The 112,963-nt window shown below is 59.4% G+C and carries 107 protein-coding genes, 3 tRNA genes and 5 pseudogenes (1 of these 115 cut by a window edge); 45 read left to right on the top strand and 70 right to left on the bottom strand.

The features are described 5' to 3' along the window. Positions 1-111 precede the first annotated feature (111 nt). From D882_RS0122815 to D882_RS0122825, 3 genes are all read right to left on the bottom strand, one after another. A tRNA-Leu gene (locus D882_RS0122815) sits at positions 112-196 on the bottom strand. 57 nt (positions 197-253) lie between these two features. Beyond that, a tRNA-His gene (locus D882_RS0122820) sits at positions 254-329 on the bottom strand. A 32-nt stretch (positions 330-361) separates the two neighbouring features. Beyond that, positions 362-438, bottom strand: a tRNA-Arg gene (locus D882_RS0122825). A gap of 274 nt (positions 439-712) precedes the next feature. Here D882_RS0122825 and folD point away from each other — a divergent pair. Both folD and pbpG read left to right on the top strand, forming a co-directional pair. After that, positions 713-1,567, top strand: coding sequence for a bifunctional methylenetetrahydrofolate dehydrogenase/methenyltetrahydrofolate cyclohydrolase FolD (folD, locus tag D882_RS0122830; protein WP_027925381.1), 855 nt, complete (start codon positions 713-715; stop codon positions 1,565-1,567). A 225-nt stretch (positions 1,568-1,792) separates the two neighbouring features. Further along, complete coding sequence (gene pbpG / locus D882_RS0122835; RefSeq protein WP_027925382.1) at positions 1,793-2,731, top strand: D-alanyl-D-alanine endopeptidase; 939 nt, start codon at positions 1,793-1,795, stop codon at positions 2,729-2,731. Between the two features lie 54 nt (positions 2,732-2,785). Here the strand turns inward: pbpG and D882_RS0122840 are convergent, their stop codons facing one another. From D882_RS0122840 to D882_RS0122850, 3 genes are all read right to left on the bottom strand, one after another. Beyond that, positions 2,786-3,001 (bottom strand): hypothetical protein, encoded by a 216-nt coding sequence (locus tag D882_RS0122840; protein WP_027925383.1) that lies wholly within the window; start codon positions 2,999-3,001, stop codon positions 2,786-2,788. Positions 3,002-3,018: 17 nt separating this feature from the next. Next, positions 3,019-3,225, bottom strand: coding sequence for a DUF6021 family protein (locus tag D882_RS0122845; protein WP_027925384.1), 207 nt, complete (start codon positions 3,223-3,225; stop codon positions 3,019-3,021). A gap of 95 nt (positions 3,226-3,320) precedes the next feature. Then, positions 3,321-3,992: a hypothetical protein gene (locus tag D882_RS0122850; protein ID WP_027925385.1), complete on the bottom strand. Its 672-nt coding sequence runs from the start codon at positions 3,990-3,992 to the stop codon at positions 3,321-3,323. A gap of 222 nt (positions 3,993-4,214) precedes the next feature. On the opposite strand from D882_RS0122850, the gene D882_RS1000000132915 reads away from it, so the two are divergent. After that, positions 4,215-4,385, top strand: a complete 171-nt coding sequence (locus D882_RS1000000132915) for a hypothetical protein (protein ID WP_172825935.1) — start codon at positions 4,215-4,217, stop codon at positions 4,383-4,385. A gap of 75 nt (positions 4,386-4,460) precedes the next feature. On the opposite strand, the gene D882_RS0122860 is transcribed toward D882_RS1000000132915, so the two are convergent. Together D882_RS0122860 and D882_RS0122865 are read right to left on the bottom strand one after the other, a co-directional pair. Further along, the gene (locus tag D882_RS0122860) at positions 4,461-5,210 is read right to left on the bottom strand and encodes a TerC family protein (protein WP_027925386.1); all 750 of its coding nucleotides are present in this window, start codon (positions 5,208-5,210) and stop codon (positions 4,461-4,463) included. 26 nt (positions 5,211-5,236) lie between these two features. Beyond that, positions 5,237-5,479 carry a hypothetical protein gene (locus tag D882_RS0122865; RefSeq protein WP_027925387.1) on the bottom strand — a complete coding sequence of 81 codons (243 nt, stop codon included), beginning with the start codon at positions 5,477-5,479 and terminating at the stop codon, positions 5,237-5,239. Positions 5,480-5,614: 135 nt separating this feature from the next. Here D882_RS0122865 and nhaR point away from each other — a divergent pair, with 135 nt between their 5' ends. After that, positions 5,615-6,514, top strand: a complete 900-nt coding sequence (gene nhaR / locus D882_RS0122870; protein ID WP_027925388.1) for a transcriptional activator NhaR — start codon at positions 5,615-5,617, stop codon at positions 6,512-6,514. A gap of 4 nt (positions 6,515-6,518) precedes the next feature. Here nhaR and D882_RS0122875 read toward each other — a convergent pair whose 3' ends face one another. Then, a complete protein-coding gene (locus D882_RS0122875) occupies positions 6,519-7,673 on the bottom strand; it encodes an MFS transporter (RefSeq protein WP_027925389.1) in 1,155 nt (384 codons plus the stop codon). A gap of 407 nt (positions 7,674-8,080) precedes the next feature. Between D882_RS0122875 and sstT the strand changes: the two genes are divergently transcribed. After that, positions 8,081-9,313 (top strand): serine/threonine transporter SstT, encoded by a 1,233-nt coding sequence (sstT, locus tag D882_RS0122880; RefSeq protein WP_027925390.1) that lies wholly within the window; start codon positions 8,081-8,083, stop codon positions 9,311-9,313. Between the two features lie 132 nt (positions 9,314-9,445). Here the strand turns inward: sstT and D882_RS0122885 are convergent, their stop codons facing one another. The 4 genes from D882_RS0122885 to D882_RS0122900 all read right to left on the bottom strand — a co-directional run bounded on the left by D882_RS0122885 (position 9,446) and on the right by D882_RS0122900 (position 12,477). Next, the gene (locus D882_RS0122885) at positions 9,446-9,955 is read right to left on the bottom strand and encodes a DUF1993 family protein (RefSeq protein ID WP_027925391.1); all 510 of its coding nucleotides are present in this window, start codon (positions 9,953-9,955) and stop codon (positions 9,446-9,448) included. A 93-nt stretch (positions 9,956-10,048) separates the two neighbouring features. After that, on the bottom strand, positions 10,049-11,458 hold the full coding sequence (locus D882_RS0122890; RefSeq protein ID WP_027925392.1) for a glycosyltransferase family 39 protein: 1,410 nt from the start codon (positions 11,456-11,458) through the stop codon (positions 10,049-10,051). Positions 11,459-11,461: 3 nt separating this feature from the next. After that, a complete protein-coding gene (locus D882_RS0122895) occupies positions 11,462-11,740 on the bottom strand; it encodes a lipid-A-disaccharide synthase N-terminal domain-containing protein (protein ID WP_027925393.1) in 279 nt (92 codons plus the stop codon). Next, positions 11,737-12,477: a glycosyltransferase family 2 protein gene (locus tag D882_RS0122900; RefSeq protein WP_027925394.1), complete on the bottom strand. Its 741-nt coding sequence runs from the start codon at positions 12,475-12,477 to the stop codon at positions 11,737-11,739. The genes D882_RS0122895 and D882_RS0122900 overlap by 4 nt, the downstream gene beginning before the upstream one ends. A 312-nt stretch (positions 12,478-12,789) precedes the next feature. Between D882_RS0122900 and D882_RS0122905 the strand changes: the two genes are divergently transcribed. Continuing rightward, the gene (locus D882_RS0122905; protein WP_027925395.1) at positions 12,790-13,437 is read left to right on the top strand and encodes a YceH family protein; all 648 of its coding nucleotides are present in this window, start codon (positions 12,790-12,792) and stop codon (positions 13,435-13,437) included. 166 nt (positions 13,438-13,603) lie between these two features. On the opposite strand, the gene D882_RS0122910 is transcribed toward D882_RS0122905, so the two are convergent. Together D882_RS0122910 and D882_RS0122915 are read right to left on the bottom strand one after the other, a co-directional pair. Further along, positions 13,604-14,122, bottom strand: a complete 519-nt coding sequence (locus D882_RS0122910; RefSeq protein ID WP_027925396.1) for a cupin domain-containing protein — start codon at positions 14,120-14,122, stop codon at positions 13,604-13,606. Positions 14,123-14,146: 24 nt separating this feature from the next. Continuing rightward, on the bottom strand, positions 14,147-14,965 hold the full coding sequence (locus tag D882_RS0122915; protein WP_027925397.1) for a shikimate 5-dehydrogenase: 819 nt from the start codon (positions 14,963-14,965) through the stop codon (positions 14,147-14,149). Between the two features lie 245 nt (positions 14,966-15,210). On the opposite strand from D882_RS0122915, the gene D882_RS0122920 reads away from it, so the two are divergent. The 3 genes from D882_RS0122920 to D882_RS0122930 all read left to right on the top strand — a co-directional run bounded on the left by D882_RS0122920 (position 15,211) and on the right by D882_RS0122930 (position 16,291). Next, positions 15,211-15,582 carry a hypothetical protein gene (locus D882_RS0122920; protein WP_027925398.1) on the top strand — a complete coding sequence of 124 codons (372 nt, stop codon included), beginning with the start codon at positions 15,211-15,213 and terminating at the stop codon, positions 15,580-15,582. 231 nt (positions 15,583-15,813) lie between these two features. Next, the gene (locus tag D882_RS0122925) at positions 15,814-16,008 is read left to right on the top strand and encodes a hypothetical protein (protein ID WP_027925399.1); all 195 of its coding nucleotides are present in this window, start codon (positions 15,814-15,816) and stop codon (positions 16,006-16,008) included. Between the two features lie 100 nt (positions 16,009-16,108). Further along, complete coding sequence (locus D882_RS0122930) at positions 16,109-16,291, top strand: hypothetical protein (protein ID WP_027925400.1); 183 nt, start codon at positions 16,109-16,111, stop codon at positions 16,289-16,291. Here the strand turns inward: D882_RS0122930 and D882_RS0122935 are convergent. Beyond that, on the bottom strand, positions 16,288-17,349 hold the full coding sequence (locus D882_RS0122935) for an AI-2E family transporter (protein ID WP_027925401.1): 1,062 nt from the start codon (positions 17,347-17,349) through the stop codon (positions 16,288-16,290). The two genes, D882_RS0122930 and D882_RS0122935, sit on opposite strands and share 4 nt — an antisense overlap. Before the next feature lie 177 nt (positions 17,350-17,526). Between D882_RS0122935 and yegQ the strand changes: the two genes are divergently transcribed. Next, positions 17,527-18,858 (top strand): tRNA 5-hydroxyuridine modification protein YegQ, encoded by a 1,332-nt coding sequence (yegQ, locus tag D882_RS0122940; protein WP_027925402.1) that lies wholly within the window; start codon positions 17,527-17,529, stop codon positions 18,856-18,858. Between the two features lie 9 nt (positions 18,859-18,867). On the opposite strand, the gene D882_RS0122945 is transcribed toward yegQ, so the two are convergent. Continuing rightward, positions 18,868-19,731, bottom strand: coding sequence for a LysR substrate-binding domain-containing protein (locus D882_RS0122945; protein WP_027925403.1), 864 nt, complete (start codon positions 19,729-19,731; stop codon positions 18,868-18,870). A 97-nt stretch (positions 19,732-19,828) separates the two neighbouring features. Here D882_RS0122945 and D882_RS0122950 point away from each other — a divergent pair, with 97 nt between their 5' ends. Continuing rightward, entirely contained in the window at positions 19,829-20,746 is a 918-nt protein-coding gene (locus D882_RS0122950) for a DMT family transporter (protein ID WP_027925404.1), read from the top strand. Between the two features lie 13 nt (positions 20,747-20,759). Here D882_RS0122950 and D882_RS0122955 read toward each other — a convergent pair whose 3' ends face one another. Continuing rightward, entirely contained in the window at positions 20,760-21,476 is a 717-nt protein-coding gene (locus D882_RS0122955; protein ID WP_027925405.1) for a FadR/GntR family transcriptional regulator, read from the bottom strand. Between the two features lie 271 nt (positions 21,477-21,747). Between D882_RS0122955 and D882_RS0122965 the strand changes: the two genes are divergently transcribed. Beyond that, the gene (locus tag D882_RS0122965; RefSeq protein WP_027925406.1) at positions 21,748-23,094 is read left to right on the top strand and encodes an MFS transporter; all 1,347 of its coding nucleotides are present in this window, start codon (positions 21,748-21,750) and stop codon (positions 23,092-23,094) included. A 24-nt stretch (positions 23,095-23,118) separates the two neighbouring features. Next, the gene (gene gudD, locus D882_RS0122970; RefSeq protein WP_027925407.1) at positions 23,119-24,462 is read left to right on the top strand and encodes a glucarate dehydratase; all 1,344 of its coding nucleotides are present in this window, start codon (positions 23,119-23,121) and stop codon (positions 24,460-24,462) included. A 118-nt stretch (positions 24,463-24,580) separates the two neighbouring features. On the opposite strand, the gene D882_RS0122975 is transcribed toward gudD, so the two are convergent. Next, complete coding sequence (locus D882_RS0122975) at positions 24,581-25,465, bottom strand: LysR family transcriptional regulator (protein WP_027925408.1); 885 nt, start codon at positions 25,463-25,465, stop codon at positions 24,581-24,583. A gap of 162 nt (positions 25,466-25,627) precedes the next feature. Here D882_RS0122975 and ampC point away from each other — a divergent pair, with 162 nt between their 5' ends. Then, a complete protein-coding gene (gene ampC, locus D882_RS0122980; protein ID WP_027925409.1) occupies positions 25,628-26,794 on the top strand; it encodes a class C beta-lactamase in 1,167 nt (388 codons plus the stop codon). Positions 26,795-27,019: 225 nt separating this feature from the next. On the opposite strand, the gene D882_RS0122985 is transcribed toward ampC, so the two are convergent. The 3 genes and pseudogenes from D882_RS0122985 to D882_RS01000000131360 form a co-directional block, all read right to left on the bottom strand. Continuing rightward, on the bottom strand, positions 27,020-27,388 hold the full coding sequence (locus D882_RS0122985; protein ID WP_027925410.1) for a DUF6124 family protein: 369 nt from the start codon (positions 27,386-27,388) through the stop codon (positions 27,020-27,022). Positions 27,389-27,585: 197 nt separating this feature from the next. Further along, positions 27,586-27,849, bottom strand: a complete 264-nt coding sequence (locus tag D882_RS0122990) for a hypothetical protein (RefSeq protein WP_027925411.1) — start codon at positions 27,847-27,849, stop codon at positions 27,586-27,588. Positions 27,850-27,864: 15 nt separating this feature from the next. Then, positions 27,865-28,241: pseudogene (locus tag D882_RS01000000131360) on the bottom strand (DUF6124 family protein). Between the two features lie 428 nt (positions 28,242-28,669). Here D882_RS01000000131360 and D882_RS1000000132735 point away from each other — a divergent pair. Then, positions 28,670-28,973, top strand: a pseudogene (locus tag D882_RS1000000132735) (autotransporter outer membrane beta-barrel domain-containing protein). A 152-nt stretch (positions 28,974-29,125) separates the two neighbouring features. Here D882_RS1000000132735 and D882_RS0123005 read toward each other — a convergent pair. The 3 genes from D882_RS0123005 to D882_RS0123015 all read right to left on the bottom strand — a co-directional run bounded on the left by D882_RS0123005 (position 29,126) and on the right by D882_RS0123015 (position 31,543). Continuing rightward, positions 29,126-29,698: a DUF4174 domain-containing protein gene (locus tag D882_RS0123005; protein ID WP_027925413.1), complete on the bottom strand. Its 573-nt coding sequence runs from the start codon at positions 29,696-29,698 to the stop codon at positions 29,126-29,128. A 171-nt stretch (positions 29,699-29,869) separates the two neighbouring features. After that, entirely contained in the window at positions 29,870-30,655 is a 786-nt protein-coding gene (locus D882_RS0123010; protein ID WP_027925414.1) for a sulfite exporter TauE/SafE family protein, read from the bottom strand. Positions 30,656-30,793: 138 nt separating this feature from the next. Beyond that, complete coding sequence (locus D882_RS0123015; RefSeq protein WP_027925415.1) at positions 30,794-31,543, bottom strand: hypothetical protein; 750 nt, start codon at positions 31,541-31,543, stop codon at positions 30,794-30,796. A gap of 233 nt (positions 31,544-31,776) precedes the next feature. Between D882_RS0123015 and D882_RS0123020 the strand changes: the two genes are divergently transcribed. Next, positions 31,777-32,598: an aldo/keto reductase gene (locus tag D882_RS0123020; protein ID WP_027925416.1), complete on the top strand. Its 822-nt coding sequence runs from the start codon at positions 31,777-31,779 to the stop codon at positions 32,596-32,598. 30 nt (positions 32,599-32,628) lie between these two features. Next, positions 32,629-33,099, top strand: a complete 471-nt coding sequence (locus D882_RS0123025) for a DUF1810 domain-containing protein (RefSeq protein ID WP_027925417.1) — start codon at positions 32,629-32,631, stop codon at positions 33,097-33,099. On the opposite strand, the gene D882_RS0123030 is transcribed toward D882_RS0123025, so the two are convergent. After that, positions 33,064-35,424, bottom strand: a complete 2,361-nt coding sequence (locus tag D882_RS0123030) for a DNA polymerase II (protein ID WP_177327623.1) — start codon at positions 35,422-35,424, stop codon at positions 33,064-33,066. The genes D882_RS0123025 and D882_RS0123030 overlap by 36 nt on opposite strands. A gap of 222 nt (positions 35,425-35,646) precedes the next feature. On the opposite strand from D882_RS0123030, the gene D882_RS0123035 reads away from it, so the two are divergent. Continuing rightward, the gene (locus D882_RS0123035) at positions 35,647-36,087 is read left to right on the top strand and encodes a CBS domain-containing protein (protein ID WP_007944798.1); all 441 of its coding nucleotides are present in this window, start codon (positions 35,647-35,649) and stop codon (positions 36,085-36,087) included. Positions 36,088-36,202: 115 nt separating this feature from the next. Here the strand turns inward: D882_RS0123035 and D882_RS0123040 are convergent, their stop codons facing one another. Further along, positions 36,203-36,826: a glutathione S-transferase N-terminal domain-containing protein gene (locus tag D882_RS0123040; protein WP_027925419.1), complete on the bottom strand. Its 624-nt coding sequence runs from the start codon at positions 36,824-36,826 to the stop codon at positions 36,203-36,205. A gap of 261 nt (positions 36,827-37,087) precedes the next feature. Between D882_RS0123040 and D882_RS0123050 the strand changes: the two genes are divergently transcribed. Beyond that, complete coding sequence (locus tag D882_RS0123050; RefSeq protein WP_027925420.1) at positions 37,088-37,489, top strand: hypothetical protein; 402 nt, start codon at positions 37,088-37,090, stop codon at positions 37,487-37,489. A gap of 80 nt (positions 37,490-37,569) precedes the next feature. On the opposite strand, the gene D882_RS0123055 is transcribed toward D882_RS0123050, so the two are convergent. Then, complete coding sequence (locus tag D882_RS0123055) at positions 37,570-38,664, bottom strand: DUF1615 domain-containing protein (RefSeq protein WP_027925421.1); 1,095 nt, start codon at positions 38,662-38,664, stop codon at positions 37,570-37,572. A gap of 184 nt (positions 38,665-38,848) precedes the next feature. Between D882_RS0123055 and D882_RS0123060 the strand changes: the two genes are divergently transcribed. Continuing rightward, the gene (locus tag D882_RS0123060; protein ID WP_027925422.1) at positions 38,849-40,384 is read left to right on the top strand and encodes an FAD-dependent oxidoreductase; all 1,536 of its coding nucleotides are present in this window, start codon (positions 38,849-38,851) and stop codon (positions 40,382-40,384) included. Between the two features lie 123 nt (positions 40,385-40,507). Here D882_RS0123060 and hemB read toward each other — a convergent pair whose 3' ends face one another. The 3 genes from hemB to D882_RS0123075 all read right to left on the bottom strand — a co-directional run bounded on the left by hemB (position 40,508) and on the right by D882_RS0123075 (position 43,281). Further along, positions 40,508-41,482: a porphobilinogen synthase gene (gene hemB, locus D882_RS0123065; RefSeq protein ID WP_027925423.1), complete on the bottom strand. Its 975-nt coding sequence runs from the start codon at positions 41,480-41,482 to the stop codon at positions 40,508-40,510. Between the two features lie 233 nt (positions 41,483-41,715). Continuing rightward, complete coding sequence (locus D882_RS0123070; RefSeq protein ID WP_027925424.1) at positions 41,716-42,558, bottom strand: PhzF family phenazine biosynthesis protein; 843 nt, start codon at positions 42,556-42,558, stop codon at positions 41,716-41,718. A gap of 24 nt (positions 42,559-42,582) precedes the next feature. Then, on the bottom strand, positions 42,583-43,281 hold the full coding sequence (locus D882_RS0123075; protein ID WP_027925425.1) for a glutathione S-transferase family protein: 699 nt from the start codon (positions 43,279-43,281) through the stop codon (positions 42,583-42,585). Positions 43,282-43,654: 373 nt separating this feature from the next. Between D882_RS0123075 and D882_RS0123085 the strand changes: the two genes are divergently transcribed. Both D882_RS0123085 and D882_RS0123090 read left to right on the top strand, forming a co-directional pair. Next, positions 43,655-44,326, top strand: coding sequence for a histidine phosphatase family protein (locus D882_RS0123085; protein ID WP_371258960.1), 672 nt, complete (start codon positions 43,655-43,657; stop codon positions 44,324-44,326). 91 nt (positions 44,327-44,417) lie between these two features. Then, entirely contained in the window at positions 44,418-45,473 is a 1,056-nt protein-coding gene (locus D882_RS0123090) for a permease (RefSeq protein WP_027925428.1), read from the top strand. Between the two features lie 125 nt (positions 45,474-45,598). Here the strand turns inward: D882_RS0123090 and mnmH are convergent, their stop codons facing one another. From mnmH to D882_RS0123115, 5 genes are all read right to left on the bottom strand, one after another. Next, a complete protein-coding gene (mnmH, locus tag D882_RS0123095) occupies positions 45,599-46,702 on the bottom strand; it encodes a tRNA 2-selenouridine(34) synthase MnmH (protein ID WP_027925429.1) in 1,104 nt (367 codons plus the stop codon). Further along, entirely contained in the window at positions 46,702-47,736 is a 1,035-nt protein-coding gene (selD, locus tag D882_RS0123100) for a selenide, water dikinase SelD (RefSeq protein WP_027925430.1), read from the bottom strand. Before selD ends, mnmH begins: the two co-directional genes overlap by 1 nt. 210 nt (positions 47,737-47,946) lie before the next feature. Next, positions 47,947-48,903: a zinc-binding alcohol dehydrogenase family protein gene (locus D882_RS0123105; protein ID WP_027925431.1), complete on the bottom strand. Its 957-nt coding sequence runs from the start codon at positions 48,901-48,903 to the stop codon at positions 47,947-47,949. Between the two features lie 28 nt (positions 48,904-48,931). Then, on the bottom strand, positions 48,932-49,105 hold the full coding sequence (locus D882_RS1000000132260; RefSeq protein ID WP_081744004.1) for a DUF1427 family protein: 174 nt from the start codon (positions 49,103-49,105) through the stop codon (positions 48,932-48,934). Positions 49,106-49,212: 107 nt separating this feature from the next. Next, entirely contained in the window at positions 49,213-49,992 is a 780-nt protein-coding gene (locus D882_RS0123115) for a helix-turn-helix domain-containing protein (RefSeq protein ID WP_027925432.1), read from the bottom strand. A 146-nt stretch (positions 49,993-50,138) separates the two neighbouring features. Here D882_RS0123115 and D882_RS0123120 point away from each other — a divergent pair, with 146 nt between their 5' ends. Further along, the gene (locus D882_RS0123120) at positions 50,139-50,366 is read left to right on the top strand and encodes a DUF6555 family protein (RefSeq protein WP_027925433.1); all 228 of its coding nucleotides are present in this window, start codon (positions 50,139-50,141) and stop codon (positions 50,364-50,366) included. Positions 50,367-50,536: 170 nt separating this feature from the next. Here D882_RS0123120 and D882_RS1000000132265 read toward each other — a convergent pair whose 3' ends face one another. From D882_RS1000000132265 to D882_RS0123135, 3 genes are all read right to left on the bottom strand, one after another. Further along, positions 50,537-50,704 carry a metallothionein gene (locus tag D882_RS1000000132265; RefSeq protein WP_081744005.1) on the bottom strand — a complete coding sequence of 56 codons (168 nt, stop codon included), beginning with the start codon at positions 50,702-50,704 and terminating at the stop codon, positions 50,537-50,539. 72 nt (positions 50,705-50,776) lie between these two features. Continuing rightward, a complete protein-coding gene (locus D882_RS0123130; protein WP_027925435.1) occupies positions 50,777-51,232 on the bottom strand; it encodes a DMT family transporter in 456 nt (151 codons plus the stop codon). After that, positions 51,232-51,717 (bottom strand): DMT family transporter, encoded by a 486-nt coding sequence (locus D882_RS0123135; RefSeq protein WP_027925436.1) that lies wholly within the window; start codon positions 51,715-51,717, stop codon positions 51,232-51,234. Before D882_RS0123135 ends, D882_RS0123130 begins: the two co-directional genes overlap by 1 nt. Positions 51,718-51,829: 112 nt before the next feature. Between D882_RS0123135 and D882_RS0123140 the strand changes: the two genes are divergently transcribed. Next, entirely contained in the window at positions 51,830-52,765 is a 936-nt protein-coding gene (locus D882_RS0123140; protein WP_027925437.1) for a LysR family transcriptional regulator, read from the top strand. A gap of 24 nt (positions 52,766-52,789) precedes the next feature. Here D882_RS0123140 and D882_RS0123145 read toward each other — a convergent pair whose 3' ends face one another. The 3 genes from D882_RS0123145 to D882_RS1000000132270 form a co-directional block, all read right to left on the bottom strand. Then, the gene (locus tag D882_RS0123145; protein ID WP_228759015.1) at positions 52,790-53,149 is read right to left on the bottom strand and encodes a hypothetical protein; all 360 of its coding nucleotides are present in this window, start codon (positions 53,147-53,149) and stop codon (positions 52,790-52,792) included. Between the two features lie 94 nt (positions 53,150-53,243). Further along, positions 53,244-53,939 (bottom strand): hypothetical protein, encoded by a 696-nt coding sequence (locus D882_RS0123150; RefSeq protein ID WP_027925439.1) that lies wholly within the window; start codon positions 53,937-53,939, stop codon positions 53,244-53,246. Next, entirely contained in the window at positions 53,939-54,445 is a 507-nt protein-coding gene (locus tag D882_RS1000000132270) for a PAAR domain-containing protein (RefSeq protein WP_081744006.1), read from the bottom strand. Before D882_RS1000000132270 ends, D882_RS0123150 begins: the two co-directional genes overlap by 1 nt. A gap of 391 nt (positions 54,446-54,836) precedes the next feature. Here D882_RS1000000132270 and D882_RS1000000132275 point away from each other — a divergent pair, with 391 nt between their 5' ends. Together D882_RS1000000132275 and D882_RS0123165 are read left to right on the top strand one after the other, a co-directional pair. After that, positions 54,837-55,073, top strand: coding sequence for a DUF3077 domain-containing protein (locus D882_RS1000000132275; RefSeq protein ID WP_081744007.1), 237 nt, complete (start codon positions 54,837-54,839; stop codon positions 55,071-55,073). Positions 55,074-55,129: 56 nt separating this feature from the next. Further along, a complete protein-coding gene (locus D882_RS0123165) occupies positions 55,130-55,387 on the top strand; it encodes a short-chain dehydrogenase (RefSeq protein WP_228759016.1) in 258 nt (85 codons plus the stop codon). A gap of 107 nt (positions 55,388-55,494) precedes the next feature. On the opposite strand, the gene D882_RS1000000133610 is transcribed toward D882_RS0123165, so the two are convergent. The 3 genes and pseudogenes from D882_RS1000000133610 to D882_RS0123175 all read right to left on the bottom strand — a co-directional run bounded on the left by D882_RS1000000133610 (position 55,495) and on the right by D882_RS0123175 (position 58,689). Further along, the gene (locus D882_RS1000000133610) at positions 55,495-56,316 is read right to left on the bottom strand and encodes a methyl-accepting chemotaxis protein (protein ID WP_371258961.1); all 822 of its coding nucleotides are present in this window, start codon (positions 56,314-56,316) and stop codon (positions 55,495-55,497) included. A gap of 36 nt (positions 56,317-56,352) precedes the next feature. After that, a pseudogene (locus D882_RS1000000133615) lies at positions 56,353-57,177 on the bottom strand (cache domain-containing protein); the annotation flags it as partial. A 195-nt stretch (positions 57,178-57,372) separates the two neighbouring features. After that, positions 57,373-58,689 carry a Na+/H+ antiporter family protein gene (locus D882_RS0123175; RefSeq protein ID WP_172825985.1) on the bottom strand — a complete coding sequence of 439 codons (1,317 nt, stop codon included), beginning with the start codon at positions 58,687-58,689 and terminating at the stop codon, positions 57,373-57,375. 464 nt (positions 58,690-59,153) lie between these two features. On the opposite strand from D882_RS0123175, the pseudogene D882_RS1000000133620 reads away from it, so the two are divergent. Both D882_RS1000000133620 and D882_RS1000000133625 read left to right on the top strand, forming a co-directional pair. Then, a pseudogene (locus D882_RS1000000133620) lies at positions 59,154-60,224 on the top strand (HAMP domain-containing protein); the annotation flags it as partial. Between the two features lie 102 nt (positions 60,225-60,326). Next, on the top strand, positions 60,327-61,082 hold the full coding sequence (locus D882_RS1000000133625) for a methyl-accepting chemotaxis protein (RefSeq protein ID WP_371258962.1): 756 nt from the start codon (positions 60,327-60,329) through the stop codon (positions 61,080-61,082). Between the two features lie 126 nt (positions 61,083-61,208). On the opposite strand, the gene D882_RS0123185 is transcribed toward D882_RS1000000133625, so the two are convergent. From D882_RS0123185 to D882_RS0123200, 4 genes are read right to left on the bottom strand one after another with little or no spacing between them, the layout of a single operon-like run. Next, on the bottom strand, positions 61,209-62,522 hold the full coding sequence (locus D882_RS0123185; RefSeq protein ID WP_027925445.1) for a sensor histidine kinase: 1,314 nt from the start codon (positions 62,520-62,522) through the stop codon (positions 61,209-61,211). Further along, positions 62,519-63,187, bottom strand: a complete 669-nt coding sequence (locus D882_RS0123190) for a response regulator transcription factor (RefSeq protein ID WP_027925446.1) — start codon at positions 63,185-63,187, stop codon at positions 62,519-62,521. The genes D882_RS0123185 and D882_RS0123190 overlap by 4 nt, the downstream gene beginning before the upstream one ends. Before the next feature lie 3 nt (positions 63,188-63,190). Beyond that, positions 63,191-63,496, bottom strand: coding sequence for a PepSY domain-containing protein (locus D882_RS0123195; RefSeq protein WP_027925447.1), 306 nt, complete (start codon positions 63,494-63,496; stop codon positions 63,191-63,193). After that, entirely contained in the window at positions 63,496-63,804 is a 309-nt protein-coding gene (locus tag D882_RS0123200) for a PepSY domain-containing protein (protein WP_027925448.1), read from the bottom strand. Before D882_RS0123200 ends, D882_RS0123195 begins: the two co-directional genes overlap by 1 nt. Positions 63,805-64,068: 264 nt before the next feature. Between D882_RS0123200 and D882_RS0123205 the strand changes: the two genes are divergently transcribed. The 4 genes from D882_RS0123205 to codA all read left to right on the top strand — a co-directional run bounded on the left by D882_RS0123205 (position 64,069) and on the right by codA (position 67,971). Further along, entirely contained in the window at positions 64,069-65,148 is a 1,080-nt protein-coding gene (locus tag D882_RS0123205) for a patatin-like phospholipase family protein (RefSeq protein WP_027925449.1), read from the top strand. Positions 65,149-65,232: 84 nt separating this feature from the next. Then, on the top strand, positions 65,233-65,589 hold the full coding sequence (queD, locus tag D882_RS0123210) for a 6-carboxytetrahydropterin synthase QueD (RefSeq protein WP_081744008.1): 357 nt from the start codon (positions 65,233-65,235) through the stop codon (positions 65,587-65,589). Positions 65,590-65,800: 211 nt separating this feature from the next. Next, the gene (locus tag D882_RS0123215; protein ID WP_027925451.1) at positions 65,801-66,625 is read left to right on the top strand and encodes an alpha/beta fold hydrolase; all 825 of its coding nucleotides are present in this window, start codon (positions 65,801-65,803) and stop codon (positions 66,623-66,625) included. Positions 66,626-66,726: 101 nt separating this feature from the next. Beyond that, entirely contained in the window at positions 66,727-67,971 is a 1,245-nt protein-coding gene (gene codA / locus D882_RS0123220) for a cytosine deaminase (RefSeq protein WP_027925452.1), read from the top strand. An 85-nt stretch (positions 67,972-68,056) separates the two neighbouring features. Here codA and D882_RS0123225 read toward each other — a convergent pair whose 3' ends face one another. After that, a complete protein-coding gene (locus tag D882_RS0123225) occupies positions 68,057-69,049 on the bottom strand; it encodes a DeoR family transcriptional regulator (protein WP_027925453.1) in 993 nt (330 codons plus the stop codon). A gap of 165 nt (positions 69,050-69,214) precedes the next feature. Here D882_RS0123225 and D882_RS0123230 point away from each other — a divergent pair, with 165 nt between their 5' ends. Further along, on the top strand, positions 69,215-70,366 hold the full coding sequence (locus D882_RS0123230; RefSeq protein ID WP_027925454.1) for an MFS transporter: 1,152 nt from the start codon (positions 69,215-69,217) through the stop codon (positions 70,364-70,366). Between the two features lie 59 nt (positions 70,367-70,425). Here the strand turns inward: D882_RS0123230 and D882_RS0123235 are convergent, their stop codons facing one another. From D882_RS0123235 to D882_RS0123250, 4 genes are all read right to left on the bottom strand, one after another. Then, a complete protein-coding gene (locus tag D882_RS0123235; protein WP_027925455.1) occupies positions 70,426-72,849 on the bottom strand; it encodes a TonB-dependent receptor in 2,424 nt (807 codons plus the stop codon). 97 nt (positions 72,850-72,946) lie between these two features. Beyond that, positions 72,947-73,921, bottom strand: coding sequence for a FecR family protein (locus D882_RS0123240; RefSeq protein WP_027925456.1), 975 nt, complete (start codon positions 73,919-73,921; stop codon positions 72,947-72,949). Between the two features lie 40 nt (positions 73,922-73,961). Then, entirely contained in the window at positions 73,962-74,462 is a 501-nt protein-coding gene (locus D882_RS0123245; RefSeq protein WP_027925457.1) for a sigma-70 family RNA polymerase sigma factor, read from the bottom strand. A 231-nt stretch (positions 74,463-74,693) separates the two neighbouring features. After that, complete coding sequence (locus D882_RS0123250; protein ID WP_027925458.1) at positions 74,694-75,056, bottom strand: DUF6124 family protein; 363 nt, start codon at positions 75,054-75,056, stop codon at positions 74,694-74,696. Between the two features lie 584 nt (positions 75,057-75,640). On the opposite strand from D882_RS0123250, the gene D882_RS0123255 reads away from it, so the two are divergent. The 4 genes from D882_RS0123255 to D882_RS0123270 all read left to right on the top strand — a co-directional run bounded on the left by D882_RS0123255 (position 75,641) and on the right by D882_RS0123270 (position 81,189). After that, entirely contained in the window at positions 75,641-76,225 is a 585-nt protein-coding gene (locus D882_RS0123255; RefSeq protein ID WP_027925459.1) for a hypothetical protein, read from the top strand. Positions 76,226-76,425: 200 nt separating this feature from the next. After that, positions 76,426-77,775: a gluconate:H+ symporter gene (locus D882_RS0123260; RefSeq protein ID WP_027925460.1), complete on the top strand. Its 1,350-nt coding sequence runs from the start codon at positions 76,426-76,428 to the stop codon at positions 77,773-77,775. A 139-nt stretch (positions 77,776-77,914) separates the two neighbouring features. After that, positions 77,915-79,240: an OprD family porin gene (locus D882_RS0123265; protein WP_027925461.1), complete on the top strand. Its 1,326-nt coding sequence runs from the start codon at positions 77,915-77,917 to the stop codon at positions 79,238-79,240. Between the two features lie 272 nt (positions 79,241-79,512). Continuing rightward, on the top strand, positions 79,513-81,189 hold the full coding sequence (locus tag D882_RS0123270) for an MFS transporter (RefSeq protein WP_027925462.1): 1,677 nt from the start codon (positions 79,513-79,515) through the stop codon (positions 81,187-81,189). Between the two features lie 43 nt (positions 81,190-81,232). On the opposite strand, the gene D882_RS0123275 is transcribed toward D882_RS0123270, so the two are convergent. The 5 genes from D882_RS0123275 to D882_RS0123295 form a co-directional block, all read right to left on the bottom strand. Next, positions 81,233-82,246 carry a GlxA family transcriptional regulator gene (locus tag D882_RS0123275; protein WP_027925463.1) on the bottom strand — a complete coding sequence of 338 codons (1,014 nt, stop codon included), beginning with the start codon at positions 82,244-82,246 and terminating at the stop codon, positions 81,233-81,235. Positions 82,247-82,472: 226 nt separating this feature from the next. Beyond that, positions 82,473-83,246: a hypothetical protein gene (locus tag D882_RS0123280; protein ID WP_027925464.1), complete on the bottom strand. Its 774-nt coding sequence runs from the start codon at positions 83,244-83,246 to the stop codon at positions 82,473-82,475. Between the two features lie 275 nt (positions 83,247-83,521). Next, complete coding sequence (locus D882_RS0123285; RefSeq protein WP_027925465.1) at positions 83,522-84,409, bottom strand: helix-turn-helix transcriptional regulator; 888 nt, start codon at positions 84,407-84,409, stop codon at positions 83,522-83,524. Continuing rightward, a complete protein-coding gene (locus D882_RS0123290) occupies positions 84,406-85,824 on the bottom strand; it encodes an aminotransferase (RefSeq protein ID WP_027925466.1) in 1,419 nt (472 codons plus the stop codon). Before D882_RS0123290 ends, D882_RS0123285 begins: the two co-directional genes overlap by 4 nt. 30 nt (positions 85,825-85,854) lie before the next feature. Continuing rightward, positions 85,855-86,961 (bottom strand): polyamine ABC transporter substrate-binding protein, encoded by a 1,107-nt coding sequence (locus D882_RS0123295; protein ID WP_027925467.1) that lies wholly within the window; start codon positions 86,959-86,961, stop codon positions 85,855-85,857. 229 nt (positions 86,962-87,190) lie between these two features. Between D882_RS0123295 and D882_RS0123300 the strand changes: the two genes are divergently transcribed. The 3 genes from D882_RS0123300 to D882_RS0123315 all read left to right on the top strand — a co-directional run bounded on the left by D882_RS0123300 (position 87,191) and on the right by D882_RS0123315 (position 90,822). Then, the gene (locus D882_RS0123300) at positions 87,191-87,970 is read left to right on the top strand and encodes an enoyl-CoA hydratase (protein ID WP_027925468.1); all 780 of its coding nucleotides are present in this window, start codon (positions 87,191-87,193) and stop codon (positions 87,968-87,970) included. Continuing rightward, positions 87,970-89,151 carry an acetyl-CoA C-acyltransferase family protein gene (locus D882_RS0123305; RefSeq protein ID WP_027925469.1) on the top strand — a complete coding sequence of 394 codons (1,182 nt, stop codon included), beginning with the start codon at positions 87,970-87,972 and terminating at the stop codon, positions 89,149-89,151. The genes D882_RS0123300 and D882_RS0123305 overlap by 1 nt, the downstream gene beginning before the upstream one ends. A gap of 375 nt (positions 89,152-89,526) precedes the next feature. Further along, entirely contained in the window at positions 89,527-90,822 is a 1,296-nt protein-coding gene (locus tag D882_RS0123315) for an EAL domain-containing response regulator (RefSeq protein WP_324188495.1), read from the top strand. Positions 90,823-91,030: 208 nt separating this feature from the next. Here the strand turns inward: D882_RS0123315 and D882_RS0123320 are convergent, their stop codons facing one another. Together D882_RS0123320 and D882_RS0123325 are read right to left on the bottom strand one after the other, a co-directional pair. Continuing rightward, on the bottom strand, positions 91,031-91,453 hold the full coding sequence (locus tag D882_RS0123320) for an outer membrane protein assembly factor BamE (RefSeq protein WP_027925471.1): 423 nt from the start codon (positions 91,451-91,453) through the stop codon (positions 91,031-91,033). A gap of 69 nt (positions 91,454-91,522) precedes the next feature. Then, positions 91,523-94,855, bottom strand: a complete 3,333-nt coding sequence (locus D882_RS0123325; RefSeq protein ID WP_050590231.1) for a YadA-like family protein — start codon at positions 94,853-94,855, stop codon at positions 91,523-91,525. Positions 94,856-95,184: 329 nt separating this feature from the next. On the opposite strand from D882_RS0123325, the gene D882_RS1000000132740 reads away from it, so the two are divergent. After that, positions 95,185-96,168, top strand: a complete 984-nt coding sequence (locus tag D882_RS1000000132740; protein WP_155953746.1) for a hypothetical protein — start codon at positions 95,185-95,187, stop codon at positions 96,166-96,168. A 27-nt stretch (positions 96,169-96,195) separates the two neighbouring features. Here the strand turns inward: D882_RS1000000132740 and D882_RS0123335 are convergent, their stop codons facing one another. The 3 genes from D882_RS0123335 to D882_RS0123345 are packed head-to-tail and all read right to left on the bottom strand — an operon-like array spanning position 96,196 to position 101,686. Continuing rightward, entirely contained in the window at positions 96,196-99,849 is a 3,654-nt protein-coding gene (locus D882_RS0123335; protein WP_027925474.1) for a transporter substrate-binding domain-containing protein, read from the bottom strand. Next, positions 99,850-100,476 (bottom strand): response regulator transcription factor, encoded by a 627-nt coding sequence (locus D882_RS0123340; protein WP_027925475.1) that lies wholly within the window; start codon positions 100,474-100,476, stop codon positions 99,850-99,852. A 46-nt stretch (positions 100,477-100,522) separates the two neighbouring features. After that, positions 100,523-101,686: an EAL domain-containing protein gene (locus D882_RS0123345; protein ID WP_177327622.1), complete on the bottom strand. Its 1,164-nt coding sequence runs from the start codon at positions 101,684-101,686 to the stop codon at positions 100,523-100,525. A gap of 523 nt (positions 101,687-102,209) precedes the next feature. Here D882_RS0123345 and D882_RS0123350 point away from each other — a divergent pair. Together D882_RS0123350 and D882_RS0123355 are read left to right on the top strand one after the other, a co-directional pair. Beyond that, a complete protein-coding gene (locus D882_RS0123350; protein WP_027925477.1) occupies positions 102,210-103,331 on the top strand; it encodes an HlyD family secretion protein in 1,122 nt (373 codons plus the stop codon). Further along, a complete protein-coding gene (locus tag D882_RS0123355) occupies positions 103,328-104,920 on the top strand; it encodes a DHA2 family efflux MFS transporter permease subunit (protein WP_027925478.1) in 1,593 nt (530 codons plus the stop codon). The genes D882_RS0123350 and D882_RS0123355 overlap by 4 nt, the downstream gene beginning before the upstream one ends. Here the strand turns inward: D882_RS0123355 and D882_RS0123360 are convergent, their stop codons facing one another. From D882_RS0123360 to D882_RS0123380, 5 genes and pseudogenes are all read right to left on the bottom strand, one after another. Further along, positions 104,921-105,361: a carboxymuconolactone decarboxylase family protein gene (locus tag D882_RS0123360; RefSeq protein ID WP_027925479.1), complete on the bottom strand. Its 441-nt coding sequence runs from the start codon at positions 105,359-105,361 to the stop codon at positions 104,921-104,923. Positions 105,362-105,466: 105 nt separating this feature from the next. After that, positions 105,467-106,915: a mechanosensitive ion channel family protein gene (locus tag D882_RS0123365; RefSeq protein WP_027925480.1), complete on the bottom strand. Its 1,449-nt coding sequence runs from the start codon at positions 106,913-106,915 to the stop codon at positions 105,467-105,469. Between the two features lie 189 nt (positions 106,916-107,104). After that, the gene (gene ycaC, locus D882_RS0123370; RefSeq protein WP_007943416.1) at positions 107,105-107,731 is read right to left on the bottom strand and encodes an isochorismate family cysteine hydrolase YcaC; all 627 of its coding nucleotides are present in this window, start codon (positions 107,729-107,731) and stop codon (positions 107,105-107,107) included. A 56-nt stretch (positions 107,732-107,787) separates the two neighbouring features. Next, positions 107,788-108,195, bottom strand: a pseudogene (locus D882_RS01000000131370) (isochorismatase family protein); the annotation flags it as partial. 65 nt (positions 108,196-108,260) lie between these two features. Next, complete coding sequence (locus tag D882_RS0123380) at positions 108,261-109,127, bottom strand: pirin family protein (protein WP_027925481.1); 867 nt, start codon at positions 109,125-109,127, stop codon at positions 108,261-108,263. A gap of 107 nt (positions 109,128-109,234) precedes the next feature. Between D882_RS0123380 and D882_RS0123385 the strand changes: the two genes are divergently transcribed. Together D882_RS0123385 and dkgB are read left to right on the top strand one after the other, a co-directional pair. Next, complete coding sequence (locus tag D882_RS0123385) at positions 109,235-110,140, top strand: LysR substrate-binding domain-containing protein (protein WP_194941063.1); 906 nt, start codon at positions 109,235-109,237, stop codon at positions 110,138-110,140. A gap of 134 nt (positions 110,141-110,274) precedes the next feature. Then, positions 110,275-111,078 carry a 2,5-didehydrogluconate reductase DkgB gene (dkgB, locus tag D882_RS0123390; protein WP_027925483.1) on the top strand — a complete coding sequence of 268 codons (804 nt, stop codon included), beginning with the start codon at positions 110,275-110,277 and terminating at the stop codon, positions 111,076-111,078. A gap of 3 nt (positions 111,079-111,081) precedes the next feature. On the opposite strand, the gene D882_RS0123395 is transcribed toward dkgB, so the two are convergent. After that, a protein-coding gene (locus D882_RS0123395) for a transporter substrate-binding domain-containing protein (RefSeq protein WP_050590232.1) crosses the window boundary here: on the bottom strand, positions 111,082-112,963 show its 3' portion. The gene runs 1,316 nt beyond the window's last position; only the last 1,882 of its 3,198 coding nucleotides appear in the window; its start codon lies off the right edge, out of view — the gene reads right to left on this strand; the stop codon is at positions 111,082-111,084.

Raw genomic sequence — 112,963 nt, forward strand, 5'->3', positions numbered from 1 at the left:
CAATCCCGTGCTCTACCAACTGAGCTACGCCCACCATATTGCGTGACAAAGAAGTAAAACAACTTCCCTGCTGACCCCAACCAAGCCAATCGGCATGAATGAAGCTTTATTTGGTGCGGATGAAGAGACTCGAACTCTTACGCCTCGCGGCGCTGGAACCTAAATCCAGTGTGTCTACCAATTCCACCACATCCGCGGGTTGAAGCTGTTAAAGCAAAGGCGCCAGACTGTTAATCTGGCGCCTTTCGAAATATGGGGTGGACGAAGGGGATCGAACCCTCGACAACGGGAGTCACAATCCCGTGCTCTACCAACTGAGCTACGCCCACCATATTGCGCTACTTGTGCCAAAGCTGCCTAATGGCGCACCCGGCAGGACTCGAACCTGCGACCATCCGCTTAGAAGGCGGATGCTCTATCCAGCTGAGCTACGGGCGCCTTGTAATTTGTACTCTTGGAGGACTACAAACTAAGTGCTTTCCAGCCTTGCGAAACCGCAGTCCCGCTTGACCTTCTTAACCAGTGCTAGGCTGTGCCCGACAAGTGCGACGAATAGTATAGAGCCCCCTGAGGGTCGTCAAATCCTTTTTAAAAAAAATTCATTTAATTAAAGGAGTTAGAGGAATTTGCAGACCAAGCGCCTTTGCCCTCACCTCATGACATGCGAGAATGCGTTCTCTTTTTTTCCCCTCTCGATGGTTAATCACGCGCAATGACTGCACAACTAATCGACGGCAAATCGATCGCCGCCAGCCTGCGCCAGCAGATCGCCAAACGAGTTGCCGAGCGTCGCGAGCAAGGCTTGCGTACACCTGGCCTCGCGGTGATCCTGGTCGGCAGCGATCCCGCCTCTCAGGTTTATGTCTCGCACAAGCGTAAAGACTGTGAAGAGGTCGGCTTTATATCCCAAGCCTATGACCTGCCTTCCGAAACCACTCAAGAAGCGCTGACCGATCTGATCGATCGTTTGAACGACGACCCGGCAATCGACGGCGTTCTGCTTCAGCTTCCTCTGCCTGAACACCTGGACGCCTCCAAATTGCTGGAGCGCATTCGCCCGGACAAAGACGTCGACGGTTTCCACCCTTATAACGTCGGTCGCCTGGCGCAGCGTATTCCGCTGCTGCGCCCCTGCACCCCTAAAGGCATCATGACCCTGCTGGAAAGCACCGGTGCCGATCTTTACGGGATGGATGCAGTGATTGTCGGGGCATCCAACATTGTCGGTCGCCCGATGGCGATGGAATTGTTGCTGGCCGGTTGCACCGTGACCGTCACCCACCGCTTTACAAAGGATCTGGCGGGCCACGTGGGCCGTGCCGATCTGGTGGTGGTGGCCGCGGGCAAACCGGGCCTGGTCAAGGGTGAGTGGATCAAGGAAGGCGCGATCGTGATCGACGTCGGGATCAACCGCCAGGAAGACGGCAAACTGGTCGGCGACGTGATCTACGAAACCGCCCTGCCCCGCGCCGGCTGGATCACTCCGGTACCGGGCGGCGTTGGCCCGATGACCCGTGCCTGCCTGCTGGAAAACACACTGTACGCGGCAGAAACCCTGCACAGCTGAGTTCCAAAGCAGATATAAAACGACCCCGCCCATGGCGGGGTTCTTTTTGCCCGAAGAAAAAGCCCTACCACCCGCCTGAAAATGACATTTTTTTCATGTTTCACAGGACTTTCACCTGTTACTTGAACAACCATCGACAGTTATTCAGCCATACTCCAGAATGTCGCGCTTTTACGAAATAGCCCGTTACAAAACGGCTTATCAACACATAATGAGTCTGCCAGCGTGAAAATCCGTCTTTCCATCCTGAGCCTATTTTTTGCAGTTACAGGGACTTTCATCACGCCAATCGCCAACGCTGGCGATACCACCGCTGCGCCGCGAGATGCACAACATCTCAAACTTGCTTCGGGCAGCTCATTAGTCATGGATATGCAGACGAACAAAATCATCTACGCCAGCAACCCTGACGTGGTGGTGCCGATTGCATCTGTCAGCAAACTGATGACCGGCCTGGTCATCGTTGAAGCCCGACAGAACATGGACGAGTACATCAACATCAACATCAGCGACACCCCGGAAATGAAGGGTGTGTTTTCCCGGGTCAAACTCAACAGCGAAATGCCCCGCAAGGAAATGCTGCTGATTGCCCTGATGTCTTCTGAAAACCGCGCCGCAGCGAGCCTGGCCCACCACTATCCGGGCGGCTATGCAGCCTTCATCGCCGCGATGAACGCCAAGGCCAAGGCGCTGGGCATGGTCAACACTCACTTCGTCGAACCGACCGGCCTGTCCCCGCGTAACGTGTCCACTGCCCGTGACCTGAGCAAACTGCTGGTGGCTGCGCACAAGTACCCGCTGTTGACCGAACTGAGTACCACCAAGGAAAAAACCGTGTCGTTCCGTAAACCCAACTACAGCCTGGGTTTCCGCAATACTGACCATTTGGTACGCAAACCGGACTGGGACATCCAGTTGACGAAAACCGGCTTCACCAACGAAGCGGGCCACTGCCTGGTGCTGGTGACCAGCATGGGTAATCGCCAGGTTGCGCTGGTCATCCTTGACGCTTATGGCAAGTACACCCACTTTGCCGACGCCACCCGTATCCGCAACTGGGTCGAGACCGGCAAGGGCGCAGACGTGCCATCCGTTGCCTTGCAATACAAATCCGACAAAAACCTCAAGCACCGCCAGAGCGGCGTGGTTGAAGCCTCGAAATAAAAGCACTTACAAAAGAGCCCCGGACCGTCGGGGCTTTTTTTCGTCTGGCATTCGTCAGTCGTTGGGCAACGGCATCTGATCGTCATCCGGAATGCCGTCCCCTTTGCTCGGATCTCTCCAACCATGTGGATGCTCCGTCGGCACCACCACCGGTCTGGCCAGAGGATCGCGCAACGGGCTGTCCGGATCCATCACCGGGTCGATGTCTTCTTGGGGGGTTGTGGGAACGCTGTCAGGACGTTTGTCGTCGAAACTCGAATCGGTAGACATAAACACCTCATCAGGGCTTAGGGTTTCAGGTCAGCGAGGGGATCGTAGGGCTTCGCGGGTGCCTTGGGGTTGTCGCCCGGCTTCACGTCCCTGGGCGCCTTGGCGGGACCGATGGGGTCGACCTGGGGGTCGGCAAGGTCCGGCGAATCGGGATCGAAACCCAACTCATCGCCCGAAGAGTGCTCAGATGAATGCGGGCCGACAGGGGTTGTGGAATGTGCCATGGGCGCCTCCTTGAATGTGGCCCGGAAAAAATCCGGGCACTGTCCATTAGAGAGCCGCCGCAGGCAGCAGTGCCTGCAGAATGACGAACGGACGCTTACTGCGTGCTCAGTGCCTTCTTGGCCCGCGCCGCCGCTTGCTCCTGGCCGGCCTGACCCAGATCATTCGCGGCCTTGAGCCAACGCTGCTGATCGACGTTGGCCGGAATCTGGTTCGGCTTCTGGATCAGCACGGCCCAGCCGCCCGCGTCCTTGAACGACGATTCAAACGAACTGAAGCTCATCATGTTCCGGTGATTCATGCCTGCGCGCAGCAGCACGGTCTGCTTCTTGCGGTTGTACCCGGCGAGAATGGCGTAGCGCGGCTCAGCCCAGAGCGCGGTGCCTTCGGTGAAGCGCACCATCACCGGATAGCCGGCAGCGACCTGAGTCAACAATGCGGGCAACGTGCTGTCAAGTGGATAAACCACCATCCCGTATTCGCGGGCCAGGTTCTGCATATTCTGCTGTAGCTGGTCCTCGGCGCCCGGCACATGCAGGGGTTTTTCCAGCAAGCCTGGAGTAATCACGATGCCCTGCTGTGCCAACAGGCTGGCCAGCACTTGCGGTCCGCTTTGAAAGGCTTGCCCGCGATAGAACGTACCGCTGAGTTCCACCCGCTCCGGCAGACGCTTGATCTCAGGCGCAACGCTCCCGGCGCACCCCGCCAACCCGGCCACACAGCCCACAATCAGCGCCGCCATGCGAATTCGAGAAAATACCCGCTCCATCTTCACTCTCTTGTTCAGACGCCGGGCAACAGGCTCCCGGCTAGGCTGTCGATCATAGGATGCCCCGTGACGGCGGTATAGCCTTAACCGGCAGTTGCATGCATTCGATAGAGCGAACTGGTTAGTGACAGGCGACCTTTGGTCAATTGTCTGACACACAGCACCGACTAGACTGTCAGTTGCATAGCGTGTGTGCCCGATGCAGGGCAAAGAGGAGGCACGATGAGCCTGACAATGACGATCGTGATGTTGATTTCCGGCTGGCTGGCCGTTGCCGCCGCCATGTTGTGGGGAGTCCTGCGCATTACCCGGCGGCACCATCACCACCCGATTCAATCAACGCCTGAGGAAACCAGCGAAAAGTCCGCTGCCCGTCACGCCACCGTGCACTGAGTGGCATTTTCCGTCTTCAAAAAAGAGGCCGCCTGAACACTTTCGTAGTCAGGCGGCCTTTTCATTTACAGCCGATCAAGCATCAGCAGTGATGCGCTTCTGTTTGGCTCGACGCGACATCATGTTCAAGCACTCGATCGTTGCCGAGAACGCCATGGCCGCGTAGACGTAGCCTTTCGGTACGTGGGCGCCGAAGCCTTCGGCGATCAGCGTCATGCCGATCATGATCAGGAAGCCCAGCGCCAGCATCACCACCGTCGGGTTGTTGTTGATGAACCTGGCCAACGGATCAGCCGCCAGCAACATCACCAGTACCGACACCACCACCGCGATGATCATGATCGGCAAATGCTCGGTCATGCCGACCGCAGTGATAATACTGTCGATGGAAAACACCATATCCAGCATCAGGATCTGACCGATTGCAGCGGCAAAGCCCAAGGTCACGGTCGACGTCGCCGACTTCGGATCTTCCGGCGCCGGGTCCATGCTGTGATGGATCTCGGTGGTGGCTTTCCACAACAGGAACAGGCCGCCGGCAATCAGGATCATGTCCTTCCAGGAGAACGCGTGGCCGAGGATGTCGATCACAGGCGCCGTCAACTGGACGATAAACGCAATGGTGCTCAACAGACCCAAGCGCAGGATCAGCGCCATGCCGATACCGATGCGGCGGGCTTTCTGCCGATGCTGCTCGGGCAGCTTATTGGTCAGGATCGAGATGAAGATCAGGTTATCGATGCCAAGCACGATCTCCATGACAATCAACGTGGCCAGGGCGACCCAGGCGGTAGGGCTTGCAGCAAGTTCTAAAAGGTATTCCATGGGTCAGTCCTGACTCGTATTAGACGTTAGATTTCCTGGGACGAAGCTTCGGTTTTTTCTTTGTCTTCGCCCGCTGATTCTTTCTTGCTGATCAGGCCGCCGGTGGCGTCGCTGAGCGCTTGTTCGGCGGCTTTGTGCGTATCGTCGATGGCCTGTTTGGCGCTTTCAGCAGCCTTGCCCATCAGTTGCTGAGCGCTTTTTTCGGCCTGGTCGCAACCGGCCAGTACCAGTAAAGACGCGAACAGCACAGCCGCAGTGGTGATCTTCATGATGCTTCCCTCGTTAGAACAAACGGCACCGAGTTGATGGCCCGTTGATAGCGATGCATTCTAGGGAGGCAAACACTTCAGGAAAATTCGTATTTTTAGCGGTTATACTTCGGTTTTTACGAACTGTAGACTGTCATGCTCAACTATCGGCAATTGCATTACTTCTGGGTGGTGGCCAAGACCGGCAGCATCGTGCGCGCCTGCGAGCAGCTGAACCTGACACCCCAAACCATCAGCGGGCAGATTTCCCTGCTCGAGCAAACCTACGGCATCGAGTTATTTCGACGGGTGGGCCGGCAACTTGAACTCACCGAGGCGGGTCGTCAGGCCCTGCCCTACGCCGAGCAGATGTTTCAGCTAGGCGGAGAACTCGAATTGATGTTGCGAGCGCAACCCAACGAGCAGCAGATTCAGTTTCGGGTCGGTGTCGCCGACGTTGTGCCCAAGTCCATCGTTTATCGACTGATCGCGCCGACCATGGAATTGAGCGAGCCGCTGCGCATCACCTGTCGCGAAGACAAACTCGAACGGTTGCTCGCCGACCTGGCGATCCAGCGCCTGGACATGGTGATTTCCGACAGCCCGATGCCTTCGCACCTGGACATCAAGGGCTACAGCCAGAAACTCGGGGAATGCGGGATCAGCTTCTTCGCCACCGCGGAACTGGCTGCGCAGTACGGCCAGGATTTCCCGCGCAGCCTGCACGGCGCACCGCTGTTGATTCCGGGGCCGGAAACCGTGGTGCGCAACCGCTTGCAGCGCTGGTTCGCCGAGCAGCAGATCCAGCCGCGCATTGTCGGCGAGTTCGACGACAGCGCGTTGATGCAGGCGTTTGGTCAGTCCGGGAGCGGGATCTTCATCGGCCCAAGCGTGATCGCCGATGAAGTGAAACGCCAGTATGGCGTGGAGGTGATTGGCCAGACCGACGCCGTGACCGAGTCGTTCTACGCCATTTCAGTGGAACGCAAGGTCAAGCACCCCGGCATTGTCGCCATTACCGAAGGTGCCCGACGCGAGCTGTTCACCGAACTGTAGAACCTCAGGCGCAGATTTCACGTGGTTTGAAGGTCATCAGCGCAATCGCCAGCAGGATCGAGGCGAGAATAAAAGCGGCGGCCGCGAACCCAAGGCCTTGCAGACCGAAGTTGTCGATCACCCGGCCGCCGACCATCGCGCCTAGGCCGATGCCGAGGTTGGCCCCGGCAATGTTCAGCGAGGCGGCGAACGCTGGCGCTTCGGGCGCCGCTTTCATCAGGCGCACATGGCTGACCAGGAACAGCGCCGCCTGCGTCACGCCCCAGATGCCCATCGCCGCCGCCAGACCGAGGGGCGAATGAATGTTCGGCACCAGCGCCACCAGGCCGGCAATCATGAACGCGCAAAACATCACCGAAGCAATCAGCGGATGACGGTCCACCGCGCGACCGCCCAGCGAGTTACCGATCAACCCGACCGCGCCGAAGCCCATCAGGCACCAACCGACTACCGTGCCGTTGAAACCGGCGAGGCGCTCAAGGATGTCCGCCAGGTAGGTGTACGCGGTAAACATGCCGCTGAAGACCACAATCGACAGCAGCACATGGCCGATCATCAGTGGGCTGCGCAGGATCTTGAATTGCGAACGGAAACTCACCTGATGCTGGTGCAGGTTGGTTTTCGGCAGGTAGATAAACAGCAGCAAGGCCTTGGCAAAGGCGATGACCGCCAGAATGCCAAACGCACTGCGCCAGCCGAACGCATCGGAAATCAGCGTTCCCACCGGAATGCCGAACACCGTGGCGCAGACAATGCCGAAACCAATCTTGGCAATGGCCCGCCCGGCGTAGTCCGGCCCGACAATGTCCACCGCCGTCTCGCTGGCCAAGGCCCAGAACACCGGCAAGCCGAGTGCGGGAATCAACCGGGCGAAGGCCATCACCCAGATATTCGGCGCAAACGCCGCGAGGGTGTTGGCCAGACCGAACATGATCAGCACCGAGATGAACAGCTTGCGGCGTTCAAAGCGGGCGAAGTACGCGGTCAGGAACGGCCCGAAAGCGGCGACGGTGAAGGCGAACAACGTCACCAGCAAACCCGCTTGCGGGATGCTGACTTCAAGGTCGCGGGCGATGGCCGGCAACAGGCCGACGATGACGAATTCCGTGGTCAGCACCGTAAAACCGGCGGCGGACAACAGAAGAATGGGCAACAGCATGCACAACTCCAGAAAACGACGACACCAGCGAATAGCCCGAAGGCCCACTGGCAGACTTGAAAATGAGGATGGCGAATCTTAACAGAGTGTGTCCAAAGCAGGTTGCACGAACCTGCTTATCTGGTGGATTGCGCGGGTGGCAGATCGTCACAGATCTGAAGGATCCATCCTGCGCTGTGATAAAGTCCGCGCCCTGAAAAACGTACACCCTGTGGCTGACGCCGCTCAGTCAAGCCATCACGCAACTTTTGTAGCAGCTGGCAAAGCCTGCGTCCGGCTGCTACAGATCGTCTGATGGTTTAACTGATCGGCATTACACCCCTTTCCGGTTTCCCGCCTGCGGCCTGCCCTGTTTGTTGCTGCATACCTGCGAAACCCTGCTCCTATAAAAATCAGAGATGCTGTTTATGACTGCTTCATCCCCTTCTCTATTGCAACGCCTTAAACGCACCACCCTGGTCACGCAAATCATCATCGGCCTGATCGCCGGCATTGCCCTGGCCCTGTTTGCGCCTGAAGTGGCGAAGTCCACTGCGTTTATCGGCAAGGTGTTCGTCTCGGCGCTGAAAGCCGTCGCACCGATTCTGGTGTTCGTGCTGGTCATGGCGTCGATCGCCAACCATAAGCACGGCCAGGAAACCCATATCCGGCCGATTCTGTTTTTGTATTTGCTTGGCACGTTCGCGGCGGCGGTGGTCGCCGTGGTGGCCAGCATGATGTTCCCGTCGAATCTGGTGTTGTCCACGCAAGACGTCGCGGTCACGGCACCGGGCGGTATCGGCGAAGTGTTGCAAAGCCTGCTGCTGAGCGTGGTCGATAACCCAGTGAGTGCGCTGATGAACGCCAACTTCATCGGCATCCTCGCCTGGGCTATCGGCATGGGCATCGCCATTCGCCATGCCGGTGACACCACCCGGGAAGTGCTGGGCGACTTGTCCAACGGCGTGACCGTGATCGTGCGCCTTGTGATCCGTTTTGCCCCGCTGGGGATTTTTGGCCTGGTGGCCTCGACCCTCGCCACCTCCGGTTTCGGTGCCTTGATCGGCTACGCGCATCTGCTGGCTGTGCTGCTTGGTTGCATGCTGTTCGTGGCGCTGGTGATGAACCCGATCATCGTGTTCTGGAAATTGCGCCGTAACCCGTATCCGCTGGTGCTGATGTGCCTGCGAGAGAGCGGCATCACCGCATTTTTCACCCGCAGTTCGGCGGCGAACATTCCGGTCAATCTGGAATTGAGCAAGCGCCTGGGCCTGCATGAAGACACCTACTCGGTGTCGATCCCGCTCGGCGCGACCATCAACATGGCCGGCGCGGCAATCACCATCACCGTGCTGAGCCTGGCGGCGGTGCATACCTTGGGCATCGCCGTGGACATTCCGACCGCGATCCTGCTGAGCGTCGTCGCAGCGATTTGCGCCTGTGGCGCTTCGGGTGTGGCGGGTGGGTCGCTGTTACTGATTCCACTGGCGTGCAGCCTGTTCGGCATCCCGAGTGAAATCGCCATGCAGGTGGTGGCGGTCGGTTTCATCATCGGCGTGTTGCAGGACTCGGCGGAGACGGCGTTGAACTCGTCCACGGATGTGCTGTTCACGGCGGCGGCTTGCCAAGGTGAAGAGCGCAAAGCCGAACGCCTGGCCTGACCAACACCGCCGCCCCCTGTAGGAGCGAGCAGGCTCACTCCTACAGGGGGCGGAGGTGTTGTTGAGGAATGCGTACTTATGAAAAAGCCCCCGCAACCAACGGCTGCGGGGGCTTTTTTGTACCCGGGCGGTTTAGAACGCGCCCATGTAATCGCGCTTGCCCACTTCCACACCGTTATGACGCAGCAACGCGTAAGCAGTGGTGACGTGGAAGAAGAACTGCGGCAAACCGTAGCTCAGCAGGTAAGCCTGGCCACTGAAGCGCTTCTCTTTAGGGGTGCCCGGACGGGTCACGATCTCGATGCCTTCCTTGCCGTTGATCTGCTCCGGCTTGATCTCGGCGATGTAGGCCAGAACCTTGGTCAGCAGCGCTTGCAGCTCGGCGAAGGTGGTTTCGGTGTCTTCGTACTTCGGCACTTCAACTTCGGCCAGACGCGAAGAAACGCCTTTGGCGAAATCAACGGCGATTTGCACCTGACGCACCAGCGGGAACATGTCCGGGAACAGACGGGCTTGCAGGAATGCGTTCGGGTCGATGTTCTTGGCGGTCGCGTGGGCTTCGGCCTTGTTCAGCACATCGCTGAGAGCGGTGAGCATTTGCTTGAAAACAGGGACGGAGGCGTCGTACAGGGAAATGGTCATGGCAGTCTCGTGTGGTAACAGGAGGGGAAACGTCGGCCGATTATAGCCATGCCCGCCCCTCCTGCCATGGGTCTTTTTCAGCTGCCGCAGACCTTAATGGCACTCCCCCCCCATGCGCACCAGCAGCGCGGCGCGGTGTGGTTTCAGATAGGGTTCGACTTCGCCGACTTTGCACGACGCCAGGTTCTGCAATTGCGGGTCGAGGGGTTCTTGCACAAACAGCAGTCCCGTCGGGCGCTCATCCCCTTGCAACTGCGCAAGGGTCAGCGGCGCCACCGGCCGGCCCATGTAATAGACCAGACGGATATCCGGTTCACCGACGCTGTAGGCCTTCTGGCCCGGTTGCCCGGCAGCCAGCGTGGCGACCTGTTCCAGACCTCCAACGCGATGGGACAGCACCCGCGCTTCGACGAACACATAAAACACCACAAACCCGGCCAGCATCACGTAGGGAACCGTGGCCAGGCAAGTGCGCCAGCGTCCTTGCATACCTTCGAGCACGGCGGCCCAGTGCATGGCCAGCAGCAAGGCCATGGACGGGTAAACCGGCAACAGGTACTTGCCGTGCTTTTCGGTGAACAGGGAAAAAATCAGCAGCGGCAGCAGCGTGCAACACAGCAGCATGGCCGCTTCGCGGCGCGAGCGGATCATTGCCCAAAACTTGCGTGGCTGCACAAACACAATCAGCCAGAACGGAAAGAAGTCACCGGCCAGGTACAACAAGTACGCGTACCAGGATTCGGCGCCCTGGCCGTCGATCTTGTTCATGATGTCTTCGCTGATGATCGACGACCAGATGCCCCAGCCCTGACTCAACGACACCGCCACGTACCACGAACTGCCCAGCACCACGGCAATCAGCCAGCCCCAGCCGTCACACAGGTAGGCTTTGGCCCGCGCATCGCGGTAGATCAAGGCGTACGTCAGGATCGGCGCCGTCACCCACAACAGGCAAACCGGCCCTTTGGTCAGCAGCGCGCAACCTAACAGCAGGTAGCTGAGCCGGCTCCACAGCACCCGGCCCTGCTGGAAGATGAACTGCCACGCCGCCAGCAATGCGCCGAAGCACAGCAGGGTCAACAGCATCTCGATTTCCGAGCGGCGGGCGAACAGGCTGAACGCGCCGTTCGCCGCCAGGAATACCACCGCGAACAAACCGACCTGGCGCCCGGCCTGCCGAACGCCGTACCAGTACGTGCCGATGCAGCACAAGGTCGCCGCCAGTGCCGAAGGCAACCGCACGCTCCACTCGGACACACTGCCCAGCAAGGCCGTCGACACCAGGCCGGCCCAATAGAAAAACGGCGGCTTGGACAGGTACAAATCGCCGTTCATGTAGGGCAGCAGCCAGCTCCCGGCTTCGTGCATTTCCCGTACGGTGACGGCGCGGCGCGCCTCGTTGACGCTGAGAAACGGCACACTGCCCAATCCCCAGAAAAACAGCAGCGCCATGGCGACCGCCGCGAGCAACGTAATATTTCGGGTCGATAACGATCCGCGCATGACCTACTCCTTCAGGTTTTTGCTTTTGGCGATCAACTGTAAATTGCGGAAATAAACGAGGGTGCCAAAGGCCTGGCCGGCAATGAACACCGGGTCTTCCCGGTAAATGGCGTACGCGAGCAGGAGCGTGCTGCCGACGATGCTCAAGTACCAGAAGCTCGTCGGGATCACGCTGCGTTTTTTGTATTCGCTGTACAGCCACTGCAGGATAAAGCGCCCGGTAAAAGCGATCTGGCCGACAAAACCGACCACCAGCCACAGGGCTTCGCGGGACATGTTCATCCTTCAATCTCCTGCGCCTGGGTGTTCAGGCGTGTGCGCTTGATCAGCCACCAGACCCCGACCAGGTCGAGGATGCCCACCAAGGCGCGGTCGAGGTTGCCGTACTTGGACACCCCGGCGGTGCGCGGGCGGTGGTTGACCGGGTGGACGATCATTCGGCCGTTGTGCCGCTGGATCAGTGCCGGAATAAAACGGTGCATGTGGTCGAAGTACGGCAGGCGCAAAAACGCCGTGCGTTCGATCAGCTTCAACCCACAGCCAGTGTCCGGCGTAGCGTCCTTGAGCAAGCGGCTGCGCAGACCGTTGGCGAAACGCGAAGCCCAGCGTTTGCTCGCAGTATCGCGGCGGTTGACCCGATGCCCGGCGACCAATTGCACATCCCCCGAGCCTGACTCGCCGCGCACCAGCGCCAGCATGCCGGGAATGTCCGCCGGGTCGTTTTGCCCATCGCCATCGAGGGTGGCCAGCCATTGTCCGCGCGCCTCGAACGCGGCGTGGTAAAGCGACGTGCTCTGCCCCAGCGAACGCTCATGGTGCAGGATGCGCAAGGTGCTCAGGCCGTTGTGCCGGATCTGCCGCAGTTCGTGCAGGGTGGCATCGGTGCTGCCATCGTCGACAACGATGATTTCGTAGGCCTCGTCGGCCAGGGCCAAGCGGATTTCCTCAAGCAACGGCTTGAGGTTGTTGGCTTCGTTTTTGGCGGGAATCAGTACGGATACAAAAATGTCTTGGCTCATGGAGTCTCTCTCGCCCTTTTTGTTTTTCAGTTATCAGGGGCGAATAAAGGTGGCGCACACCGATTGACTCGATGCATGGATCAGTGGTTCGGAACGCTGCAGCCCGCGGCTACAGCGCCTTTCAGGGCTCGCACACAGGGTCGCGCGAGCACGCATACGGTGCCCGCCAGATTGTAAAAATGTCGTTAATATTTCATCTATGTTTCGTCATCACAGCCTAGCAGCTACGACGAATTCAGTTGCCATTGGCGCTTGCCAATCTAAAGTGCATCCACGCACGTGAAAAACATGAATCGGGTAAGGATGCAGACCATGAGCATTGAGCAAGAAACGACCTTCGACGAGCCACGGCTTAACAGCACGGAAATCCGCATTCTGGGCTCGTTGATCGAAAAACAGGCCACCAGCCCGGAAACCTATCCGCTGACCCTCAATGCCCTGGTCATCGCGTGTAACCAGAAAACCAGCCGCGAACCGGTGATGAACCTGACCCAGGGCCAGGTCGGCCAGAGCCTTCGGGCGCTGGAAGGACGCGGTTTCGCCAAACTGGTGATGGGCAGCCGCGCGGATCGCTGGGAGCACAAGGTCGACAAGGCGCTGGAACTGGTGCCGGCCCAGGTGATTCTGACGGGGTTGTTGTTCCTGCGCGGTCCGCAGACGGTCAATGAATTGCTGACCCGCAGCGGGCGCATGCATGAATTTGAAGACACCGAACAGGTGGTGCATCAGCTGGAGCGTTTGATTGCGCGAGGGTTGGCGTTGTTGATCCCGAAGCAGGCCGGGCAGCGGGAAGACCGGTACATGCATGCGCTGGGTGACCCGGCGGATATCGAGGTTATCCTGGCGGCGCGGCAGAATCCGGTGGAACGTGGGGCTTCTGGTGGAGTATCGGTAGAAAGGATCGAAGAGCTCGAAGCGCGCATTGCCGCACTCGAAGAACGTCTGGCCCGCCTCGAATAACCCTCCCGCTCCCTGTAGCAGCTGACGAGCAACGCGAGGCTGCGTCCGCGGTTTGCCTGATAAAACCCGATGCCGGGTTTGCGACGGCTTCATCCGAACGCAGCCCGCACCGAACGCAGCCTCGCGCTGCTCGTCAGCTGCTACAGGATGCTTGTTAGCCTGAGTGTTACTCGCCGTCCCAGTAATCCACACCGTCGCCCGGTCGGGCGATGGCGACGAAGCCTGAGGCATTGCCCTCGGCATCTACGTGAAAGTCGTCCATCACCGCGTATTTGCCGGAATCGGGATATTCGCAAATCTCCGGCGATTGCTGGGTGCTGACCGCCAGATAGCGCAGTTCCCCGCGGCTGGTGTTGATAATCTGGTGCGCCGCCTCCGGACCTCCCGGCGGGCAGGCAATCACGTCGCCCGCGCGGATCGGGAAACGTTCGGCGCCGAGGCGTACCTCCCCTTCCCCGGCCACGACGTAAAACATCTCCTCATTGACCCGATGGCTGTGAAACGGACTGCCGCGCATGCCCGGTTCCAGCACGTACAGCCGATACCCCAGCTTCTGCGCGCCCAAATGCTGACCGACACGGGCCATTCGCTGCTGGTAACGGCCCGCCGTATCGCCGGTGGGCGCCATGGCTTCGGGCAACGGTTCAAGGTCGACCTGGCTCAGATTGAGAATGCGCGGATGCATGGGGATTCCTCCTGGCTGCGGGTCCTAGCTGCGGGCAAATTCCACGGCTTTGTGAAATTGCTCATCGGTCGGCCGGATGCCGGTGTACAGCACAAATTGCTCCAGTGCCTGGATGGCGACCACTTCCAGCCCGGTAATCACCCGTTTGCCTTCAGCACGACCGCGCACGATCAGCGGTGTTTCCGAGGGAATGGCTACCACATCGAAGACAGTCTCGGCAGCGGCAATGGTTTCAGCATCAAACGCCAGTTGATCGGCCTCCGGGCCACCCGTCATGCCAATTGGCGTGACGTTGATCAGCATTTGCGGACGCTGAGCCCCCAATTGCGCTTGCCACTGATAACCCAGCGACTCCGCCAGGGCACGGCCGGCGCGCTCATTGCGGGCGACGATCAAGCCGTTTTGGTACCCGCCGTCGCGCAATGCGCTGGCCACGGCCTTGGCCATGCCGCCGCTGCCGCGCAGGGCGAAGGTCGAATCCTTGGGCACTTCGTGGGTCTTGAGCAGTTGCTCGATGGCAATGTAATCGGTGTTGTAGGCCTTTAAGTGGCCGTCAGTGTTGACGATGGTATTGATCGACTGAATGGCCGCCGCCGAGGCATCCAACTCATCCACCAGCGCAATGCACGCTTCCTTGAATGGCATCGACACGCCGCAACCACGAATGCCCAAAGCGCGAATACCGCCCACGGCGCCGGGCAGATCCTGGCTGCTGAAGGCCTTGTAGTAGAAATTCAGGCCTAATTGTTCGTACAGATGATTGTGAAAGCGCAGGCCGAAGTTGCCTGGGCGCCCGGACAGCGACATGCACAGTTGGGTGTCTCGGTTGGGGTTCATCTGCATGAAACTTTCTCCTTCTAAAGCACTTTCAGATGGACGGGATTAGCCATTCCATCGGGTCTGTTCGATCATAACGGCATGGCGGTGGGCACGGGTGCGAACCGTCAGGAAACCGGTACAGACCTTACACAAAATTTACCTATTTGCTGTGCTGATTTTGGAAAAAATGCTGTCTTAGAAGTATCCCCGCGACAACGCTTGGGTCTATTGCAGACGCAAGCGCCGGGTCGAAGAACCGAGGAATTATCATGATCCGTAAAATCCCCACAGTTGCCTTGCTGATCGGCGCACTCGCTGTCGCAGGGCAGGCACAAGCCCATGGCGGTGGTTGTGGTAATTGCTGGCAAGGACCAGCGGTCTTTGGCGCGCTGGTGGGTACGGCCATCGTCGGTTCGGCCCTGATTAATGCCAATCGGCCGGTCTATGTACAACCTCAACCGGTTTACCAGCCAGCGCCGGTTTATGTACAACAACCACCACCGGTTTATTACCAGCCGGCACCGGTCTACGTGCAACAGCCGGTCTATTACGGGCCACCACCGGTTTACTATGGCCCGCCACGTGGTTACTACGCGCCGCGCGGTTACTACGGCCCTCCCCGCGGTTATGGCCACTGGTAACACCCTCACCAGGCCCTGCCTCAACAGCGGGGCTTTTTTGTGACCGTTCGTCGGCGAACGTCTGGATAAATCGCGTCAAGGTCGCTGTGGAGACAGCGTCGGCGGCGCAAGTTGGCAAGATTGACTCGACCCGCCCTCGCCTTGCGCCAAACGGTCATATTTATGTCATGTCAGGTCCGCAAGCTTGGACCTGTCCGCAAATAACAGGTTGATAACAACAAGGACGACCTTATGCCCACGCAAAACCCGCACCGCAATGTCGGTTTGTGCACTTCCAGCAAGGTGTATGACGCCTTGACCGAACTCAAGCACCTGGAAGGCCATCGCAGCGCCAAGTTCCTTTCGCTGCTGGCCGAAAACCTGGTGCGCAAAGGCCTGCTCAACGAGCAGGAAGTGATTCACATGCTGGATCTGGTGGTCGAGTGAGGCCGATACTCATCGGCATCAATGACGACTATCGAAAGCGTTGATTGTCCGTTTCAGCGCTGGGTCCGTAAGGTAACTCCATCGATTGATGGAGGTACTTATGTCCCAGGTTCAGATCATGTCCGTTGTTGGCAGCGCCGTTCCCGCACCGCTCAGAGAGCTGGGATTGCTCGCCTGTTGGTACCTGATGCAGGACGGTGAAGCGATCAGCGGCCCACTCACTTCGCTGCCCGCCGCCCAGGCCTTGTCGCACCGTATCGGCCAAGGCCGACTCAGCGCCTAAGGCAACTGCACTTTCGGTTTGGTTTCAATGAAGATGGCCCAGCTCGACATGAACAGGGCCGCGATCAGCGGCCCGATGACGAAGCCGTTGAGGCCAAAGATCGCGAGACCGCCGAGGGTCGAGATAAGGATCAGGTAATCCGGCATCTTGGTGTCCTTGCCCACCAGGATCGGTCGCAGCACGTTATCCACCAGGCCGATCACAAAAACCCCGTACAAGCCCAGCACCACGCCCTGCCACATCGCCCCGCTGAGCAGGAAAAACGCCGCTACCGGCGCCCAGATGATTCCCGCCCCCACCGCTGGCAACAGCGACAGAAACGCCATCAGCACCGCCCAGAGCAATGCGCTCGGGATGTCCAGAAACCAGAAAATCAAACCACCCAAGGCGCCCTGGGTGATCGCCACCAGCAGGTTGCCCTTCACCGTCGCCCGCACCACGCGATTGAACTTGAGTTGCAACCGACGCTTCTGGTGCTCCTCCAACGGCACGGCCGCGCGAACTTTGCGTGCCAGCTCGGCGCCGTCACGCAGAAAGAAATACAGCAGGTAGAGCATGATGAAAAAACTCACCACAAAATCAAACGTGCCCTGGCCGAAACTGAACACCTGAGTGGCGAAATACTCATTACCCGTCACCGCGCTCTTGATGATTTTCTCGCGCACCCCGTCCAGCTCTCCTATGCCGAACCGGTCAAGCAGGTGCTGGAAGTACGGCGGCAAGCTGTGCTTGAAGTGCGACACGTACCCCGCAATGTCCAATTCTCCGCTTTCGATGTTTTTGTACAGCATCGCGCCTTCCTGAACGAGGAAGAAACTGAGGACGATCACCGGCAGGATCGCAATCAGCAGGCTGATACTCAGCGTCAGCAGCGACGTCAGGTTGCGCTCCCAGCCCAGCTTCAATTGCAGTCGACGTTGCATCGGCGCAAAGAGGATGCCGAGGATCACCGCCCAGAACACCGCGCCGTAGAACGGCAACAAAATCCAGATAAACGCGGCAGTCACCAGCCCCAGCAAGATCACCAGTGATTTGTTTTTTACGGTTTCTTCGTTCATGTCCGATCCGTGTCAGTGCGCAGGGACTCAGACTCCTGAAATGAAGAGCCGTCCTTATTGCTTAGTCCGCCACGGTTCGCGCGAGTGCCATCCGTTTGTTCATCAAGCATAGATCCAGATCAATGAACGCCGCCGGCAACGCGCTTACCCTCCACGGTTTTTGCGACTGCCCCCGCCATGACTCTTCTTGCCCCCGAATTGCTCGCCCCCGCTGGCACCCTGAAAAACATGCGTTATGCCTTCGCTTACGGCGCCGATGCGGTGTACGCCGGCCAACCGCGCTACAGCTTGCGGGTGCGCAATAACGAATTCGATCACGCCAACCTCGCCCTCGGCATCCAGGAAGCCCAGGCCCAGGGCAAGCGTTTTTACGTGGTGGTGAACATTGCGCCGCACAACGCCAAGCTCAAGACCTTCCTCAAGGACCTGGCGCCGGTGATCGCCATGGCGCCGGACGCGCTGATCATGTCCGATCCGGGCTTGATCATGCTGGTGCGCCGGCACTTCCCGCAGATGCCGATTCATCTCTCGGTGCAGGCCAACACAGTGAACTGGGCGAGTGTCGAGTTCTGGCAGCAACAGGGCTTGAGCCGGATCATCCTGTCGCGGGAACTGTCCCTGGAAGAAATCGGCGAAATCCGCCAGCAAGTGCCGGCGATGGAACTGGAGGTGTTTGTCCACGGCGCGTTGTGCATGGCGTATTCCGGGCGCTGCCTGCTGTCGGGCTACATGAACAAACGCGATGCCAATCAAGGCAGTTGCACCAATGCCTGCCGCTGGAAATATTCAGCGCAGGAGGCCACGGAAAACCAGCTGGGCGAGATCGTCCAACAGTATCAGCCCGAACCGACCCTGGGCATCGGCGCGCCCACCGACCAGGTGTTCCTGTTGCAGGAGGCCAATCGGCCGGATGAGTTGATGCCCGCCTTCGAGGACGAGCACGGCACTTACATCATGAATGCCAAGGACCTGCGCGCCGTGCAGCATGTCGAGCGTCTGACGCACATGGGCGTGCATTCGCTGAAGATCGAGGGCCGGACCAAATCCCACTTCTATTGCGCACGCACCACGCAGGTGTATCGGCAGGCCATCGACGATGCCGTCGCCGGGCGTGAGTTCGACCGCAGCCTGATGACCGATCTGGAGTCATTGGCACAGCGTGGCTACACCGAAGGCTTTTTGCGTCGGCATGTGCATGACGAATACCAGAATTATCAGCACGGCAGTTCGGTGTCCGAGCGACAGCAGTTTGTCGGGGAGTTGACCGGTGAGCGGCGTGACCGGATGGCGGAGATCAAGGTGAAGAACCGGTTTGCGCTGGGGGATCATCTGGAACTGATGACGCCCAAGGGCAACTTTCATTTCGATTTGCATCAACTGCACAACGTCAGAGGTGAATCCATTGAAGTGGCACCGGGGGATGGGCATACGGTGTATGTGCCGATTCCGGATGCGGTGGATCTGAGGTTCGGGTTGTTGATGCGGGATGTCTGCGCAATCACCGCGTAACCCTGTGGATCACGCGAACTCCTCGCGCAACATCGCCACAAACGCCTCCCGCGCCGGGTGAACCCCGGCGTTTTCATGCCAGTAAAACAGGTTGTCGACGGCCGTCAGCTCCGGAAACTCAAACCCAGCACACCCTGCCCCTTTGGCGTACTGATCAAACACCCCTTTAGGCACCAACGCGACGCCGGCTCCCGCGCTGACGCACCCGACAATCGCGCCATAACTGGCCAGGCTGACAATCGGCAGCGCCTGCCCCTGACGCAGCAACCAATGTTCCAGCGCCGCCCGGTACGGACAGCCCTGGGGCCACATGAATACGGTCTTGTCCTGCAAATCCGCGATGCCACGCACCGGCCCCAACGATGTCGAGGCAATCAGCAACAGCTCTTCGCGGTACATCGGCGTGCGCTTGAGTTGGGAGCGTTCGACATCCACCGCGACAATCGCACCGTCGAGCCGATGGTTAAGTGTGTCATCCAGCAGTTGGCCCCAGGTGCCGGTGGTCAGTTCCAGCGCAACCGCGGGATAGCGCTTGTGGAATTTCGCCAGCAGGCGCGGTAGCCGGCCGGTGGCCGAGGACTCGATGGCGCCGATGCGCAGCGGCCCGGAAGGGTCAGCGGACGGGTCCAGTGCGCGTTTGGCTTCAACGGTCAGCGCGAGGATTTTCGAGGCGTAAGACAAAAATGTCTGCCCCGCCGGGCTGATGCGCAGCCCCCGGCCCTCACGCAGAAACAGCGCCACGCCCAACTCCGTCTCCAGCGCCTTGATCCGCGCCGTGATATTGGACGGCACGCAATGCAGCAACTCGGCGGCCCGAGCGATGCTGCCGACGTCGGCCACAGTCTTGAACATGCGAATCTGCGCCAGCTCCATAATCATCACCAAAAGTGAACAGTCGACGCAGTATACGTCAGTTGTGGTGAGCTGTTCGGCTTCAGATACTCGGCACATACACCCAAGGTGCCCCACCATGAAGCCACTCACCCGCCCCGCCCACTCGCCACTCAAAATCATCCTGGCGATGGCCTTTGTCATCGCCTGCTGGGGTTATTCGCCAACGGGCATTCATATCGGCTTGCAGGCCTACGACCCCGGCCATCTGGCCCTGCTGAGGTTTCTGATTGCCTCGGCGTTCATGGCGGTCATTGCCGCGTTCAAAGGCATCAGTCTGCCCAGGCTTCGCGACCTGCCGCTGCTGATGGTGCTCGGTTTTTTCGCGGTGAGCCTGCATCACGTCGTGCTCAACATCGGGCAACAGCATGTCAGCGCTGGCGCCTCCAGCGTGCTGGCGCAATCGACGCCGTTGTTCAGCACGTTACTGGCGCGCTTTGTGTTCAAGGACCGGGTCAGCTGCTGGCGCTGGGGTTGCATCGTGGCGGGACTGGTCGGCGTGGTGATTGTGGTGGCCGGTGATCGCGGACTGGGCAGCGTCGACGCTCACGGATGGCTGATCCTGCTGGCAGCGGTGTCGTGGAGTTTTTACTTCGCCTTGCAGAAGCATCAAACCGGGCGCTACGACGGTCTGACGCTGGTGTGTTACACGGTGTGGTCGGGCACGGCGCTGCTCCTGATCTACCTGCCGGGACTGGCCAGCGAGGTCGTCGGCGCACCGGCGCATGTGCAGTGGGCGGTGATGGCGTTGGGCGTGTTTCCCAGTGCGCTGGCTTATCTGGCCTGGGCGTTTGTGCTGGCGCACGTGGACTTGAGCCGCGCCAGCATGACGCTGTACCTGATCCCGCCGACGGCGATGGCCATGGCGGCCTATGCCTTGGGCGAACAGCCAACGCTGACGGTCGGCGTCGGTGCCCTCGTGGTGTTGATCAGTGTGCTGGCGCTGAATCTGGAGCGCCGGCCTACGGGAATCGCGGCGAGTCCCGCCCGGTCATGACCCAAGCGGCGACTCAGGCGCCGCCTGCGGAAAAGCGGTCGCGGCTGTTGGTCAGGTGCAACCACATCGCCGCCCGCGCCGCGTCCGGATCCTGACGCTTGATGGCGTTGAGAATCGCCTCGTGTTCGAGGTTGGCGAGTTGCCCCAGCTTGCTCAGATCCGCCGCTCCGCGCTCGGCGGCATTGACGCGGGTGCGCGGGATCATCGCACTGCCCAAGTGCTGCATGATGTCGGTGAAACACACATTGCCGGTGGCTTCGGCGATCAACAGGTGGAAGCGCTTGTCGGCCTCGACGCAACTGTCGTTGTTGGCCAGCAAGCTCTGATAATCGTCCAGCGCTTCACGCATTTGCGCCAATTGCAGCTCCGTGCGACGCGTCGCCGCCAGCGCCGCGGCCTGGGTTTCCAGGCCCATGCGCAACTCCAGAATGCTGCGCACTCCCAGCGCGGTATCGACATTCAGCCGCAAGCCTTGCTCCGGCGCGCGTTCGATGACAAACGTGCCGATGCCGTGACGGGTTTCCACCAGCCCCGACGCCTGCAATTTCGAGATCGCCTCACGCACCACGGTGCGACTGACGCCGTGTGCCTGAACGATCGAGTTTTCTGACGGCAGCTTGTCCCCCGGCAACATCTGGCCCAGCAAGATGCTCTGGGTCAGCTTGGCGACCAGGTCGTGAGCGAGGTTGTGGCTGCGCCTTGGGGCTGGCGTATCGAGGTCAGGTTGCATGGCGATGATCCGGAAACGGGGCTAACGGAATCGTAGCACCGCGCGGGATTGGGATCTTCAGAAAACAGCACCCAACTTGTATGACAACACTCAACAATCGTGCCCATTCCAGGTAAGAAGCCCGCCAGGCGACACCAGAAAAAGCATAACAAATCGCTTAAATCTCACCATTTCGTTGGACATCACCCCTTGCGCATTAAAAAAACGCAGTTGTATGATGTCTATCAACAACGCAACACCCCGCATAAAAATAATCAGTGGGAGAAACCAAGTGAATACATCCGTATCAGGGATGCACGACGGTGCCGATTCGGTCCTGAAGTCCGCCATCTCAAAAGTGAAACGCCATGTCCTGCCGTTGTTCGTCATCATGTTCATCGTCAACTACATCGACCGTGTGAACATCGGCTTCGTCCGCGCCCATATGGAACACGACCTGGGGATCGGCGCTGCCGCCTACGGTCTCGGGGCCGGGCTGTTCTTCATCGGTTACGCGCTGTTCGAAGTCCCTTCCAACATCCTCCTGCAAAAAGTCGGCGCACGAATCTGGCTGACCCGCATCATGCTGACCTGGGGCCTGGTGGCCGCCGGCATGGCGTTCATCCAGAACGAAACCCACTTCTACATCCTGCGATTCCTGCTGGGCGTGGCCGAGGCCGGGTTCTTTCCGGGGGTGATTTATTACTTCACGCGCTGGTTGCCAGGGGTTGAGCGCGGCAAGGCGATCGCGATCTTTCTCAGTGGCTCGGCAGTGGCCTCGCTGATCTCCGGCCCGCTGTCCGGGTTGCTTCTGCAACTCGACGGTTTCGGGTTGCACGGCTGGCAGTGGATGTACTTCATTGAAGGGATGTTTTCCGTCGGGCTGTGCGTGTTCGTCTGGTTCTGGCTGGACTCCAAACCCCACGACGCCAAATGGCTGAGCCGCGAAGAACAGGATGCGCTGGTCAACGCCATCGAAAACGAACAGCTGGCCCGCGAAGCCGCGACGCCGATCAAACCGTCGTTGGGCAAACTGCTCAAGGATCGCCAGATCATTCTGTTCTGCCTGATCTACTTCTTCATTCAGCTGACCATCTATGCCGCGACCTTCTGGCTGCCGAGCATCATCAAGAAGATGGGCGACCTCAGCGACATTCAGGTCGGGCTGTTCAACTCGATCCCTTGGCTGCTGTCGATTATCGGCATGTATGCCTTCGCTTCGCTGTCCGCCAAATGGAAACACCAGCAAGCCTGGGTGGCTGCTGCGCTGTTGATTGCCGCCGCCGGGATGTTCATGTCGACCACGGGCGGGCCGATCTTTGCCTTTGTTGCAATCTGCTTTGCGGCACTGGGTTTCAAGTCCGCTTCGTCGCTGTTCTGGCCGATCCCCCAGGCGTATCTGGATGCGCGGATCGCCGCTGGCGTGATCGCGTTGATCAACTCGGTGGGCAACCTCGGCGGGTTCGTGGCGCCGACCACCTTCGGTCTGCTGGAGGAGCACACCGGTTCGATTCAGGGCGGCCTGTACGGGTTGGCCGCGACCTCGATCATCGCCGCAATCATTGTCTTTGCCGCACGCAACACACCCAAAACCGCACCGGCCGCTGCGCTGGGCAAACCAACGCCCAACCACGCCTGATCCGTTGTTTATAAGGACAAGAAAATGCACCCACAAGACTGCGCAAAAGCCCCGATCATCACCAGCATGGAGGTGGTTCCAGTGGCCGGCCACGATGGCATGCTGCTCAACCTGAGCGGCGCCCATGGTCCGTTTTTCACCCGCAATATCGTGATCCTCAAGGACAACGCCGGTCACACCGGGGTCGGTGAAGTACCGGGTGGCGAGCGTATTCGCCAGACACTGGAAGACGCCCGCGCGCTGGTGGTTGGCAGCCCGATCGGCACGTATCAGAAGATTCTCAACCAGGTGCGCCAGACCTTTGCCGATCGCGACGCCGGCGGGCGCGGTTTGCAGACGTTTGACCTGCGGATCACCATTCACGCCGTTACGGGGCTTGAGGCCGCCCTGCTCGACTTGCTCGGCCAGCACCTGGACGTACCGGTCGCCGCCCTGCTCGGCGAAGGCCAGCAACGTGACGAAGTGAAGATGCTCGGTTACCTGTTTTACGTGGGTGATCGCCAGCAGACAGACCTGGCCTACCGCAGCGAACCGGACGCCGATAACGACTGGTTCCGTGTGCGCCATGAGCAAGCCATGACCGCTGACGCGGTGGTTCGTCTGGCTGAGGCCGCTCACACCCGCTACGGTTTCAAAGACTTTAAACTCAAGGGCGGCGTGCTCGGTGGTGATGAAGAAATCGAAGCCGTCACCGCACTGGCCGAACGCTTTCCGGATGCGCGCATCACGCTCGATCCGAATGGCGCGTGGTCACTCAAGGAAGCCATTCGCTTGTGCCGCGATCAGCATCATGTTCTGGCCTACGCCGAAGACCCGTGCGGCGCGGAAAACGGTTACTCCGGCCGGGAGGTCATGGCCGAGTTCCGCCGTGCCACCGGACTGAAAACCGCGACCAACATGATCGCCACCGACTGGCGGGAAATGGGCCACGCCATTCAGTTGCAATCGGTGGACATTCCGCTGGCAGACCCGCATTTCTGGACCATGCAAGGTTCGGTTCGCGTGGCGCAGATGTGCCATGAATGGGGCCTGACCTGGGGTTCGCACTCGAACAACCACTTCGATATTTCCCTGGCCATGTTCACCCACGTCGCGGCGGCTGCGCCGGGCGACATCACCGCCATCGACACTCACTGGATCTGGCAGGATGGCCAGCGCTTGACCAAAGCCCCACTGCAAATCGTCGGTGGTTGTGTGCAGGTGCCGAAGAAGCCGGGGCTAGGGGTTGAACTGGACATGGACCAATTGGCCAAGGCCCATGAACTGTACAAAGGCATGGGACTGGGGGCGCGAGATGACAGCGTGGCGATGCAGTTTCTGATCCCCGGCTGGAAATTCGATAACAAACGGCCGTGCCTGGTGCGCTGACTTCTGCCGCTGTACTCCTTGCAGGAGTGAGCCTGCTCCGGGCGGCGTTCCGACGAAGAGGCCGGCACATTCAACATTGATGCCGCCTGACATTCCGTTATCGCGAGCAGGCTCACTCCTACAAGGGTGGCGTTTCGCACGCTTGCAGTAGCCACTCCTTGAACGCCGACATCGCCGCCGTTTCGGGGCGGGATTGCAAGCGGGTGAGCCAGTAGCTGCCAGTGGTGATGCCGATGGCGAACGGTTGCTCGATGGCACCCGCCGCCAGTTGACGGGAAAACATCAGCGGCGGCGCCAATGCAATGCCGGCACCTTGAAGCGCGGCTTCCATCATCGCCAGCGAAGAGTCGAACACAATATTCCTGGTGGGTGCCGTATTGGGCGGTAACCCGCAAGCCAGAAACCACTCAGGCCACTCGTCTGTCCGGTAGGAACGTAACAACGTTTGTTTCAAAAGATCCTGAGGCTCGCTTAACTGTCGGGCCAGTTCGGGAACGCACAGCACCGACAGCGGCGCTTCGATCAACCGCAGCGCGTCAATCCCGTGCCAGGCGCCAGCGCCAAAGCGAATCGCGTAATCCAGCCCTTCAGCGGCCACGTCCACCCGATTGTTATGGGTCGACAGCCGTAAATCTATGAACGGATGTTTCTCCTGGAAGTCCGCCAGCCGCGGCAATAACCACCCGACCGCGAACGTACCCACCGCCCCGACAGTCAACACATCCCGATAGTGCCCGCCTTCGAACCGCTCAAGCGTTTCGGCGATTCGGTCAAAAGACTCGCGCAGGACCGGCAGCAAGGTTTCACCCTCACTGGTCAGCATTAACCCGCGTGGCAAGCGTTTGAACAGTGTTACGTTGAGTTGGGCTTCAAGGCTTTTGACTTGATGACTCACCGCCGCAGGCGTAACGAACAGCTCCACCGCCGCCCGAGTAAAACTCAAATGGCGTGCGGAGGCCTCGAAAGCGCGCAACGCATTCAGCGGCAAGTGAGGACGAATCATGCCAACTCCATAGTTTTTCTAATGGCTCACCCGAAATATCGTCGTTTGTCGACGCTAGGCGTACTGCCTAGATTTGGCTCGCCTATCAGGCAACCCGATTTGCAAGAGCGCATGGAGTGTAGCGGGTTACCATCGACACAACTCATGAAGAGTGGATCTGACATGTACACAAACAAATTGCCAAGGCTTGCATCCTATGGTGCTTTCGCCCTTATCCTCGGCGCGGCATCCTGTATTGCCGCGCCCCCGTCCGACCAACAACTCGAATCTGTGGTCAACGCCGCCGTCGGCCCCGTGATTCAGCAACAGAACATCGCCGGCCTTGCCGTCGCGATCACCCAGAACGGTCAGCAGCATTACTTTAATTACGGCGTGGCCTCTAAAGAGAATCGCAAACCGGTCAGCCAGGACACCTTGTTCGAAATCGGTTCGGTCAGTAAAACTTTCGCCGCCACGCTGGCCGGGTATGCGCAGGCCAACGGCAAACTGTCCCTGTCCGATACTGCCAGTACCGTTTTGCCGGCATTGCGAGGCAGTGCGTTCGATCGCATCAGTGTGTTGCAATTGGGCACTTACACCGCTGGCGGGTTGCCGCTGCAATTCCCCGACGACGCTGACCATGCCGACACGATGCTCGATTACTTCAAGCGATGGACACCGGTTTACCCTGCTGGCACCCATCGCCTGTATTCGAACCCAAGCATAGGGCTGTTCGGTTATCTTGCCGCCCACAGCATGGGCCAGCCGTTCGATGACCTGATGGAAAAAACCTTGCTGCCAAAACTGGGCCTCAAGCACACCTACCTCAAGGTCCCGCCAGCGCAGATGGGGCTTTACGCTCAGGGTTACAACAAGGACGACAAGCCGGTACGTGTCGAGCCGGGCGCGCTGGATTCCGAAGCCTACGGCGTGAAAACCAGTGCCTCGGACCTGATTCGATATGTTGAAGCGAACATGAAACCGGCAGGACTGGAAAAGCCATTGCAGCAAGCCATCGCCACCACTCACACCGGTTATTACACGGTGGGTCAAATGACACAGGGGCTGGGTTGGGAGTTCTACCCTTATCCGGTCACGCTGGATCGGCTGCTCGCCGGCAACTCGACCGAGATGGCAATGGAAGCTCACGAGGTCAAGTGGTTGAACCCGCCGCAGCAGCCACCGCAAAACGTGCTGCTCAACAAAACCGGCTCCACGGGCGGCTTCGGTGCCTACGTTGCGTTTGTGCCCTCGAAGGACATCGGCATCGTGATCCTGGCCAACAAAAACTACCCGAACCCGGAACGGATCAAAATTGCCCACACGATATTGAATGCCCTGAGCGAATAACCGGAAGCAACACGAGCCCTCTGTAGCCGCTATCGAGCTCCAGCGAGGTTGCGTTCGGCTCTGTAGCAGTCGTAAACCCTGCACACGCGGTCTTTCTGAAACACCGCGTTGCCTGATTTTACGACTGCTTCGCAGCCGAACGCAGCCTCGCCGGAGCTCGACAGCGGCTACAAAACAAAAAATGGGTGACCCTTTGAGGTCACCCATTTTCGTTCTTACGCCTGCTTAATGCCGGGTCTCTGGCTCACCGGCAGACGCCTCCCTGTCCGCCGCAAGGTTTTCCCGCACCTGGTTCACCAACAACTCGGCGACCATCGCCAACTGCTGGATCGAAAATATTTCACCGCGGTTCGGCCCTTCCAGTTTGGCGGCAAAGTTCTCAAGCAGGGCCGTCAACGACGCGAGGGTATCGCAAGCTTGTTTGAGTAGCGTCCGCGTGTCGACGCCGGGGGCAATGGTGAATATAGGCTGGGGCGAGGAAACAGGCCTGGGGCGTGGAATGACCGCCACGTCGGCGGTGCCACACAGCTTCACAGACGCGGGATGATTGGTATTGTCAGGGGTGTCTCCTTGAGGCTTGCTGAACTTTTTCACAGGCGAGGCTCCTTTTTCACGGGTGTTTTCATCCTTGGGTCCTTCAATGTCGCGGACATCCATGAAGGCTAGCGGTGCGGGCTGACAGACACCAGTTCATCAAGTGCGACACAACTTGAAGGAATTTTCCGAAGCCCGTGAAGGCGGATACTTCACACGCAAAAAAAATGGGCGATCACCTGGATCGCCCATTGTTGTTACTGCGACTGCAATCGTCGCCCGATCACGTCCATCAAATCACAACCGTCACACAGCGGAATCGCCAACACCCGCGCAAAATCCTGAAGCAACAGAGCATCACGGCCCATCCCCTCGCCCACGGACAAGGTTTCCAGCTGTTGGCTCACGCTACGAATGCGATAGGCCGCAGTGTCATGCAACACATCCACCGGCGCATCCGTATCAATCAGCAACGACGCAACTTGGCAATCGATGCCCGTAATCGGCATATATCTGGCCATCAGTGATCTCCTCTCTCAATGCCGTATCGGTGGCTGAACGACAGGCGCACCTTCGGGTGGATCAACGTTATCCAGCGCCTGGTTCACCAACAACTCGGCAATGACCGCCAACTGCTGAATCGAGAGCGCGACGTTACGCTTTGAGCCTTCCAGTTTGCAGGCCAGATCTGTAATCAGGACATTCAGTGATGCCAGAGTTTCGCAGGCATGGCTTAGCAGAGTTGTGGAATCGACGCCGGGAGTGATCGTGAATACGTGGCTGATCGGGTCGGTATGACTGGGGTTTCGCAAGCGAGCGCTGACGGCAGGCTCGGTGATTTCGGAAAGTGGAACGGCATCGACAGGATCTGAATCGGCCGGGGATAAGGGGGATTGGGACTTAATTTTTTCATGTGCGAAGAACCTCGGTAATTTAAGAAAACTGCCGATCTCACTTCCACAGAGAGGGTGGCAGCTGTACGCAGGTTTGGAAGTCCGGGATACCGAGAGAAACCCAGTGCACGCAATCGTGCTCCTGCGCACAGCCGCCATAAGCAACAATGTTGGCATAAAAAAAAAGCCAACAGGTGTTTAGAGGCACATGCTCTCTCGGTAACCACCGGACTTCCACATCCGACCGCTGATTTTGCAGCGGCCCGACAAAGGTATCGGTAGGTGGGTTGGCGCACCAGTTCATGGAGTACGATACGTCTCGCAGGAAATGTCCGACGCCTGTGCAGGCCAGCGCACTGCGTCCGAGGACGTCCCTTCGAGATTACATCCCCACCACCTACAACCCGGGTAGGATCGCCCGCTTTTTAGCCTGTCCACCACGCGGTCAGTGCTGATAGCTCCAGTCGGCAAGGCTTTCGATTTGAGTCAGGGCTGGTTTGTCGAACCGCAGGCGGGATTGCAAGTTGCGCGCATCAGCGGTGGGCGTTACACCGCCAGCAATGGCCCGGATGTCGAACAGGACGCGATGATGTCTGTACAGCCGTTTGCCGGGTTCACGCGCCGAGATTGGCGCGGGCGTTGCGGTGAAGGCGGCGGACAAACACAGCTTCTTTGCGGAAGTGGGCTACACCCATGGCAGCGACATCGAGCAGCCGTGGGCGGTGACGGTCGGGTATCGCTATAACTGGTAACCACACCCTGCAGCTGGCGCAGCCTGCGTCCGGCTGCGAAGCAGTCGTGAAATCAAGCGGTGCGGTGTTTCAGGAAGACCGCGTACTCAGGGTTTACGACTGCTGCGCAGCCGGACGCAGGCTGCGCCAGCTGCTACAGGGTCGGTGGGGTGTCAGTCATCCGGCATTTCAGGGGGCTTGGTTGGTTTGGCCAGTTTGCCATTCTTGGTGGCCTTGGCCCCTTTAGCGCCTTTGACCGGCTCAGCCTCGGCAGGTGGGGTCACTACCGGCGGCGCGGTGGCTTCTTTTTCGGCTGCTGGCAGGGCATCGATGGTGTCGAACACTTTCTTCAAATCGACCGATTTTGACTCAGCCCCCGAACTCTCAAGCTTCTTCTCGCCGTCCTTGCCGATCAGGATCACTTTGGGCAACGCCCCCGCACCGAGTTTCAGGGAGCGAATCAGCGCCATGGTGTCCTGCTGACCGAGGTCCTCGCCGTCGCGCTGGCCGAACATATTCAGCACGCTATACACCCGGATTTTGCGTTGGGCGATCCCGTCCTTGTTGGCCGGATCGTCCAGTGACTTTTTCAGCCCGACCCAGACCGGATCGACGGTGCTGGGTGCAATGACAATCAAGGGCCGGAACCGGCCTTTGTCGGTATCCAGCGGTGAATCACTTTCGGTTGCGAATAAGGGACCGGCGAAAGCCAGCAAGGTTGTCAGGGTCAAAAACCTGATGAGCATGCGCATCTCCTTTTGATAACCACGCTCTAATGATTGCGCATCGCGGCGTTCGTTCCGGGTGACGCACCGCAATTGTGTTTCGCCTTGACCCAAGCTTAGGTCAGGGCGGTCATTGCGCAACAGACGGGGCTAATCTCATCGCAGATAAGCAGCGGGGTGATTCAATCGGAATCAGAACGCCAGTTTGTAACCGATCAGCATCAACATCGTCGCCAGGCAAGGGCGCAGCACTTCATCGGAAATCTTGCCGGTCAAATGACTGCCCAACCAGATCCCCGGCAGCGAGCCGATCAACAAGAATCCCAGCACGTGCCAGTCCATGTTGCCCATGCTCGCATGGCCAAGCCCGGCGACCAGTGTCAACGGCACCGCGTGGGCGATTTCGGTCCCGACGAGGCGACGGGTCGGCAGCAGCGGATACAGGATAAACAGGGCCACGGTGCCCAGGGCGCCCGCACCGATGGACGTCAGCGCAACCATGGTGCCCAGCACCAGGCCGGTGATCACCGTCATGCCGTTGAGGCGTTTGCCACTGGGGTTGTAGTTGCCACCGGCGCGCTTGTGAGCGAAATCGAGCAGGCGCTTCTTGAACAGAATCGCCAATGCCGTGGCAAACAGGACGAACCCCAGTGCCTGCTTGATGATGGCATTCATGGTTTCAGGCGCGGTGTGCAAGCTGCTCAGGAACCACAGCGTCAACGCCACCGCCGGCACGCTGCCAAGGGTCAGCCAGCCGGTAATCGCCCAGTCGATGTTGTTGTTTTTCCGGTGGACCAGCACGCCACTGGATTTGGTGATCGCCGCGTAGAGCAAATCGGTACCGACCGCTGTCGCGGGGTTGATGCCGAACCACAGCAGAATCGGGGTCATCAACGACCCACCACCGACGCCCGTCATGCCGACAATAAAGCCAACCACCAACCCGGCAACGATCAACCCGATGTTCACTAAATCCATTGAGACGTCCACAAAGACCGCAGAAGAAATCTGGCCCGCAGCATAGCGATTTTTCTTATAACCACTTATATCGATGCGAACTATCGTTATATCCAAGACATAACAACATCCATTCCCCTGTAGGCGCTGTGTCGGGGTTTATTGCACCGGCAGGAAATTCAGGAACAGCAGGCTCTGCGCATAATTCAAGCCGATGCGCCGGTAGCGTTCGTCGAGCATCTGCGTCAGCAAATCCAGCCGGGCAACGATCTTGCCGAACTCCACGGCGAAACTCAGGTTGCTGCCCTCCTCCGAGATCTCGTTGGAGAACAGCAAGGGTTCGCCTTGTTTATTTTGCCGCTGGCTGAGAATCCACGTGGCGATCTCGATGTTGCGCGCGGCGTTGTTGACGAACGTCGGGTTGATCGCGTCCGTCATGTAGAACTCCAGGCGATTGCCGTGAGCGGTTACCAGCATGCTGCCGATGGCATAGATGAAAGCACCGACCCGGTCACCGAGAAACTCCGGGCTCATGGCAAACCTGAGCGCCGCCAGGTCTTTTTTGCCACCGAGGGTGGGCAGTGGCTGTTGCTGCTCGATGGCCATGCGCACTTGCTTCCCGGCGGTTCGGGCATCGAGGAAGCCGGATTTTTTCAGCTCCTCGGGGTTGCGCAGGTAAAGCTTGCTCATCAGCAAATAGAGGCTGTCGAGGTTGTCACGCATCGTCAGCGTGGCCATGCGGTCGACGCTGGTCTGCAGAAATTCCTGGGGACGGCCTTCGCGGAACTGGCTGACAATGTCATTGCCCTGTTGCTGGCTGCAACCGCTGACAAAGAACATCGCCAAGCCAGCCAGAAACAAGCAGCGGCGGCGGATCGGTGGGGTGATGCGGGGTAACACTCGAGCCATGGGTTCTTGAACTTGGGCATGGGCCAGCGGTGGGGATCGCCGCCGGCTGCCCAAGGATAGAGCCGTCAATACCAAAAAAGTGCAGTGCCGGTGGTCCGTGAGCGAAGGCGCCTGCCTGCCCAAAGGTGATATCTCGTCATGTTCGCTTTTACCTGGAAGATGGCGCTGGAGGGAACCACCGGGTTATTTTGCTGCCAACTAGGTATCCACCGTGTTGCACACAGGAGGTTTTCATGCGGTTCCTTGAACTGGCCGGCGTCAACGTACCGGTCATTGGCCAGGGCACCTGGCACATGGGTGAAGATCATTCGGCGCGCGCTAAAGAAGTCTCGGCCCTGCGCCAGGGCATCGAGCTGGGCATGACGTTGATCGATACCGCGGAAATGTACGCTGAAGGCGGCGCCGAGGAGGTGGTCGCGCAAGCCATCAGCGGTCTGCGTGACCAGGTCTTTGTGGTCAGCAAGGTCTACCCGCACAACGCCAGTTGCCAAGGCATTCCCCAGGCGTGCGAACGCAGCCTGCGGCGCTTGAAAACCGATTACATCGATCTGTACCTGCTGCACTGGCGCGGCCAGTACCCCTTGGAGGAAACCGTCGAAGCCTTCGAGCGCCTGCGTGAAGACGGCAAGATTGGCCGTTGGGGTGTGTCCAATTTCGACTTGGACGACCTGCATGAACTGCACTCATCAACCTGCGCCACCAATCAGGTGCTCTACAACCTGGAGGAGCGCGGCATCGAATTTGATTTGCTGCCCTGGAGCCAACAACACCAGCTGCCGTTGATGGCGTACTGCCCTATCGGCCAGGGCGGTGAAATGCTGACGCATCCGACGCTGGTAAAAATTGCCGCCCATCACGGGGTGACACCGGCTCAAGTGGCGCTGGCATGGATCCTGCGGCAGCCCGGCGTGATCGCCATCCCCAAAGCGGTCAAACCTGAACACGTGAAATTGAATGCGCAAGCCGCGCAAGTGCGGCTCGAACCCGGGGATCTGGAGGTGCTGGACCACGCGTTTCACGCGCCACAACACAAACAGCGATTGGCCATGGTCTGAGCCATCGCCGTATTGGCAGAGGGTTTCTGCATGCGAAGCACCGATCAGCTCGATGCTTTTAACTTGCCACGTTTCGTCCAGGCTCAAGACCCGGTCTTTGAGTGGGTTCAGGAAGAACTGAGTGCCGGTCAAAAACGCCGTCACTGGATGTGGTTCATCTTTCCGCAGCTTGCCGGGTTGGGGGGCAGCGAAATGTCCCGATACTTTGCCATTCGCTCCAAAGAGGAAGCCGCGGCGTATCTGCAGCATTCATTGCTGGGTCCACGATTGCGGACGTGCACGCAATTGGTCCTGAACATCAAACAGCGCTCGATCGCCGAGATTTTCGGTCATCCCGATGACCTCAAGTTCCACTCTTCAATGACGCTGTTTGCCCAGGTCGCTCCGGACAACAGCCTCTTTGACCAGGCCCTTGAACAGTATTTCCACGGCATACGGGATGACTGGACGCTTTCATTGCTGGACTTAAAACAGGCCCATTTGCCCACCAATCAGGGTTGAGAAGTCATCGTCGACAAACGGCAGGATCGCGTCCGCCACCGGTTGCAGTTGCCGGGTGACGTAATGGTCGTAGTCGATCGGGGCGCTGCGAATCTCCAGCGGTTCGGGCCCGGCAACGGTGATCACGTAGCTGATCCAGCCGCCGTTCTGGTACTGACGCGGACGGCCCTGGCGGTCGTTGAAGTCATCGGCGATGCGCGCGGCACGCACGTGGGGCGGCACGTTGCGCTCATAGTCGTCGAGGGTACGGCGCAGGCGCTTGCGGTAGATCAGGCGATCATCGAACTCGCCGGCCAGGGTCTTTTGCACGTAATCGCGCACGTAGTCCTGATACGGCTTGCGGTGGAAGATCCGCGAGTACAGCTCCTGCTGGAATTGCCGGGCCAGTGGCGACCAGTCGGTGCGCACGGTTTCCAGGCCTTTGTAGACCATTTCATCCGTGCCATCGGCGCGGGTCACCAGGCCGGCGTAACGCTTCTTGCTGCCCTCCTCCGCGCCACGGATGGTCGGCATCAGAAAGCGTTTGTAGTGGGTTTCAAACTGTAATTCCAGGGCACTTTCCAGCCCGTATTCCGCATGCACATGTTCGCGCCACCACTGGTTGACGTGGTCGACCAGCGCGTGGCCAATCTGCGCGGCCTCCTCCTGACCGTGGGCGCGGCGCAGCCAGACAAAGGTGGAGTCGGTGTCGCCGTAGATCACCGTGTGGCCCTGGGCCTCGATCAGTTGCCGGGTGCGCAGCATGATTTCGTGGCCACGCAAGGTAATCGACGACGCCAGCCGTGTGTCGAAGAAACGGCAGCCGCTGGAGCCGAGTACGCCGTAGAAGGCATTCATGATGATCTTCAGCGCCTGAGACAGTGGCGCGTTGTGTTCGCGTTTTGCGGTTTCGCGGCCTTCGGCGACCCGGGCGACGATGGCCGGCAGGCAATGCCGGGTTCGTGAAAAACGTGCCCCGCGAAAACCCGGCACGGACTCGCTGTCTTCGGGATGCTGCAAGCCTTCGATCAGCCCCACCGGGTCGATCAGGAAGGTGCGGATGATCGACGGATAGAGGCTTTTGTAGTCGAGCACCAGCACCGATTCGTACAGGCCCGGCTGCGAGTCCATGACAAAACCGCCGGGGCTGGCCTGCGGTGACTTGCCGCCCAGATTCGGCGCGACAAAGCCCTGACGGTGCATCAGCGGCATGTACAGGTGAGTGAACGCCGCCACCGAACCACCGCTGCGGTCCGCCGGCAAACCGGTGACGCTGGCGCGCTCCAGCAAGAAGGTCAGCAGTTCGGTCTTGGCGAAAATCCGTGTGACCAGCTCACAGTCTTTGAGGTTGTAAGTGGCGAGGGCCGGTTTGTCCTCGGCGAACATGCGGTTGATTTCGTCCATGCGCTGGTACGGCGTGCTGATCGCCTTGCCCTCACCGAGCAAGGTTTGCGCGACGTTCTCCAGGCTGAACGAGGGGAAGTTCCAGGTTGCCGAGCGCAGGGATTCGATGCCGTCGATGATCAGGCGCCCCGCGGCTGACGCGAAGTAATGGTTGCGGCTGCCGTGTTCGCGCCACTGCATTTCTTCGCCGCCGCGCCCAAGCTTGAGCGGTACGCCCAGGCGTCGGGCGTGTTCGTGGAGGACGCGAAGGTCGAACTGCACGACGTTCCAGCCGATGATCGCGTCGGGGTCGTGGCGGGCAAACCATTCGTTGAGTTTTTTCAGCAGCACGGTTCGCGAGTCGCAGTATTCAAGCTGGAAATCCACCGCGCTGGCGTCACCATTGGGCAGCCCGAGCATGTACACCTGGCGCTCGCCGCAGCCTTCCAGGGCAATGGAATACAACTCGCCCTGTTCGGTGGTCTCGATATCCAGCGAGACCAGCCGCAGGTTGGGCCGGTATTTCGGGTCGGGTTTCATCTGCGCGTCGAGCAGCAGGCCTTGCGCATCGGGCGACCCACCAAAGATCACTGGCGCGGTGATGAACCGTTCCATCATGTAGCGCTCGGGCGGGCGAACGTCGCCCTCGAACATCTCGACGCCGGCCTTGCGCAGCGCGGTTTCCAGGCGCATCGACTGACCGTGCTGCTGGCAATACAGGCCGAGCACCGGACGATGCTCGAAATCCAGCAGGGCCAGGGGCTTTAGTTCGACGTCTTTCTCGCCGCGCAGCACCTCTTGCGCCTGTTCGCGCTGGGCGGCTGGAATGAACGCCACCGACGGCTGATGAGGCAGGCGGATGCGCCGGGGACCACTGTCGGTCGCCAGCCAGAACTCGACTTCCGTGCCGGCCGGGGTGTCGCGCCAATGCCGGGTCAGGACGAAGCCCTGCTGTAAATCCACCACTGCAACCTCTCGATTTGATTCAGGCGGCAATTCTACGCGTCATCAAGGGGCAGCGGGTCATGCGCGCCACTTTCGACTTTCTCATAGGGTTTAACCGCGGTTTACCGAAAAAATACCGCTGAATGGCGTTTTTTGAGTCTTATCTGCCGCTTTCACTCTTGCCCTCAGCGCTTGGGTCTACGATTCTTCAAGAACAACGACAACACCCGAGAAGCCACCATGAAAACCGTCGCCCAACTGCTCAAGCTCAAAGATCAGAAGAATCAGGAAGTGCACCAGATCAAACCTGATCACATGGTGCTGGAAGCGCTGATGAAGATGGCCGAGAAAAACGTCGGCGCCTTGCTGGTGGTGGAAAATGACGAGGTGCTGGGCATCATCAGTGAACGTGATTACGCACGCAAACTGGTGCTGCATGGCCGTTCTTCGGTGGGCACGCCGGTGCGCGACATCATGGTGTCCCCGGTGATCACCGTGGACACCCATCAAACCGTCGACACCTGCCTGGGCATCATGTCCGACCGACGCCTGCGTCACCTGCCGGTGGTGGAGAACGGCAAGTTGATTGGCTTGCTGTCGATCGGCGACCTGGTCAAGGAAGCGATTGCCGAACAGGCCGAACTGATTCGCCAGCTGGAGCAGTACATCCGCGGCGAGTAATCCGAAGACACCCTGGATCAAAATGTAGGAGTGAGCCTGCTCGCGATAGCGGTATGTCAGTTAATGAATAGGCTGACTGATACACCGCAATCGCGAGCAGGTTGTTATTCGGTGTTCACACTGGCCAATGCCGCGCGAAGACCGGGGCCAGTGTCGGGTGCCGGTCGATGCGCTCCAGCCACGCGAAAAAACCGGGACGGGTGTTGCGTAAATGCTCACGGCTGCCGGCCCACCGCGACACCACCGCCGCCAGCACATCCAGTGCGCCCGGCGTCTCATCCCCCAGATACAGCTCGCCGGAAAACTGATCGGCAAACACCTCCCAGCTCCAGTGCAATCGCGCGCGGGCGCCGGCCATGAGGTTTTGCCTGGACGCCTCATCCGTCTCGGCCAGCCAGCGTTCGGGGTAATCGATGATGCCGATGGCTGCGTAGCAATTGCTGACGATGTACGTGAGGCCGCGGATCGCCTGATCGCGGTCGGCGGGCAGTGTCGGCAACAGGTTCGACTTGGGAAAGGTCAGCCCGAGATGAATCAGGATCGCCGCACTTTCGGTCAGGATGCTGCCATCGGGCAGCTGCAGCGTTGGAATCTGCTTGAGCCGGTTGAGCTTCTCCAGTGCCTGGGCTGCCTCCGAGGACAACTCGACGTCGATGAAGCGATAAGGAATTTCGCACAGCTCCAGCGCCGCTTCTATCGCCGCCGCGCCGGAATTCTGGTGTCCATAAAGTTGATACATGGTGCGGCCTCCTGGCGAGACGGGAATGGGGTCATGAGAGGCGTCACCTGCCGGTCGTGGTGATCCAGCTAATCAGTGTAGAAGCGTCGATCCGCCCTACCCGTACCATCCGACGACTGAACCATCACGCCCGCGTGGGGCGACTCACAGGGGCTATCAATACTGTCGATGTTCACCATCACATCAATGAAGTTCTCATAAAAAATCCTCGGCGTAACATCCGCTCCATACCAACCCATAAGCACCCCGGAGCACACCATCATGAAACGCCAAACTATCCTCGCTATCGCTTTCTCGGTCTTTGCAGTTAACGCTTTTGCCGCAACCTCTGCTCAACCTGTGGTCGCTGAAGGCGGCTCGGATCGCCTGATTGAAAGCCGAGTGGCTGAAGGGGGTTCCGATCGCTTGATCGAAAACCGTGTAGCCGCTGATGGTTCGGATCATCTGATGGAAAACCGCGTTGCTGCTGATGGTTCGGATCATCTGATGGAAAACCGCGTTGCTGCTGATGGTTCGGATCATCTGATGGAAAACCGCGTTGCTGCTGATGGTTCTGACCATCTGATCGAGAACCGCGTAGCCGCTGATGGCTCCGATCATCTGATGCAGAACCGCGTTGCCGAAGGTGGTTCCGACCGTCTGATCGAAAGCCGCGCGGCATAAATGCAGGGGTTTACCGCAGTACTCAATGAAAAACCCGGCCTGACCCGCCGGGTTTTTTTACGCCTCTGGTTCGATCAGGGTTACTGGCCAGCCCGCTTCATGCAACGCTGATAACGCTCATCGACGCGCTTGGCAAACCATGCCGTGGTGAGCTTGCGGGTGATTTTCGGGCTTTGCAGTTCGATCCCCGGCAACACGGCACGAGGCAATGCCCTGCCCTCGGCCTGATCGGCCAACGCAAACACTCGCCGGTAGAGTTCCGTCTCCTCGAATTTCAGGCTTTTGCCCTCCTCCAATTGATTGCGAATGGTCGTATTGCGCATCCCCAACGGCTTGCCAAGGCTGCGCACCGCCACTTCCGTGGTACCGGGCATGATCGAGTCATACCGGACCAAGTCGCCATCCAGCGCCAACGGGATGCCTGACACCCGGCTCAACGCGTTCTGAAACGCCGCATTGCGGCTGGCGTACCAACCGGCATTGAAATCAGCGAAGCGATACAACGGTTGCGTGTAGCTCACCGGATAACCGAGCAAATGGGCGATGCCGAAGTACATGCCGCCGCGCCGAGTGAATACCTCGTGGCGAATCGAGCCTTCCACCGGGTACGGATAGTTCTTCGCCTGCTGTTCGGCGAACTCGATACTGACCTGCATCGGCCCGGCGGTGTGTACCGGATTGAAGCCACCGAACAGGGTCTTGCCCAAGGGCACCATGCCAATGAAATCATCGAAAATCGCGCTGAGTTCCTTTTCACTGCGCGCCGCGTTGAGGCGGTCGCTGTAGCTTTTGCCGTTGGGTGACTTCACCTGCAGCGCGCCGCTGATCAACAGGCTGGGGATGTGGACTTTAGCGGCGCGACGGTCGATTTCGTCCCGGGCGATCTTGCCCAGGCCCGGCACAGGCGGGTCGACCTGGAAGGTGGATTCCTGCTCGGTCACGGCGAGCACCGAACACAGGTTTTGCGTGGACGGATAAATATTCTGGGCGGCGAAGGCGGCGTAGATGTCCGTGGCCCACCCTTGGCGATCCGTGGTTTTGGCCGGCAGCAAGCGCACGATTTCGGCCTTGACCTCGGCGGGCGGGCGCGCGGGCTGTTCCTGCGGGTGCTGAGTGCCGCAACCGGCCAGCAGCAACAGCGCCGCGCCGCCCATGATCAATCGATTGGCTTGCATGGTGCTCCATCAAATCCGTTGAGCCGGGTTAACCATACGACCAATGGCATGGCGCAGGCTATGACTCTTGCGGCCGCGCCCTGTTCCATCGTCATGTCAGCGGGGCCTTTTTCCGTTGGGCGGTCAGCCTTCCGGCCGACTGCGCCTGAACCATACTTGAGCCAGTCACCGAGGAGACAGGCTCATGCACCGTAGCGACGTACTGATCGTCGGCGCCGGCCCGACCGGGCTGGTCCTGGCGCTGTGGTTGAGCAAACTGGGGATCCGCGTGCGGATTATCGACAAGACGTCGGCGCCCGGCACCACGTCGCGTGCGCTGGCAGTCCAGGCGCGCACGCTGGAGCTGTATCGCCAGCTCGAGCTCAGCGAAGCCGTGGTGCAAAACGGCCATCGCGTGGCGGCAGCAAATTTCTGGGTCAGCGGTGAATCGGTTGCACGATTGCCACTGAGCAACATCGGCGCAGGCCTGACACCCTATTCGTTCATGGAAATCTTTCCACAAGACCAGCACGAACGCTTACTGATCGAGCGTCTTGAAACCTTCGGCATCAAGGTGGAACGCGGCACCGAACTGGAGGACTTCGAGGAAACCGGCGATGGCATCACCGCCCACTTGCGCCTGCCCGATGGCCAACAGGAAACCTGCCAGGCGTGTTACCTGGCCGGTTGTGATGGTGCCCGTTCGATAGTGCGTAAAAAGCTGGACACCGGGTTTCCCGGTGGCACCTACCAACAGATTTTCTACGTGGCGGATGTGCAGGCCAGCGGGCCGGCACTCAACGGCGAACTGCACGTGGACCTTGATGAAGCGGACTTCCTCGCCGTGTTTCCGCTCGCCGGCAGCGGGCGCGCGCGGTTGATCGGCACCGTGCGCGACGAGCGCGCCGACCGGGCTGAAACCCTGCGTTTCGAGGACGTCAGCAGCCGGGCCATCGAACATCTGCAGGTGCAGATCGAGCAGGTGAACTGGTTCTCGACCTATCGCGTGCATCACCGGGTGGCCGATCACTTTCGCACCGGCCGCGCCTTTTTGTTGGGCGACGCGGCCCACGTTCACAGCCCGGCCGGTGGTCAGGGCATGAACACCGGGATTGGCGATGCGATCAACCTGGCGTGGAAATTCGCGGCGGTGTTGAGTGGCGGTGCCGAGGCCAAACTCCTCGACACCTACGAAACCGAGCGCATCGCCTTTGCGCGCAAACTCGTCGCGACCACCGACCGGGTGTTCAGTTTCGTCACCGCCGAGGGACGCGTGGCCGACGTGCTAAGGACACGGCTGGCACCGTTTTTGATCCCGAAGATGGCCTCGTTTGAAACGTCCCGCGAGTTCCTGTTTCGCACGGTCTCGCAGATCACTCTCAACTATCGTGGCATGCCGTTAAGCACCGGCGTTGCCGGGCACGTTCACGGCGGCGATCGCCTGCCTTGGGCGCATGACGGCGAAGGCGACAACTTTGAATCGCTGAGGAATCCGACCTGGCAGGTGCACGTGTATGGCGACACCAGCGACGAAATGATCGCCTGGTGTATCGAGCATCATCTGCCCTTGCATGTGTTTGACTGGCGACCGGCGTTTGAAGCAGCGGGGTTGGGGCGTAACGGGTTTTATCTGCTGCGCCCGGATACGTATGTGGCGATTGCCGAGACGTGTTCCGATCCGAAGGTGATTGAGCGGTACTTCAACCATCATGGAATCCGGCCGTACTTCGGCACGCCCTGAAGTCACCACCAATCAACGGTGGGAGCGAGCTTGCTCGCGATGGCGTTAGCACATTCAAAAGTGATGTGACTGACCGTCCGCTATCGCGAGCAAGCTCGCTCCCACAGGGTTATGTGGTGGGGTTTAGATCCCGGCCAGGGCCAGGTCCATTGCGAAGTAGGTGAAGATCAGATCCGCGCCCGCCCGCTTGATCGCTCCCAGGCTTTCACGCACCACACGGTCCTCATCAATCGCCCCCGCTTGCGCGGCGAATTTGATCATCGCGTACTCGCCGCTGACCTGATACGCCGACAGCGGCAAACGCGATACTTCGCGGATGTCGCGGATGATGTCGAGGTAGGCGCCGGCCGGCTTGACCATCAGTGCATCCGCGCCTTCCTGTTCGTCCATCAGCGATTCGCGCACTGCTTCGCGGCGGTTCATCGGGTTCATCTGATAGCTTTTGCGGTCGCCCTTGAGCGCGCTACCGCCGGCTTCACGGAACGGGCCGTAGAGCGCCGAGGCAAACTTGGTCGAATAGGCCATGATCGCCGTCTGGCTGAAACCGGCGGCGTCCAGCGCCCGGCGAATCGCCTGGACCTGCCCGTCCATGGCCGCCGACGGGGCAATCACATCGGCACCGGCCCGAGCAGCGGCGACGGCTTGCTTGCCAAGGTTGATCAGGGTCTGGTCGTTATCGACCTCGTGGTTGTGCATCACGCCACAATGGCCGTGGTCGGTGTATTCGCAGAAGCAGGTGTCGGACATCACGATCATTTCCGGCACGGCATCCTTGGCGATCCGCGACATGCGCGACACCAGCCCGTTATCGCTCCAGGTATCGCTGCCGCTGCTGTCCAGATGATGCGACACGCCGAAGGTCATGACCGACTTGATGCCGGCGCGGGCGTAGCGCTCGATTTCGCCGGCCAGTTTCGACTCCGGAATGCGCATGACGCCGGGCATGCTGTTGATCGGCACGAAGTCGTCGATTTCTTCCTCGACGAAAATCGGCAGCACCAGGTCGTTCAGGCTGAACTCGGTTTCCTGGAACAGGCTGCGCAGGCTCGCATTGCGGCGCAGACGGCGTGGACGTGCTTCGGGGAACTGGCTGGACATGGGCATTCCTGAAAAACAGAGGATGAGACTAACGTCGTAGGGGGTGAAGCTTATGCCCTGCAAGGCACAAGGCACAAACCTCAGGTGCAGAACAAACCCTTACCGGCTCGGCAATAATCCCCCCGGATCGACACAGCCCCCTGTAGGAGTGAGCCTGCTCGCGATAGCGATAGCACATGCACCGTCAATGTGACTGACACACCGCTATCGCGAGCAGGTTCACTCCGACAGGTTTAGAGCTTCAGGGTACCGGAAATACAGGTCACCACCGCTCCACCAATCCAGATTTCATCACCGACCTGATCCACCTGAATGCGCCCCGCCCGTCCCATCGTCAGGCCCTGGCTGACCACATAGGACGCTGGCGCCAGCCCCTCGGCAAGCAACCACTGCGCAATCCCGGCATTCAAACTGCCGGTCGCCGGGTCTTCCGGCATGCCGTCGCCGGAGATGAAGGCCCGTACTTCGAATTGCGCTTCATCCCCATCACGCTCGGGATTCCACGGTGCAATCACACCGACCGCCAGGCCCAACATTTGCGAGTGATCCGGTTGCAGTTCCAGCACCTGCTGGCGGTCCGCGACCATCACCGCCAGCCAGCCAGCGCCGTTATCCACCCACTGCGCCCGGACAATCACCCCGACCTCCAGACCGAGCCCGCGTCGCACGCGCTCCACCAGTTCGGCGTCCACCGGCCCGGCGTTGATCAGGGGTGGCGCGAGAAAGGCCAGCTCCGCGCCTTGTCGACGGACCCGCACCAGCCCGACGCCGCACTCCTGAATGATCTCCTCGCCCTTGGGCACGCCACCAGCCTCAAGCCAGGCATGGCAAGTGCCCAGGGTCGGATGACCGGCGAAGGGCAACTCATTCAGGGTGGTAAAGATTCGCACGCGATAGTCGGCCCGCGGATCGCGCGGCTCCAGCACAAACGTGGTTTCACTGAGGTTGGTCCAGGTCGCGAACGCCGCCATGCGTTCATCACTGAGTGCGTCGGCCCCCAACACCACCGCCAACGGATTGCCCTTGAGGGCGACGCGGCTGAAGACATCTACTTGCTTGAAATCGAATGTACGCATGATCTTCCTTGTTCGTGAGGCACTCTATTTAGGGATTTCCAGCCCACGGATCACCGCCGGCCGCGACAGAAAGCGTTCCAGCACGCGCGTGACGTTCTTGAAATCCTTGATGCCCACCAGGTCGCCGGCCTCATAGAAACCGATCAGGTTGCGCACCCACGGGAACGTCGCGATATCGGCGATGGTGTAGCGTTCACCCATGATCCAGTCGCGCCCTTCAAGGCGTCCATCCAAAACTTTTAACAAACGTTTACTTTCCTCGACGTAACGGTCGCGGGGGCGTTTGTCCTCGTAGTCCTTGCCGGCAAACTTGTTGAAGAAACCTACCTGGCCGAACATCGGCCCGATGCCGCCCATCTGGAACATCAACCATTGAATCGTCTCGTAACGCGCGGCCGATTCCTGCGCCAGCAGTTGCCCGCTCTTGTCGGCGAGGTAAATCAGAATCGCCCCGGACTCGAACAATGGCAGGGGTTTGTCCTCGGGACCATGCGGGTCGAGGATCGCCGGGATCTTGTTGTTGGGGCTCAACGACAAAAACTCGGGGGACATCTGATCCTGGGTGTCGAAGCCCACCCGATGCGGCTCGTAGGGCAGTCCGATTTCTTCGAGCATGATCGAGACCTTGACGCCGTTGGGGGTCGGCAAGGAGTACAGCTGGATCCAGTCGGGGTATTGAGCCGGCCATTTTCGGGTAATCGGGAACGCAGACAGATCGGTCATCGGGTGCCTCCATCGCCAAATAAAGCGTTGAGCATAATCCAGGATTGGCGCCCGCAGGTTGCGATCTTTTCGCGTTATCGAAACCGCTGATGATGACGATCAAAAGATGTCAGCCTTTGCCAACGCGTCTACGTGTAGGGTGTCCATAATTTCGCAACATCTTGTCGATAACCTTGACTGCACCCTGTTCAAGGTTATCGATAAAGTGCCGCGCACCCGCCGGTATCGAACCAAACAGGCTCAGAGGACTCTGAGCAATGCCCTTTCGGACACGGACCGGCCCAACGACATGGAAAACACCCGAAGCTGGGAGCTGGCGGTGTAAAGGTTTGTCAGCCTTAACTGAATGCGCTGAAGATCCCTTATTCACATGATGAACCTGTCCAGATTCGCTAAACGCTTCAAACACCGTGCGTATATTTTCCTGCCGACGCTGCTGGCGGCGAGCGCATTGTTTTTGTCGCTGGAGTCCAGCGAAAGCCGCGCCCAGCCGGCGGACGGCACCCAGACCCTGGTGTTCCTGCGTCACGCAGAAAAACCCGCTGGCGGTCTGGGCCAGCTCAATTGCCAGGGCCTCAACCGCGCCATCGACCTGGCCACCTTGTTGCCGGAAAAATTCGGCAAGGCCAACTATGTGTTTGCCGCCAACCCGACGCGCAATGTCGAGGAAGGCGAACTGGACAATTCCTACAGCTACATCCGCCCCCTGATGACCATCAGCCCCAGCGCGATCAAGCTCGGCTTGCCGGTGAACATCGAGTTCTCGGCCAACGACACCAGCGATCTGGCGGACGAATTGCTTCACGACAAGTACCACAACGCCATCATCTACACCGCCTGGTCCCACGGCTACCTGCCCGAGTTGATCAACAAGGTCGCTGGAGAGGCGGTCGGCAAGAAACAGAACATCACCGAGGACTGGGAGTCCAGTGACTACGATTCGGTGTACGTACTGACCCTGACCTGGCACAACGGCAAGGCCAGCCTCGTCAGCCACAGTTACAAACAAGGGCTGGATAACGGCTCGCAGACGTGTCCGACCTAAGCGGTCGGCAACTTCCCACACGCAGTGAAGACCACGGCAGACAAGTGGCGGGCTATCATGTACCCAACTCCCCTTTGCCTGGACTCTCTTCATGTCACTTTCTTCCGCAGCTGTCCCCGCCCGGGGTTGGTCGTTCTGGTGGAAACCCGCCCTGTTCGTTCTGGTCGCCTGCATTGGCCTCTATTACGTCAAGTGGTCGCCCTACTACCTGAAAGCCTTCATCGCCGCTGACAACCACAGCATCGGCGCCTCCATCCTCAACGACGAACAAACCGCCCCGCTGGCCGCTGCCCTGACGTATGCCAAGGTGTATTTCCTGGCGATCTGGAAAGCCGCCGTACTGGCGGTGATTCTGGGCTCCCTGCTGCAAGTGTTGATTCCACGGGACTGGCTGCTGCGCCTGTTCGGACGCGCCAGCTTCGCGTCGACCTTGCGCGGCGGCCTGTTCGCCCTGCCGGGGATGATGTGCTCGTGCTGCGCCGCGCCAGTGGCCGCGAGCATGCGTCGCTCAAACGTCTCGGTCGGCGCGGCGCTGGCCTTCTGGATCGGCAACCCGGTGCTCAACCCGGCAACCCTGGTGTTCATGGGGTTCGTGCTGGGTTGGGGGTTCACCGCGTTGCGCCTGGTCGCGGGGATTGTGCTGGTGTTCGGGGTGTCGATGGTCGCTCAGCGCATCAGCGGTCCGGAAACACTGCCTGAAGCGGCTGTCGAGGCGGTCGCCGAAGTCAGTGAAAAGGACACGCAACCGTTCCTGACGCGCTGGGGTAAAACCCTGTGGCAATTGTTCTGGAGCACCATTCCGATCTACATCCTGGCGGTCATGGTGCTGGGCGCGGTGCGGGTCTGGGTGTTTCCGCATATTGATGGGGCCATGGCCAACGGCCTGCTCTGGCTGGTGCCGCTGGCGATCATCGGCACGTTGTTTGTGATTCCCACCGCCGCGGAAATCCCGATCGTGCAAACCATGATGACCCTGGGCATGGGCACCGCTCCAGCCGTGGCGTTGCTGATGACACTGCCGAGCATCAGCCTGCCGTCGCTGCTGATGCTGCGCAAGGATTTCGATGCGCGGGTACTGGTGAGTGTGGCGCTGATGACCATGGGGGTCGGGGTGGTTAGCGGGTTGATCGGGGCTGCTTTGCTCTAAGATCTTTGGTGCCTGAAAGGGCCCTATCGCGAGCAAGCTCGCTCCCACATTTTGACCGTGTTTGATAAACATCTCGGTCTAATGTGGGAGCGAGCTTGCTCGCGATGGGGCCGGCCAAAACGACCTTAATGTTGCGGGTTCACCCGCTCCCGCAGGTACTCAAGAACCGCCGCCTTCTCTCCCGCAAACTCAATCCGCACGCCTTTCTTCTCCCGCTGAAACGCATACATCGGGTCGTAATATTCACTCAGCAACCCTTCGATCCAGCCCCGGTGCAGGTCCACCGCGCCGCTTCGGCCCTGCTCCGCCAAGGCCTCCTCCATCAACACCAACATCCGCCGATGGCGTTCGCCACCCAGGCGTTTCTGCACGTTGTTGAGGCTTTCCAGCAAGCGCTCGGAAAACCGCGCAAACCCCTCATCGCCATGCACACCAATGAATTCGGCACACAGGTCCACCACGTAGTCGCGCAAAATCCGCTCGACGCGCCCTTCAAGGCTGTCTTCCAGCCAGACCATCGGAAACTGCTGCATGCCCTGATACAGCGGCAACGGCAAAGCGCAACTGCCGACCGCCCGGCTCTCGTCTTCCAGCACAAACTGCTCGATACCATGGGCGCGCTTTTTCAGCACATCCACCGCCAGACGGTTCTCGAAATCAATGTTGGACGGCTGCCCGGTCGCGCGCTTGCCGAAGCTGGAGCCGCGATGGTTGGCGTGGCCTTCAAGGTCCAGTCCATTGCTCAACTGCGTCAGCACCTCAGTCTTGCCGGTGCCGGTCATGCCGCCCAGCAAGACGAAATCGCATTGGGCAACGGCCTGATCGAGGGTGTCGAGCAAGAAGGTGCGCATCGCCTTGTAGCCGCCACCGACCCGTGGATAGTCAATGCCGGCCTCGTCCTTGAGCCACTGCTGGACGATCTGCGAGCGCAAACCGCCGCGAAAACAATACAGATACCCCTCGGGGTGCGCCCGGGCGAAATCGGCCCAGGCCTGGATGCGCTCAGCCTTGATCTCGCCGGACACCAGTTGATGCCCCAACGTGATGGCCGCCTGCTGCCCGTGTTGCTTGTAGCAAGTGCCGATGCGTTGGCGCTCGTTGTCATTCATCAGCGGCAGGTTGACCACGCCGGGGAATGAACCCTTGATGAACTCCACCGGCGCGCGCGCATCCATCATCGGCCGGTCGTTAAGAAAGATCTCGCGGTAATCGGTGAAGTCGATCGACATCAAAACACCTCAACCGCGTGCGTCTGTCGCTCAACCAGTTCACCGATCGGTTCCAGGTTCAGGCCCAGTTCGGCCGCCACCGCGAGGAACCGTTCATTGCCTTCGGGCGTGACCGCAATCAGCAGGCCACCGCTGGTCTGCGGATCGCACAGCACGCGTTTGTGCAGTTCCTGGAGTCGTCCCAGTTTGCTGGCGTAACTGTCGAAATTGCGCAATGTCCCGCCCGGCACGCAGCCTTGCTCGAGGTAATACTCGACACCCGGCAGACGCGGCACGCGGTTGTATTCAATGCGGGCGGTCAGTTGGCTGCCGTCGGCCATTTCCACCAGGTGCCCCAGCAGACCAAACCCGGTGACGTCAGTCATCGCGGTCACGCCGTCGAGCTTGCCGAAACGGCTGCCGGGTTTGTTCAGGGTGCACATCCAGTCGCGGGCCAGACCGATGTCGGCGGTGCGCAACTTGCCCTTCTTCTCGGCGGTGGTAAGGATGCCGATGCCCAGCGGCTTGGTCAGGTAGAGCAGGCAGCCGGCGGTGGCCGTGTCATTGCGCTTCATGTGGCGCTTTTCCACCAGCCCGGTCACAGCCAAGCCAAAGATCGGCTCCGGTGCATCGATGGAGTGCCCACCAGCCAGCGGAATCCCGGCCTCGTCGCAGACCGAGCGGCCGCCGCGAATCACTTCCCGGGCAATCTCCGGCGCCAGCACATTCACCGGCCAGCCGAGGATCGCAATCGCCATCAGCGGATCGCCGCCCATGGCGTAGATGTCGCTGATGGCATTGGTGGCGGCGATGCGGCCGAAGTCGAACGGGTCGTCGACGATGGGCATGAAGAAATCCGTGGTCGAGACGACCCCGCGTTCTTCATCAATGGCGTACACCGCCGCGTCATCGCGCGACGCATTGCCGACCCAGAGTTTGGGGTCGAGGTTCTGCGCCCCGCTGCCGGCCAGAATCACTTCCAGAACCTGGGGCGAGATTTTGCAACCGCATCCTGCGCCGTGGCTGTATTGGGTCAGACGAATCGGCTCGCTCATGGGGTGCACCTTGTGGGATCAATGCGGCCGATTCTAGCAGAGCATGGCCGGAGCAAGGCGCGAGCATCGCAGGTACTGATAGACAGCCATCGCGAACAGGCTCACTCCTGCATTTGATCTTCAGTGAACACAAATCCAGTGTTCGACACAGATCCGTTGTAGGAATGAGCCTGCTCGCGAAGAGGCCGGCACAACCCGCATCAGTGCCGGTTATGGCAACAGAATCACCTTGTCACCGCTGCCCTGATTCACTTCCGCATACCGCTCCAGCCCTTCCGCCAGCGGTGATTCAAACAAGCCCTCGGGCAATGGCAACAAATCCTGATCAAAGAACTGACCGAATTGATCAAGCATTGCCGCGCACGCCTGAACCCCATACAGCAACGAGTTGATCCCCACCACCGAACCGCCCTTGCGATACAGCGCCAGGGCCGGCAGTTGCACCATGCCGTCCACCGGCGCGGCGATGATGGCGATGCGGCCGAAGGTTGCCAGGGCCGCAACCGAGGCCGGCAGCCAGAACCCGGTGGTGTCGAAAATCACGTCGGCGCCGCCGCGATACACGGCGTTCACCTGGGCGCCCAAGTCCTCCGGCTTATCCAGTTGCAGCGTCTGATAACCCTGAGCCTGCAATTCCTTGACCTGCTCCGGTCGCCGCGCCGCCGCCAGCACCTGGGCGCCGCGTACCTTGGCCAGCGCCAACGCCGCGCTGCCCACCGCCCCGCCACCGATCACTAACAAGCGCGTTTGCGCCGTCACCAGGCTGCGCTCCAACGCATCCCACGCCGTGGTGTAGGGCACGCCGAGGCTGGCGGCCTGGGCAAAACTCAGGTGGGTCGGTTTGAGCGCCACGCCGTTGGCCGGCAGCTTGACGAATTGCGCATGGGAGCCGTCGGCAAAGAACCCCAGTTCACGCCCGGTGCCCCAGACTGCCTGGCCGATCAGCGCCTGCGGGCCTTCAACCACGACACCGGCAAAATCCCGACCGGGAATCCGTGGCAGCGTGGTGTAGGGGAAACGTCCCAGCACGTTCTTCACGTCGCTGGGGTTGAGGCCGGCGGCCTTGATCTGCACCAGTACTTCATCGGCGCCGGGAACGGGCGTCGGCACGTCAACGTAGCGCAAGGCCGAGAGGTCGCCGGTTTTGTCGAACTGCAATGCTTTCATGAGCGTTTCCATGGAGTAAATGAACGGTTCAGGAGATCCAGCCAGCGACCAGTTGCCGGCCCATGGGCCACAACTTTTCACCGGCCAGCATGCCGAGCAGCCCGACCAGCGCGATGGCCGGTGGTGCGGGGGAACGAAAGTCCAGCGCGCCGTAGAGCAAACCGACGCCCAGACCGATGACCAGCGAGATGAGGTAGCTCATGGCGGACTCCGGGGGCAATGAAGACAGGCCCAAAGTCTAGTGCGAGGTGACAGCGGGCACCGGCCAAGTGCTTCTGAATTTCGGCCAAAGCACCCATATCCCAGCTGCTACAAGGTTTGGATATGGCTGGAAAATTGTGAAGGCGCGATGCCCAGTTCCCGGCGGAACATGTCGCTGAAGCTGCTCGGTGAATAGCCCAGCTCGCGGGCGATTGCGCTGACCGACACGCCCTGAATCAGCTCGGCCACCGCCGTCGCCAGTTGCACCTGTCGTCGCCATTCGGCGAAGCCCATGCCCAGCCCCTCCTTGAACAACCGCGCCAGGGTGCGCACGCTGGCACCGGCGTTTTCAGCGTGTTGTTCGAACGGGATGTCCAGCGAAGGCGCGGCCATGACCGCCTGACAGAGGTTCATCAGGCGCCGGTCGGAATCATCCGGCAACGGGATTTTCAACAGAGAGCGCCTGGCTCGTCTAAGCTCCAACAGCGCCAGGCCGACCAGTGCTTCGTAATACTCGGGCGCACCATCGTTACCCTGTTCGACCAAGCCGACGATCAATTCACGCAGCAAGCCGCCGACTTCGATGACCTGGACCGTGTTGTCCAGCGTGGCGGCCAGGGACGGCCGCAGGTAGATGTTGCGCATCTGCAAGTCCGACACCACACGAATCCCGTGAGGCATGCCCGGCGGTAGCCATACCGCCCGCTGCGGCGGCACCACCAGCGCCTCATGGGGCGTTTCAACCCACATTACCCCGCTCATCGCATACAGCAATTGGCCCCAGACATGCTCGTGCGGCTCGATATACAGGCCGCGCGGATAAGTGCGCGCCAGCGGTTGCACGGGCACATCGGTGTCACTCAGGTCAGGGGGCGCGGCAAGGGCCATGGGGCAGCAATCATTGAGGTTTTCAGGTCTTGCATGGTAACCAGCCCGAGGCCTTGTCGCCACTGGCTGCCACCGTCTGACAATAAGACTGAATTTTCCGTAACCCCAATGATCCTTCTATTACCACAGGGAGGAATACGGGCTTTATGAACAACGCAAAACTATTCGTCATTGAATACACCCTTCATGGCGTCCCCAAGTCATTCATCATCCGCCTGGACAAGATGGACAACGCGGAAGCTTGGCATTGGGCAAGCTGCGACGCCGGAGTGGGCAGGATCCCGCGATTCGGCCGAGAGAAGGTGCAAAAGACCAGCAAACCGATGGCGGAGAAATTCGGGGTCGAGAATGTGAAGTGGCGGCCGGCGAGTTAATGAAGTGGGGGGCGATCAAGCGACTGGAACCTTGTGGGAGTGAGCTTGCTCGCGATGGCGTCGGCACTTTCAACAGGTAAGTGACTGACAGTCCGCTATCGCGAGCAAGCTCGCTCCCACATTGATTCGGGTTGATTGGCCTTCCCGATCAGGCTCCACTTTTTTATGCACTACTTCTCGTGAGCACACTTGCAGCCCTTGCTGGAGCATTCTTCGCCGTGCTCATGGTGCTTGGCGCAGGCCTCGCAGCAATAGTGCTTACCGTGGCGCGCTATCGGATGCTCGCCCAGCTTGCACGAGCATTTGGGACAATCGCAGATACTGTCACTGCTGATCATGAGTCAGACTCCATTGGTGTGGTCGTCGGGATGCCGCAGACGCGGCCCGTCTAACCAGTGTAGGAGTTTGTGTCAGGCCTGCCGGGTGCTGCTGCGATACATGAACACCAGCGCCAGCCCCAGGCACACCATTGCCACGATCCGGCTGTTCGACAAATTGATGGCCGGATTGCCCAGCCAGCCGAAATTGTCGATCAGCATGCCCATGCCCAGTTGCCCGACGATCACCGCCACGGTCGCCACCGCTGTGCCGACCCTGGGCACCGCGCCGACCATGACCATCATGTACACCACGCCGAACAGCGCGCCACTGAGCTGCCATTTCGGCACGTCCAGCAAACTCAAGGCCTGCGCCGGTTCGAAAAACAGGATCAGCAGACCGGTGACCACCGCGCCCACCACGAAGGTCAGCAAACTGCTGCGCAACACGCCCACCGTTTCGCCCAGACGGCCATTGATCGCCGCCTGCACACTCAGCACCGCACCCGCCGCGACGATCACGGCCAACAAAATAATCAGATTCATCATTAACCCCGAGCGATCAAAACAAGTGCCACGACAATCAGCAGCAACGCCAGCCAGCGTTCACCGTTGACCTTTTTGCGGCTCGTGCCGAACCAGCCGAAGTGATCGATCAGTACGCTTTTGCCGACCTGCCCGCAGAGAATCGCGATCATGGTCATCGCAATGCCGATGTGCGGCGTGGCCAGGGTCAGCACCACCACATAAATCGGCCCGAGAAAGCCGCCGATCAATTGCCAGCGCGGCAAAGTGTTCAACGCCGGGCCTTGTTGCGGGCCGCTGAACAACAGCAGCAAAAACAGAATCGCCGAGCCGACCCCGAAGATGCTCAACGTCGCCCATAAATGCCCAACCTGGACCCCGAGCGGCCCGAGTAACCCCGCCTCCACGGAAAGGCCCATGCCCGCGAGGATCACCAACGGCAACAGCAATAGCCGCAGCCCTGGTTTGGTCGCGGGTGTGACCGCGGTGTCGATTGAAGACGCTTGCATAAAGGAAACCTGCCTGTAGAAACAATGGCCGGCATTATCCGGTGGCAGAGCTTTGCGATAAATGGGAGCATCCTGACAACACTTTTGCGTAATCCGCACAGCAGGATGAACCATGCACGGTCTCAACGAACTCGGGTTCAAGGCGCTTCGGCTGTTTGTCGCTGTGCTCGACCACGGCAGTTTTTCAGAAGTGGCACGGCGCGAGGGTCTGGCGCCCTCTTCGATTTCCCGGCAGATCCAGCTAATGGAACAGGCCCTGAGCCAGCAATTGCTCTACCGCCACACTCGCGCCGTCACGCCCACCGAAGCCGGGCGCATGCTCGGTCATCATGCGCGGCGGGTGCTGGTGCAACTGGAAGAAGCCGAACAAGCCTTGCAGGAACAGCAAAGTGAACCCAGCGGACTGGTGCGGATCAACGCCCCCGTGGTGTTCGGCCAACGACACCTGACGCCGTGGCTGGGGCAATTGTGCGAGCGCTATCCGAAGCTGCAGCTGGATATCCAGCAAACCGACCATTACATCGACCCGCTGCAAGAAGGCGCCGACCTGCTGTTTCGCATCGGCCCGCTGCACGACTCCAGCATGCAGGCACGGATCCTCGCGCCGCACCGCTTTCAAGTCGCCGCCAGCCCGGCCTACCTCGAACGCCACGGCACGCCGCAACGCCCTGAAGACCTCGCGGCGCATCAATGCCTGGCTTACAAAGGCGCGACCGGCCTGCAACGCTGGTTTTTCCGCAAGGATCAGCAGGACTGGACGCCCTACTCGGTCAAAGGGCCGATCACCGGCAACCACGCCGACACCCTGGTGCAAGCGGCGGAGCAAGGGTTGGGGCTGGTGATGTTTCCGTCATGGCTGATTGGTGAAGCAGTGCGCGAAGGCACGCTGGTGCCGGTGCTGGGGGAATTTCAGGTCTCCAACAGCCTGGAGCCGCAACAGATTGCGGTGTTGTGGCCGGGCAGCCGACGATTGTCGGTGAAGGTGCGGACGGTGATTGATTTCTTTGTCGAGTGCTTTGGGCCTGTGCCGTATTGGGACAGGCCGTAGCGACCTGCCCTGCAAGGGATGCAATTACTCCGGCATGGAACGAATGATATCGGCCAAATCATCTTTGGTGATTTCATTGGCCTTTATGGCCGCGGCGACATCTTCCTTGGATAGAGGAAAACGCTTAAACATTTTCTTTAAAGCATCCGCATCAACATTGGACATCCAAAGAGGCGCAACAAAGTTCCCCTTGTACTCGGGCTTCATCGGGACATCTTCATGTGCAATCACGCCCTTATGATTAAAGTAGACAATGTAGCGATCATGCCCTTCAGGGAAGCTTTTGTCGTAGTAAAGAGTTACACCGGTCGGTAACACATAGTAGTTTTCATCGCCTTCAGGACCTTCAATGAGCATTGGCTCTTTAGTTTTGATCATTTTCATACTTTGAGACCTCGATGAATCATTAAAAAAAACACACACCAAAAAGATCACACCAAGTAGCAATATTGCAATTAACCAAAGGCCCGTTTTTTTACTAATAGACATTTTTCTTGTCATAGCGCGCCTCCGTATTCCCCTCTAGCATTGCTTGAACGTCCATGGGCATAAAAATGCCGTCCGCCGTCCTCGACTGAGTTTTGGATGCTATTTTCTTCTCCCATGAAAGCCCTCTCAAATCCATATACTTGGAAGGTTCAGATACGATTTTCTTACCTGTTACTTTTGCCCCTTCCAGTGAAACTGTCGTGCAATTGTTAGTCGTTGGTAGATAGGAGCCGGGTAGCAAATACCGCACGTAGTTATCAGTTGTTTTTTTGATCTTTATTTTTGTTGACAGCAACTGATCATAATGAGCAATTACGGCTTCTGCTTTGGAGTTCTCCAAAAAATAGACGAAACCTGTAGTTGTCCGACCAAGGCTCTTCTCTGAAGCCACATAAGCCTTGAAATTGGACCATACGTTTAAAATGGCCTCGCCTTCACTATCGAAAGGCCCCCAGACGTCTCCGTACCGGCCAAAATCATAGGTGATATTTTTGTTACTCACCACAACATGAATTGCCGCATGTCCGAAGGGTTGATCAACTCCATTATGTGTATATGGACCACCGATCAGAATCTCCATATAAGCGCCAGACACTACCAAGGTATTTGTTTTTGTGGTTTTACCTGAGGCTCCCGTGTTTTTCGCAGCCTGCTTTGTACCAGATGTCTTCGTAGGCTGAACCATTAAAGATGTTCCGTATCTTCAAGTTTTGGAAATTTAATGCTGCAACTTCCGCGAGGAACATTTGCAACATGCACAAACCCTTCACCATCAAGAACACCAGTGACCACGACACCATCAGAAAGTGTCAACACATACTCTTCATGGGGAATCGGCTCTTCTTTTTCATTGAGCAGTTGAAACTCAACAAAGGTTCTTTCTTTCAGAAACTCAGAGAAAAAACTACTGGTACTACTGGAGCCAGCGTTACCAACAAATGTATCGGGGGAGCCGGCTGTGATTGTGGCCCCGCATGCCGTTTTCGACCCAACATGTGCCACTTCTTTCCCAAGGCCAAAAACGTGGGGAGCACCCGTTGTTATGGGATTGCTGCCGTGTATGGGGCATGAGTAGGTGTCGCCTACCAAGGCGATAGGTAGGGAATTGACAAAAATAGGGCTTGATCCGGTGGTAATTGCTCCGCCGTGACTGCCTGGATCTCCAAGTCTCGCTACTGGCTTTCCTGCCATGAATTCTCTCCTTTGAACATCGAGAAGCGCGAATAGTACATGATCCTGATCCAGTATTTCGCGCCGCTATCGGTTCCGGAAAATACCGACAAGCAAAGCGGCTGTTTCCGACCTACCTCCGGTTGACTGCCCTGGCCCCACTCCCTATCCTCGCACCTGTCACGACTCATTCGTGATCGGGTTTGACGGCCTGACATTCTTACGACGCGCATAGCCTTCCTTTGCTCGAGCACCTCTGTGCCCGCTCATTGCATATGGCGACTGTGCGTGGGGCACTTTCGGGTGCGCCGGGTTCGTGAGACCGGTCCGTCAACCCGCGCACAGTTGCCACCCTAATTCGTTTGACGGCGTTTTCGTGGCAGCTCTTCTGAACTTTCACGGAGCTTCACCTATGACGAATCCAACTACAAAATTTACCCCTTTCGCCCCCTGCGATCACGTCGACCACCACCTGTTCGCCGTTCAACCCGGCATCCCGCTACTCGACGCCCTTGAACACGCTTCGGTCTATCTCAGTTGCGCAGAAGCTCTCGCCCATCAAGCCCCTACCGCCACACGGCCGGAACATGGCGCTTCGCTACGCTGGGCCAGCCAGCAAATGCTCGGCACCGCACGCTCATTGGTTTAAGCCTCCATCGACGGCATGCACGCGGCAAAATCAGAAGGTGATGCATGAACCCGCATATGCCGATGACCAACAACGAGAGTGATGTTCCGGTTTTACTTGTTTCCACTCAGGCACCGCTGGATGTCTTGCACAGCAATGCCGCCTCACGATTTCTGACTGTGACGCAGATGATGGAAAGCTTGGCGAGTCTGGACATAACCCGGGCCAAAGGGGCTGATGTGCAGCAATTGGCGAAGGCTGCGGCGATGTTGTTGCGCGATGGTTGTGATGTGATGGATGCCTTGGGACGACAGATTCGGGCTGCGGTGGTTTAACCTCGTGGGAGCGAGCGTGCTCGCGATGAGGGCGGCACATCCAACATTGATGTTGGCTGACACTCCGCTATCGCGAGCAAGCTCCCTCCCACAGGTTATATGTGGTGTCAGATACGGAACTGGCCGACCAGTTTGCCCAGGCGCTGGCCGAGGTCTGCCAGGCTGCGTGAAGTCTGCGCGCCGAGCTGGGTTTCATCCGCCACGTTGTCCACGGCCACCGCAATCTGATGCACGCTGCGGTTGATCTCTTCGGCCACCGCCGTCTGCTCTTCCGCAGCGCTGGCGATCTGCGCGTTCATCGAGTTGATGGTGCCGATCAACTGCGCCATGGTGTCCAGCGAGGCGCCCGCCTCGTTGGCCTGGGCGGACGTGCCGTCACCGGCTTCGCTGGAACGGCGCATGGCTTCCACCGCCGATTGGGTGCCAGCCTGCAAGCGGTCGATCATGCTCTGGATTTCCTGGGTGCTGATCTGCGTACGACTGGCCAGCGCCCGCACTTCATCAGCCACCACCGCAAAACCACGGCCGGCTTCACCGGCGCGCGCTGCTTCGATGGCAGCGTTGAGCGCCAACAGGTTGGTCTGATCGGCAATCGAACGGATCACCCCAAGGACGCTGACAATCGACGACACGTCTTTTTGCAGGCTGTCCAGGGACACGCCGCTGCTGCGGATGTCGTCCACCAGTGCATGAATCTTGACGATGCTGCCCGCCACCACGCGCTTGGCCGCCTGACCTTCTTCGTCGGTCTGCTGCGCCGCCACTGCCGCGTTTTGTGCACTTTTCGCCACTTCCTGCGCCGCCGCCGACATTTCGTTGATCGCCGTGGCGACCTGATCGGTCTCGTGACGCTGACGCTCCATGGCCTGGTCCGAGCGCTGGGCCTGATCGGACACCTGATTCACCAGCCCGGTCAGTTGCGTGGTCATTTCGGTGATCTGGCGCACCAGGCTGTGGATCTTGTCAACAAAGCGGTTGAACGAGCCGGCCAGTTCACCGAGTTCGTCCTGGCTGGTGATGGTCAGGCGACGGGTCAGGTCACCCTCGCCTGCCGCGATGTCATCGAGGTTGGCTTTCATCATGTTCAGCGGGCGCAGGATGGTGTTGGCCAGTAGCAGGCCGACGGCCGCGATCACCAACAGCACCACCACGGCAATCCCGACGATGCTCAGCAGCACGCCTTCCATGCGCTCCTGAACCTTGGCTTCCACCAGCGCGACTTGCGCTTCGATGCCGTCAAGGTTGACCGACGTACCCACCGCCATGTCCCACTTCGACAGGTATTCGGTGTAGCCCAGTTTAGGCACCAGCACTTGGGTGTTGCCGGGCAGTGGCGAGCTGTATTGCAGGTAGTGCGTCCCGTCCTTGGCAACTTTCACCAGGTCGCGGTTGACGTAGACACCGTTCGGATCGCGGTTGTCCTTGAAGCTCTGGCCCACGCCTTCGGGGCTGTTGGCCTTGAACAGGCGAACCGTATTGGAGTCGTAGCCGAAGAAGTAGCCTTCCTTGCCGTAGGTGATACTCGACAGCAACTTGATCACCTGCGCCCGCGCGGCGTCATCGCCGGGGGCGGCGGCGTCGTAGAGCGGCTTGATGGTGGTCATGGCCACGGCCACGTAGCTTTGCAGGGTGGCCTTGGCGTCGTTGAGCAGGCGCTGGCGCGTTTCCTCGACTTCCTTGTGCGCCTGTTCCTGAAGCACGAACAGTGTGGTCAGGCTGATAACCAGGGCAAAGAGCAACACCGGGAGAACGGCAAGGGACAGGACTTTAGCCTTCAGGCTCATGCGCATGACGGTTCACTCTTTTGGTTTTGTTGGCGTGGTTAAAAGCTTTAACGGCACGCCGGGCCAAAAGTTGAGCTACCGGGGCAATGAGGTCCCTGGTAGGAGTGAGCCTGCTCGCGATGACGGCAGCACATCCAACATCTATGTGACAGACATACCGCTATCGCGAGCAGGCTCACTCCTACAGTTGATCGGTGGTGTTTACAAAACCATCGCCGCCACCCAACCAAACGCCAGCAGCGGCAGGTTGTAGTGCAGGAACGTCGGGACCACGGTGTCCCAGATGTGGTGGTGCTGGCCGTCGATGTTCAAGCCCGAGGTCGGGCCCAGCGTCGAGTCCGAGGCTGGCGAGCCGGCATCACCCAAGGCGCCGGCCGTGCCAACGATGCAGACGATGGCCAGCGGGCTGAACCCCAGCTGCACACACAACGGCACGAAAATCGCTGCCAGGATCGGCACGGTGGAGAACGACGAACCGATGCCCATGGTCACCAGCAAGCCCACCAGCAACATCAGCAACGCGCCGATGCCCTTGCTGTGGTTGATCCACGAGGCCGAAGATTCCACCAGCGTCTGCACCTGGCCGGTGGCTTTCATCACTTCGGCAAAGCCTGATGCGGCGATCATGATGAAGCCGATCATCGCCATCATCTTCATGCCTTCGGTGAATAAATCGTCGGTTTCACGCCACTTAACAATGCCGGAGACCGAGAAGATCAGGAACCCGGCCAGGGCGCCGATGATCATCGAGTCCAGCAGTAACTGGATAATGAAGGCCGCCACGATGGCCACGCCGGCCACCATCAGGCTCAGCGGGTTGTACTGCACCGCGACCTGTTCGACTTGCTCGATTTTTGCCAGGTCGTAGACACGTTTCTTGCGGTAGCTGAAAAACGCCACTGCCAGGCCGAACACCATGCCCAGCGCCGGGATGCCCATGGCGTGGGTGACGTTGATGCCGCTGATGTCCACACCGCTGCGGGCGACGTTGGCCAGCAGAATCTCGTTGAGGAAGATGTTGCCGAACCCCACCGGCAGGAACATGTACGGGGTGATCAAACCAAAGGTCATCACGCAGGCAATCAACCGGCGATCCAGTTGCAGCTTGGTCAGCACGTATAAAAGCGGCGGCACCAGCAGCGGGATAAAGGCGATATGTATCGGCAGAATGTTCTGCGAAGCGATGGCCACTACCCACAGCAAACCGATCAGCAGCCACTTGACCTGACCGCCGCCGCTGGCGTGCTGCCGATCGACCATCGCCAGGGCCTTGTCCGCCAGGGCATGGGCCATGCCGGACTTGGCAATCGCCACGGCGAACGCGCCGAGCAAGGCATAGGACAACGCCACCGTCGCCCCGCCGCCGAGGCCGCTGTTGAAGGCCTTGAGCGTGGCGTCGATGCCCAGGCCACCGGTCAGGCCACCCACCAGCGCACCGACAATCAGCGCGATCACTACGTGCACACGGGACAGGCTGAGGATCAGCATGATGCCGACCGCGGCGATTACAGCATTAATCATCGTTACCTCAAGGCAAGCGAAATGAGCTCAGCCGGCAGTCTGCGAAGAGCCGCCAGCGGATTAAGTAATGGGTTTTATTAGAGGGCGCGCACTGTGCCGCAGCACCGGCGCCTTGTCAAAGTGAACACCATCCCCGTAGCAAATTTTGTTTCGTGTCTTATTTGAGCGCATGGATAAAGAAAGCCGGATCACGGCCGTTACAGTGCAAAGTCTCAGATATTTATCGAATAAAGGACGTCTCCATGTCACTCAGACAACTTTCCATCCAATGGAAAATCACCCTGCTGGCCGGGCTTTGCCTGGCCGGCATCGTGACCCTGCTGGTGGGTCTTTCGCTGTACCGCATGGAGCACAGCTCCGCGATGGTGAAAGCCTCAAGCATGGAGATGCTCAACGAAGCCGCCCAGGCGCGGATCGAATCCCAGGGTGAAAACCAGGCGCTGCTGATTCGTCAGCAGTTCATGGACGCCTATCAATATGGCCATGGATTCTCGCGTCAGGTGTTGTTCCTGCGCGATCAGGCCGAAAAGCGCTTTCTCGACGCCTTCGACCTGCGTGAAGACCTGACCCGCCAGGTCAAGTCGGCGCTGCAAGCCAACCCCGAGCTGCTCGGCCTGTCGCTGGTGTTCGAAGCCAACGCACTGGACGGCAAGGACGAACTGTTCACCGGCCAGGCGGAGCTCGGCAGCAACGACAAGGGCCGTTTCGCCCTGTACTGGTCCCAGCCGACGCCGGGCAAAGTGAAATCCATGGCGCTGCCGGAAAGTGACATGGCCGACACCAGCACCGGCCCCAGCGGCGAACCGGCCAACGCCTGGTTCACCTGCCCGCGCACCTCGCTCAAGCCGTGCGTGATCGAACCGTACTTCTACGTGATCGACGGCCAGAACGTGCTGATGACCAGCATCGTGTTTCCGCTGATGGTCAACGGTAAAGTGATCGCTTCGCTGTCGGTGGACATCAACCTCAACAGCCTGCAGGCCATGAGTCAGAGCGCGAGCAAAAAGCTCTATGACGGCCAGACCAACGTCAGCATCCTCAGCCCGGTCGGTTTGCTCGCCGGCTACAGTGCCGACGCCAGCAAACTCAGCCAGCGCCTGGACACCGTGGACAAGGCCGACGGCGCCGAGCTGATCCGCATGCTCGCCAGCGGCAGCAAAACCGAAAGCCTGCACAACGATCACCAGTTGAAAGTGCTGGCGCCGTTCCAGCCGATTCCCGGCGGCAAATCCTGGGGCGTGCTGCTCGACGTGCCGGAAAAAGTCCTGGTCGGCCCGGCCGAGATCCTGAAAAAACAACTCGACGACAGCAACACCACCGGTACCCTGGTCGAGCTCAGCCTCGGCGTGCTGGCCGCGTTGATCGGCCTGTTGCTGGTGTGGCTGATGGCCCGCAGCGTGACCAAACCGATCCTCGGCGTGGCCCACATGCTGGAAGACATCGCCAGCGGCGAAGGCGACCTGACCCGGCGCCTGGCCTATGACAAAAAGGACGAACTGGGCCAGTTGGCCGGCTGGTTTAACCGCTTCCTCGACAAGCTGCAACCGATCATCGCCGAGGTCAAACGCTCGGTGCAGGACGCGCGCAGCACGGCGGACCAGTCGTCCGCCATCGCCACCCAGACCAGCGCCGGCATGGAGCAGCAATACCGTCAGGTCGATCAGGTCGCCACCGCGTCCCACGAAATGAGCGCCACCGCCCAGGACGTTGCCCGCAGCGCCGCCCAAGCCGCACAGGCAGCCAAGGACGCGGATCAGGCGACTCGCCGCGGTTTGACCGTGATCGACCAGACCACCACCAGCATCGACCACCTCGCCGCCGACATGAGCGCGGCCATGGTGCAAGTCGAAGGGCTGGCGGCAAACAGCGAGAAGATCGGTTCGGTGCTGGAAGTGATTCGCGCGATTGCCGAACAGACCAACCTGTTGGCCCTCAACGCCGCCATCGAAGCCGCCCGTGCGGGTGAGGCTGGACGCGGTTTTGCCGTGGTCGCCGATGAAGTGCGCAACCTGGCACGCCGCACTCAGGAGTCGGTCGAGGAAACCCGCCTGGTGATCGAGCAATTGCAGAGCGGCACCCAGGACGTTGTCGGTTCGATGAACAACAGCCATCGTCAGGCTCAGGGCAGTGTCGAGCAAGTCAGCCAGGCCGTGACTGCGTTGCGTCAGATCGGCGATGCGGTGACGGTGATCAGCGACATGAACCTGCAGATTGCTTCAGCGGCGGAAGAACAGAGTGCAGTGGCGGAAGAGATCAACAACAACGTGGCAACGATTCGCGACGTGACGGAGTCGCTGTCGGGGCAGGCCAATGAGTCGGCGCGGGTGAGCCAGTCGCTGAACAGCCTGGCGAATCAGCAGCAGAGTCTGATGGACCAGTTCCGGGTTTAACGCAGTTATTTCATCCGCAGAAGATCAAAATGTGGGAGCGGGCTTGCCCGCGATGAGGCCATAACATCCGACATCTATGTTGACTGTTACATCGCCATCGCGGGCAAGCCCGCTCCCACAGGTCACTCAACGTTTTGGGAGTTCAATCACGACCTTCAACCCGCCCCACTCGCTCTCGTCCAGCCGCAGCACCCCGCTCCACGTGTCGACGATGTCGCGCACAATCCCCAATCCCAACCCGTGCCCATCCGTCTGTTCATCCAGCCGCGTACCGCGACTGAACACTTGCGCCCGCTGCTCCTCGGGAATCCCCGGCCCATCATCTTCTACACTCAACTCAAACCCGCCCGCTGTCTCGATCACGCTCAAACGAACCTCGGCATCCGCCCATTTACAGGCGTTATCGAGCACGTTACCGAGCAGTTCGAGCAAATCCTCACGGTCCCAAGGCAGCTGCAACCCGGCCGGTGCGCGGTAGCTGAGCGCCAGGTGCTCGCCATGAATCATGTTCAGCGTCGCCAATAGCCCCGGCAGTTCTCCATCACAATCAAACAACGCCCCCGGCAGCGCGTCGCCGGACAACCGGGCGCGGTTGAGTTCGCGATTGAGGCGTTGCTGGACCTGTTCCAGCTGCGCCTTGAGGATCTTGCGCAACTCGGGATGAGCGTCGAGTTTTTCGCTGGAGGCCAGGCTCAACAGCACCGCCAACGGGGTTTTCAAGGCATGCCCGAGGTTGCCCAAGGCATTGCGTGAACGCTTGAGGCTGTCTTCGGTGTGCGCGAGTAGATGGTTGATCTGCGCCACCAGCGGCTCGAGTTCCACCGGGACCTGATCATCCAGTTGCGAACGCTGGCCTTGTTGCAACTGGGCGATCTGTTCGCGGGCCTTTTCCAGCGGGCGCAAGGCGCGGCGCACGGTGATGCGTTGCAACAGCAAAATCAGCAGCAACCCGGCCAGCCCCAATCCCAAGCCCACTTGCTGCATGCGTTTGAAGCTCTCGCGCACCGGTGTGTAATCCTGCGCGACGCTGATGGAGATGGACTGCCCAAGGCGTCGATAGTCGGAACGCAACACCAGCAACTGCTGCCCTTCCGGCCCCAATTGCAGGTTGCTGTGCAGGCCCGGATGCTCCAGCCGTGGCAACTCCTGATCCCACAGCGAACGGGAGCGCCAATGGCTGTCGGCAAAATCGATGCGGAAGTAATGCCCGGAGAACGGACGTTGATAGGCCGGTGACAGGTGCCGCTCATCCAGTTGCAAGCCTTGCGGCCCACGGACCAGCGCCACCAGCAAATTTTCGCTGTCGTCGCGCAACCCGGCTTCGAGGTAGCGCTGCAAGCCCATTTCGAACAGCCACAGACTGGTTTGCGCCAGCACCAGGCCGACGACGACCATGACGCTGATCAGTCCCAGGCTCAAGCGGCGCTGGATCGACCTCACTGAGCAGCCCCGCCGAACAGGTAACCCTGACCGCGGCGGGTTTCGATCACGCTACGACCGAGTTTACGGCGCAGGTGGTTGACGTGAACTTCCAGCACGTTGGAATCGCGCTCGGTTTCACCGTCGTAGAGGTGTTCGGCGAGGTGGCTTTTGGAGAGGATCTGTTCGGGGTGCAGCATGAAGTAGCGCAGCAGGCGAAACTCGGCGGCGGTCAGCTGAATGTCGGCACCATCGCGGGTCACGCACTGCCGGCCCTCATCAAGGTGCAGCCCGGCCGCCTTGAGCGTCGGCTGATTGGCCTGGCCGTGGGAACGACGCAGCAGCGCCTGAACCCGCAGGTGCAATTCTTCCGGGTGGAAAGGCTTGGTCAGGTAATCATCGGCGCCGGCCTTGAGGCCTTCGATGCGCTCGGCCCACGAATCGCGTGCGGTGAGAATCAGCACCGGCGTCGACAAACCGCCTTCTCGCCATTGCGTCAGCACCTCAAGCCCCGACAAACCTGGCAGGCCGAGGTCGAGGATGATCAAGTCGTAGGGCTCGCTGCTGCCCTGATAGACCGCATCGCGACCGTCGGCCAGCCAGTCCACCGCATACCCCTGACGATTGAGGCCGGCCATCAGTTCGTCGGCCAACGGCACGTGGTCTTCCACCAGCAGCAATCGCATCGATCAGTCTTCCTTGTCTTTGAGTAAACGGCCGCTGACGGCCTCGATGTCCAGCTCGCGGACCACGCCCTCGGCGGTCAGCAACTCGACTTCATAAATGTAGACGTCGTGCTTTTCTTCTAGCTCGGCTTCCAGCAGTTTGGAACCGGGATAGCGATCCAGCGCCTGCTGCAGCAGTTGCTCCAGCGGCAGGATTACCCCTTGCTGGCGCAGGCGCAGGGCTTCGTCCTGGTCGAGGTCGCGGGCCAAAACCGCCGAGCAAAACGCCAGCAGCACCAGCGCCATGCGTGAAAATGAACGCACCTTCATTACGTATCCTGATGATCCTTGAGAACCTGGCCGCTGACGGCGTCTAATTCCAGGTCCCACTCGATGCCCTGTGGGTCGCGCAGCTCAACCTGATAGATGTACTTGCCATACTCTTCTTCCAGTTCGGTCTGGGTCACCGTCGAACCGGGGTGTTTGGTCAGAGCCGTGGCGTTGAGCTTCTCGAAAGACACAATGGTACCAGCGTCACGCAGCCTCAGGGCTTCGTCGGGACCGAGGTCGCGGGCGTGGGCGAGGCTGGCGGTCATGGCAATGATCGAGGCGGCGGACAGGGCAGTCAGGATTTTCATGGGTGTCTCCGTATTTTTTATGTGTTGCCTACGAAGGTCACCTTAGCGAGCTGAACTTAATTGAAACTGAATTGCCATCATGAAAGATGGCAACACGACATTACAGACCTGCTCAAAAACCCTGTGGGAGCGCGCTTGCTCGCGATAGCGGTGTATCAGTCACCGTCAGTGTTGAATTTGAGACTGCTATCGCGAGCAGACTCACTCCTACAATGACCGTGCTGCCTGTTTATAATCTTGCGCTTGCCAACCATCGAGACCGGTATGACCGCCATCCACATCAAGTTCCCCTCCCTGACCCTCAAGGCCGGCCCGCGTGCGTTGGCGCGCATCCGTAAAGACGGCTTGAGCGCCGCCGACGTCGGCACGCTACCCGGTGCCGCCGGTGGCCCGAAGGCGTTGGGGATTCAAGGGCTGGACCTGGCGTTGTTTGGCGAATGGCTGCCGGCCGCCCCCCGCGAACGCTCGCTGATTGGCGCCTCGGTCGGTTCCTGGCGCTTCGCCAGTGCCTGCCTGCCGGACGCTGCCGAAGGCATCCGGCGTCTCGGGCATTTGTACACCGAGCAGAATTTCGCCAAGGGCGTGACCATGGCGCAGATCAGCCAGAGCTCGCAGCGCATGCTCGATGAATTGCTCGACGGCCGCGACGCCTCGATCCTGAACAACGCGAATTACCGACTGAACATCATGGTGGTCAAAAGTCACGGTAACCTGGCCGACGATCATCGCGGTCGGTTGGGGCTGGCGTTGGGATCAGTGATCGCCGACAACCTGCGCGGTCGCGCGCGGCTGTCGCGGCATTTCGAACGGCTGATCATCCACGACCCGCGCCTGGCCCCGCCGGTCAATGCGCTGAATGACTTCCCCTCGCGCTTTGTTGCGCTGAACGCCGGCAACCTGCGCCAGGCGCTGCTGGCGTCGGGTTCAATCCCGATGGTGATGGAAGGCGTGCGCGACTTGCCCGGCGCCGGCGCGGGGACATTCCGCGACGGCGGACTGCTCGACTATCACCTCGACCTGCCCTACAGCGGCAACGACATCGTGCTGTACCCGCATTTCACCGACCGGGTGATTCCCGGGTGGTTCGACAAGACCTTGCCTTGGCGCCGCGCCTGCCCTGCGCGCCTGCAGGATGTTCTGCTGCTGGCGCCGTCGAAAGAGTATCTGACGCGCCTGCCCTACGGAAAACTGCCGGACCGTAACGATTTCAAGCGTTTCATGGGCGATGCGCCGGCGCGGCAGAAATACTGGCGCGCCGCCATGGAAGAAAGCCGACGCCTGGGTGACGAGTTCCTCGAACTGGCCGCCAACGGTCGCCTCGGCGAGCGCTTGCTGACCCTTTAGTCAGTGTTTCGCCCGCAGCTCTGGTAAACTCGCCGCCTGCCCACATCGCCGCGGCGATCGCCACCTGACAGAGCTGAAATCACTGTGGAAATCTTCAAAGAGTTTACGTTCGAATCCGCCCACCGCCTGCCCCACGTGCCGGAAGGCCACAAGTGCGGTCGCCTGCACGGTCACTCGTTCAAAGTGGCGATCCACTTGAGCGGCGACCTCGACCCGCACACCGGCTGGATCCGTGACTTCTCGGAAATCAAGGCGATCTTCAAGCCGCTCTACGAGCGCCTGGACCACAACTACCTGAACGACATTCCCGGCCTGGAAAACCCGACCAGCGAAGTGCTGGCCAAATTCATCTGGAATGAATTGAAGCCCCTGTTGCCGGAACTCAGCGCGATCCGCATCCACGAAACCTGCACCAGCGGCTGCATCTATCACGGCGAGTAACCCACTCCAACAGCCAACACGAATCCCTGTGGGAGCGGGCTTGCCCGCGATAACGGTGTACCAGTTAGCACATGTACTGACTGACACACCGCTATCGCGGGCAAGCCCGCTGCCACAATGGGCACTGCGTTTCGTCAGTGAATGATCAAGCCACCTTCATCGGTGGCTTTTTTATGCCTATGCTTTTTGCCTCGCCCCAGAGGACACGCACATGGCTGACTGGCTGCTGGACCGCCAATACCGCTTCAACGGGCACCGCATTCACTACGCCGTGCACGGCGACGGCCCGCCGCTGGTGTTCGTGCATGGCACGCCCTTCTCTTCCTACGTGTGGCACCGTATCGCCCCGCACTTCATTGCCTCCCACCGGGTGTACTACTTCGACCTGTTGGGCTATGGCCAATCGGAGAAAATCGACGGCGACGTGTCGCTGGGCGTGCAGAACGAGTTGCTGGCGCGCTTGCTCGATCACTGGGCCATCGAGCAGCCCGATGTGGTGGCTCACGATTTCGGCGGCGCCACCGCACTGCGCACGCACCTGCTGAACGGCAAGGATTACCGCAGCCTGACATTGATCGACCCCGTGGCGCTGACCCCGTGGGGCTCACCGTTCGTGCAGCATGTGCGCCAGCATGAAGCGGCGTTCAGTGGCGTACCCGATTACATTCAACAAGCCATCGTCCCGGCCTACATTCGCGGGGCGATCAAACGCGACATCCCCGAAGCAGAACTCGCGCCCTACGTGCGGCCGTGGCTGGGGGAGCCGGGGCAAGCGGCGTTCTACCGGCAAATTGCGCAGATGGATGAGCGCTATACCCGCGAGGCTCAAGGGTTGTACCCGAGCATTCGGTGCCCGGTGCAGATTCTGTGGGGCGAGGACGACCAGTGGATCCCCATCGAACGCGGCCGGGCGCTGCATCAGCTGATACCGGGGTCGCAGTTTCATCCGATTCCCAATGCCGGGCATCTGGTGCAGGAAGATGCGCCCGAGGCCATCGTCGCGGCGTTGCTGCGGTTCCTGCCCCTGACTCAATGACCCCACTCCTACAAGGGCTGTGTTGTGTTTCGTCACGCGGCACTGGCAAGGATCGCCACTGCCGCGCTAATTTAGAGTCATCAACCCAAAGGACTCGCCTCATGCACATCATCAACGCCCGCCTGCGCAACCAAGATGGCCTGCATGAGTTGTACCTGGAAGACGGCCTGATCCGCACCATCGCCCGACAGACCGAAGCCCCGACCCTGGGGCCCGACGATCTGGACGCCGGTGGCAACCTGGTGGTGCCGCCCTTCGTCGAACCGCACATTCACCTCGACGCCACCCTGACCGCCGGCGAGCCGCGCTGGAACATGAGCGGCACGCTGTTCGAAGGGATCGAGTGCTGGGGCGAACGCAAGGTCACGATCACCGAGGAAGACACCAGGACACGCGCCAGGAAAACCATCCAGACCCTCGCCGCCCACGGCATCCAGCATGTGCGCACCCACGTCGATGTCACCGACCCGCAGCTGACCGCGCTCAAGGCGATGCTCGAGGTGCGCGAGGAAAGCCGTCACCTGATCGACATGCAAATCGTCGCGTTCCCGCAGGAAGGCATCGAGTCGTACCGCAATGGCCGCGAGCTGATGGAGGAAGCCATCCGTATGGGCGCCGATGTGGTCGGCGGCATTCCGCATTTTGAGTACACCCGTGATCAGGGCGTCAGTTCAGTGAAATTCCTGATGGACCTGGCCGAGCGCACCGGTTGCCTGGTGGACGTGCATTGCGACGAAACCGACGACCCGCATTCACGCTTCCTCGAAGTACTGGCCGAAGAGGCGCGCAGCCGCGGCATGGGTTCGCGGGTCACCGCCAGCCACACCACGGCGATGGGTTCTTACGACAACGCCTACTGCGCCAAACTGTTCCGCTTGCTCGGGCATTCGGGGATCAGCTTTGTCTCCTGCCCCACGGAAAGCATTCACCTGCAAGGACGCTTCGACACTTTCCCGAAACGTCGTGGCGTGACGCGGGTCAACGAGTTGCTCGAAGCCGGAATGAACGTGTGTTTCGGCCAGGACTCGATCGTGGACCCGTGGTATCCGCTGGGTAACGGCAACATCCTGCGAGTGCTCGAAGCCGGGCTGCACATTTGCCACATGCTCGGGTATCGCAACCTGCAAAGTGCGCTGGACCTGGTGACGGACAACAGCGCCAAGGCGATGAACCTCGGTGATCGTTATGGCCTGGAAGCGGGTCGGCCGGCGAACTTGCTGGTGCTCTCGGCGGACAGTGACTACGAGGTGATTCGCAGCCAGGGCTTGCCGCTGTATTCGGTGCGCGGGGGCAAGTTGCTGATGAAGCGGACGATGCCGGTGGTGGAGTTCAGCGGTCTGAGCTGAAGGCCTCATCGCGGGCAAGCCACGCTCCCACAGTGGAATGCATTCCAAATGTGGGAGCGTGGCTCCCGCGATAGCTTTCTTGAGTTCACCGCTTCAACCGAGCCGTACCAAACAGCCTGACCCGACTCAATTCCCCCGCCACTTCCTCCAGCAAAATCGGCGCCGTGCCGCCCGGCATCACCACGCTCACCTCCCCCGCCGAAACCCAACCGACCCGCCACGCCGCACACGCCACCGCACTGGCGCTGGTGCCCGAAGATGCCGTCGGCCCCTCCCCGCGCTCAAACACTCGCGCAGCGACCCGGCCTTCGGATTCAAGCATCGCCCACTGCACATTCACCCCCGCCGGACACGGCTGACCGGCCCCGGCCGGCATGGCGTAAGCAATCCGCAGCAACCCTTCAGCCAAGGGTGATTCACGCATCTGCGCATTGCTCGGCAACGCAGCAGCGTCCTCTAACAGCGTCACGCAATGTGGATTGCCGACGCGCACAAACTGGCTGCGGTTCCAGGCAGGATCCAGCGCCGCCAAGGGCGCGACATGGCTGACGTCCCGACCGTTCAACAGCCCATCCTCAACCCCCTGCGCGCCCACGGCTTGCGGCCCGAACGTCGGCTTTCCCAGGTCCAGCCAAAACCCTTGCACGCCATCGACTTCCGCCGGTTTCACGGATGTCTCCCCCGGCGAAACCGTGTCCGTCTTGTCGTGATGAACCCGCAGCAGGCACGCCCCCTCCTCCGGCATCAAGCCCTGCTCACTGAGCGACTGGGAGAAAATCGTCAGCCCATTGCCACTGCGTTCGGCCAACGTGCCGTCGGTATTGACGATCAGCAGGTCATACGGCGGCGCCGATTGAAACGGCCCGACCAGCAAACCGTCGCTGCGATGGTCCTTGCTGCCGGGGGGCTGAATGCCGGGGGCCCAGCCACAAAATGCGTTGATGGCCGCAACCGACCACTGCTCGCGGGTTTGCGCGGCAAGGTCAGCCCGTTGAGGCAGATCGATCCCGCTATCGCGCACAGCCTCGGGCGCCACGACGATATAAATATTGCCCCGTGCATCGTAAATCCGCGTCATGTCGCCTCCTGTCGGAACAATCAATGGGTCGACGATATCGCGAAACCGCGACAGCCTGTGCAAGGATGTGAACCTGCCTCACCGCGAATTGCTGCGGACACTGATAGAACCCGCGGGATCAGTCAGTGTCCTTTGGGGACGCGACGTTTTTTGCCAAGGATTGATATGACCAGCCTCAAGACCCCAACCTCATTTGTTCCTGGCCGTCTGGAGCAGATGTCCACCCGCATCGCCTTCTTCATCGCCGGTCTCGGCATCGCCGCCTGGGCGCCGCTGGTGCCGTACGCCAAGGCGCGGGCCGGGCTGGATGAAGGCACGCTCGGCCTGCTGCTGTTGTGCCTCGGGGTCGGGTCGATTCTGGCGATGCCGATGGCCGGATTGCTGGCGTCACGCTTCGGCTGCCGGCGCGTGGCGGCGGGCGGGACGTTGCTGATCTGTGCGGCCTTGCCGTTGCTGGCGACGGTGTCGTCAGTGCCGGCGTTGATCGCCACGTTGTTCATGTTTGGCGCCGGGCTGGGCACGGTGGATTCGACGGTGAACCTGCAAGCGGTGATCGTCGAACGGGCCAGCGGCAAGAACATGATGTCGGGGTTTCACGGGATGTTCAGCCTCGGCGGGATCGTCGGCGCCGCGGGGGTCAGCGGCTTGCTCGGCCTCGGGATTTCACCGTTGGGCGCGATGTTGGTGGTGATTGCAGTGCTGCTGCTGGCCCTGCTGAAAGCGGCGCCGCACCTGTTGCCTTACGGCAGCGAAAGCACCGGCCCGGCGTTTGCGGTGCCCCATGGGATCGTGCTGTTTATTGGCGGAATGTGCTTCATCGTATTCCTCGCCGAAGGCGCGGCGCTCGACTGGAGTGCGGTGTTTTTGACGCAGGAACGCGGGATCGATACCGCGTACGCCGGGCTGGGGTATGCGGCGTTTGCGTTGACCATGACGGCCGGGCGCTTGACCGGCGACCGGATTGTCCGGCATCTGGGCTCCACGCGGGTGATGGTGTTCGGTGGACTGACGGCCGCAGCGGGCCTGGCGTTGGCCACGTTCGCACCGACCTGGGAGATGGCGCTGGTGGGGTATGCATTGTTGGGTGCGGGGTGTTCGAACATTGTGCCGGTGCTGTACACCGCTGTCGGCAAACAGACCGTCATGCCCGAACACATCGCCGTGCCGGCCATTACCACGTTGGGTTATGCGGGGATCCTCGCCGGTCCGGCGTTAATCGGGTTTATCGCCCATGGCAGCAGTTTGAGTTTTGCCTTTGGGTTGATGGCGCTGCTGCTGGTGGCGGTGGCCATTGGCGGCAAAGTGTTAAAAGCCTGAATTGTCGTGAGAGGGCTTGCTATGGCGAGGAGGCAAGCCCCCTCGCCACAGGTTTGTTTTTAGAACCCCACACTAGCCTGCACAAAGAACGTCCGCGGTGCCCCCACATACATCCCCGAGTTGTTGTCGCTGGACCGGGTGAAATACTGCTTGTCGAAGATGTTCTTCACCCCGGCGCCCAGCTTCAGGTTCGACAACTGCGAACCAAAGTCATAGCCACCGCGCGCGTTCCACGTCACGTAACCCGGAATATCGCCAAACTGCCCGTCCGCCGAACCTTCGGTGATGTAGTTGCCGTTGAAGCTGCCATCGGCGTTCACACCGGTGCCCGGCGAACGCTGCTTGGACTGGGCAAACGCATCGAGGTTGTAGGTCCAGCGATTGATGTCGTAACGCAGCCCGGCGGTGGCCACCTGACGCGAGTAGAACGGCAGGTCACGGCCCTTGAAGCCGGGAATCTCACCCTCATAAGTCGCGCGAGTGTAGGTAAAACCGGCGTTGGCAGTCAGGCCATCGAGCATCGGGTTCAGCGCGGCCAAGTCGTAATGCATCGACGCTTCCAGCCCCTGGTGCTTGGTCGCGCCGAGGTTGGTCCAGCCTACGTCATTGCTGATGTATTGCAGTTCGTCATCGAAGTCGATGTAGAACAGCGTCACTTCCCCGCCCCACGCGCCATCGTTGTAACGCGTGCCGACCTCGTAGGTCTTGGCTTTTTCCGGCTCCAGGCCATTGGCGGTGTTGTCGCCGATGCCGCCTTGGCCGAGCTGGAAATACTGCAGGCTGCCAAACGAAGTTTCGTAGTTGGCGAACAGCTTCCACTCTTCGGATACGTGATACATCACACTCAGCGCCGGCAGCGGCTCGTTGCTTTCGATGCTGCGGTTTTTCTCCGGTACACGCTTGCCGGCGGTGTCGAGCACCGCACGGTCGTGCCAGTCAGTGCTGATGTGTTCGAAGCGGATCCCCGGGGTCACGGTCCAGTTGCCGACGTCAATCTTGTTGTCGATGTACACCGAGTTGGCTTCAGTGCCGCCAGTCCGATCCTGGAACACATGGCCGTCAGAGGACGGCGTCAACACCGGCTGATTGTTCACCAGCGCGACACGGCTCGACTCTTCGTGCATCGCTTCTTTGAGGTAGCGATAACCGACGCTGACTTCCTGCGTGGTCGGACCCACATCAAACACGTGGGACACCCGTGGCTCGATGCCGAAGGTGTAGTAAGTGCGCGGGTACGAGCTGAGGGTTTTCTGGTCGCGGGCGGCGATGTTGCTGCCGCGAAAACTGTCGGTGTAGTAGGTCAGTACCTCGGCCTGGGTGCGGTCGTCGATCTGCCGCGCCCACTTGAACGACACGTCCTTGCGGCGGCCGCTGAAGTTGTCATAGTCGCGCACCGACTGGAACGGGTCGGCGTCGTATTGCGCCTGCGTCAGGCCGCCGGGCATGTCGGCACTGGCGTCGTAGTAGTGAAAGTTGAGGCTGAAATCGTCGACATCGGTCGGCGCCCAATGGGTCTTGAGGATCACGTCGTCGATGTCGTTGCCGTTGTTGCTTTCGCGGTAACCGTTGCCGTTGACGCCGGAATACAACAGCGCCATGCCGATGCCGTTGTCAGCGGTGCCGCCGACAAACGCGGTGTCGATGTGTTTCCAGCCACCGTGCTGCGAAGTTTCAAGGGTGGTGCCGATTTCACCGGTGGCTTTTTCCGGGATCGCGCGCGTCACGAAGTTGATCACGCCCCCCACGTTTTGCGGCCCGTAACGCACGGAACCGGCGCCGCGCACCACATCGATGCTGTCGAGGTTGCCCGAGGAAATCGGCGCCATCGACAACTGCGGCTGGCCGTACGGCGCAAACGCGGCCGGCACGCCGTCGATCAACACGGTGGAGCGCGGCGACAGGCGCGAAGTCAGGCCGCGCACGCCGACGTTCAGGGAAATATCGCTGCCGCCGGTGCCGTTGGCGTCCTGCACTTGCACGCCCGGCACACGCTTGAGCACATCACCGACGTTCATCGCGCCCTGCTCGATCATCGCTTCGCGACGAATCACCGTTCGCGCGCCGGGATGGTTCTGCACCACGGCGGCGTCGGCATCACCGAGCCAGTTGCCGACCACTTTGATGTCGGTCATGCCCAGTTCAAGCGGGCCGTTGGCGGCGGCAGTGGCTGCCGGCGTCAGGGTCACCGAGCCTTCATTGATCTGGTAGTCCAGACCGCTGCCTTGCAGCAATTGGCGCAAAGCCTGTTCCGGCGAGATGTCGCCGTCGACGGCCGGAGCCTGTTTGCCGGCGACCAGATCAGGACTGAAAAAAACCTGCAACGAAGACTGCTGGCCCAACTCACTCAAAGCCTCGCCCAATGGCTGCGCCGGAATATGAATGCCACCGGCGGCGAACGCCTGAGGCAGCGCAGCGTTGACCGCCAAGGCGAGCGCCAGCGGCAACCAATGGGATTTCTTGTTTTTGGCAGAGGTGTTATTCACGTCGAACAATGTCCTGTGGATCGCAAACATATGCGTTTGTTAATGCAAACCAGTTGCAGTTGGACAAGAAGACGATGAACTCGAAAAAAACCTGAATTTATTTTGAGATTATTTCCTGACTGCCGTCGTCGAGGGTGCGCACAGCCACCGGCAGGATGCTCGGCAGGGCCTTGAGCAGTGCGTCGGTGTTGTCGGATTTGAACACGCTGGTCAGGCGCAGATTGCCGACTTTGTCGCTGCCGACGGTGAGCGGCTTCTCGCGATAACGCGACACTTGCGCTGCCACCTCGCTGAGGCTGGCGTTGTTGAACACCAGTTTGCCGCTGCGCCACGCGGTCAGTTCTGCCGGGTTGACGGCGTAGGCTGTCGCGACAGTCCCTTGGGCATCAATGCGCGTGCCGAGGCCGGCGGTCAGGCTGACAAATTCGGCGCCCTGCCCCTGAACCTTGACCGTCCCCTGCTCCACCGCGACCCGGGTTTCGCTGAGATCGCGGCGCACATCGAAACGCGTGCCGGTGACCGTCACCTGGCCGTTGCCAGCATCAACCACAAACGGCCGGCGGGTGTCGTGCTCGACGCTGAACATCGCTTCGCCTTCGATCAACTCGACGCCGCGCCGGTCTTTTTCAAAGTTCACCTGAATGCGGCTGCGGCTGTTCAGGTCGATCACCGAGCCGTCAGGCAACGCCACATGACGACGTTCGCCCAACGCAGTGGAATATTCGGCGGTGTAAGTCGCCGGGTGATTCAAACCACTGAACAAGCCCAGACCCAGCGCCACAGCCACCACACTCGCGGCCACCGCGTAACGCATCCACGACTGACGTGCGCGTCGCGCCGGCAGGGTTTCACACAACGCTTGCAAACGTGCGGCCGGCAGCAGGTCAGCCGCCGTCCACAAGCCTTGAAGGGCTTCGAACTCTTCTCGATGTTGAGGGTGTTCGCCGAGCCACGCCTCGAAGCGCCGGTATTCAACGACGTCCACCGCCGGTTCCTGCATCCGCACAAACCAGCACGCCGCGTCGTCCCGAACGGTTGTATGCCCGCACGCGCAATCACGAGTATCCATCATGGAAGGTCCTGTTGGCCTGGGGATGAGAAGGCGCTGCCAATCATGGTTGCAACCCGTCAAGGCGGTCGCGCAGGTGCCGCAACGTGCGGATCATATACTTCTCCACCATGTTCTTTGACAGGCCCAGGCGTTCGGCGATTTCGGCCTGGGTCAGGCCTTCGATCTTCTGCCACACAAACACTTTGCGGCAATTGAGTGGCAACTCGGTGAGCGCCCGCTCGATGGAATCAGCCAACTGGATCGCCTGCATGTACTGCTCCGGGTCGCCGGTCGACGACACACTGAGATCATTCGCCTGCGACTCCATGGCGCCCCTTCGATCCTCCCGCCGATAACCGTCCACCGCGATGTTGCGCGCGGTCTGGTGCAAATAGGCCCGAGGTTGCTCCACCGCCACCGAATTCGACTCAAGCACCCGCACGAAGGTGTCGTGGGCCAGATCCTCGGCCTGCTGACGATTTCTCAGGCGACGGGTCCAGGTGCCAACCAACTCTTCGTAATGCTCGAAAAAGCCGTGTCTGCGGGGCAGCTTGGGGGTCATTGCGGTGTGCTGTGGGGATGGGGTGCGAATAGTAATGCTTCCTATTAACTGGAGGCAATGGATTACACGTCGAACTAACGGCAGGTGGATCGGCTGGTTGGGGAGCTTCCGGATCTGAGAGTGATGTTGTCTGGCATGCCGCCATCGCGAGCGGGCTCACTCCCACAGTGGATTGCATTCCTCTGTGGGAGCAAGCCTGCTCGCGAAGAACGATAACGCGGTCTCTGATGGTTACGTCGGCACCTCAACGTTATCCATCATCCGGTTCGCCGCCAGTTCCGCCAGCATGATGATCTGCTGGATCGCCATGGCCGTGTGCCGATGCGGCCCTTCCAGGTACCCCGCGAAGTCGCTGGTCATGACACTGGCCTGGGCCAATGTTTCACAGGTGTGGGCCAACAGGTCTTCGTCCCGCAGATTCGGTGCGAGCATGAACATCGTGCTGGGTTTGCGGGTCGCCGGGGATTTGATGGCGCCTGGGTTGAGGTAGTGATCGAGGGCGCGTTCGGCGGCTTCGTGGAGCTTCTTTGAATCGAGTGATTCGTAGGGGGATGCCGGATCTGTGTCTGGCGGATTTGGCGTTACCTTGAACATATTTACCTTCGTCCTTATCGGGCAGCCACGCCTCGCTACTAATACGAGGGGTGGCGGCTGTACGCAGGTTAGTAGACCGGAGAACGAAGGAAAAGCCGGCGCGTCCGAGGACGCCCTGCGCACAGCCACCATCAAATACAGGCATGGAAATACCTGTCTGACAGACGCTTGTGCAGCCTTCATATCCTCGGGCTACTAAACCCGATCACTGGGAATCAGTGACGGGAATCAAGTTACCGAGGGCGTCCAAAGCACACAAGCCGGCGGATTCTGGCGTAGTCGTAGGGAATGGCGCAAGGCGTTGTAGCTTTCAGGAAGTATCCTTAAACACCTTTAAACAGCACTCCGATTTGAGGCCGCCATCGCGGGCAAGCCACGCTCCCACAGGGTCGGCGGTGATCACAAAATTTGTAAACCGGGCAGAATGGCGCCTGACTGGAAATGAGTGGCATTTCGTCCATTTTCTACGCTTTTTTATGCAGCCACACTGCCTGCTGCCAGCCGCCTTCTAGACTCATCGAATCAAGTGGAGCCACGCTCTGTGCGCTTTTCACTACGCTGATGAAAAACAAGGAAAAATCACCTTGAAGGTTTCGGCAATCAGTTTCGCCGGCGGCGTACTGTTTTCGGTGGGCGCTTCGGCCACCGGGATCATTCCTGTCTTCGACCTGGATTTCACCCGGTCAGCCGATCAGACACTGAAGAAGCTCAATATCAACGACGCGTGCATCGTGGCGGCGCCTGACCCCGTCGCGTTCACCTATTGCCGGGAAGGCTCGACCACCCTGTGGAAGTATCAGGCTGTTGAACTGGAACAACCGTCGGCAATTCACGTGGGTGCCCGGCAACCCAATATGCAGACCGGGCAAATCAGCGTTCTGGAAGTCAACAGCGCGGCGTGCCTGCAGGAAATGGAGTCCGGCGCTATTCCTGCCCTGATGTGCAGGGCAATACTCAGCATGATTGTGCTGATGCTGCTGATTGGCTTGCGATACACCTACAAGGTCATTCGCCACCACTACGATCAACGCACAGCGTTATCGGATCCCTTCTGGCAGCCCCCGCTCGAGCCTGTGCCGCCGGCGCACCATGCCATGGCCAAGGCGTTAGGCGCGTTTGCCGTCGCCGCTTTGCTGGCCCTCGCTTATTGCTGCTGCGCCGTTATCTGACCTCGACTCCCCCGCTGAATCCGCGCCCCGCAGGATGAAAATCCGCCTCTCCCAATTTCAAAAACAACGACAACCCGTACCTCTGTGCGACAAGCCTTATCCCTCCACGAAAATTACTTTCGCCTCGTTTGAAAATCACCTCTCGAAATGTTTTAAGAGTTTCACAATCCATTCGACGTGACCCTTTCGAGGAGTACCGCATGACCCTGTCCTTCGGCTATTGGCTGCTGGTGTATGCCGCCATCGCCATCATTGCGCTGATCGTGCTGATCGCCCGTTACCGACTCAATCCCTTCATCGTCATCACCCTGGTGTCCATCGGCCTGGCCTTGCTGGCCGGGATGCCGGCGTCCGGCGTGGTCGGCGCTTACGAGGCGGGCGTCGGCAAAACCCTGGGGCATATCGCGCTGGTGGTGGCGCTGGGCACGATGCTCGGCAAGATGATGGCCGAGTCCGGCGGTGCCGAGCAGGTGGCGCGGACCTTGATCGACCGTTTCGGCGAGAAGAACGCGCATTGGGCGATGGTCTGCATTGCGTTCCTGGTCGGGTTGCCGCTGTTTTTCGAAGTCGGTTTTGTGTTGCTGGTGCCGATTGCCTTCACCGTGGCGCGCCGTGTCGGCGTGTCGATCCTGATGGTCGGGTTGCCGATGGTCGCCGGCCTCTCCGTGGTTCACGCCCTGGTGCCGCCGCACCCCGCAGCGATGCTGGCGGTGCAGGTGTATGGGGCGTCGGTCGGGCAGACGTTGATGTACGCGATTTTGATCGGCATTCCGACGGCGATCATTGCTGGGCCGCTGTACGCCAAGTTCATCGTGCCGCGCATTCAATTGCCGGCCGAGAACCCGCTGGAGCGCCAATTCCTCGACCGCGAACCGCGCGACAGCCTGCCGGGGTTCGGCATCACCATGGCGACTATTTTGCTGCCGGTGGTGTTGATGCTGATCGGTGGCTGGGCCAACCTGATTTCCACGCCGGGCAGCGGCTTTAATCAGTTCTTGCTGTTCATCGGCAACTCGGTGATCGCCCTGTTGCTGGCGACCTTGCTGAGCTTCTGGACCCTCGGCATCGCCCAGGGCTTCAGCCGTGAATCGATTCTAAAATTCACCAATGAATGCCTGGCACCCACGGCGAGCATCACCTTGCTGGTTGGTGCCGGCGGCGGCCTGAACCGGATTCTGGTGGACGCCGGCGTCACCGACCAGATCGTCAGCCTGGCCCACGAGTTTCACTTGTCGCCGTTGATCATGGGCTGGCTGTTCGCCGCGTTGATGCGCATTGCCACCGGTTCCGCGACGGTGGCGATGACCACGGCTTCGGGGATTGTTGCGCCGGTGGCGATTGGGCTGGGTTATCCGCACCCGGAATTGCTGGTGTTGGCGACCGGTGCCGGCTCGGTGATTTTTTCTCACGTCAACGACGGCGGCTTCTGGTTGATCAAGGAATACTTCAACATGACCGTGGCCCAGACCTTCAAGACCTGGACGGTGCTGGAGACCATTATTTCCGTGGTCGCTTTCGGCCTGACCGTGGGCCTGTCCTACCTGATTTAACCGCGCGCCAATCGACTCAAAAAATACGTCACCCCGACGGCCTGATGCTCAGGTCGTTCATCGGGCGCGCCCTTCTGCGCGCCGGTTTCGGGGTGGCGGCGACTCTCCAAAAATCATAAGAAATCATCAGGAGCACCGTATGTACAACCGAACCGTCCCCACCGCCCTCTTGCTGGCCGCCAGCTCCCTGTGCGCGCAGGCCGCAGACACCGCCGCGCACGGCTTTCTGGAAGACAGCAAAGCCACCCTGTCGATGCGCACCTTGTATTTCAACAGCGACAACCGCGATGGCACCGCGGCGCCTTCGAAAACCGAGGAGACCGCCCAGGGTTTTGTGCTGCGTTACGAGTCGGGGTTTACCCAAGGTCCGGTAGGGTTCGGCCTGGATGCGCAGGCGCTGCTCGGTATCACACTGGACAGCGGCGATGGTCGCCACGTCGGCAGCGGCATGATCCCCACCGATGGCGACGGTGCAGTGGGCGCCTGGAGCAGCTTCGGCCCGACGGCGAAAATGCGCATCTCCAAGACAGAGTTTCGCTACGGCACTTTGCTGCCCAAGTTACCGATCCTCATCGCCAACGATGCGCGCGTATTGCCGCAGTCATTCACGGGTGCCCAAATCACTTCGAACGACATTGAAAACCTGACGCTGACCAGCGGCGTGCTTGAACACGCGGTCGGCCGCGCTTCGACAGACCGGACCGGCCTGTCGGTCCCCGGCGCCACGCAGGACAGTAACAAGTTCTACTACGCTGGCGGTGATTACAACATCACCAAGGATTTGAAGGCCCAGTACTACTTCGCGCAGCTGGAAGAGTTCTACAACCAGAACTTCCTCGGGCTGGTCCACGTTCTGCCGATTGACGGCAAAAGCTCCCTCACCACTGACCTGCGCTACTTCAACACCACGTCGACCGGCGCCAACAGCAGCGCCGCCGGCCGGGCCCGAGGCTACGGCATGTCGGGTTACACCGAGGACAACAACGGCGAGATCGACAACAACACCTGGGCGGCGATGATCACCTACGTGAACGGCGGCCACTCGGTGTCGCTGGGGCATCAACAGGTGAGCGATGGCAGCAACTTCGTCCAGCCCAACCAGGGCAGTCTGGTGGACAAGGGCGCCGGTGGCGGCAGCGTTTACCTGCCCACGGACAAGATGATCCAGAACTTTGCCCGCGCCGGTGAACAGACCAACTTCGGTCAGTACACCTATGACTTCGCGCCCTTGGGCGTGCCGGGGTTGAAGGCGTCGGTGGTGTACCTCAAGGGCACGGACATCAAGGCCCGCAACGCCAGCGATCAGTCCGAGTGGGAGCGCGACATGACCCTGGACTACGTGCTGCAATCGGGCACGCTCAAGGGGCTCGGTTTCACCGTGCGCAACGCCAAGTCCAACACCGATGCCGGGCGCAACGTCGATCAAAACCGCTTTATCGTCAACTACACGATCTCGCTGTTGTAACCACCGCCCGTTGAGAAACAAACGCCCCCTGTAGCAGCCGGACGCAGGCTTCGCCAGCTGCTACAGGGGTTCGCGTTTCGGGCGTTGATTGGAGGGCGGTGGGCTGGCGAGTGGATATCTGCACGAAGCTGATTATGCTTCAAGTAATCCGGCAGAAATGCCGGCGCCCTGCTTCGTGCAATTTGCAATCCGACGACATCAGCCCCAGGGCCTGGGTGCGGCAATTGATGAGAGGTACTCCGGCCTATAACAAGAGCAAGACGGAGAACACCATGGCCGCAATCGACAGTACAACCACAGGCAGTACGCCCGGACACGGCATCACCAAGGAGGAGCGCAAAGTCATTTTCGCGTCGTCCCTGGGTACCGTATTCGAATGGTATGACTTCTACCTTTACGGCTCTCTCGCCGCGATCATCGCCAAGCACTTCTTCGCCGGCGTCAACGAGACCACGGCGTTCATCTTCGCCCTGCTCGCCTTCGCCGCGGGTTTCGCCGTGAGGCCTTTCGGCGCCATTGTGTTCGGCCGGTTGGGCGACATGATCGGGCGCAAGCACACCTTCCTCATTACCATTGTCATCATGGGTATCTCCACCGCCATCGTCGGCTTCCTGCCCGGCTACGCCACCATTGGCGTGGCGGCGCCGGTCATCCTGATCACCCTGCGCCTGTTGCAAGGCCTGGCACTGGGCGGTGAATATGGCGGCGCGGCGACGTACGTGGCCGAACATGCGCCGCCCGGCAGACGCGGTTACTTCACCTCGTGGATCCAGACCACCGCGACCCTCGGCCTGTTTCTGTCGCTGCTGGTGATCCTCGCCTGCCGCACCCTACTCGGCACCGAAGCGTTCGAAGCCTGGGGCTGGCGGGTTCCGTTCCTGCTGTCGATCCTGCTGCTGATTGTCTCGGTGTACATCCGCCTGCAACTCAGCGAGTCGCCGGTGTTCAAGAAAATGAAGGAAGAAGGCAAGGCGTCGAAGGCGCCGCTGACCGAATCCTTCGCCCGTTGGGGCAACCTTAAAATCGTGATCATGGCGTTGCTCGGCGGGACGGCCGGTCAGGCGGTGGTCTGGTACACCGGGCAGTTCTATGCACTGTTTTTCCTGCTGCAAACCCTGAAGATCGACCCACAAACCGCCAACCTGCTGATCGCCGGTTCGCTGCTGATCGGTACGCCGTTCTTCGTGATTTTCGGCAGCCTGTCCGACCGCATCGGCCGCAAGGGCATCATCATGGCCGGCTGCATCCTCGCGGCGCTGACCTACTTTCCGATTTTCCACGCGTTGACCCAATACGGTAACCCCGACGTATTCGTTGCGCAGGAGAAGAACCCGGTCACGGTGATCGCCGATCCGGGCCAGTGCTCGTTCCAGTTCGACCCGGTGGGCAAGGCCCGATTCACCAGTTCCTGCGACCTCGCCAAGAGCCTGCTGGCGAAGCGGGCCATCCCCTACAAAAACGAGAAGGCAGAACCGGGCACCGTCGCCCAAGTGCGCATCGGCGACAAGGTCATCCAGAGTTTCGAGGGCACCAGCCTGCCGGCCGCCGACTTCAAGACCCGCAACGACGCCTTCACCGCCACCCTCACCCTGGCCCTGAAGGAGGCCGGTTACCCCGAAAAGGCTGACCCGGCGAAGACCAACTACCCGATGGTATTGCTGCTGCTGACCCTCCTCGTGATCTACGTGACCATGGTCTACGGGCCTATCGCTGCGTGGCTGGTGGAACTGTTCCCGGCGCGCATCCGCTACACCTCGATGTCGCTGCCGTACCACATCGGCAACGGCTGGTTCGGCGGGTTTCTGCCAACAGTGGCGTTCGCCATGGTCGCGGCCACCGGGGATATCTATTACGGGTTGTGGTATCCGATCGTGATCGCGGTGATGACAGCGATTCTCGGCACGTTCTTCCTGCCGGAAACCAAGGACCGCGAGCTTCATCACACCTGAAATGCGCAGCCGCCCTCTCCTGCCGGGAGAGGGCGTGGCGGGTTCATTTGACCAGCCGTTTTTCCTTGGACGGCCGGTAGCCGAAGTACGAGCTGTAGCACTTGCTGAAATGGCTCGGCGAAACAAACCCGCACGCCACCAGCACGTCCACCTGGGACAGCTCGGTGTGCTGCAACAGCCGACGCGCCTCAGTGATGCGCAGTTCCATGTAATAGCGCTGCGGCGTGGTGCCCAGTTGTTCCTTGAACAGGCGCTCCAGTTGCCGACGTGAACGTCCGGCGTACACCGCCAGTTGTTCCAGCTCCAGCGGTTCTTCGAGGTTGGCGTCCATCAGCTTGACCACCTCGCGCAACGGCGCGCTGACGCAGATGTTTTCCGCCGGTTTGATCCGCCGGTAACGCGACTCTTCAAACGCCAGAATGTCCTCGATGCCCTCGACCAGGGCTTTGTCGTGCAGCCCTTTGATCCAGTCCAGCGCCATATGGAAAGCCCCCGAAGGACTCGACGCCGTGAGTCGGTCACGGTCAATCACATAGGGTTCGCTGGTGACCTGTGCCGCTTTGGACACTTCCGCCAGTGCCGGTCGATGCTCGGGGTGAATGGCACAACGATAACCGTCCAGCAGGCCAGCGCTGCCGAGGAACCAGGCGCCATTCCACAGCCCGGCCAAGGTGACGCCGCGCTCTGCCGCCGCCCTGAGCAGGTGGACGAAGTCATCGGCGACTTTCAGCTCCGTGCGGTAGCCGCCACACACCACCAACAGGTCCAGTTGCTGAATCGCCGCGGCATCGAAACGCGCGTCAGGCCGGATCACCAGGCCCAGATCACTGACCACCTCACCGTCATGCAAGCCAAACGTTCGCGAGGCGAACAGGCCGGGACGCAACAGATTCGCGGTGACGATCGTATCCAGTGCCTGGGTGAATGCCGGCAGCGAGAAGTGTTCGAGCAGCAAAAAGCCTGTGCGCGTTATCGGCACAGGCTTGTCCGCAGGTTCGTTGAGATAGCGGAGGTTTTTACCCTTCATGCCGCCGCTGAATTGCCGTCGTTCGATCAATGTCCGACCCACTCGATTACGTTAACTACAGAAGTCAAAACCCGTGGAATCATTATGCGACAGATCCGGCGGGCTGGAAGCCGGTCGACGTCAGGTTGGCGAGACTGCGTGCTTTTCTGTCCGCTGATCGCAGCCTCGCCAAGGCTCGACAGCTGCTACGGGGAAAGTGTTGATCGTTCCCACGCTCTGCGTGGGAATGCCACCGGGGACGCTCTGCGTTGCGTCTTCAGAGATTGCGCGACAGCGCCCGGCGTACGCTGTCGCTGTTCAGCGCAGGGCTTTGTGCCGGAGCATCGACGCGGTTCTGAACCGCTTTCGCTTCGTCAACAGGGCTTTCCTCCTCAATCACGATGTCTGCCTCGACAAAGAGCTCTACCTGTGCAGAAGGTTGCACCACGTGGGCAGGACTTGGCGCCCGGCTGCGATTACCGGCCAAAGTGTCCAGTTTGTCGAGGTAGGCATTCAAATCGCTGACCAGCAGTTTCTTGCGCTGGGAGCCCTGGTACCACGCGTAGCAAAAATAGCCCGCCCCCGCCAGGATACCCAGCCCGCCTGTAGCCAGACCCGCGACACACAACCCGGACACGATCATCACGGTCTTCCAGTTGAAGGGCGCCAGCTCCAGCTCGGTATGCAGTGCGTTGGCGTCACGCAACACCCAACGTTTGGACGCCGTGTGATTCTGCAGAATGGTGTGCAAGGGCGAACCATCCTTTTTCAACGCACTGATCAACGAGACTTCCTGACCCGTGCGTAATGGAATGTCCACGCCACGCAGCTTTACATCGTGTTCGACGCCGTCCGGGGTCTTGACCCAGAACTCATGATTGATGATCGACACCGAACTGATACGCACCGGCGTTACTTCACTGTCCTTGCCGTTCACATGAACGCCACCGGTGGACGTCACGCGGGTTTCGCTGAGCTTTTCGCTGCCCACCACTTCACCGCTCAAGACTGTGAAAACAACGGTTGTATCGCCATGGGTGAAGGTGTGCATTTTCGATTCCTTGAAAGGTCCGCATCGGTCGACGTACAGGAGAAAGATACGTATGCGGCGGATGCTACTAAGCAGCCATCAGGCTGTCCAGAAATCGCCGCCGCTGGTGACGCGGACCGAACGGCGATTATGCCGTCACGACTCTCAAGAAATTTCTAAGAACTGGTGGCCAGTGACGATATTTTGACCCTGGTCGTTAAACGCGAAGACTGACCACAAAGATTGTGCTCAACCCCTCTCCTACAGGGGTTTGGGGGTGGGTTGTAGATTTGGGTTCAGTGCTGGCGCAACCACTCGATAAACAGCGCAAACAACTCTGACTGCGACCCGACTTCCAGCTTCAAATACAGATTCTTGCGGTGCATGCGCACCGTCTCCGGCGAGATGCTCATCTGGCTGGCCGTGGATTTCACCGAATGCCCCCGAAGCACCATGTGCGCCACTTCCCGCTCGCGCTCGGTCAAGACGTCGCAGCCAAAGTTTTCGAAGGCGGACTGCACGCGTTGCTTCAGATCGTCACTTTCAGTGACTGCGCTTTGCACCAGGCCACGACGGCCAAACTCACTGACAAATTCCCGTACCAAAGGCTCCACCGCGCGCAACAGATTCAACTGCTCCGCCCGCAGGCTTTCCCCGCCAAATCCCTGAAACAGGCTGACCGAGACCTGGCTGTCATGCCCCGTATCGATCAGGTAAAAACTGTCCTCCGAACACCCGGTCTTCAAGTAATAAGTCTTGTAGTACTCGCTGTCGAAGAAGTTGTCCGGGGCGATTTCCTCCAGGTGATAAAACCCTTCGGCCAGGCCCTGCTCCACCGCCAGGCAAAACGGGTCGAGCAAGTAGCCACCGGAAAAATAGCGGTCGATGATCGAGTCCCGGTACTGCTCCGGGATACCGCGCTGGTACAGCAACTGCGGCGCGCGGTCCTTGTGTTCGAGGCTGATCATCACCGATTCGATGGACACCAGATGCCCGAACGCCGACGCCAGGTAGTGCAGCGCATCAGGCGCGTCGACATGGGCGAATGCCTCGCGCATGTCGCCGTGCCATTTGTGCAAGGCCCCGAAGGGCAATGCGATCAGCGTATCGTCGTTGGGTTTGCTCATGCCCCGCAGTCTAGCGGGAGAACCGACGCCGGGTAACCGCCGATTGATCGAACTCATTGCCCGACGTACTGGCCGCTTTTCTCAAGCTCGGCCGCCACTTCAAGAATGCACACCCGCAGGATCTCGACGATTTCATCGACCTGGGCGCACGTCAGGATCAACGGCGGCGACATTACGTTGAGGTGCATGATCGGCCGCACCAGCAAGCCTCGGGCCTGAGCCCGGGAGTGAATCATCTCGCCGATGTTGATCTCATCGGCGAACAACGCCTTGGTGCGTTTGTCGGCCACGAACTCCACGCAGGCCATGAACTTCTGGCAGCGCACATCGCCCACCAGCGGCAAGTCGCTGAGGGTTGCCAGGCGTTCTTCGAGATAGGCGCCGACCACCTCGACATGTTCCAGCAGGTGTTCGCGCTCGATGATCTCGATGTTTTTCAGCGCCGCCGTGCAGCACACCGGGTGGCCGCTGTAGGTGAAGCCGTGGGTAAAGCAGCGACCCTTGCCGGGCTCGGCGATGACTTTCCAGATACGGTCGGAAAAGATGCACGCGCCCAACGGCAAATAAGCCGACGTCAGGCCTTTGGCCGTGGTGATGATGTCTGGCTGCACATCGAACAGATCATAAGAAGCGAAAAATTTGCCCAGACGCCCGAACGACGTCACCACTTCATCGGCGACAAACAGAATGTCGTAGCGCTGGCAGACTTCCCACATGCGTTTCAGGTAACCCTTGGGCGGAATGATCACCCCGCCCGAGCCCATGATCGGCTCGGCAAAGAAGCCCGCAACCTTGTCCGCGCCGATGGCCAGGATCTTGTCCTCGAACTCCTTGATCAGGAACTCGAGAAACTGCGCCTCGTCCATACCGTCCGGTGCGCGGTAAGGATTCGGGTTGGAGACGTGGTGGATCTTGTCGTTGGCGTAATCGAATTCCGGCACGCGGTCGGCGGCTTTGTTGCCAATCGACATCGTCAGCGTGGTGGAGCCGTGATACGCGTTAAACCGGGCGATGACGTGCTTCTTCTGCGGTTTGCCACGGCAGTTCTGGTAGTACTGAATCAGCCTGTACGCGGTGTCGACGGCGGTGGAGCCGCCGGTGGTCAGGAACACATGATCGAGATCGCCCGGCGCCAGGCTGGCGAGTTTTTCGCACAACTGGATGGCGACGTTGTTGGACATGTCGGAAAACGGATTCGAATACGCCAGTTGCCGTACCTGATCGGCAATCGCCAGAGCCATTTCCTCGCGGCCCAAACCGATGTTGGTGCACCACATGCCGCCGACCGCATCGAGAAAACGGTTGCCGTGAGCGTCGTAAATATAGGCGCCGTCACCGGCCACAATGTTCAGCGCGCCCTGTTCGGCGTGTTCGTCGAACACGTGGTAGCCGTGCATGTAGTGGGCTTTGTCAGCCTTGATCAACTGGGCGTCATCAACAGCCGGCAGTGCTTTCAACGTTGGAGTAGCCATACAAAAACCTCAAACCGAAGGGTTAAACGATCAGATCCCGCTCTTCACCGTGCTCCAGACGCGGGTGATGGCGCGCATTTCCTTGGCGTCCTGGGTCTTCTGCGGAAACAGGCGCTGACGGGTTTCTTCATCGGGGTAGATCGCCGGATTGCTGCGCACATCGGCGTTGAGCAACGGCGTGGCCGCCGCGTTGCTGTTGGCGTAGTGGATGTAGTCGGTCACGTCCGCCATCACTTGGGGCTGCATCAAGTACTCAAGGAACTTGTGCGCGTTGGCCACGTGCGGCGCATCGGCGGGGATGTACATGTTGTCGAACCAGATCAGCGAACCTTCCTTGGGAATGAAGTACGCCAGTTTGATCTTCAGCTTGGCCTCTTCGGCGCGGGCCATGGCGGTGGCGTAGTCGCCGGACCAGGTCATGGCCATGCAGACATCGCCGTTGGGCAGGCTGGTCAGGTAGTTCACCGAATCGAACTTCTTGATGTACGGCCGCACGGACAGCAACAAGTCCTGTGCGGCTTTCAAGTCTTCCGGCGACGCACTTCGCGGGTCTCGTCCGAGGTACTTCAAGGCCAGCGGAATCACTTCGGTGGGCGCATCGACCAGGGTGACGCCGCAGTCAGCGAAGCGCGAGACGATTTTGGGATCGAAGATCATCGCCAGCGAACCAATCGGCGCGTCCGGCATGCGTTGCTTGATCTTGTCGACGTTGTAGGTGATGCCGTTGCTGCCCCAGGTGTACGGCGCGGAATACACGGTGCCGGCATCGAAGCCCTGCAAGTCCTGCAAGACTTTCGGGTCAAGGTTGGTCCAGCCCGGCAGCAACTTCTTGTCCAGCGGCTGGAACACTTTGGCCTTGATCAAGGGCGGCGCAAGGGAGGCATTCAATACCACCAGATCGTAACCGGAGTGCCCGGTCAGCAACTTCGCCTGGACGGTTTCGTAGGCATCAAAGGTGTCGTAAATCACCTTGATACCAGAGGCTTTCTCAAAGTCGGCGATGGTCTTTTCGCCGATGTAATCCGCCCAGTTATACAGCCGGAGCGTATTGTTTTCGTTCACGTCAGTGGCGGCGTGCACATTGAGTGTCAGCGGAACTAGCAACAGACTGGAAATCACCATGAGGGCCTTGCGCATAGCAAATTCACCTTATCAAGCGAAGTCGGTTCTGGACGACCGGTTGATGCCACTATTGAGTGATCGGGCCAACGGCACCATACCCCGAATGGGTGTGTGAACCTTTTTGCCGGCCAGCGCTGCGCGAAAACATGGCAAAAAGCAGCAGTTTCGTTGACTCGTTTTGTCATAGCTCCCGCGCCCGTCGGGCGCTTAGAGTGGCTGCCGGACAAAACGGGCGGGGCATTCCATGACTGAGCTGATCAAACAACAACGCAACGACGGCGTTTTGACGCTCACGCTCGACCGCCCCGACAAGCTCAACGCGCTGAACAACAGCCTGTACACGCAGTTGGCCGACCTGTTGCTGGCGGCAGATGAAGACGCTGACATCGGCGTGATCGTGATCACCGGCGGCACCACGTGCTTTACCAGTGGCAACGATCTGGCGGATTTTCTCGAGCACCCGCCGACGCATCTGGACAGTCCTGCGTTTCGCCTGATGAACGTCGTCATTCACCTGAAAACCCCGTTGATCGCCGCCGTGTGTGGCGCGGCCATCGGCATTGGCACCACCCTGTTGCTGCATTGCGATCAGGTGCTGGTGACGCGAAACGCCAAGCTGCGCGTGCCATTCGTCAACCTGGGCCTGTGCCCCGAGTTCGGTGCCAGCCTATTGTTGCCACGCCTGATCGGTCACGCCCGCGCCGCGCGTCTGCTGCTGTGGGGCGACAGCCTCGACGGCGCAGCGGCGGTTGCCTGTGGCCTGGCCAACGAGCTGTTCGACGACGGCCAACAATGCCTGGACGCCGCGCAGAATCTGGCCCGACGCCTGCTGGCCCTGCCGCAGGATTCACTGCGCCAGACCCGCCAACTGCTCAAACAGCCGTCGCTGCCGGAGCTGCAAGCCACTATTCGTCAGGAAAACCTGTTGTTCATCGAGCGCCTCAAGACACCTGAAGCGCAAACAGCGTTGACCGCCCTACTCAATCGCAGTACAGAAAAGCATTCACCAAGAGGAAAGCCGTAATGAACACCCCGGATATTTTTGTTGTCAGCGCCGCGCGTACCGCCATCGGCACCTTTGGCGGTTCGCTCAAAGACGTTCCGCTGGCCGACCTCGCGACCACGGCCGTCAAAGCCGCCCTGCAACGCTCCGGCGTCGACCCGGCGCAAGTTGACCATCTGGTGATGGGCAGCGTGATCCCGACCGAAACCCGCGACGCCTACATCTCCCGCGTGGCCGCGATGAACGCCGGCATCCCGAAAGAAACCCCGGCCTACAACGTCAACCGCCTGTGCGGTTCCGGCCTGCAAGCGATCATCAATGCCGCGCAAACCCTGATGCTGGGCGATGCCGAGATCGTCGTCGGTGCCGGTGCCGAATCCATGAGCCGTGGGCCTTACATCATGCCGGCCGCCCGTTGGGGCGCGCGCATGGGCAACATCCAGGCCATCGACTACATGCTGGGCATCCTGCATGACCCGTTCCACGGCATCCACATGGGCATCACCGCCGAAAACGTCGCCGAGCGCAACGGCATCACCCGTGAAATGCAAGACGCCCTGGCCCTGGAAGACCAGAAGCGCGCGGCCTTCGCCATCGCCAATGGCTACTTCAGCGAGCAAATCGTTGGCGTGGAAATCCGTGATCGCAAGGAAACCAAGCTGTTCAGCGTCGACGAACACCCTCGCGCCACCTCGCTGGAACAACTGGCGGGCATGAAGCCAGCGTTCAAGAAAGACGGCTCGGTCACGGCCGGCAACGCTTCCGGCCTGAACGACGGCGCCGCTGCGCTGGTCATGGCCACCGGCGCTGCCGTGCAGGCCAACAACCTGCGCCCGCTGGCCCGCCTGGTCAGCTACGCCCACGCCGGTGTTGAACCGGAACTGATGGGCCTCGGCCCGGTGCCGGCCACCCGCCTGGCGCTCAAGCGTGCCGGCCTGACCGTCGCCGACATGGACGTGATCGAAGCCAACATCGCCTTCGCCGCCCAGGCCTGTGCGGTCAGCCAGGAACTGGACCTCGACCCGGCCAAGGTCAACCCGAACGGCTCGGGTATTTCCCTGGGTCACCCGGTCGGCGCAACCGGCGCGATCATCGCCACCAAAGCCATCCACGAACTGCACCGCACCAACGGCCGTTATGCGCTGGTGACCATGTGCATCGGCGGCGGCCAAGGGATTGCAGCGATTTTCGAACGGGTTTAAGTGTCAACGCGGTGCCCGGTGCAACGCCGGGCATCGCAGCCGTTTGATGATTTCCTTCGACAACGGGTCGCAATCCATCAATCCCGCCCCTCCCTCGCGCCCTGGATTAACGCCCTGAGCCAGTTGCGGTGCCGTGCGGTTAGCCCTTGGGGAGATCGCCCCATGCAAAACTTCCAACCCCGCAAACAGCAAAGCCCCGTCGAGGGCCGGGATCATCAGGACCTGGAAGAAATTTTCACCCTGCTGGCAATGTAGAGAGACGCGCTGTGCGTACTTGACGGGAAGCGACATGGGTTGCCGTTATGCCGCGCAAAATGTTAAGCCGGCTATCACTAGGATTTTTCCTACATTTCAGTGGCTTCATGCCTACAAACCATGGGTCATTGGTGCGGCACTATTCAACTTTTTCAGGCCATTGGGCTATCAAAGGGCAATGGTTCTTTTACGATATTTTTGGATAGAAGATCATTGGCGATGAATAGCTTTCCGCTCCGTGCACTGGTTCTTGAGGACCATCCATTTCAGCGAGCGTTTGCAGTGAAGGTGCTGCAATATTTGGGGTGTACCGAGATCTTCGAAGCCGAAGACGGAGAGCAGGCGCTGGCGTTATTACAGCAGGTTGGCGGCGTGGATATCACGCTGTGCGATCTGCGCATGAATGGCATGGATGGCCTGGAATTCCTGCAGCAGGCGAGCCACTCCAATTTGGTGGGTGCGATCATCATCAGCAGCTCGATGTCTTCGGATCTGCGGTGCTCGGTACAGAAAATTGTTTCTTTGCTGGGCATGCAGCTATTGGGCGATGCCGGTAAACCCTTGCGACCGGAAGCATTGGCGCCGTTACTGGCGAAGTATTCGGCAAACACGCATAAACCCTCGCGTCGTGCCCCGGATCCGGGCCTTGAACTGCCGGACAGCCAGGAAGTCGCCCATGCCCTGCATGACCGGCAGGTGAAGGCGTATTACCAACCTAAAATCAATCTGCACACAGGCCAGGTTTATGGCGTCGAGGTGCTGGCCCGGTGGCTACACCCCATCAAGGGAGTTTTGTCACCGGCGTTCTTCATCCCGACACTTGAACATTGCGGGCTGATGGACGAGCTGTTGTTCGATCAGATGAACCAGGCCTTGGCGCTGCAAAAGCAAGTGGGCGAAAAGAACATTGACCTGAATTTTGCATTCAACCTGCAAACGTCTCAACTGGCCGGTGGTCAACTCACGCAGCGAATCAAATCGATACTCGATCACTTCGACCTCCCAGGTGCTGGCCTGACGTTTGAGTTGACCGAGAGCGGATTACTGGAAGCGACAGCGGCCAGCCTTGAAACACTGGTACGTCTTCGCATGATGGGTTGCCAATTGTCCATCGATGACTTTGGCGCGGGGTTTTCTTCGATCCAGCGTTTATGTCAGCTGCCGTTCAATGAAATCAAACTGGACACCGAGTTCGTGCATACCTTGCAGGAACAACGCTGCCAGACGGTGATCAGCAGCATCCTCGCACTGGGTGACTCGTTGGGCATGTCAGTGGTTGTTGAAGGAATCGAAACGCTAGAGCAACGTGACAAACTGTTGGAGCTGGGCTGCTCGAGAGGACAAGGCTATTTCTATGCTCGCCCGATGAGCGGCGCCGATTTGTTGTCGTGGCTGACTCCTGCGTCTTTGGGCTGACTGAATCTCCCTCCCTGTTTCGTAGACACTTCCAAATCCTAAAATGACGAAGGCCCCATAGGAGCCTTCTTCTTTGTAGCAGCGTTTCAGAGTGCAGTGACGCGAACCTCTACACGACAGTAGGCAGACAGGCACCAAAATCAAAAGCAGCATCGCTTTGCAACGTCACGTGCGTGAGCTACCGCTTTGGCAGGACAGGCGTCGCGCTTTACTCTGCATTGAGGTCAAGCACCCGAGCACAGGACTGCGGTAAAAACACATACGACTGTGCGACTTTGTTGTCGTCGAACATCACCTTGTACTGGCAGACCCGAGGCTCGTGGGTGCCGGGCTGTTGGAACTTGAAGATGTAATCCCACTCACGGACGTTGAACATGGCTTCGGAGAAGTGCGGCAAGCCAATCAGCTCGTAGAGTTGTGGCTTGGTCAGACCTGGCACGACCTTGCGCAAATTCTCCACGTTCACATAACTGCCTTCGGTACGGCTGGCATCCTTGAGCGCCGGAAACACCGGGTTGCTGGACTTGCCACTCGCATTGACATGGCTTGGGTTGGTACCACAAGCCGCCAGTGTTGCGGCCACGCCGCCGCTCAGCAGCAGACGCACCATTAATTTATTGAGCTTTTGCATAACATTCTCGACACGATAAAAAGGGAGAAGAGCCCGGCATACGCCGGGCTCTGGATCAACGTGAAAGGCTTACCACTGATAACCCACACCCACCGATGCGCCGAATTCGCGCTGGGTGTTGGTCGTGGCTTGCAATTTGGTGACCCAGCGGCCGTTATCCGAGATCCGCGACACGCCCAAGGCCATCGCCGATTCACCGCGATAGGTACCCATGGAGCCGGAGGTCATGCTGGCACCCGCGGCATACGGCTGAGGCAGCGCGGCCATGGCCATTGCACCGGCGACACCGGCGCTCAAGTCGTCATCCAACTGTTTGATGTCTTTGTTCAACGCACTGTAGACCGAGTTGGTGTAGGCATTGGCATTGTTGGTCGCGTCAGTCACGCCCTTGTTCAACTGGCTCAGGTTGACTGCGTCTGTCGGCGCCGTACCGGCGGCCACGTTGGTAATCTGGCGCTCGCTGCCTGCTGCACCTACCGAAACACTGTTGGCACGATCAGCCACCGAGTTGGCACCCAGCGCTACCGAGTTGTCCGCCTTGGCGTTGGAGCCATTACCCGTCGCCGTCGAGTTGTTGCCCGCGGCGATGGCGTTGGTGCCGACGGCCGAGCTGTTCTTGCCCGATGCCTTGGCACCCGCACCGCCCGCCATCGAGTCCTCTCCCGTCGCTGACGGTTTTGGCAGGTTGCTGGTGTTGTTGACCTGGAACATGCCATCGGTGCCGTTTTGCAGATGAGTGACATTCGTCACCGCCTGGGTCACACGGTTGTCGACACTGGAAATTCGCTTGTCCTGATTCACAACGGAGGTATTGATCGTGCTGATCGAGTCATCGGTGTACTTCTTCGACTCGGCCACAGCACCGTCCAGCTGACGCAGGTTAACCGCATCGGTGGCGTCCTTACCGTCCGCGACATTGCTGAGTGTGCGGGTTTCGCCCGTTGCCGCGTTGCCAACGGACACTGTTCCTGATGTAACGTTATCGGCGCCAGAGTACTTGCCGGTATAGGTTTCAGCTCCACGACCGCCATCGCTGGACCCGCTGCCCAATGCAACGCTGCCATCAGCAGACGCCTTGGCCCCGTTGCCCACCGCAATCGCATTAGCGCCCGAAGCATTTGCACCGTTACCCGAAGCCACGGAACCAGCGCCCGACGCTAGGGCATTCGGTCCGATGGCAACCGACTCGGCCCCACTGGCCACGGAGTCAGCACCCGACGAGTTGGCATGGAAATACTTGATGCCCCCACCGTTGGTGATGCTGTTGATATTGCCTTCGATATTCGTCACCCGATTATCGATGCCGGTAACTTGCTGGCCCAAAGCAAAAAGCTGCGAACCGTTGACTGCATCCTTGGAGTTGGCGCTGAGATCACCCGCCTCCACGTTGGTAATTTTGTTGACGGTGTTACCGCCATGGCTCGCACTGAAAGCACCCAGGCTGGAATCCCACAACAACGCGTCATTCGCCAGGTTGTTGATGTTGGTGGTGTTGGTGGCCACCTGAGTGTTGGTCTGGTTGAGCTGCGACATGTTCACCGCATCGCTGTCAGCGACACCATTGGCCACGTTGGTGATTTTGGTGCCACCGACGTGGGTGCTGTTGTCGTAGGTATCGCCACCCAGGGTGATGGTGTTGTGGGTGCTGTCGTCGTACTTGACCGCATCGGCCACAGAGGCCGCGGCGCCTGCTTCGACGGCTTTCAATTGCTTGACGTTGACCGCGTCCGCATCAGCGGCACCGGCCGACAGCCCGGTCATACGACGATCACCGATGTTGACTTCGCCTGTCGAGGTGCCGCCGACCCGGTAAGCCTGTTGACCCAGGGTGCTGCCATCCGCGACCGAGCCTGCGCCCAGTGCAACACTGCCGTCGTGGCTAGCCACTGCGCCCATACCGATCGCGACTGCATCCTGACCCGAAGCAACCGAATCCGTGCCGGTGGAGTTGGCGTGGAAGTACTTGGTGCCCGTCTCATAGAGGTTGGTCAGCGAGTTGCCAAGGTTGGTGATACTGCTGTTGGTTTCGGTCAATTGCGAATAATTCACCGCATCACTTGGCGCCTTGCCATCGGCCACGTTGGTGATGCGGGTGCCGCCGGTGTGGGTGCTGTTGTCGTAAGTATTGCCACCCAGGGTGATGGTGTTATGGGTGCTGTCGTCGTACTTGACGGCACCGGCATCGACCGCAGAGAGGGCCTGATTGGTCGCGTTCAGCTGGCTGCCGTTGATGGCGTCGGTACTGCTGGAATTGACCTGTCCCGCCGCTACGTTGATGATCTGGCGTTCCCCGTTGACGGAACCCACGCTCACCACACCTGACGGCGCGCCGCCCGCGTAGTTGTAGGTCGTGCCATTGATGACGCCTGTGGGCGTGGCCAATGCAGCTCGGTCGGTGCTGTTGTTGCCCAGCACCACACCGTTGTCCTGTGTGGTAGTGATGTTATTGCCCACCACAAATATGTTGTTATTCGCGACAGTGTTACCGTTACCCAAGGCGTAGCTGTTGTTGCCGGATACTCCTTTGAAATTGGAAGTAAGTCCGGTACCGATAGAACCGGAGCCACTGCCGGTCACCACGTTATCGGCGCCGATGGCAATGCTGGAACTGCCCTCGGCATGAGCAGACGTGCCCAACGCGATGGCGCTAAGCGCAGATGCTTTAGCTCTGTCGCCTACCGCCGTGGCACTCGAATCGCTCGCCACCGCCAGGTTACCGATACCCGTGCTGTTAATGCCCGATGCGATGGTCCAGGTACCTACCGCGATTCCGTTCGCACCCGAAGCAATCGGAGCATTACCGATACTGACTGAACTGTAGCCGGTGGCTTTGGTACCTGAACCAATGCCCACTGTGTAGCCTTCAGTGGCCTGAGCCCCGAAACCCAGCGCCAGAGACTTAACAATACTGGTGTTGCCACTCACCCCCGACACCGCGCCTTGACCCAGCGCCATGGTCTGCGATCCATAGGCCGCCGCGCCAGTACCGAGCGCGATGGCGTTGAACAATTGCGCCTTTGAGTTCGTACCAATGGCGATCGCGCCGCCCACGTGCCCATCAGCATCTACTGCGCCATCTGCTTTCGCAGTAGTGCCAAGCGCCAGGTCATTGACTTGCGCTGCGCTGGCTCCCTCACCGCATGCGAGCGCCTTATCCCCTGGCGCCGAGGGGGCCGTAACCCACGTCCCGTTAACCAGGCAGGTATTACCTGGCGCAGCCGAAGCAACGTTGATGGAACCGGCACCAAACAACAGTGCCGCCGTGGCGAGCTTAGTGGCCGAACTCATCTTCTTGAAGCCGCTGTCCAACGTTGAAGACTTGGTTTTGGAAGTTGCAAGTTCGGAAGCAACAACCCAGGTACTAAGTGTCGCATTCCAAACCAACTTGAATATCTTGTTCATTGCGTTTCCTGCTGAGCGTGTCGAGTGCCCCCAGATGAACTACCCGAGGCCGTAATGGCGACTTTAGATAGGTTGATTTGTATTTAATGTAGGAAATTTCCCAGCGCGCTTTCCTAACAAACACATTTCGACACGCTTTTGAGCTACGCCCTTTCGGTAGGAAATTTCCTACAAAAGCAGGGGCTTAGTCCTACATTTCCACCACTCTATTTGGTGAAGCATTCAGACACCCACGCAAAGGGATAACGATCTGCAGAGTTTCTCTGCTACAACCAAAACCACAAGATTTGAAGTGCCCCCAACCACTAAAGTCTGGAGTGAATTAATTCATGCCTAATGAGACACAGTCTTCCAGTCCAATGCCTAGTGTTTTGCGCCCGGCGACACCCAACAATCCGCCAAGCCATCAAAAATCAAAACAAGGCGCAATACTTGGCCAAGGGGAAAACACTGCACTTACTTCCCCCTTTATTCCGCCAACCGGCTCGGTGAAACCGGCGCCGCCCCCTGTAAAATCGAAACCGACCGCCTTTCAAGTGCCTAAAATCTGCCCTCTGTGCAGGACCCATCACACCGGTGCTTGCGCGACTAAACAGTCGACTCCACCCTCTTCCGACGCCGGAAAACCTGCTACCGCTCAAGAGATCCTCGACAAATATAAGAGCGGTTATGCTGCAACAGATAGAGTACTGCCCTTCACCCTCATGAAAGATGTAACAAACGACTCACTGAGCTTTTCTGAAAAGAAAGCCAGTCAAAAACATCTAGATAAAGTATCGAACAAGAAATTCGCCCTCCGACACTACACAAAATCAGTCGATGGACCACCGACTTACAACACCATCAACCCGAACTTTGAGCTGGTGAACACAGGTGTTAAAACACTTAATAGAACTCAAGGGAGCAATACAAACGAAGACGACTGGAATCGCCTTGGCAATACCGCATTTACGTTCTTTTTGTTAGCCATTGACGGAAAGGTTTCTGAACGGAGGTTTTTGGCCTCCATGACACATTATGCAGAATTTGATTTGGAAGACCCTGCACTGTTGTCCAGCCTGGGACTCGACACCGCCGAGTTTTTTGCATCTCCAGATTTACTGCATGAGAAAAACTTGTCCGCAGTCAAGGCTGTTAAAGGTCCGTTAAGTGAGCTGAAGTCTTTAATGATTGCCAGCTCAGAGCTTCAGCCTATTCAGTTGGGCATTATGCACGCCGCCCCTTTGCTTGAAGTCATTGACACCAAGTTCCAGGGAAGCCTGGAAATTAAAATTCCAGGTTCGGTTCCTGTGCCCCGATGGATTCCGGTCTAAGGAGCGATGACCCGCCAGCCTCTACGTTTAAGCCACGTAGAGGCTCAGCTTATCGGCCAATTGCTCCATCTCCCGCTGCAGCTCATCCACCGCTTCGGCCAATCGGGAAGTGTCCCGCCCCGTGCAGACGACTTCAAGATGCTCACAGCACTGAATCAGTCGCTGAGCCCTGATGATGCGCGCTCCCCCCTTCACCCGGTGCGCCAGGCCCGACAATGCATTCAGGTCGTGCTTGGTGAACAACTGAATCAACCGTGCCATGTCTTCTTCATTCGCCGTGGACAGATCACCAATCAGACTATTGATCGACGCTTTGTCGCCCCGAGTCAGTTGCTCAAGGCTGCTCAGGTCAATCTCATTGCTGCCGTGCACCGAGGTCTGCTCCTCACTTCGTTCCATCGGCGCTACAGCCTCCAGGCACGCCTTCAATTCCTCAAGCCCGATGGGCTTGAACAGACAATCGTCCATGCCTGCTTCGATGCAACGAACCCGCTCCTCCTGTTGGGCGTTTGCTGTATACCCCAGGATCAAACACGGTACACGACCTTGGGTACGCTCCTCTTCGCGGATGACCTGGGTTAACTCGTAGCCACTCATCATTGGCATGTTGCAGTCTGTGATCACTACATCGAACCATTGACTGCGCCAGGCTTGCAGCCCTCGCGCACCGTCTTCGGCATCGCTCACCCGGTGTCCGAGGTGGCTTAGCTGCTGAGACAGCAACAGGCGATTGGCGGGATAGTCGTCAATAACCAGCACATTCAGCACATGATGTTGCAGGGCCACGTCGAACGGCATCATCCCGGGCAATTCAGCCAGTGGCTCCAGCGCCGGCAAATTCAGATGGACTTCAACCTTTGTTCCCTTGCCGAAAACGCTGCTCATGAGCAAACGCCCGCCCATCATTTCGCAGAGCGTGCGACTGATTACCAACCCCAACCCAGAACCACTGCGCGCGGACTGGGTGTTATTGCTTGCCTGGGTAAACGGGCTGAACAAGCTCTGCTGATCTTCATCCGAAATGCCAATACCAGTGTCCTCAATGACTAGGGCGACGGTCATAAACTGCGAGTTTTTGGCGGGACGGGCCTGCAGGCTCAATCGAACCTGACCGTCCTGGGTGAACTTGATCGCGTTACTCAGCAGATTGGAAACAATCTGTTTGAAGCGTAAAGGGTCAACGAGCACATCACTTGGCATCTGGAAGTCCAGATCCAGTAGCAGGCTCAGACGTTTTTGCCGGGCGACACCTTCGAAAACCCGTAACACCGACTCAAGAAGTTCACGCAAATTGGCCCTTTCTGGCGACAGGGACAACCGCCCGGACTCGATTCGGGCAATGTCCAGAATATCGCCGATCAGGTCCAGCAGGCCATGAGCCGCGCCAGACGCAACCTCAATGGCAAACCGATCCGTGACGCCTTGATCAGCCTTTTTCATCGCAATTTCGAGCATGCCGATGACGGCATTCATGGGCGTGCGGATTTCATGACTCATGGTGGCCAAAAACAGACTTTTGGCCCGGTTGGCATCATCGGCATGTTCCTTGGCCTCGTCGGCGACCAGCTTTGCTTCACGTAACTGCTCGACAAGCGCCTGGCGTTCGCTGATGTCGATCCAACCGGCAATCACGCCACCCACTTCGCCATTACTGTCGCGGTACGGCAGCATCCAGTGATAAATCTGCAGTTCACGGTCATCCAACAACCTGATTACACGATCTTCAACCATAGACATGCCGGTACTGGTGATCCGCTGGAACTCCTCCTCATAACGGCTCGCGTCCTCGGGGTGAAGCAACTTCACTTTGCCCTTCCCAATCACCGCCTCGCGCTCTACCCCAAAGACCTTGAGGTAACTGGAGTTGCAGATCAGCAAAATTCCATTGCGGTCCCGGATGTAAATCGGATGGGGGGTGCCATCAATCAAGACCCGCATAAACTCCAGTTGCTCATTGAGTGCATGCTCAGCCTCATCACGCCTGCGCAACGCCACCTTCATATAAGCGATCCATACCAGCGCCAGCGCCAACAGCACCAAAAACCCACAAACCACTTCGACGATAAATGCTCTATTGCGCGCCCAATAGCTGTCTTCGACCATCACGTCGTTACGCCAGCGATTCCTTATTTCATCCATTTCCTCGGGGGGGATACTCAACAGTGCCTTGTCGAGAATGGAATGGAGTTCCAACGCCCCACGACTTGTCGCAAAGGCCATCTGCGCGAAGTCATTACCGACGGTGCTGACGATTCGCAACTGACCTTCAAAACGATGATTGATCATGTGACTGCTGAGGATCAGCGTACCGACCATCGCGTCTACTTCCCCGCGGATGACCATACTCATAGCGTGTTCTGAGTCGTCAGCCTCCACCAAGCGGATTTTTGGATAGTTGCTCATCAGCCATTCGTGCATATTATTATTACGAGTCAGCACCAATCGCTTACCTGCCAGTTGCTCGAGTGCAATGGGAATATCGGCATCTGCCTTGGCTATCAGCACATAAGGCGAAGCCAGGTAAGGTCGTGTGAAATGCAGCACACGCTCACGAACCGGACTCGGAGTGAGCGTTGCCAAGAATTCAGAATCACTGTTGCCAACCGCCTCCACCATCGCAGAAACCGACGGCACCACCTGAATATCAAACTTCAGCCCTGTGCGAAGCGATACTTTGCTCAACACATCATTGGCAATGCCGACAAACTCGCCACTTTTGTTAACAAAAGACAAAGGTGGATAGCCGCCCACTACATTGACCCGAACACTCGGATGCTCATCCAGCCATCGTTGCTCGCTGCTACTGAAATTCAGACGCCGCTTGCCTGGCATGTTCTCCCCACCCGCCCCCCAGCGGTTCATGATTTCCATGCGCGCACTCACTGGAATCGCTGCGATGGCCGCATTAACGACACGAATCAGGGTTTGGTTGTCGCTGTTCATGACGAAACTGAAGTCGCGAACTTCCATGCGCGAGAAGTCCGCCAACTCGACATTATTTATAAAGTTATTATTAATCAGGTAATTGGCGCTGACCGAATCACCAAGATAAACATCCGCCTGCCCAAACGCTACGGCACCAATGGCGCTCAGCATGGAGGGGTAAACTTGCAGGGTCGCTTTAGGGTAAAAAGCCCGTACGGCATCAGGGGAAATGTAGTGGTACAGCATGGCAATGGTCTTGCCGTTCAGGTCAACCGGCAAATCACCGCCGTCACCCTTGCGAGTGATTAATGTAGGTTTGTCATTGGCATAAGGATGGCTGAGCACCATGTTCGGAAACTGCGACTCGTATTCATTGGCCGTTCCGACAAAATCCACGTCTCCTTTTCTGACCGCGTCCACAACCTCACCGCGACTGTCATAGCGGCGAATTTCAACTTTGAGCCCTAGAAGCTCGCCAATCAACTGCGCATAGTCAATCGTCACCCCTTCCATCTGATCATGATTGATCGTCATATCGAACGATGCGTAATCGGGAGTGGAGGCCCCCAAAAGCAAAATGCTCTTGGAGCGCAACCAACGCCAATCCCGCTCATCGAGCGTTACGTGATAACCACCGTTAACGTTCGATCGCCCCAACAGCCCAAGCGTTTTCGGCTCGGCCTCAACCGTGGAGCTGAAGTGGGCAGCAAGAACAAGCACGACCAGCGACAGACAGATCTGAAGTGACTTCATCATTTAAAGCAGATCATTGCGTTTGGCGAAATCGGCCAGATAAACAACCGAGGTCACATTGAGCTTCTCAATCAGCCTTGCCTTGTAGGTACTAACGGTCTTGTTACTCAAGAGCATGAGGTCACCAATTTCCTTATTACTGAGCCCGTTCGCCAGTTGTTTGAGAATCGCCAGTTCTCTATTCGAGAGCGAACGAATCAGCTCGTCATCCGTGGCGCTTCCATCGCTTCGGCGAACAGATTGAGCCTGTATGTCTGGAAAGTAGCTATAACCCGACATGATGACCTTGACGCCCCTGGCCAGTTCATCAAGACCATCGGTTTTGGAGATATACCCGGCCGCACCTGCACTCATGCACCTCATGGAATAAAATTTTGCAGGCAAAGAGGTCAATACCAGGATCTTGGTCGGGATATCCAAAGCCCGAATACGCCGAATAGCTTCCAGACCGTCAAGCTTCGGAATAGTGATATCCAGTACAAGCATGTCAGGTCTATGTGCAATGACCAGTTGAACGGCATCGGCACCATTATCGGTTTCCGCTACGATTTCAAAATTTTCATTCGCCAACAGCATTTTGACCGACGAACGTATGAACGGATGATCATCTACAACGATTGCATTTAACATTTGAGTTCCTTGTTACTCCCAAGATAACCACGGTGCTGGAGGCCATTTACGGGTTCCTTTCGCGCAGCCAGTGCCGAAGCCCTTCCGCACACATTGGACGTCCCAGAAAAAAACCTTGCCCTTCTTCACAGCCCATTTGCAATAACGAATCCCGAACCCATTCGCTGCCGATGCCTTCGATAACGAGGCTCATGTTTAACGACTGGGCCAGCGCCAGCGTGCTGATGACCATGGTTTTACTGATGGGATGATGGAGTGTATTTACAAATTTCTTATCAAGTTTTATCTGGCTGAAAGGGAGACGACAGAGCAGTTGCAGTGAGGAAAACCCCAAACCAAAATCATCAATGGCCAGACCACAACCCAGCATACGCAAGCGCAAAAGGTTGTCTCGCACCTTCGGCTCGAGATCAAGCAAACCGCTTTCCGCCACCTCGAAAATCAATAACGAGCCTGGGAGTTCATAACGCTTCAGGGCGCCCTGTATGTAATCAGCGAAATCGTCCGAAGCCATTTGAGAGGCATGCAAGTTGAACGCAATCTCGATATTGGTGTTTTGTCTGCGCATGTCCCTTAAAAAGGTCAGGCCCTGCACCAGAACCTGCTCGAACATTTGGTGAATCAGATTGTTCGCCAGCACCTCGGTCAGAAAGTCACGAGGCAATAACAAACCCCGCGTCGGGTGATTCCAACGGACCAGCGCTTCCACGCCTGTCAAGGAGCCTTCGCGCAAAGCGAGTTTGGGCTGAAACCAGGCCTGAAACTCACCTTGCGCCAATCCCCTGCGGATATCGTTGGCGCACGTTGCCTGTTTCAATATCTCGGGTTGCACCTTGGACTCCCCCCTGCGTTGCCGGTACTGCTGAATCATCCGATGCAAGGGTCTCATCCGCATGGGCTGACTCATTACGCCGAGCAACTCCAGGCCAACTAAAAGAGCGGTTCTCTCCAGTGCACGACTCACCGCTGGCTCCAGGGTACTGCACAGCGCTACGGCCCTGACCAATCCTGCCCTCGCGGCCTGTTGAAGAAACTCCAGATGATCAAGGTCTCTGCCAACCAGGTCACACAATACGATGTCAACGCCACCTGAGACCTGTAACTCTCGCAATGCCTGCCGGGTATCTGAGGCTTGAAGAATATCTGTTACGCCCAATCGCCGGAGCATCATTACGTGAATACTGCGCGTAAACGCGTAGTCATCCAGCACCAAAACCCTCGGGTAATCCATTTTGGGTCAATCGCTCTTCTACCTTTATGAAGCGCTGAATACTGGGTAAAAAGCAGAACACTCGCCGTAGGAAATAGCCCCCTAGCTTGTAGGGAATTTCCTAGAGACCCACCAACAGCCCAACTGCGATTCGTCCGCTTCGTACGTGCAAGCAGACTCGCAGCAAGAACGCCAAGGAGGCGCCGTTGGGAAAAAACCCCCAGGCCAGTCGTGGCAGTCATTGGAAATCCTTTGGTTTTACCGAACGCATCCTTATGCGCTCGCTAAAAGGTTAACGGCCGCAGAGTCAGAACATAAATAGAATGACGACAAGAGAGCGATAGAAAAAAACATCTGGTCGAATCAACGCCACCAGATGCCGACTAAGCCGGATCACAACGTGGCTCCCCCTCTTTTCAACCAAACAACCACCTGACGACCGGCAAAAAAAACAATTGCCACTAAATATTACATACGTCATATTACCTGCGTAATAAACACCCGTTTCCTACAGGTAACCCCCATGACCAGCATGCCCAGCCTTGAAACCGACCAAGCTGTCCCGGTGAGCACGCCCAAGCCTCCCCTGCTCAAACGGTTGATTCTGCTGACAGCGGTTGTCGCTGCCCTGGTTGCGGGCGGGCTGTATGCCTCGCACTGGTGGACAACCGGTCGTTTCATCGAAGAAACCGACGATGCCTACATCGGCGGCGACGTCACGGTGATCGGCCCGAAAGTCGCCGGGTACATCGAAGAAGTGCTGGTGACCGACAACCAGGCAGTCAAGGCCGGCGATGTGCTGATTCGTCTCGACTCCCGCGATTACCGCGCCAACCTGGCCAAGGCCGAAGGTGCAGTGGCTGCTGAAGAGGCGCTGCTGGCGAATCTCGACGCTACCGAACAATTGCAGTACGCCGTGATCGGCCAGGCCCGTGCCGGGATCGATGCTGCGGGCGCGGAAACCTCCCGCTCCCGGGATGACAATGCCCGCTACAAAAAACTGGTGAGCACCAACGCGGTCTCGGTGGAAAGCGCTCAGCGCGCTGATGCTACGTTCAAAACCGCTCAGGCGATCAGCTCGCGGGCCCAGGCCGAATTGTTGGCCGCGCAACGTCAGTTGAACGTGATCGCCACCCAGAAACAGCAAGCCCGCGCCGCGTTGATGCAGGCCCGCGCCGAACGGGATCTGGCGCAATTGAATGTCGGTTACACCGAACTCAAGGCGCCGGTGGATGGCGTGATCGGCAATCGCCGGGCGCGGGTCGGCGCGTATGCGCAGGCCGGTTCGCAGTTGCTGTCGGTGGTGCCGTCCAGTGGTTTGTGGGTCGATGCCAACTTCAAGGAAGATCAACTGGCGCGGATGATTCCGGGCCAACGCGTGGTCATCCATGCGGACGTGCTGTCAGGGCAGGAATTCCACGGTCATCTGGGCAGTCTTGCGCCGGCCAGCGGCTCGCAGTTCAGCGTGTTGCCACCGGAAAACGCCACGGGCAACTTCACCAAGATCGTCCAGCGGGTGCCGGTACGCGTCATCCTCGATCCGGCTGACGGAGTGCTCGGTCACTTGCGTCCGGGCCTGTCGGTGACGGCTGAAGTCGACACCCGCAAAAGCGCTGACATCCCAGCCGTGGCCAGCGCACCATGAGCCGCGCCCTCGCCGCCCCTGCGCAGCCGTTCAACCCCGCCAACATGGCGACGGCGACCAAGGTGTTCGCCTTCGCCAGCATGTGCATCGGCATGTTCATTGCGCTGCTGGATATCCAGATCGTTTCGGCCTCGTTGCGTGACATCGGCGGCGGGCTCTCCGCCGGCACCGATGAAACGGCGTGGGTGCAGACCAGCTACCTGATTGCCGAAATCATCGTGATTCCACTGTCGGGCTGGCTGTCGCGGGTATTTTCGACTCGTTGGTTGTTCTGCGCATCAGCGGTCGGCTTTACCTTGGCCAGCCTGCTCTGCGGCGCGGCCTGGAACATCCAGAGCATGATCGCCTTCCGCGCGCTGCAAGGCTTTCTCGGCGGTTCGATGATTCCGCTGGTGTTCACCACGGCGTTCTTTTTCTTCACCGGCAAACAACGGGTGATTGCCGCCGCAACCATCGGCGCGGTGGCCTCGCTGGCACCGACATTAGGGCCGGTAATCGGCGGCTGGATCACCGACATTTCGTCCTGGCACTGGCTGTTCTACATCAACCTGGTGCCGGGTATTTTCGTTGCCGTGGCCGTGCCGATGCTGGTGAAAATCGACCAGCCGGAACTGTCGCTGCTCAAGGGCGCCGACTACCTGAGCATGGTGTTCATGGCGCTGTTTCTCGGCTGCCTGGAATACACCCTCGAAGAAGGCCCACGCTGGAACTGGTTCAGCGACAGCACCATGCTCACCACTGCCTGGATCAGCGGCCTCGCCGGCCTGGCCTTTATCGGCCGGACCTTGCACGTCGCCAATCCGATTGTCGATCTGCGCGCCCTGAAAGACCGCAACTTCGCCCTCGGCTGTTTCTTCTCGTTCGTCACCGGGATCGGCCTGTTCGCCACCATTTACCTGACGCCGCTGTTTCTCGGCCGGGTGCGGGGCTACAGCGCGCTGGACATTGGACTGGCGGTTTTCTCCACCGGGGTGTTCCAGATCATGGCGATTCCGCTGTATGCCTTTCTGGCCAACCGCGTGGATCTGCGCTGGATCATGATGACCGGACTCGGCCTGTTCGCCTTGTCGATGTGGGATTTCAGCCCGATCACCCATGACTGGGGGGCCAGGGAGCTGATGCTGCCGCAAGCGTTGCGCGGGATTGCCCAGCAATTGGCGGTGCCACCGGCCGTGACGTTGACCTTGGGTGGTCTGGCGCCAGCGCGGCTCAAACATGCTTCGGGGTTGTTTAATCTGATGCGCAACCTGGGCGGCGCCATCGGCATCGCCGCCTGTGCGACCATCCTCAACGACCGCACCAACCTGCATTTCACCCGGTTGGCGGAACACCTGAACAGCACCAACGAAGCACTGAACCAGTGGCTGTCGCAGGTCGGCAACAACTTTGCCACCCTCGGCCAGAGCGGTGACACGAGCGTCACTGCCAGCCTGCATCAGCTATGGCTGTTGACCTACCGCGAAGCCCAGACACAAACCTATGGCGACGCGTTTTTGATGATCATGGTCTGCTTCATCATCGCCACGGCGATGGTGCCCTTGATGCGCAAGGTGCAACCACCGGCCGCGCCGTCAGCAGACGCACATTGATCAGGCTTGAGGCATTTTGCGGAAACCAATCGCCAGACGGTTCCAGGCGTTGATGGTGGTAATGGCCACGGTCAGGTCGACCATTTCTTTCGGGCTGAACTCGGCGGTGGCCAGCTCGTAGTCTTCATCCGGCGCGTGGGTCTGGCTCACCAGCGTCAGGGACTCGGTCCAGGCCAGTGCCGCACGTTCACGCGGGGTAAAGAACGGCGTTTCGCGCCAGGCCGACAACGTAGCCAGACGGCGCTCGTCCTCACCGCCCTTGCGGGCATCGGCGCTGTGCATGTCGAGGCAGAACGCGCAGCCGTTGATTTGCGAAGTGCGCAGCTTGACCAGTTCGATCAGGTTTTTTTCCAGCGGCAGCTTCGACACCGCGGTTTCCAGGGCGATCATGGCTTTGAGCGCATCAGGGGAAGCGGTGTAGAAATCGATACGAGGTTTCATGGTGGACTCCGGTAGCAAGTGGGGATGGAGCTAAGTTAATCCCGCCCGCCCTTCGGACAAATAGCCAATATTCCAGAAGTCGAGGAGGCCACTCCCCCCAAACCGCTAAGCCCTATTACGCAACCACTGCAAAAACCCCTTACGCTCCACCACCTTCGGCACTTCCTGGGTCAACGTCTGCGCCTTGTTCAAGCGGAAATCCAGCAGCGCCTTCATCGACTCGCCAATGTCATGCCGCGCATCCAGGCACGGTTTGAGATAGTCCTTCTCAATCCGGTACAGGCTGCAAGCGGTCTTGGCGATGAAGTCGGCCGGCATCGCCGTATCCTGCAAGATCCCACCCTCGCCAATCACCTCGCCCGGTCCCATGCGTCCCGACTCGAACTTGACCCCGGCACGGCTCAACTCCACCGAGACCACTCCGGATTCGATGATGAACAAATGATCGCTGACCTCTCCCGCCGGCAGGATCATGTCCCCGGCACGGAAGGTTTGCAGGGTCATGTGTTGGCTGAAGGTCTCTTTCTCATCCTGACGCAGGGTCGAGAAAATCGCCGAGCTTTCCAGCAAGGCCCGTGGCCGTGACAAACCGGCAGGCACATTCGACTCGATGGTCGACAACAGGCTGACACCCGCGGCCTGCAAATGACGATATGACAGATCGAACAGCAGATTGCGCACCATGCGTTTCTGATCCATCGAGACCACGAAACCACTGATTTCATATTCCACGCCTGCGGCACTGGAGCCCTTGAGGGCGACGCACGGTGCCGGTTTTTGCAACAAATGGCGGCAACCCTGCATGGCCCGTTCCAGTGCGTCGATGACTGTTTGCGGGCGTGTATGCGGGCTCAGTTGCAGGCTGATCGACACGCCAAAAATGTCGCTCGGCCGACTGAAGTTGATGATCTTGGCCTTGGCCGCCAGGGAGTTGGGGATCACCGCCATGCTGCCTTGGGCGGTTTGCATGCGCGTGGCGCGCCAGTCGATGTCGGTGACCCGGCCTTCGGTGCCATCGATGGAAATCCAGTCATCCAGTTGATAGGGTTTGGTGGTGTTGAGGACGATCCCGGAAAACACATCGCTGAGGGTGCTTTGCAAGGCCAGGCCGACGATGATCGCCAAGGCGCCGGAGGTGGCCAGCACGCCTTTGACGGGCAGGTCCAGCACGTACGCCAGCGCCGCAATGATCGCGATCAGGAAGATCACCGCACCGAGCAGATCCTGGAGCAACCGCCCCGTGTGCCCGACTCGCTGCATCATCACGGCGCCGATCAGCACCGTCAGGGTCCGAGCGCCGAACAGCCACCAGCCAATCTGCAAACCGGTGGCCGCTAGGTGCAATGGCACGTTGTCAGGCCAAGGGGCGACCTCCAGCGGGTTCAAGCCTTCGTTGAACAGCAGGACGCTGAACAACGAGAAAATCACCAGCCTGACCAGCAACTTCCAGTTACTGCCGGTGGCGCTGGCGCTGATCAACCGCCACAGCCCAAGATCAACCACGATCAGGACCATGGCGCAGACCAATGGATGATTGGTGAAAAAAGACAGCATCGAACGACTCCAACGAAGGCCAATGGCGCGAAGATCTCACACATTGGGCACAGTGTAGGAGGGTTTCATGCAAAACAAATGTGGGAGCGAACCTGCTCGCGATGGCGGTGTGACAGCCACTGCACACGTGTCTGTTATACCGCTTTCGCGAGCAGGCTCGCTCCCACCGGGGGTTTAGGTTGTCAGCCGTTATTTGCTGTTGGTCAATGTGTTGAAGCTGGTCATCAGGTTGCGATAGTCCGGAATATGGTTGGAGAACAAGGTGCCCAACCCTTCCACGTCGTTACGCCAGTCGCGATGCAGTTCACAGGCCAGGCCGAACCAGGTCATCAACTGCGCGCCGGAGGCCGACATGCGGTCCCAGGCCGATTGTCGGGTCAGCTCGTTGAAGGTGCCGGAAGCGTCAGTCACCACGAACACCTCAAAGCCTTCGGCCAGCGCCGAGAGTGCCGGGAACGCCACACAGACTTCCGTCACGACGCCAGCGATGATCAGCTGTTTCTTGCCGGTCGCCTTGATCGCCTTGACGAAGTCTTCGTTGTCCCAGGCGTTGATCTGTCCAGGACGGGCGATGTAAGGCGCATCCGGAAACAGCGCTTTGAGCTCAGGCACCAGCGGGCCATTGGGACCGTTTTCGAAACTGGTGGTGAGGATGGTCGGCAACTTGAAGTACTTGGCCAGGTCGGCCAGGGCCAGCACATTGTTCTTGAAACGGTCCGGTTCGATGTCGCGCACCAGAGACAGCAGTCCCGCCTGGTGATCAACCATCAAAACCGCAGCGTTGTCCTTGTCGAGACGTTTATAAGAAGTCGTCATTGCAGTAGTCCTCGCGTGTTGTCGATGCCGAGTGGATATCGGCGTGGGGGAGTCGTTTAGCGCTGGGAGTCCAGCACTTCGTGTTCATTCGCCACTTGCTGAGCCTTGAGGTAGCTTTCGATCAACAATTGATAATGCGGCATGGCCTGGGCGTAGACAGCGGCCCACTGCTCGGCATCCGGACGGTTCCACGAGCCTTGCAGTTCAGACAGCGTAGCCATAATGTCGATCGGCACGACCCCGGCCTGCGCCAAACGGGCGATGGTCAGATCAGTGGCCAGTTTTGAGTGGTTGCCGGAGGCGTCGACCACCGCAAACACTTTGTAGCCTTCATGCACCGCCGCGATGGACGGAAACGCCAGGCAAACGCTGGTCAGCGTGCCGGCAATGACCAGGGTTTTCTTGCCGGTGGCTTTGACTGCCGCGTGAAACCCGGCGTTGCCCCAGGCATTGATTTCGCCCTTGCATACCCTGGCCTGGGAACCGGCCTACTCATCCTGTGCAGAGCGGGTTATTGACGGAGTACGGGCTAACCGTGCATCCGGCCGAAGCGACCGGACTGGAAGTCGGCGAAGGCCTGGTGAATCTCTTGCTCGGTGTTCATCACGAACGGGCCGTGACCGACAATCGGCTCGTCGATCGGCTCGCCGCTGAGCAACAGCACCACCGCATCCTGGCTGGCTTCAAGGGTCAACTGATCACCCTTGCGATCGAACAGGGCCAACTGACCTTCGCCCACCGACTCCAGACCATTGACCTGAACCGTGCCACGCAACACCACCAAGGCCGTGTTGCGACCGTCGTGCAGGTCCAGGGTCAGCAATTTGCCGCCCTTGAGACGCAGGTCCCAGACGTCAATCGGGGTGAAGGTGCGAGCCGGGCCGGTGTGGCCGTCAAACTCACCGGCGATCAAGCGCAAACTGCCGGCCTGGTCCTTGAGCGGGATGTTCGGGATGTCGCCATCGAGAATCGTCTGGTAACCGGCGTCGGCCATTTTGTCCTTGGCCGGCAGGTTGACCCACAGCTGCACCATTTCCAGGGTGCCGCCAGACCTGGCGAAACCTTCGGAGTGAAACTCCTCATGCACAATCCCTGAAGCGGCGGTCATCCATTGCACATCGCCAGGGCCGATCGTGCCGCCGCTGCCGGTGGAGTCACGGTGTTCCAGTTCGCCCTTGTAAACGATAGTCACGGTCTCGAAACCACGGTGCGGATGCTGACCAACGCCACGTCGTTCAGTGGTCGGGGTGAATTCGGCAGGCGCCGCGTGATCCAGCAGCAGGAACGGGCTGATGTGCTTGCCCAGGTTGTCGTAGGAAAACAGCGTCCGAACCGGAAAACCGTCGCCGACCCAATGGGTACGCGGGCTGGTGTAGATACCGATGATGTTTTTCATGGTGTCTCCTGATGAGGTGAGTGAAGCCATGGACAAAGCTTAAAACTCGAACCTTTGGTGCGCTAGACTGCAAAAACCAGCCTTTGCGTTCTATCTAAGGAACGATGATGGAAGACCTCAACACCCTTTACTACTTCACCCAAGTGGTGGAACACGGCGGTTTCGCCCCGGCTGGGCGGGCGTTGGACATGCCTAAATCGAAACTCAGCCGACGCATCGCCGAGCTGGAAGAACGCCTCGGTGTCCGCCTGCTGCACCGCACCAGCCGGCATTGTTCACTGACCGAAATCGGCCAGGCCTATTACCAGCGTTGCCTGGCGATGCGCGTGGAAGCGGAAAGCGCCGCCGAACTGATCGAACGCAATCGCTCCGAGCCTCAAGGCCTGGTTCGCATCAGTTGCCCGACGGCGCTGCTCAACTCCTGGGTCGGGCCCATGCTGACGCGCTATATGCTTAAGTTCCCGCTGGTGGAATTATTTATCGAGAGCACCAATCGCCGGGTCGACCTGATCCACGAAGGGTTCGACATCGCCCTGCGCGTGCGCTTTCCGCCGCTGGAAAACACCGACATGGTGATGAAGGTTCTGGGCAACAGCACTCAGTGCGTGGTGGGCAGCCCGGCCTGGGCCGAACGCCTGTCCTCCCCGGCCTCCCCTGCCGACCTGAGCGGTTTGCCGAGCCTGCATTGGGGCGCCGCCCAGCGTGAATATCAGTGGGAATTGTTCGGTGCCGAAGGCGCCAGCGCATTGATTCGACATACACCCCGCATGGTCACCGATGACCTGCTGGCGTTGCGTCACGCGGTAGTGGCGGGGATTGGCATCGCGCACCTGCCGAGCGTCGTGGTGCGCGATGACCTGGCGGCCGGCCGCCTGGTGGATCTGGTGCCGGGTTGGGCACCGAAATGCGGCGTCATCCATGCCATCTTTCCATCGCGCCGTGGACTGCTGCCGTCGGTGCGCACATTGATCGACTTTCTGGGCGAGGAGTTCAACCACGCTGACATCGCTTGAAGAGGCCGGCACACACCATCACTCTTGGCATTCATGACTTGCGGTAAACAGTGCTTTGCCCAGCCAGCGGTTTTTCCCAAGGATCGCGACGGGGATACTCCTGCTCATTCCCACTGCAATCCCTGGAGTCACAGATGTCTATTCCCGCCTTCGGTCTCGGTACGTTTCGCCTGCAAGGCCAGGTGGTCATCGATTCGGTAAGCACAGGCCTGGAGCTCGGCTACCGAGTGATCGACACCGCGCAAATCTACGAAAACGAAGCCGACGTCGGCCTCGCCATCGCCACCAGCGGTATCACCCGTGACGAGTTGTTCATCACCAGCAAAATCTGGGTCGCCAACTTCGCCAAGGACCGTTTGGTCGACAGCCTCAAAGAGAGCCTGCGCAAACTGCAAACCGACTACCTCGACCTGACGCTGATCCACTGGCCGTCGCCGGAAGACCAGGTGCCGGTCGAGGAATTCATGGGCGCCCTGCTTGAAGCCAAACAGCTTGGCCTGACCCGACAGATCGGCGTCTCCAACTTCACCGTCGACCTGATGAAGCAGGCCATCGCCGCCGTCGGTGCCGACCACATCGCCACCAATCAGATCGAACTGCACCCGTACCTGCAAAATCGTAAAGTCGTCGAGTTCGCCCGCAGTCATGACATCCAGATCACGTCCTACATGACCCTGGCCTATGGCGAAGTGCTCAAAGACCCGATCATCCAGCAGATCGCCGAACGCCTTCACGCCACCCCGGCGCAAGTCACGCTGGCGTGGGCCATGCAGTCCGGTTACGCGGTGATCCCTTCCTCCACCCAACGCGCCAACCTGCAAAGCAACCTCAAAGCCTGCGACCTGACCTTGAGCGACGCCGACATGACATCAATCGCCAGCCTTGATCGCGGCCAGCGGCTGACCAGCCCTAAAGGCATCGCGCCGCAGTGGGATTAAGCGTCAGCCGCGTGAGAGGCTTTGGTCCAGTCGGATCATCGCATGCTGCAACTGATCGACGGCTTCATCGATCATCGCCACGCGACCTTCCGCGCAAGCGCGCTCAAGTTGCTCGCAGCATTCGATCAAACGCTCCGCGCGGACCATCCGCGCGCTGCCCTTGATACGGTGCGCCAGCTCGTGAAGACGCGGGTGATCGTCACCCGCGTGGGCTTGCAGCAGATGATTGAGGTCTTCGTGGTTGGCCTTGGCCAATTCACGCAGCAACTGATTGATCAGCGTCCGGTCTTCGCCGACGTAAAGCTCCAGGCCGGTCAAGTCCATCTCCAGACTTGCTTGCGTGTCGGCCGGCAGGGCCGTTGGCTCACTGCCAAACCGCGAGGCCAGCCAGGCGCTCAAATCCGCCAACAGAATGGGTTTGAACAGGCAGTCGTCCATGCCCGCTTCCAGGCACCGAATCCTTTCTTCAGGTTGCGCGTTGGCGGTAAACCCCAGAATCAGCGTGGGCGGCAATCCATAGGCGCGCTCTTCATCACGAATCGCACCCGCCAACTCATAACCACTGAACCGGGGCATGTTGCAGTCGCTGATGACCACATCGAACTCATGGATACGCCACAACTCAAGCGCTTGCAGGCCATCTTCGGCCTCCATGACCCGGTGCCCCAGATAGCTCAGTTGACGCGTCAGCAACAAGCGATTGGCCGGATAATCATCGACCACCAAAATCGTCAGGGGTCGGGTGGACAGCGCCAATCCACGGTCCATCGCCTCGCCGGCAGGCAAGGCTTTCAACGCCACCAAGGACAGACTGATGTCAGCCTGAGTGCCCCGCCCCAGGACACTATCGAGCGCCAACCGTCCGCCCATCATTTCGCACAGGGTGCGGCTGATGACCAGCCCCAGTCCAGAGCCTTTGCGTCCCGACTGCAGGTTGTTGCCGGCCTGGACGAACGGGCTGAACAACCGCTGCTGATCCATGGCGCTGATGCCGATGCCGCTGTCTTCAATGTGCACCGCGACGGCCAGATGACCCGGAATTCCCGGCACCACCCGCAGTGTCAGGCTCACTTCACCCGTCTGGGTAAACTTGATTGCATTGCTCAACAGATTGGACAGCACCTGCTTGAAACGCGTGGGGTCAATCAACACGTCACGGTCACTGCGTTCATCCAGATCAACCCGCCATGCCAGGCCTTTTCCCCGTGCCAGCCCTTCAAACACCCTGCACACCGATGCCACCAGCGCATGCAAATTGACACGCTCGGGGGTCAGGGACAGATGCCCGGATTCGATGCGCGCGATGTCCAGGATATCGCCGATCAACGCCAATAACTGCTGCGCCGCAGTGGAGGCTACCTCCAGGGCTGAACGATCGGCGATGCCCTCTTTCGCGCGCATCCCGGCCATTTCGAGCATGCCGATCAAGGCGTTCATCGGCGTACGGATTTCGTGGCTCAAGGTCGCCAGGAACGTGGTTTTCGCGCGATTGGCGTCGTCGGCCGCGTCTTTGGCGTCTTGCAATTGCTGCAACCATTGTTGGCGCTGGCGGATCTGCCGACGTTGCCAGGCGATCCAGCTCACCGCCAGCAGAAGCAACGCGGCGGCGGCGGCGAACGCCTGCAGGATGGCTGGCCGGTGACGCAGCCAATAACTGTCATCCACCACCACATCATTGCCCCAGCGGGTGACCAGACCGTCCATTTCAGCAGGCGAAATACTCAGCAACGCCTTGTTCAAGATCGATTGCAACTCCGGGTCTTCACCGTCCGTTGCCATCGCAATGCGCGCCGGTTCGTCACCCACGGTGCTGCTGATCCGTAAGCGTCCCGAGTAATACCGGGCAATCAGATAACGGGTCATGAACAATGAACTGACGGCCGCG

It is taken from the genome of Pseudomonas sp. URMO17WK12:I12 (assembly GCF_000514395.1).
Classification (GTDB): Bacteria; Pseudomonadota; Gammaproteobacteria; order Pseudomonadales; family Pseudomonadaceae; genus Aquipseudomonas; species Aquipseudomonas mucoides.

What these genes read in the sequence shown, in the direction of transcription:
- D882_RS0122945 (WP_027925403.1), bottom strand. Translation starts at nt 19,731, where the DNA reads ATGGAGCTGGCGCAGATTCGCATGTTCAAGACTGTGGCCGACGTCGGC.
- D882_RS0123135 (WP_027925436.1), bottom strand. Translation starts at nt 51,717, where the DNA reads ATGCAAGCGTCTTCAATCGACACCGCGGTCACACCCGCGACCAAACCA.
- D882_RS0122845 (WP_027925384.1), bottom strand. Translation starts at nt 3,225, where the DNA reads ATGGCACATTCCACAACCCCTGTCGGCCCGCATTCATCTGAGCACTCT.
- D882_RS0123195 (WP_027925447.1), bottom strand. Translation starts at nt 63,496, where the DNA reads ATGAAGGTGCGTTCATTTTCACGCATGGCGCTGGTGCTGCTGGCGTTT.
- D882_RS0123350 (WP_027925477.1), top strand. Translation starts at nt 102,210, where the DNA reads ATGACCAGCATGCCCAGCCTTGAAACCGACCAAGCTGTCCCGGTGAGC.
- D882_RS0123240 (WP_027925456.1), bottom strand. Translation starts at nt 73,921, where the DNA reads ATGATGGATACTCGTGATTGCGCGTGCGGGCATACAACCGTTCGGGAC.
- D882_RS0122925 (WP_027925399.1), top strand. Translation starts at nt 15,814, where the DNA reads ATGCCCACGCAAAACCCGCACCGCAATGTCGGTTTGTGCACTTCCAGC.
- D882_RS0123215 (WP_027925451.1), top strand. Translation starts at nt 65,801, where the DNA reads ATGGCTGACTGGCTGCTGGACCGCCAATACCGCTTCAACGGGCACCGC.
- sstT (WP_027925390.1), top strand. Translation starts at nt 8,081, where the DNA reads ATGACTGCTTCATCCCCTTCTCTATTGCAACGCCTTAAACGCACCACC.
- D882_RS0122920 (WP_027925398.1), top strand. Translation starts at nt 15,211, where the DNA reads ATGATCCGTAAAATCCCCACAGTTGCCTTGCTGATCGGCGCACTCGCT.
- D882_RS0123105 (WP_027925431.1), bottom strand. Translation starts at nt 48,903, where the DNA reads ATGAAAGCATTGCAGTTCGACAAAACCGGCGACCTCTCGGCCTTGCGC.
- D882_RS0122955 (WP_027925405.1), bottom strand. Translation starts at nt 21,476, where the DNA reads ATGCAACCTGACCTCGATACGCCAGCCCCAAGGCGCAGCCACAACCTC.
- mnmH (WP_027925429.1), bottom strand. Translation starts at nt 46,702, where the DNA reads ATGTCGATCGACTTCACCGATTACCGCGAGATCTTTCTTAACGACCGG.
- D882_RS0123040 (WP_027925419.1), bottom strand. Translation starts at nt 36,826, where the DNA reads ATGTATCAACTTTATGGACACCAGAATTCCGGCGCGGCGGCGATAGAA.
- D882_RS0123290 (WP_027925466.1), bottom strand. Translation starts at nt 85,824, where the DNA reads ATGGCTACTCCAACGTTGAAAGCACTGCCGGCTGTTGATGACGCCCAG.
- D882_RS0123060 (WP_027925422.1), top strand. Translation starts at nt 38,849, where the DNA reads ATGCACCGTAGCGACGTACTGATCGTCGGCGCCGGCCCGACCGGGCTG.
- D882_RS0123140 (WP_027925437.1), top strand. Translation starts at nt 51,830, where the DNA reads ATGCACGGTCTCAACGAACTCGGGTTCAAGGCGCTTCGGCTGTTTGTC.
- D882_RS0123365 (WP_027925480.1), bottom strand. Translation starts at nt 106,915, where the DNA reads ATGCTGTCTTTTTTCACCAATCATCCATTGGTCTGCGCCATGGTCCTG.
- D882_RS0122910 (WP_027925396.1), bottom strand. Translation starts at nt 14,122, where the DNA reads ATGCATCCGCGCATTCTCAATCTGAGCCAGGTCGACCTTGAACCGTTG.
- D882_RS0123130 (WP_027925435.1), bottom strand. Translation starts at nt 51,232, where the DNA reads ATGATGAATCTGATTATTTTGTTGGCCGTGATCGTCGCGGCGGGTGCG.
- D882_RS0123355 (WP_027925478.1), top strand. Translation starts at nt 103,328, where the DNA reads ATGAGCCGCGCCCTCGCCGCCCCTGCGCAGCCGTTCAACCCCGCCAAC.
- D882_RS0123380 (WP_027925481.1), bottom strand. Translation starts at nt 109,127, where the DNA reads ATGAAAAACATCATCGGTATCTACACCAGCCCGCGTACCCATTGGGTC.
- D882_RS0123090 (WP_027925428.1), top strand. Translation starts at nt 44,418, where the DNA reads ATGTCACTTTCTTCCGCAGCTGTCCCCGCCCGGGGTTGGTCGTTCTGG.
- D882_RS0123360 (WP_027925479.1), bottom strand. Translation starts at nt 105,361, where the DNA reads ATGAAACCTCGTATCGATTTCTACACCGCTTCCCCTGATGCGCTCAAA.
- ampC (WP_027925409.1), top strand. Translation starts at nt 25,628, where the DNA reads ATGTACACAAACAAATTGCCAAGGCTTGCATCCTATGGTGCTTTCGCC.
- D882_RS0123205 (WP_027925449.1), top strand. Translation starts at nt 64,069, where the DNA reads ATGACCGCCATCCACATCAAGTTCCCCTCCCTGACCCTCAAGGCCGGC.
- D882_RS1000000133610 (WP_371258961.1), bottom strand. Translation starts at nt 56,316, where the DNA reads ATGACCACGCAACTGACCGGGCTGGTGAATCAGGTGTCCGATCAGGCC.
- D882_RS0123245 (WP_027925457.1), bottom strand. Translation starts at nt 74,462, where the DNA reads ATGACCCCCAAGCTGCCCCGCAGACACGGCTTTTTCGAGCATTACGAA.
- D882_RS0123055 (WP_027925421.1), bottom strand. Translation starts at nt 38,664, where the DNA reads ATGCAAGCCAATCGATTGATCATGGGCGGCGCGGCGCTGTTGCTGCTG.
- D882_RS0123020 (WP_027925416.1), top strand. Translation starts at nt 31,777, where the DNA reads ATGCGGTTCCTTGAACTGGCCGGCGTCAACGTACCGGTCATTGGCCAG.
- D882_RS0122935 (WP_027925401.1), bottom strand. Translation starts at nt 17,349, where the DNA reads ATGAACGAAGAAACCGTAAAAAACAAATCACTGGTGATCTTGCTGGGG.
- D882_RS0123315 (WP_324188495.1), top strand. Translation starts at nt 89,527, where the DNA reads ATGGGTCATTGGTGCGGCACTATTCAACTTTTTCAGGCCATTGGGCTA.
- D882_RS0123005 (WP_027925413.1), bottom strand. Translation starts at nt 29,698, where the DNA reads ATGCTCATCAGGTTTTTGACCCTGACAACCTTGCTGGCTTTCGCCGGT.
- D882_RS1000000132915 (WP_172825935.1), top strand. Translation starts at nt 4,215, where the DNA reads ATGAGCCTGACAATGACGATCGTGATGTTGATTTCCGGCTGGCTGGCC.
- dkgB (WP_027925483.1), top strand. Translation starts at nt 110,275, where the DNA reads ATGTCTATTCCCGCCTTCGGTCTCGGTACGTTTCGCCTGCAAGGCCAG.
- D882_RS0123150 (WP_027925439.1), bottom strand. Translation starts at nt 53,939, where the DNA reads ATGGTTCAGCCTACGAAGACATCTGGTACAAAGCAGGCTGCGAAAAAC.
- D882_RS0123015 (WP_027925415.1), bottom strand. Translation starts at nt 31,543, where the DNA reads ATGGCTCGAGTGTTACCCCGCATCACCCCACCGATCCGCCGCCGCTGC.
- D882_RS0122840 (WP_027925383.1), bottom strand. Translation starts at nt 3,001, where the DNA reads ATGTCTACCGATTCGAGTTTCGACGACAAACGTCCTGACAGCGTTCCC.
- D882_RS0122930 (WP_027925400.1), top strand. Translation starts at nt 16,109, where the DNA reads ATGTCCCAGGTTCAGATCATGTCCGTTGTTGGCAGCGCCGTTCCCGCA.
- D882_RS0123295 (WP_027925467.1), bottom strand. Translation starts at nt 86,961, where the DNA reads ATGCGCAAGGCCCTCATGGTGATTTCCAGTCTGTTGCTAGTTCCGCTG.
- D882_RS0123320 (WP_027925471.1), bottom strand. Translation starts at nt 91,453, where the DNA reads ATGCAAAAGCTCAATAAATTAATGGTGCGTCTGCTGCTGAGCGGCGGC.
- codA (WP_027925452.1), top strand. Translation starts at nt 66,727, where the DNA reads ATGCACATCATCAACGCCCGCCTGCGCAACCAAGATGGCCTGCATGAG.
- D882_RS0123120 (WP_027925433.1), top strand. Translation starts at nt 50,139, where the DNA reads ATGAACAACGCAAAACTATTCGTCATTGAATACACCCTTCATGGCGTC.
- D882_RS0122875 (WP_027925389.1), bottom strand. Translation starts at nt 7,673, where the DNA reads ATGCTGTTGCCCATTCTTCTGTTGTCCGCCGCCGGTTTTACGGTGCTG.
- D882_RS0123305 (WP_027925469.1), top strand. Translation starts at nt 87,970, where the DNA reads ATGAACACCCCGGATATTTTTGTTGTCAGCGCCGCGCGTACCGCCATC.
- D882_RS1000000132270 (WP_081744006.1), bottom strand. Translation starts at nt 54,445, where the DNA reads ATGGCAGGAAAGCCAGTAGCGAGACTTGGAGATCCAGGCAGTCACGGC.
- D882_RS0123280 (WP_027925464.1), bottom strand. Translation starts at nt 83,246, where the DNA reads ATGCACACCTTCACCCATGGCGATACAACCGTTGTTTTCACAGTCTTG.
- D882_RS0123230 (WP_027925454.1), top strand. Translation starts at nt 69,215, where the DNA reads ATGACCAGCCTCAAGACCCCAACCTCATTTGTTCCTGGCCGTCTGGAG.
- D882_RS0122850 (WP_027925385.1), bottom strand. Translation starts at nt 3,992, where the DNA reads ATGGAGCGGGTATTTTCTCGAATTCGCATGGCGGCGCTGATTGTGGGC.
- D882_RS1000000133625 (WP_371258962.1), top strand. Translation starts at nt 60,327, where the DNA reads ATGGAGCAGCAATACCGTCAGGTCGATCAGGTCGCCACCGCGTCCCAC.
- D882_RS0123070 (WP_027925424.1), bottom strand. Translation starts at nt 42,558, where the DNA reads ATGCGTACATTCGATTTCAAGCAAGTAGATGTCTTCAGCCGCGTCGCC.
- D882_RS0123200 (WP_027925448.1), bottom strand. Translation starts at nt 63,804, where the DNA reads ATGAAAATCCTGACTGCCCTGTCCGCCGCCTCGATCATTGCCATGACC.
- D882_RS0123035 (WP_007944798.1), top strand. Translation starts at nt 35,647, where the DNA reads ATGAAAACCGTCGCCCAACTGCTCAAGCTCAAAGATCAGAAGAATCAG.
- D882_RS0122885 (WP_027925391.1), bottom strand. Translation starts at nt 9,955, where the DNA reads ATGACCATTTCCCTGTACGACGCCTCCGTCCCTGTTTTCAAGCAAATG.
- D882_RS0123050 (WP_027925420.1), top strand. Translation starts at nt 37,088, where the DNA reads ATGAAACGCCAAACTATCCTCGCTATCGCTTTCTCGGTCTTTGCAGTT.
- D882_RS1000000132265 (WP_081744005.1), bottom strand. Translation starts at nt 50,704, where the DNA reads ATGATCAGCAGTGACAGTATCTGCGATTGTCCCAAATGCTCGTGCAAG.
- D882_RS1000000132275 (WP_081744007.1), top strand. Translation starts at nt 54,837, where the DNA reads ATGACGAATCCAACTACAAAATTTACCCCTTTCGCCCCCTGCGATCAC.
- D882_RS0123025 (WP_027925417.1), top strand. Translation starts at nt 32,629, where the DNA reads ATGCGAAGCACCGATCAGCTCGATGCTTTTAACTTGCCACGTTTCGTC.
- D882_RS0123285 (WP_027925465.1), bottom strand. Translation starts at nt 84,409, where the DNA reads ATGAGTTCGATCAATCGGCGGTTACCCGGCGTCGGTTCTCCCGCTAGA.
- ycaC (WP_007943416.1), bottom strand. Translation starts at nt 107,731, where the DNA reads ATGACGACTTCTTATAAACGTCTCGACAAGGACAACGCTGCGGTTTTG.
- D882_RS0123335 (WP_027925474.1), bottom strand. Translation starts at nt 99,849, where the DNA reads ATGATGAAGTCACTTCAGATCTGTCTGTCGCTGGTCGTGCTTGTTCTT.
- D882_RS0123265 (WP_027925461.1), top strand. Translation starts at nt 77,915, where the DNA reads ATGTACAACCGAACCGTCCCCACCGCCCTCTTGCTGGCCGCCAGCTCC.
- D882_RS0123145 (WP_228759015.1), bottom strand. Translation starts at nt 53,149, where the DNA reads ATGAAAATGATCAAAACTAAAGAGCCAATGCTCATTGAAGGTCCTGAA.
- selD (WP_027925430.1), bottom strand. Translation starts at nt 47,736, where the DNA reads ATGAGCGAGCCGATTCGTCTGACCCAATACAGCCACGGCGCAGGATGC.
- D882_RS0123010 (WP_027925414.1), bottom strand. Translation starts at nt 30,655, where the DNA reads ATGGATTTAGTGAACATCGGGTTGATCGTTGCCGGGTTGGTGGTTGGC.
- D882_RS0122905 (WP_027925395.1), top strand. Translation starts at nt 12,790, where the DNA reads ATGAGCATTGAGCAAGAAACGACCTTCGACGAGCCACGGCTTAACAGC.
- D882_RS0123190 (WP_027925446.1), bottom strand. Translation starts at nt 63,187, where the DNA reads ATGCGATTGCTGCTGGTGGAAGACCACGTGCCGTTGGCCGACGAACTG.
- D882_RS0123385 (WP_194941063.1), top strand. Translation starts at nt 109,235, where the DNA reads ATGGAAGACCTCAACACCCTTTACTACTTCACCCAAGTGGTGGAACAC.
- D882_RS0122900 (WP_027925394.1), bottom strand. Translation starts at nt 12,477, where the DNA reads ATGAGCCAAGACATTTTTGTATCCGTACTGATTCCCGCCAAAAACGAA.
- D882_RS0122860 (WP_027925386.1), bottom strand. Translation starts at nt 5,210, where the DNA reads ATGGAATACCTTTTAGAACTTGCTGCAAGCCCTACCGCCTGGGTCGCC.
- D882_RS0123075 (WP_027925425.1), bottom strand. Translation starts at nt 43,281, where the DNA reads ATGACCGATCTGTCTGCGTTCCCGATTACCCGAAAATGGCCGGCTCAA.
- yegQ (WP_027925402.1), top strand. Translation starts at nt 17,527, where the DNA reads ATGACTCTTCTTGCCCCCGAATTGCTCGCCCCCGCTGGCACCCTGAAA.
- D882_RS0123260 (WP_027925460.1), top strand. Translation starts at nt 76,426, where the DNA reads ATGACCCTGTCCTTCGGCTATTGGCTGCTGGTGTATGCCGCCATCGCC.
- D882_RS0122865 (WP_027925387.1), bottom strand. Translation starts at nt 5,479, where the DNA reads ATGAAGATCACCACTGCGGCTGTGCTGTTCGCGTCTTTACTGGTACTG.
- D882_RS0123225 (WP_027925453.1), bottom strand. Translation starts at nt 69,049, where the DNA reads ATGACGCGGATTTACGATGCACGGGGCAATATTTATATCGTCGTGGCG.
- folD (WP_027925381.1), top strand. Translation starts at nt 713, where the DNA reads ATGACTGCACAACTAATCGACGGCAAATCGATCGCCGCCAGCCTGCGC.
- D882_RS0122990 (WP_027925411.1), bottom strand. Translation starts at nt 27,849, where the DNA reads ATGGCCAGATATATGCCGATTACGGGCATCGATTGCCAAGTTGCGTCG.
- D882_RS1000000132740 (WP_155953746.1), top strand. Translation starts at nt 95,185, where the DNA reads ATGCCTAATGAGACACAGTCTTCCAGTCCAATGCCTAGTGTTTTGCGC.
- D882_RS0123115 (WP_027925432.1), bottom strand. Translation starts at nt 49,992, where the DNA reads ATGGCCCTTGCCGCGCCCCCTGACCTGAGTGACACCGATGTGCCCGTG.
- D882_RS0122890 (WP_027925392.1), bottom strand. Translation starts at nt 11,458, where the DNA reads ATGCGCGGATCGTTATCGACCCGAAATATTACGTTGCTCGCGGCGGTC.
- D882_RS1000000132260 (WP_081744004.1), bottom strand. Translation starts at nt 49,105, where the DNA reads ATGAGCTACCTCATCTCGCTGGTCATCGGTCTGGGCGTCGGTTTGCTC.
- D882_RS0123085 (WP_371258960.1), top strand. Translation starts at nt 43,655, where the DNA reads ATGAACCTGTCCAGATTCGCTAAACGCTTCAAACACCGTGCGTATATT.
- D882_RS0122915 (WP_027925397.1), bottom strand. Translation starts at nt 14,965, where the DNA reads ATGCAGATGAACCCCAACCGAGACACCCAACTGTGCATGTCGCTGTCC.
- D882_RS0123270 (WP_027925462.1), top strand. Translation starts at nt 79,513, where the DNA reads ATGGCCGCAATCGACAGTACAACCACAGGCAGTACGCCCGGACACGGC.
- D882_RS0122895 (WP_027925393.1), bottom strand. Translation starts at nt 11,740, where the DNA reads ATGAACATGTCCCGCGAAGCCCTGTGGCTGGTGGTCGGTTTTGTCGGC.
- nhaR (WP_027925388.1), top strand. Translation starts at nt 5,615, where the DNA reads ATGCTCAACTATCGGCAATTGCATTACTTCTGGGTGGTGGCCAAGACC.
- D882_RS0123300 (WP_027925468.1), top strand. Translation starts at nt 87,191, where the DNA reads ATGACTGAGCTGATCAAACAACAACGCAACGACGGCGTTTTGACGCTC.
- D882_RS0123325 (WP_050590231.1), bottom strand. Translation starts at nt 94,855, where the DNA reads ATGAACAAGATATTCAAGTTGGTTTGGAATGCGACACTTAGTACCTGG.
- D882_RS0123250 (WP_027925458.1), bottom strand. Translation starts at nt 75,056, where the DNA reads ATGTTCAAGGTAACGCCAAATCCGCCAGACACAGATCCGGCATCCCCC.
- hemB (WP_027925423.1), bottom strand. Translation starts at nt 41,482, where the DNA reads ATGTCCAGCCAGTTCCCCGAAGCACGTCCACGCCGTCTGCGCCGCAAT.
- gudD (WP_027925407.1), top strand. Translation starts at nt 23,119, where the DNA reads ATGCACCCACAAGACTGCGCAAAAGCCCCGATCATCACCAGCATGGAG.
- D882_RS0123165 (WP_228759016.1), top strand. Translation starts at nt 55,130, where the DNA reads ATGCCGATGACCAACAACGAGAGTGATGTTCCGGTTTTACTTGTTTCC.
- D882_RS0122950 (WP_027925404.1), top strand. Translation starts at nt 19,829, where the DNA reads ATGAAGCCACTCACCCGCCCCGCCCACTCGCCACTCAAAATCATCCTG.
- D882_RS0123340 (WP_027925475.1), bottom strand. Translation starts at nt 100,476, where the DNA reads ATGTTAAATGCAATCGTTGTAGATGATCATCCGTTCATACGTTCGTCG.
- D882_RS0122975 (WP_027925408.1), bottom strand. Translation starts at nt 25,465, where the DNA reads ATGATTCGTCCTCACTTGCCGCTGAATGCGTTGCGCGCTTTCGAGGCC.